The organism is Chitinibacter sp. FCG-7, assembly GCF_040047665.1.
Taxonomy (GTDB): Bacteria; Pseudomonadota; Gammaproteobacteria; order Burkholderiales; family Chitinibacteraceae; genus Chitinibacter; species Chitinibacter mangrovi.
In genome coordinates, this window is the sequence record NZ_CP157355.1 from 2,233,706 (window position 1) to 2,349,048 (window position 115,343).

At 53.7% G+C, this 115,343-nt stretch carries 101 protein-coding genes and 2 tRNA genes (2 of these 103 running past the window's edge); 56 read left to right on the top strand and 47 right to left on the bottom strand.

The window, feature by feature from the left end; all coding sequences use genetic code 11:
* The 3 genes from ABHF33_RS10595 to ABHF33_RS10605 all read left to right on the top strand — a co-directional run.
* A protein-coding gene (locus ABHF33_RS10595; RefSeq protein ID WP_348943940.1) for a lysophospholipid acyltransferase family protein crosses the window boundary here: on the top strand, positions 1 to 629 show its 3' portion. The gene continues 109 nt to the left of window position 1, outside the view; 629 of the gene's 738 nt are visible here — the last part of the coding sequence; the start codon falls outside the window, past its left edge; its stop codon occupies positions 627 to 629.
* Between the two features lie 329 nt (positions 630 to 958).
* Positions 959 to 1,645, top strand: a complete 687-nt coding sequence (locus tag ABHF33_RS10600; RefSeq protein WP_348943941.1) for a M48 family metallopeptidase — start codon at positions 959 to 961, stop codon at positions 1,643 to 1,645.
* Between the two features lie 247 nt (positions 1,646 to 1,892).
* Positions 1,893 to 3,281 carry a lytic polysaccharide monooxygenase gene (locus ABHF33_RS10605; RefSeq protein WP_348943942.1) on the top strand — a complete coding sequence of 463 codons (1,389 nt, stop codon included), beginning with the start codon at positions 1,893 to 1,895 and terminating at the stop codon, positions 3,279 to 3,281.
* An 88-nt stretch (positions 3,282 to 3,369) separates the two neighbouring features.
* On the opposite strand, the gene ABHF33_RS10610 is transcribed toward ABHF33_RS10605, so the two are convergent.
* Entirely contained in the window at positions 3,370 to 3,648 is a 279-nt protein-coding gene (locus tag ABHF33_RS10610; RefSeq protein WP_348943943.1) for a hypothetical protein, read from the bottom strand.
* A gap of 84 nt (positions 3,649 to 3,732) precedes the next feature.
* Here ABHF33_RS10610 and waaC point away from each other — a divergent pair, with 84 nt between their 5' ends.
* Complete coding sequence (waaC, locus tag ABHF33_RS10615) at positions 3,733 to 4,677, top strand: lipopolysaccharide heptosyltransferase I (protein WP_348943944.1); 945 nt, start codon at positions 3,733 to 3,735, stop codon at positions 4,675 to 4,677.
* Between the two features lie 519 nt (positions 4,678 to 5,196).
* Here waaC and ABHF33_RS10620 read toward each other — a convergent pair.
* From ABHF33_RS10620 to ABHF33_RS10630, 3 genes are read right to left on the bottom strand one after another with little or no spacing between them, the layout of a single operon-like run.
* Positions 5,197 to 6,516 carry a deoxyguanosinetriphosphate triphosphohydrolase gene (locus tag ABHF33_RS10620; protein WP_348943945.1) on the bottom strand — a complete coding sequence of 440 codons (1,320 nt, stop codon included), beginning with the start codon at positions 6,514 to 6,516 and terminating at the stop codon, positions 5,197 to 5,199.
* 2 nt (positions 6,517 to 6,518) lie between these two features.
* Complete coding sequence (locus ABHF33_RS10625) at positions 6,519 to 7,778, bottom strand: putative bifunctional diguanylate cyclase/phosphodiesterase (protein WP_348943946.1); 1,260 nt, start codon at positions 7,776 to 7,778, stop codon at positions 6,519 to 6,521.
* A 4-nt stretch (positions 7,779 to 7,782) separates the two neighbouring features.
* Positions 7,783 to 9,147 (bottom strand): HD-GYP domain-containing protein, encoded by a 1,365-nt coding sequence (locus tag ABHF33_RS10630; RefSeq protein ID WP_348943947.1) that lies wholly within the window; start codon positions 9,145 to 9,147, stop codon positions 7,783 to 7,785.
* A 233-nt stretch (positions 9,148 to 9,380) separates the two neighbouring features.
* Here ABHF33_RS10630 and ABHF33_RS10635 point away from each other — a divergent pair, with 233 nt between their 5' ends.
* The 5 genes from ABHF33_RS10635 (at position 9,381) to ABHF33_RS10655 (ending at position 14,714) form a co-directional block, all read left to right on the top strand.
* A complete protein-coding gene (locus ABHF33_RS10635) occupies positions 9,381 to 10,469 on the top strand; it encodes an ABC transporter ATP-binding protein (protein ID WP_348943948.1) in 1,089 nt (362 codons plus the stop codon).
* A gap of 12 nt (positions 10,470 to 10,481) precedes the next feature.
* Complete coding sequence (locus ABHF33_RS10640) at positions 10,482 to 11,411, top strand: ABC transporter permease (RefSeq protein WP_348943949.1); 930 nt, start codon at positions 10,482 to 10,484, stop codon at positions 11,409 to 11,411.
* Positions 11,401 to 12,177 (top strand): ABC transporter permease, encoded by a 777-nt coding sequence (locus ABHF33_RS10645; RefSeq protein WP_157314290.1) that lies wholly within the window; start codon positions 11,401 to 11,403, stop codon positions 12,175 to 12,177. The genes ABHF33_RS10640 and ABHF33_RS10645 overlap by 11 nt, the downstream gene beginning before the upstream one ends.
* A gap of 167 nt (positions 12,178 to 12,344) precedes the next feature.
* Positions 12,345 to 13,412 (top strand): ABC transporter substrate-binding protein, encoded by a 1,068-nt coding sequence (locus ABHF33_RS10650; protein WP_348943950.1) that lies wholly within the window; start codon positions 12,345 to 12,347, stop codon positions 13,410 to 13,412.
* A gap of 198 nt (positions 13,413 to 13,610) precedes the next feature.
* Positions 13,611 to 14,714 (top strand): VanZ family protein, encoded by a 1,104-nt coding sequence (locus ABHF33_RS10655; protein ID WP_348943951.1) that lies wholly within the window; start codon positions 13,611 to 13,613, stop codon positions 14,712 to 14,714.
* Between the two features lie 164 nt (positions 14,715 to 14,878).
* On the opposite strand, the gene ABHF33_RS10660 is transcribed toward ABHF33_RS10655, so the two are convergent.
* Positions 14,879 to 15,478 carry a 6-pyruvoyl trahydropterin synthase family protein gene (locus tag ABHF33_RS10660; protein WP_348943952.1) on the bottom strand — a complete coding sequence of 200 codons (600 nt, stop codon included), beginning with the start codon at positions 15,476 to 15,478 and terminating at the stop codon, positions 14,879 to 14,881.
* A gap of 1,084 nt (positions 15,479 to 16,562) precedes the next feature.
* Between ABHF33_RS10660 and ABHF33_RS10665 the strand changes: the two genes are divergently transcribed.
* Entirely contained in the window at positions 16,563 to 19,472 is a 2,910-nt protein-coding gene (locus ABHF33_RS10665; RefSeq protein ID WP_348943953.1) for a glycosyl hydrolase family 18 protein, read from the top strand.
* Positions 19,473 to 19,741: 269 nt separating this feature from the next.
* Here ABHF33_RS10665 and ABHF33_RS10670 read toward each other — a convergent pair whose 3' ends face one another.
* Complete coding sequence (locus ABHF33_RS10670) at positions 19,742 to 19,900, bottom strand: hypothetical protein (protein ID WP_348943954.1); 159 nt, start codon at positions 19,898 to 19,900, stop codon at positions 19,742 to 19,744.
* Between the two features lie 604 nt (positions 19,901 to 20,504).
* On the opposite strand from ABHF33_RS10670, the gene ABHF33_RS10675 reads away from it, so the two are divergent.
* From ABHF33_RS10675 to ABHF33_RS10695, 5 genes are all read left to right on the top strand, one after another.
* Positions 20,505 to 22,481 (top strand): glycosyl hydrolase family 18 protein, encoded by a 1,977-nt coding sequence (locus tag ABHF33_RS10675; protein WP_348943955.1) that lies wholly within the window; start codon positions 20,505 to 20,507, stop codon positions 22,479 to 22,481.
* A gap of 179 nt (positions 22,482 to 22,660) precedes the next feature.
* The gene (locus ABHF33_RS10680; RefSeq protein WP_348943956.1) at positions 22,661 to 23,359 is read left to right on the top strand and encodes a response regulator transcription factor; all 699 of its coding nucleotides are present in this window, start codon (positions 22,661 to 22,663) and stop codon (positions 23,357 to 23,359) included.
* Complete coding sequence (locus ABHF33_RS10685) at positions 23,352 to 24,608, top strand: sensor histidine kinase (RefSeq protein ID WP_348943957.1); 1,257 nt, start codon at positions 23,352 to 23,354, stop codon at positions 24,606 to 24,608. Before ABHF33_RS10680 ends, ABHF33_RS10685 begins: the two co-directional genes overlap by 8 nt.
* Before the next feature lie 118 nt (positions 24,609 to 24,726).
* Complete coding sequence (locus ABHF33_RS10690; protein WP_348943958.1) at positions 24,727 to 25,449, top strand: phosphatase PAP2 family protein; 723 nt, start codon at positions 24,727 to 24,729, stop codon at positions 25,447 to 25,449.
* Positions 25,450 to 25,553: 104 nt separating this feature from the next.
* Positions 25,554 to 27,185 (top strand): phosphoethanolamine transferase, encoded by a 1,632-nt coding sequence (locus ABHF33_RS10695; protein WP_348943959.1) that lies wholly within the window; start codon positions 25,554 to 25,556, stop codon positions 27,183 to 27,185.
* On the opposite strand, the gene ABHF33_RS10700 is transcribed toward ABHF33_RS10695, so the two are convergent.
* The 5 genes from ABHF33_RS10700 to phoB form a co-directional block, all read right to left on the bottom strand.
* Positions 27,182 to 27,958 (bottom strand): hypothetical protein, encoded by a 777-nt coding sequence (locus tag ABHF33_RS10700; protein WP_348943960.1) that lies wholly within the window; start codon positions 27,956 to 27,958, stop codon positions 27,182 to 27,184. The two genes, ABHF33_RS10695 and ABHF33_RS10700, sit on opposite strands and share 4 nt — an antisense overlap.
* 71 nt (positions 27,959 to 28,029) lie before the next feature.
* Entirely contained in the window at positions 28,030 to 28,656 is a 627-nt protein-coding gene (locus ABHF33_RS10705) for an AAA family ATPase (RefSeq protein ID WP_157314280.1), read from the bottom strand.
* A 358-nt stretch (positions 28,657 to 29,014) separates the two neighbouring features.
* Entirely contained in the window at positions 29,015 to 30,094 is a 1,080-nt protein-coding gene (gene tal / locus ABHF33_RS10710; RefSeq protein WP_348943961.1) for a transaldolase, read from the bottom strand.
* A 224-nt stretch (positions 30,095 to 30,318) separates the two neighbouring features.
* Positions 30,319 to 31,605 carry a phosphate regulon sensor histidine kinase PhoR gene (gene phoR / locus ABHF33_RS10715; protein WP_348943962.1) on the bottom strand — a complete coding sequence of 429 codons (1,287 nt, stop codon included), beginning with the start codon at positions 31,603 to 31,605 and terminating at the stop codon, positions 30,319 to 30,321.
* 76 nt (positions 31,606 to 31,681) lie between these two features.
* On the bottom strand, positions 31,682 to 32,368 hold the full coding sequence (gene phoB / locus ABHF33_RS10720) for a phosphate regulon transcriptional regulator PhoB (protein WP_157314277.1): 687 nt from the start codon (positions 32,366 to 32,368) through the stop codon (positions 31,682 to 31,684).
* A 215-nt stretch (positions 32,369 to 32,583) separates the two neighbouring features.
* On the opposite strand from phoB, the gene ABHF33_RS10725 reads away from it, so the two are divergent.
* From ABHF33_RS10725 to ABHF33_RS10755, 7 genes are all read left to right on the top strand, one after another.
* Positions 32,584 to 32,961: a DUF971 domain-containing protein gene (locus ABHF33_RS10725; protein WP_348943963.1), complete on the top strand. Its 378-nt coding sequence runs from the start codon at positions 32,584 to 32,586 to the stop codon at positions 32,959 to 32,961.
* 16 nt (positions 32,962 to 32,977) lie between these two features.
* Positions 32,978 to 33,715 carry a bifunctional demethylmenaquinone methyltransferase/2-methoxy-6-polyprenyl-1,4-benzoquinol methylase UbiE gene (gene ubiE / locus ABHF33_RS10730; protein ID WP_348943964.1) on the top strand — a complete coding sequence of 246 codons (738 nt, stop codon included), beginning with the start codon at positions 32,978 to 32,980 and terminating at the stop codon, positions 33,713 to 33,715.
* Positions 33,715 to 34,326 (top strand): ubiquinone biosynthesis accessory factor UbiJ, encoded by a 612-nt coding sequence (locus ABHF33_RS10735; RefSeq protein ID WP_348943965.1) that lies wholly within the window; start codon positions 33,715 to 33,717, stop codon positions 34,324 to 34,326. Before ubiE ends, ABHF33_RS10735 begins: the two co-directional genes overlap by 1 nt.
* A gap of 8 nt (positions 34,327 to 34,334) precedes the next feature.
* The gene (gene ubiB, locus ABHF33_RS10740) at positions 34,335 to 35,843 is read left to right on the top strand and encodes a ubiquinone biosynthesis regulatory protein kinase UbiB (RefSeq protein WP_348943966.1); all 1,509 of its coding nucleotides are present in this window, start codon (positions 34,335 to 34,337) and stop codon (positions 35,841 to 35,843) included.
* 274 nt (positions 35,844 to 36,117) lie between these two features.
* Positions 36,118 to 37,425: a TolC family outer membrane protein gene (locus tag ABHF33_RS10745; RefSeq protein WP_348943967.1), complete on the top strand. Its 1,308-nt coding sequence runs from the start codon at positions 36,118 to 36,120 to the stop codon at positions 37,423 to 37,425.
* 150 nt (positions 37,426 to 37,575) lie between these two features.
* Entirely contained in the window at positions 37,576 to 39,747 is a 2,172-nt protein-coding gene (locus ABHF33_RS10750) for a type I secretion system permease/ATPase (protein WP_348943968.1), read from the top strand.
* Positions 39,734 to 41,071 (top strand): HlyD family type I secretion periplasmic adaptor subunit, encoded by a 1,338-nt coding sequence (locus tag ABHF33_RS10755; protein ID WP_348943969.1) that lies wholly within the window; start codon positions 39,734 to 39,736, stop codon positions 41,069 to 41,071. Before ABHF33_RS10750 ends, ABHF33_RS10755 begins: the two co-directional genes overlap by 14 nt.
* A gap of 93 nt (positions 41,072 to 41,164) precedes the next feature.
* On the opposite strand, the gene ABHF33_RS10760 is transcribed toward ABHF33_RS10755, so the two are convergent.
* Positions 41,165 to 48,037: a retention module-containing protein gene (locus ABHF33_RS10760; protein ID WP_348943970.1), complete on the bottom strand. Its 6,873-nt coding sequence runs from the start codon at positions 48,035 to 48,037 to the stop codon at positions 41,165 to 41,167.
* Between the two features lie 269 nt (positions 48,038 to 48,306).
* On the opposite strand from ABHF33_RS10760, the gene ABHF33_RS10765 reads away from it, so the two are divergent.
* The 3 genes from ABHF33_RS10765 to ABHF33_RS10775 are packed head-to-tail and all read left to right on the top strand — an operon-like array spanning position 48,307 to position 51,801.
* A complete protein-coding gene (locus tag ABHF33_RS10765) occupies positions 48,307 to 49,002 on the top strand; it encodes a helix-turn-helix transcriptional regulator (RefSeq protein ID WP_348943971.1) in 696 nt (231 codons plus the stop codon).
* Between the two features lie 20 nt (positions 49,003 to 49,022).
* Positions 49,023 to 49,796: a transglutaminase-like cysteine peptidase gene (locus ABHF33_RS10770; protein ID WP_348943972.1), complete on the top strand. Its 774-nt coding sequence runs from the start codon at positions 49,023 to 49,025 to the stop codon at positions 49,794 to 49,796.
* 37 nt (positions 49,797 to 49,833) lie between these two features.
* On the top strand, positions 49,834 to 51,801 hold the full coding sequence (locus ABHF33_RS10775) for an EAL domain-containing protein (RefSeq protein WP_348943973.1): 1,968 nt from the start codon (positions 49,834 to 49,836) through the stop codon (positions 51,799 to 51,801).
* Between the two features lie 149 nt (positions 51,802 to 51,950).
* Here ABHF33_RS10775 and ABHF33_RS10780 read toward each other — a convergent pair whose 3' ends face one another.
* Both ABHF33_RS10780 and ABHF33_RS10785 read right to left on the bottom strand, forming a co-directional pair.
* Positions 51,951 to 52,340: a flagellar brake protein gene (locus ABHF33_RS10780; RefSeq protein WP_348943974.1), complete on the bottom strand. Its 390-nt coding sequence runs from the start codon at positions 52,338 to 52,340 to the stop codon at positions 51,951 to 51,953.
* Positions 52,341 to 52,357: 17 nt separating this feature from the next.
* On the bottom strand, positions 52,358 to 54,673 hold the full coding sequence (locus ABHF33_RS10785; protein ID WP_348943975.1) for a penicillin-binding protein 1A: 2,316 nt from the start codon (positions 54,671 to 54,673) through the stop codon (positions 52,358 to 52,360).
* Between the two features lie 157 nt (positions 54,674 to 54,830).
* On the opposite strand from ABHF33_RS10785, the gene ABHF33_RS10790 reads away from it, so the two are divergent.
* The 7 genes from ABHF33_RS10790 to aroB are packed head-to-tail and all read left to right on the top strand — an operon-like array spanning position 54,831 to position 61,489.
* Positions 54,831 to 55,904: a pilus assembly protein PilM gene (locus tag ABHF33_RS10790; protein WP_348943976.1), complete on the top strand. Its 1,074-nt coding sequence runs from the start codon at positions 54,831 to 54,833 to the stop codon at positions 55,902 to 55,904.
* A complete protein-coding gene (locus ABHF33_RS10795) occupies positions 55,901 to 56,494 on the top strand; it encodes a PilN domain-containing protein (RefSeq protein WP_348943977.1) in 594 nt (197 codons plus the stop codon). Before ABHF33_RS10790 ends, ABHF33_RS10795 begins: the two co-directional genes overlap by 4 nt.
* A gap of 2 nt (positions 56,495 to 56,496) precedes the next feature.
* Positions 56,497 to 57,198 (top strand): type 4a pilus biogenesis protein PilO, encoded by a 702-nt coding sequence (locus ABHF33_RS10800; RefSeq protein WP_348943978.1) that lies wholly within the window; start codon positions 56,497 to 56,499, stop codon positions 57,196 to 57,198.
* A 22-nt stretch (positions 57,199 to 57,220) separates the two neighbouring features.
* Entirely contained in the window at positions 57,221 to 57,745 is a 525-nt protein-coding gene (locus tag ABHF33_RS10805; protein ID WP_348943979.1) for a pilus assembly protein PilP, read from the top strand.
* A complete protein-coding gene (gene pilQ / locus ABHF33_RS10810; RefSeq protein ID WP_348943980.1) occupies positions 57,742 to 59,832 on the top strand; it encodes a type IV pilus secretin PilQ in 2,091 nt (696 codons plus the stop codon). The genes ABHF33_RS10805 and pilQ overlap by 4 nt, the downstream gene beginning before the upstream one ends.
* Before the next feature lie 53 nt (positions 59,833 to 59,885).
* Positions 59,886 to 60,401, top strand: a complete 516-nt coding sequence (locus tag ABHF33_RS10815) for a shikimate kinase (protein WP_348943981.1) — start codon at positions 59,886 to 59,888, stop codon at positions 60,399 to 60,401.
* Positions 60,395 to 61,489 carry a 3-dehydroquinate synthase gene (gene aroB / locus ABHF33_RS10820; RefSeq protein WP_432803981.1) on the top strand — a complete coding sequence of 365 codons (1,095 nt, stop codon included), beginning with the start codon at positions 60,395 to 60,397 and terminating at the stop codon, positions 61,487 to 61,489. The genes ABHF33_RS10815 and aroB overlap by 7 nt, the downstream gene beginning before the upstream one ends.
* On the opposite strand, the gene ABHF33_RS10825 is transcribed toward aroB, so the two are convergent.
* Positions 61,420 to 62,661: a YihY family inner membrane protein gene (locus tag ABHF33_RS10825; protein ID WP_348943983.1), complete on the bottom strand. Its 1,242-nt coding sequence runs from the start codon at positions 62,659 to 62,661 to the stop codon at positions 61,420 to 61,422. The genes aroB and ABHF33_RS10825 overlap by 70 nt on opposite strands.
* 59 nt (positions 62,662 to 62,720) lie before the next feature.
* Here ABHF33_RS10825 and wrbA point away from each other — a divergent pair, with 59 nt between their 5' ends.
* Genes wrbA through ABHF33_RS10840 form a run of 3 tightly spaced genes read left to right on the top strand, consistent with a single transcriptional unit; the run spans position 62,721 to position 64,174 of the window.
* Entirely contained in the window at positions 62,721 to 63,326 is a 606-nt protein-coding gene (gene wrbA, locus ABHF33_RS10830; protein WP_348943984.1) for an NAD(P)H:quinone oxidoreductase, read from the top strand.
* Positions 63,323 to 63,709 carry a DUF2069 domain-containing protein gene (locus tag ABHF33_RS10835; protein WP_348943985.1) on the top strand — a complete coding sequence of 129 codons (387 nt, stop codon included), beginning with the start codon at positions 63,323 to 63,325 and terminating at the stop codon, positions 63,707 to 63,709. Before wrbA ends, ABHF33_RS10835 begins: the two co-directional genes overlap by 4 nt.
* Positions 63,710 to 63,727: 18 nt before the next feature.
* Positions 63,728 to 64,174: a hypothetical protein gene (locus ABHF33_RS10840; protein ID WP_348943986.1), complete on the top strand. Its 447-nt coding sequence runs from the start codon at positions 63,728 to 63,730 to the stop codon at positions 64,172 to 64,174.
* 258 nt (positions 64,175 to 64,432) lie between these two features.
* On the opposite strand, the gene ABHF33_RS10845 is transcribed toward ABHF33_RS10840, so the two are convergent.
* Together ABHF33_RS10845 and pssA are read right to left on the bottom strand one after the other, a co-directional pair.
* Positions 64,433 to 66,235 (bottom strand): 2-isopropylmalate synthase, encoded by a 1,803-nt coding sequence (locus ABHF33_RS10845; RefSeq protein ID WP_348943987.1) that lies wholly within the window; start codon positions 66,233 to 66,235, stop codon positions 64,433 to 64,435.
* A gap of 129 nt (positions 66,236 to 66,364) precedes the next feature.
* Positions 66,365 to 67,138, bottom strand: a complete 774-nt coding sequence (pssA, locus tag ABHF33_RS10850) for a CDP-diacylglycerol--serine O-phosphatidyltransferase (RefSeq protein WP_348946630.1) — start codon at positions 67,136 to 67,138, stop codon at positions 66,365 to 66,367.
* A 176-nt stretch (positions 67,139 to 67,314) separates the two neighbouring features.
* On the opposite strand from pssA, the gene asd reads away from it, so the two are divergent.
* Positions 67,315 to 68,133: an archaetidylserine decarboxylase gene (gene asd, locus ABHF33_RS10855; RefSeq protein ID WP_348943988.1), complete on the top strand. Its 819-nt coding sequence runs from the start codon at positions 67,315 to 67,317 to the stop codon at positions 68,131 to 68,133.
* A 34-nt stretch (positions 68,134 to 68,167) separates the two neighbouring features.
* On the opposite strand, the gene ABHF33_RS10860 is transcribed toward asd, so the two are convergent.
* The 5 genes from ABHF33_RS10860 to ilvB form a co-directional block, all read right to left on the bottom strand.
* Entirely contained in the window at positions 68,168 to 69,208 is a 1,041-nt protein-coding gene (locus ABHF33_RS10860; protein WP_348943989.1) for a stealth family protein, read from the bottom strand.
* Between the two features lie 52 nt (positions 69,209 to 69,260).
* The gene (locus ABHF33_RS10865) at positions 69,261 to 69,677 is read right to left on the bottom strand and encodes a hypothetical protein (RefSeq protein ID WP_348943990.1); all 417 of its coding nucleotides are present in this window, start codon (positions 69,675 to 69,677) and stop codon (positions 69,261 to 69,263) included.
* 221 nt (positions 69,678 to 69,898) lie between these two features.
* A complete protein-coding gene (gene ilvC, locus ABHF33_RS10870; RefSeq protein ID WP_157314496.1) occupies positions 69,899 to 70,915 on the bottom strand; it encodes a ketol-acid reductoisomerase in 1,017 nt (338 codons plus the stop codon).
* A gap of 154 nt (positions 70,916 to 71,069) precedes the next feature.
* Complete coding sequence (gene ilvN / locus ABHF33_RS10875; RefSeq protein WP_157314253.1) at positions 71,070 to 71,561, bottom strand: acetolactate synthase small subunit; 492 nt, start codon at positions 71,559 to 71,561, stop codon at positions 71,070 to 71,072.
* Positions 71,562 to 71,574: 13 nt separating this feature from the next.
* Positions 71,575 to 73,335, bottom strand: coding sequence for a biosynthetic-type acetolactate synthase large subunit (ilvB, locus tag ABHF33_RS10880; RefSeq protein WP_348943991.1), 1,761 nt, complete (start codon positions 73,333 to 73,335; stop codon positions 71,575 to 71,577).
* A 388-nt stretch (positions 73,336 to 73,723) separates the two neighbouring features.
* Here ilvB and ABHF33_RS10885 point away from each other — a divergent pair, with 388 nt between their 5' ends.
* The 3 genes from ABHF33_RS10885 to ABHF33_RS10895 all read left to right on the top strand — a co-directional run bounded on the left by ABHF33_RS10885 (position 73,724) and on the right by ABHF33_RS10895 (position 75,344).
* Positions 73,724 to 74,296, top strand: coding sequence for an RNA polymerase sigma factor (locus ABHF33_RS10885; protein WP_348943992.1), 573 nt, complete (start codon positions 73,724 to 73,726; stop codon positions 74,294 to 74,296).
* Positions 74,293 to 74,649: a hypothetical protein gene (locus ABHF33_RS10890; protein WP_348943993.1), complete on the top strand. Its 357-nt coding sequence runs from the start codon at positions 74,293 to 74,295 to the stop codon at positions 74,647 to 74,649. The genes ABHF33_RS10885 and ABHF33_RS10890 overlap by 4 nt, the downstream gene beginning before the upstream one ends.
* Before the next feature lie 149 nt (positions 74,650 to 74,798).
* Positions 74,799 to 75,344: an RDD family protein gene (locus ABHF33_RS10895; protein ID WP_348943994.1), complete on the top strand. Its 546-nt coding sequence runs from the start codon at positions 74,799 to 74,801 to the stop codon at positions 75,342 to 75,344.
* Between the two features lie 65 nt (positions 75,345 to 75,409).
* On the opposite strand, the gene ABHF33_RS10900 is transcribed toward ABHF33_RS10895, so the two are convergent.
* From ABHF33_RS10900 to ABHF33_RS10945, 10 genes are all read right to left on the bottom strand, one after another.
* The gene (locus ABHF33_RS10900) at positions 75,410 to 76,282 is read right to left on the bottom strand and encodes a hypothetical protein (protein ID WP_348943995.1); all 873 of its coding nucleotides are present in this window, start codon (positions 76,280 to 76,282) and stop codon (positions 75,410 to 75,412) included.
* Between the two features lie 109 nt (positions 76,283 to 76,391).
* Entirely contained in the window at positions 76,392 to 77,882 is a 1,491-nt protein-coding gene (gene lnt / locus ABHF33_RS10905; RefSeq protein WP_348943996.1) for an apolipoprotein N-acyltransferase, read from the bottom strand.
* A gap of 64 nt (positions 77,883 to 77,946) precedes the next feature.
* Positions 77,947 to 78,132, bottom strand: coding sequence for a hypothetical protein (locus ABHF33_RS10910; protein ID WP_348943997.1), 186 nt, complete (start codon positions 78,130 to 78,132; stop codon positions 77,947 to 77,949).
* 5 nt (positions 78,133 to 78,137) lie between these two features.
* Positions 78,138 to 79,007 (bottom strand): HlyC/CorC family transporter, encoded by an 870-nt coding sequence (locus tag ABHF33_RS10915; RefSeq protein WP_348943998.1) that lies wholly within the window; start codon positions 79,005 to 79,007, stop codon positions 78,138 to 78,140.
* A 38-nt stretch (positions 79,008 to 79,045) separates the two neighbouring features.
* Positions 79,046 to 79,516, bottom strand: coding sequence for an rRNA maturation RNase YbeY (gene ybeY / locus ABHF33_RS10920; RefSeq protein WP_348943999.1), 471 nt, complete (start codon positions 79,514 to 79,516; stop codon positions 79,046 to 79,048).
* 21 nt (positions 79,517 to 79,537) lie between these two features.
* A complete protein-coding gene (locus ABHF33_RS10925; RefSeq protein ID WP_348944000.1) occupies positions 79,538 to 79,921 on the bottom strand; it encodes a DUF5329 domain-containing protein in 384 nt (127 codons plus the stop codon).
* 2 nt (positions 79,922 to 79,923) lie between these two features.
* Positions 79,924 to 80,943, bottom strand: coding sequence for a PhoH family protein (locus ABHF33_RS10930; RefSeq protein WP_348944001.1), 1,020 nt, complete (start codon positions 80,941 to 80,943; stop codon positions 79,924 to 79,926).
* 73 nt (positions 80,944 to 81,016) lie between these two features.
* Positions 81,017 to 82,180, bottom strand: a complete 1,164-nt coding sequence (locus tag ABHF33_RS10935) for a glycoside hydrolase family 3 N-terminal domain-containing protein (RefSeq protein WP_348944002.1) — start codon at positions 82,178 to 82,180, stop codon at positions 81,017 to 81,019.
* A gap of 242 nt (positions 82,181 to 82,422) precedes the next feature.
* Positions 82,423 to 83,757, bottom strand: a complete 1,335-nt coding sequence (gene miaB, locus ABHF33_RS10940; protein WP_348944003.1) for a tRNA (N6-isopentenyl adenosine(37)-C2)-methylthiotransferase MiaB — start codon at positions 83,755 to 83,757, stop codon at positions 82,423 to 82,425.
* A 169-nt stretch (positions 83,758 to 83,926) separates the two neighbouring features.
* On the bottom strand, positions 83,927 to 84,271 hold the full coding sequence (locus ABHF33_RS10945; RefSeq protein WP_348944004.1) for a hypothetical protein: 345 nt from the start codon (positions 84,269 to 84,271) through the stop codon (positions 83,927 to 83,929).
* A 114-nt stretch (positions 84,272 to 84,385) separates the two neighbouring features.
* On the opposite strand from ABHF33_RS10945, the gene ABHF33_RS10950 reads away from it, so the two are divergent.
* The 12 genes from ABHF33_RS10950 to ABHF33_RS11005 all read left to right on the top strand — a co-directional run bounded on the left by ABHF33_RS10950 (position 84,386) and on the right by ABHF33_RS11005 (position 94,058).
* A tRNA-Met gene (locus ABHF33_RS10950) sits at positions 84,386 to 84,462 on the top strand.
* Positions 84,463 to 84,638: 176 nt separating this feature from the next.
* On the top strand, positions 84,639 to 85,994 hold the full coding sequence (locus tag ABHF33_RS10955) for a tyrosine-type recombinase/integrase (protein ID WP_348944005.1): 1,356 nt from the start codon (positions 84,639 to 84,641) through the stop codon (positions 85,992 to 85,994).
* A gap of 97 nt (positions 85,995 to 86,091) precedes the next feature.
* Positions 86,092 to 86,805 carry a hypothetical protein gene (locus ABHF33_RS10960; protein WP_348944006.1) on the top strand — a complete coding sequence of 238 codons (714 nt, stop codon included), beginning with the start codon at positions 86,092 to 86,094 and terminating at the stop codon, positions 86,803 to 86,805.
* Positions 86,806 to 86,895: 90 nt separating this feature from the next.
* Complete coding sequence (locus tag ABHF33_RS10965; protein WP_348944007.1) at positions 86,896 to 87,105, top strand: helix-turn-helix transcriptional regulator; 210 nt, start codon at positions 86,896 to 86,898, stop codon at positions 87,103 to 87,105.
* A gap of 10 nt (positions 87,106 to 87,115) precedes the next feature.
* Positions 87,116 to 87,484, top strand: coding sequence for a helix-turn-helix domain-containing protein (locus tag ABHF33_RS10970; protein WP_348944008.1), 369 nt, complete (start codon positions 87,116 to 87,118; stop codon positions 87,482 to 87,484).
* Positions 87,481 to 88,182, top strand: a complete 702-nt coding sequence (locus ABHF33_RS10975) for a phage antirepressor N-terminal domain-containing protein (RefSeq protein WP_348944009.1) — start codon at positions 87,481 to 87,483, stop codon at positions 88,180 to 88,182. The genes ABHF33_RS10970 and ABHF33_RS10975 overlap by 4 nt, the downstream gene beginning before the upstream one ends.
* A 357-nt stretch (positions 88,183 to 88,539) precedes the next feature.
* Complete coding sequence (locus ABHF33_RS10980; protein WP_348944010.1) at positions 88,540 to 88,689, top strand: hypothetical protein; 150 nt, start codon at positions 88,540 to 88,542, stop codon at positions 88,687 to 88,689.
* Complete coding sequence (locus tag ABHF33_RS10985; RefSeq protein ID WP_348944011.1) at positions 88,682 to 88,933, top strand: hypothetical protein; 252 nt, start codon at positions 88,682 to 88,684, stop codon at positions 88,931 to 88,933. The genes ABHF33_RS10980 and ABHF33_RS10985 overlap by 8 nt, the downstream gene beginning before the upstream one ends.
* Positions 88,926 to 89,342 carry a hypothetical protein gene (locus ABHF33_RS10990; RefSeq protein WP_348944012.1) on the top strand — a complete coding sequence of 139 codons (417 nt, stop codon included), beginning with the start codon at positions 88,926 to 88,928 and terminating at the stop codon, positions 89,340 to 89,342. Before ABHF33_RS10985 ends, ABHF33_RS10990 begins: the two co-directional genes overlap by 8 nt.
* A gap of 259 nt (positions 89,343 to 89,601) precedes the next feature.
* Positions 89,602 to 90,711: a toprim domain-containing protein gene (locus ABHF33_RS10995; protein WP_348944013.1), complete on the top strand. Its 1,110-nt coding sequence runs from the start codon at positions 89,602 to 89,604 to the stop codon at positions 90,709 to 90,711.
* On the top strand, positions 90,711 to 92,513 hold the full coding sequence (locus tag ABHF33_RS11000; protein ID WP_348944014.1) for a DUF927 domain-containing protein: 1,803 nt from the start codon (positions 90,711 to 90,713) through the stop codon (positions 92,511 to 92,513). The genes ABHF33_RS10995 and ABHF33_RS11000 overlap by 1 nt, the downstream gene beginning before the upstream one ends.
* Positions 92,514 to 93,431: 918 nt before the next feature.
* Complete coding sequence (locus tag ABHF33_RS11005) at positions 93,432 to 94,058, top strand: hypothetical protein (protein WP_348944015.1); 627 nt, start codon at positions 93,432 to 93,434, stop codon at positions 94,056 to 94,058.
* Between the two features lie 454 nt (positions 94,059 to 94,512).
* On the opposite strand, the gene kdpE is transcribed toward ABHF33_RS11005, so the two are convergent.
* From kdpE to kdpF, 7 genes are all read right to left on the bottom strand, one after another.
* Positions 94,513 to 95,205, bottom strand: a complete 693-nt coding sequence (gene kdpE / locus ABHF33_RS11010; protein ID WP_348944016.1) for a two-component system response regulator KdpE — start codon at positions 95,203 to 95,205, stop codon at positions 94,513 to 94,515.
* Positions 95,202 to 97,886 (bottom strand): sensor histidine kinase KdpD, encoded by a 2,685-nt coding sequence (locus tag ABHF33_RS11015; protein WP_348944017.1) that lies wholly within the window; start codon positions 97,884 to 97,886, stop codon positions 95,202 to 95,204. Before ABHF33_RS11015 ends, kdpE begins: the two co-directional genes overlap by 4 nt.
* Positions 97,883 to 98,458 (bottom strand): potassium-transporting ATPase subunit KdpC, encoded by a 576-nt coding sequence (gene kdpC / locus ABHF33_RS11020; RefSeq protein WP_348944018.1) that lies wholly within the window; start codon positions 98,456 to 98,458, stop codon positions 97,883 to 97,885. The genes ABHF33_RS11015 and kdpC overlap by 4 nt, the downstream gene beginning before the upstream one ends.
* 104 nt (positions 98,459 to 98,562) lie before the next feature.
* The gene (locus ABHF33_RS17030) at positions 98,563 to 98,865 is read right to left on the bottom strand and encodes a hypothetical protein (protein ID WP_432803934.1); all 303 of its coding nucleotides are present in this window, start codon (positions 98,863 to 98,865) and stop codon (positions 98,563 to 98,565) included.
* Positions 98,804 to 100,624 (bottom strand): potassium-transporting ATPase subunit KdpB, encoded by a 1,821-nt coding sequence (gene kdpB, locus ABHF33_RS11025; RefSeq protein WP_432803935.1) that lies wholly within the window; start codon positions 100,622 to 100,624, stop codon positions 98,804 to 98,806. Before kdpB ends, ABHF33_RS17030 begins: the two co-directional genes overlap by 62 nt.
* A gap of 95 nt (positions 100,625 to 100,719) precedes the next feature.
* Positions 100,720 to 102,513 carry a potassium-transporting ATPase subunit KdpA gene (kdpA, locus tag ABHF33_RS11030; protein ID WP_348944019.1) on the bottom strand — a complete coding sequence of 598 codons (1,794 nt, stop codon included), beginning with the start codon at positions 102,511 to 102,513 and terminating at the stop codon, positions 100,720 to 100,722.
* Positions 102,513 to 102,602 (bottom strand): K(+)-transporting ATPase subunit F, encoded by a 90-nt coding sequence (gene kdpF, locus ABHF33_RS11035; protein WP_348944020.1) that lies wholly within the window; start codon positions 102,600 to 102,602, stop codon positions 102,513 to 102,515. The genes kdpA and kdpF overlap by 1 nt, the downstream gene beginning before the upstream one ends.
* A gap of 314 nt (positions 102,603 to 102,916) precedes the next feature.
* On the opposite strand from kdpF, the gene ABHF33_RS11040 reads away from it, so the two are divergent.
* The 3 genes from ABHF33_RS11040 to ABHF33_RS11050 all read left to right on the top strand — a co-directional run bounded on the left by ABHF33_RS11040 (position 102,917) and on the right by ABHF33_RS11050 (position 105,136).
* Positions 102,917 to 103,129, top strand: coding sequence for a hypothetical protein (locus tag ABHF33_RS11040; protein ID WP_348944021.1), 213 nt, complete (start codon positions 102,917 to 102,919; stop codon positions 103,127 to 103,129).
* 119 nt (positions 103,130 to 103,248) lie between these two features.
* On the top strand, positions 103,249 to 104,043 hold the full coding sequence (locus tag ABHF33_RS11045) for a type 1 glutamine amidotransferase (RefSeq protein WP_348944022.1): 795 nt from the start codon (positions 103,249 to 103,251) through the stop codon (positions 104,041 to 104,043).
* A 115-nt stretch (positions 104,044 to 104,158) separates the two neighbouring features.
* Positions 104,159 to 105,136: a substrate-binding domain-containing protein gene (locus ABHF33_RS11050; protein WP_348944023.1), complete on the top strand. Its 978-nt coding sequence runs from the start codon at positions 104,159 to 104,161 to the stop codon at positions 105,134 to 105,136.
* Between the two features lie 19 nt (positions 105,137 to 105,155).
* Here ABHF33_RS11050 and ABHF33_RS11055 read toward each other — a convergent pair whose 3' ends face one another.
* The 6 genes from ABHF33_RS11055 to ABHF33_RS11080 all read right to left on the bottom strand — a co-directional run bounded on the left by ABHF33_RS11055 (position 105,156) and on the right by ABHF33_RS11080 (position 110,651).
* Positions 105,156 to 106,076, bottom strand: a complete 921-nt coding sequence (locus tag ABHF33_RS11055; RefSeq protein WP_348944024.1) for a carbohydrate kinase family protein — start codon at positions 106,074 to 106,076, stop codon at positions 105,156 to 105,158.
* An 8-nt stretch (positions 106,077 to 106,084) separates the two neighbouring features.
* Positions 106,085 to 107,320 carry an ROK family transcriptional regulator gene (locus ABHF33_RS11060; protein WP_348944025.1) on the bottom strand — a complete coding sequence of 412 codons (1,236 nt, stop codon included), beginning with the start codon at positions 107,318 to 107,320 and terminating at the stop codon, positions 106,085 to 106,087.
* Positions 107,301 to 107,756 carry an RbsD/FucU family protein gene (locus ABHF33_RS11065; protein ID WP_348944026.1) on the bottom strand — a complete coding sequence of 152 codons (456 nt, stop codon included), beginning with the start codon at positions 107,754 to 107,756 and terminating at the stop codon, positions 107,301 to 107,303. The genes ABHF33_RS11060 and ABHF33_RS11065 overlap by 20 nt, the downstream gene beginning before the upstream one ends.
* A 14-nt stretch (positions 107,757 to 107,770) precedes the next feature.
* On the bottom strand, positions 107,771 to 108,607 hold the full coding sequence (locus ABHF33_RS11070) for an ATP-binding cassette domain-containing protein (RefSeq protein ID WP_348944027.1): 837 nt from the start codon (positions 108,605 to 108,607) through the stop codon (positions 107,771 to 107,773).
* A 1-nt stretch (position 108,608) separates the two neighbouring features.
* On the bottom strand, positions 108,609 to 109,568 hold the full coding sequence (locus ABHF33_RS11075; RefSeq protein WP_348944028.1) for an ABC transporter permease: 960 nt from the start codon (positions 109,566 to 109,568) through the stop codon (positions 108,609 to 108,611).
* Between the two features lie 81 nt (positions 109,569 to 109,649).
* Positions 109,650 to 110,651, bottom strand: coding sequence for a sugar ABC transporter substrate-binding protein (locus tag ABHF33_RS11080; protein WP_348944029.1), 1,002 nt, complete (start codon positions 110,649 to 110,651; stop codon positions 109,650 to 109,652).
* Positions 110,652 to 111,094: 443 nt separating this feature from the next.
* Here ABHF33_RS11080 and ABHF33_RS11085 point away from each other — a divergent pair, with 443 nt between their 5' ends.
* Positions 111,095 to 111,271, top strand: a complete 177-nt coding sequence (locus tag ABHF33_RS11085; protein WP_348944030.1) for a hypothetical protein — start codon at positions 111,095 to 111,097, stop codon at positions 111,269 to 111,271.
* Between the two features lie 71 nt (positions 111,272 to 111,342).
* On the opposite strand, the gene sbcB is transcribed toward ABHF33_RS11085, so the two are convergent.
* Positions 111,343 to 112,770, bottom strand: a complete 1,428-nt coding sequence (gene sbcB / locus ABHF33_RS11090) for an exodeoxyribonuclease I (RefSeq protein WP_348944031.1) — start codon at positions 112,768 to 112,770, stop codon at positions 111,343 to 111,345.
* Between the two features lie 180 nt (positions 112,771 to 112,950).
* Positions 112,951 to 113,027: transfer RNA gene (locus ABHF33_RS11095), tRNA-Pro, on the bottom strand.
* Between the two features lie 211 nt (positions 113,028 to 113,238).
* On the opposite strand from ABHF33_RS11095, the gene ABHF33_RS11100 reads away from it, so the two are divergent.
* Positions 113,239 to 115,343: the 5' portion of a response regulator gene (locus ABHF33_RS11100; RefSeq protein ID WP_348944032.1), read on the top strand. The gene runs 1,726 nt beyond the window's last position; the window shows 2,105 of its 3,831 coding nt (coding positions 1-2,105); it begins with the start codon at positions 113,239 to 113,241; the stop codon falls past the right edge of the window.

Consider the following 115,343-nt stretch of genomic DNA (forward strand, 5'->3'; position numbering starts at 1 on the left):
AAATCATCGCCTGGTGGTCGCGGCTGATGTTTGCCTGGCTCAAAATCACGTGCGGGCTGAGCTTTAAAGTTGAAGGCGCAGAAAACATCCCGCACGGCCCGGCGATGATTATGTGCAAGCACCAGTCGGCGTGGGAAACGATGGCCTTGCAGCTGATTTTCCCGCCGCAAGTGTGGGTGCTTAAACGCGAATTGCTGAAAATCCCGTTTTTTGGCTGGGGTTTGTCGGCCACGTCACCGATCGCGATTGATCGCGGCCAGCGTGCACAGGCGCAGCGCCAATTGATGGAGCAAGGGCGTGATCGCTTAAACAAAGGCTTGTGGATTGTGATTTTCCCCGAAGGTACACGCATCAAGCCGGGCGAGCGCGGCCAGTACAAGCAGGGTGGCGCACGGCTGGCGAAAGATCTGGACGTGCCGATTGTGCCGGTGGCGATGAATTCGGGTGAGTTCTGGCCGAAAAATTCATTCTGCAAATGGCCGGGCGAAATCACCGTGCGGATCGGCAAACCGATTCTGCCCGAAGGCAAAAACTCGCTGGCGTTGATCAACGAGGTTGAAGCCTGGATCGAAGGCGAAATGGAACAAATCACCGGCCGCGGCCCCTGCTACCGCAAGGGTGGGGAATAAGGTGACAGGGCAAATTGCCTCCAATCTCACCTGTGATATTTTCAATACGTATTTGTCCGAGCCTCGCTGGTGTATCTAGGGCTTAGAACCCCCTGTCGCCCATCGCCGAAGGAGTGGAGTGAGACAAACAGCTTTACCGTTTGGCTCGCGACCGACCGAGGGTAGCCCGGAGGGCCGCAGGCGGGGGTCGCCTTCTCTTGCTTACTTCTCTTGGCGAAGCAAGAGAAGTAAGTCCCCGTCGCGGATTGCGACTATAAAACATCGCGCCGAAGGCGCTAAAAACAATCAATACGAATTGAGAATGTTGCCATCTCATCAGATGTATAGCCATGCAGCGCATGTTTGAATTGGCCTCTGGCCATATACCCTACATCATCGAGCGCAGTGCCCGCCGTCGCAGCATCGGTTTGAAAATTGATGCCACGGGCCTGACGATTATCCTGCCGCAACGCGCGCCGCTGGCTGAGGCCGAGCGCGTGATTCGCCTGAAACTCAACTGGATTCAAGCCAAGCTGGCCGAGCGCGAAGCGCGCCCACCCGCGCCAGCAGCCAGCCTGCATTGGGGCGCAGCCGTCTGGTGGCTGGGCGAGCAGCGCGCTTTGCAGTCGGCCTTGCGCGGCAAGCTCACTGACGAGGCTTTGTGGCTCTGTGCGGCCAGTGAAGCGCATATCCCCGAGGCGCTGGCACGCTTTTACCAGCGCGCCGCGCGCCCGTATTTTGCCGAGCGTGTGGCCATCTGGTCGGAGCGGATGAATTTGCACCCCGCGCAGCTGGCCCTGTCCTCGGCGCGCACGCGCTGGGGGAGCTGCACATCGCAAGGCGTGGTGCGGCTGAGCTGGCGTCTGATGCAGGCACCGCCCAATGTGATCGACTATGTGGTGATCCACGAGCTGGCGCATCTGGCCGAAATGAATCATTCGGCGCGCTTCTGGGCGATTGTTGCGGCAGCCTGCCCGCAATGGAAAAACGAGCGTGCGTGGTTAAAGCAACACGGCGCCGCTTTGCTTACATGGTGATTTTGGCCAAGTGATTGTTTTATCAAAATAATTGCTAAAAATTGCTTTCGTCATGGTCTTGTAAGTGGCTTTTTCTGACTACATTTTGCTTGTCATTTTCATTCAGCCCTGATAAATTTTGCCGGCGAATAAGAGCCGTTTTTTTATTCGTTAAAATCGAAAAAAATCAAATGCTTAAATGCGGCTAGATCAGAGAATACTAATCAACGCAGTGAAGCACACCACATTCCAAAGATGGAGAAGATCAATGCATGAACAACGCACTGGGCGTGCTCTGCCCGTACGTATTGCGCTGGCATTAGGCCTGTTTGGCGCTACACAGCTGGTTTCTGGTCACGGCACGATGGAAGTACCGATCAGCCGCGTTTTAAGCTGCTTTAAGGAAGGCCCGGAAAGCCCGAAATCGGCGGCGTGTCAGGCTGCGGTTGCTGCTTCAGGCGGCCCGCAATTCCTGTACGACTGGTCGGGTGTAAACCAGTTGCCAAATGGCGATCACAAAGCATTTGTGAAAGACGGCCAGCTGTGTTCTGCCAGCAAATCCAACTACGCAGGTCTGGATCTGGCGCGTACCGATTGGCCAAGCAGCAATATCGCTCCAGATGCCAACGGCAATTTCGAATTCATCTTCAATGCACCAGCACCGCACCAGACACGTGACTGGGTGTTCTACGTGACCAATGACACCTGGAACCCGACTACACCGTTGAACTGGAGCCATCTGGATCAGTTCTGCAAACTGGGCAATGTGCCTGTGACGGCAGACAAACGCTACAAAATGAGCTGCCAATTGCCTAAGAAAACCGGCAAGCAGATCATCTACGTGACCTGGCAGCGTTCTGACAGCGCTGAAGCATTCTACTCATGCTCGGACGTGAATTTCTCCGGCGGCGTATCAACGTACAAAGAACTGGGTCAAATCCGTGCTCAGCAAAATCTGGCCGAAAAATCAGTGGTTTCTTTCCGCCTGTTTGACTCGGCGGGTAGCGATCTGGAAAACGTTCAGCTGACCGCTGGTTTTGACGCCCAGACTGGCGCTGACACCACACAAATGGACATCTGGCCCTACTTCCTGGCACAGAAAGTGAACGCGGCTTCTCGCTACGTCAGCATTGGTGTACTGCAGTCAAATGGCTCGGTTGTACCGGTGCAAAGCGCACAGGAAAACCGCGTTTACAGCCGCAGCGGTACTGATTATGTTTACCGTGTCGACATCGCAGCGCCATCAGGTACAACACCAGCGCCAACGGCAAAACCAACGGCCACGCCAGCACCGACTGTAGCGCCGACGGCTACGCCTGCTCCAACTGCAACGCCAGCGCCAACAGCAGTACCAACGGCTAGCCCGAAACCGACCGCAACGCCGGTTTCAACGCCTAAGCCAACGGCAACGCCAGTGGTGACAGTGAAACCAACGGCTACGCCAGTGGTAACGGTGGCACCAACTGCTACACCAACGGCAACGCCAGCGGGTAGCACTTGCGTGGCCGCATGGGAATCAGGCAAGGTTTACGCTAACCCTGGCAATAAAGTGAGCCACAAAGGCCGTAACTTCGAAAACAAATGGTGGACAACCAACGAAGCGCCGGACGTGAACAGCCAGTGGGGCGTTTGGAAAGATCTGGGCGTTTGCAAATAAAGCGCTCTGATTTTCAGCTCTGACAAAACCCCACCCAAGCGGTGGGGTTTTGTTTATGCAGGCAGAGATTGTGTCAGCGGCCAGCTAATTAATTGTCCGATAGCGGAGTGACGACGGCAGCTTGTGGTGCAGTTACCGGCTGCGCCTGAACTTTGCTCGCGTCGGCTTTGCTGGCAGCTTCATAGGCGTAGCTGCCTGCGGCAATTGCGCCAGCGCCGATGGTTTTGGTGGCTTCATAGGTCACGCCTACGGCGGTGGTCGTTACGCTGATGGCGGCTGCGCCCACCATCGCGGTGGTGGTGACAACGGCGCAGCCAGTCTGGAGCAGGCTGCCGAACAGGATAAAAAGAGTCAGTATTGGTTTCATTGTGTTGTGTCACGGGAAAGAGCGGTGATTGTCGGTTAAACTGCGCAACTCGTCGAGTTGACCCTGCTGGATGGCTTTTATTTCATGCAACGCATCCTGATTACCAAAATTACTTCTCTGGGTGATGTGCTATTTGCCTTGCCGATGCTTAATGACATCCGGCGACATTTTCCCGGCGTTAAAATCGACTGGGTGGTTGATCAGCAATGCGCGGCTTTGCCCGCCATGCATCCGGCGCTGGATCGGGTGATTGCTGTGCCGCTACGGGGCTTGAAAAAAATGCCGCTACGACAGGCCGCCAAAGCCTTGAAAGACGCTTTAGGCGTCTTGCGCCAGCAGCGCTACGATGTGGTGCTCGATTGTCACGGCATGATCAAGAGCGCGTTACTTAGCCGGGTGGCGCATTCGGCGCTGATTATCGGCCCGCCCGATTACCGGCTGGGCGAGCCGGTGGCGCGTTATGCCTATCACCGCCAGGTGTCGCCCGACGCCGCTTTGCCTGCTATTGACTGGTATCGCCAGTATGCGGCGCTGGCTTTGTCGTACACGGTGTCCGGCTTGCCCGATTTTGGCCTGCAAGCGCCGCATTTTCAGCCGGACTGGTTGCCAGCGCAGCCCTATGTCTTGTGTTTTCACGCTGCATCCAAGGCCGAGAAAACCTGGCCGCTCGAATCCTGGCTGACCGTATTGCGTGCGCTGGAAGGGCAGGGGATTGCGGCGGTATTGCCCTGGGGCGCGCCGCATGAACACGAGTTTGCCCAGCGGCTGGCGCAGGCTCTTACGCTGGCCAAAGTAGCACCCGCCTTGAGCATCACCGAAATGGCGGGTTTGATGGCCGGGGCCGAACGGGTGATCGGCGTAGATACCGGTATGACGCATCTGGCTGAAAGCCTTGCCAGACCTACGATTGCGCTATATACCGTTACCAATTCGGCCACCTACCATCCACACTGGAATCCAGCGGCGTTTTCGGTTGGTGGCAATGGCTGGGTGCCTTCGGCAGAAGACGTGCTGGCTTTGCTGACTTAGCCGCTGGGCTGGATTTGGCCGCATTATGTACGCGGCCGAAAAGCCTTTGTCGCTATGAGCAAGATCGTGGCGGCCTAATTCATCCTACGCGTAATCAATACTAACCGCTGATTAGGCAATGTTCTCAATTTGTGCTGATCGTTTCTAGCGCCTTCGGCGCGATGTTTTACAGTCGCAATCCGCGACGGGGACTTACTTTCTTTGGGATGTTATGTAACCCCGTCCCCAAAGAAAGTAAGCATCGAGCGGCGCCCCCCGCCTGCGGCCCTCCGGGCTTCTAGCCTAAGGCCACGGCCTACGCTAAGGCAACAAGTTGCCAAGCTACGTCACGCCTCGGTCGGTCGCGAGCCAAACGGTAATGCTGTTTGTCTCGCTCCACTCCCTCAGCGATGGGCGACAGGGGATTTCAAGCCCTAGATCCACCTGCGAGGTTCGGATCAACAGGTATTGAGAACATCACCGCTGACTACAGGGTATTGCCATGTACAGCAATATAGTATTGCTCTAGGTGCGTATACCCTATCTACCCATGCCGCCCACCTGCTGGGCTAGGTAGGTGGCGTAGTTATCGGTCATGCCGCCGATAAAATCGAGGACGCGGCGGTAGGTTTCGTAGAGTGGCCAGTCTTTTTTCGGCGCATTATATTCCATCAGATCAAGTACGCGTTTCATCCGGAATGGCATGTGCGGGCTGACTTTCAGCTCGTATGAGGCTTTGCAGAAGGCGTCGAGCAGGATGTCGAGGCAGGTGAAGGAGCCGACCTCAATTTCAATCTTTCTCCGCTCGTTGAAAATCCGGTCACGTGCCAGCTGTTTGGCCTCATTGATGCCCTGGCGCATGGTGTACGGGCAATCGTTAAGCAGGTCGCCCTGATACGAGCCATCCATCAGACGCTGGTAATGCGCCATAAAGGTGTTGGCCACCTCGCGTACGCAGCGATCAATCGCCTTGCCGCGCAGTAGCGAGATTTTGCGCCGATTGGACGGGGCGGCGGCCACTTCCAGCTCGAGCAGGCTGCGCTCGCCGCCGCAAATCTTCATCAGTAGCGGCTCGACGGTTTCATACGGCAGCATGCCGATTTCAATGCCGTCTTCCAGATCAAGGATTGCGTAGCAGATGTCGTCCGCTGCTTCCATCAGATACGACAATGGATGGCGCGCCCATTTGCCCGGTGCCAGCTCGGGCAGGCCCAGCGTTTGCGCCACTTGCTGCAATATCTCGCGTTCGGATTCATAGCAACTGAATTTGCCTTTGCCACCCGCGTATTCGCTGCTCCACGGGTATTTCAGCGTGGTGCCCAGCGTGGCGTAGGTGAGGCGCAGGCCGCCTTCAAAGCGGTGATTTTCCAGCTGAGTGATAATGCGAAAACCCTGCGCATTGCCTTCATAAGTCACCAGATCGCGTCGCTCGGACGGGCTGAGATTCTGCATCAGGTAGGCGTGCTCAGGGCGGCGAAACCAGTCGCGAATCGCGTATTCACCCGCGTGGCCAAACGGCGGATTGCCAATGTCGTGCGCCAGACACGCTGCCTGTACAATGCCGCCCAGATCATACGGCGTAATAGACGCAGGCAATTCACCTTGTAAACGTTCTCCGATCATGACACCCAGGCTGCGCCCCACGCAGGCGACTTCAATGCTGTGCGTCAGGCGTGTGTGTACATGATCATTCTCGGTCATCGGGTGGACTTGCGTTTTGCGCCCCATGCGGCGAAACGGCGAGCAGAACACGATGCGGTCGTGGTCTTTGTGATAATTGCTGCGGCCAGTCTCAATGTCTGCAGCGCCGTCTTCGGTGATGCCCAGACGCTGGGCGCTGAGTAATTGTTGCCAGTTCATGCTCATCGGGCTGCTCGCTGTTGTTGCAGATAAGTAATCATGTCGCTCAGAATCAGCGGCTTGCTGTAGAAAAAGCCCTGAATCACATCGCAGTGATATTGCTCGAGCAGCGCTTTTTCAGCGGCTTGTTCGACGCCCTCGGCGGTGACTTGCAGCCTGAGTCGGTGCGCCAGCTCGATGATGCTTTCCACAATCGCCCGGTCGTCTTCCTGTTCAGTCAGGTGCATGATAAAACTGCGGTCGATTTTCAGCTCGTCAATCGGCAGGCGTTTCAGGTAGGACAGCGAGGAATAGCCGGTGCCAAAATCATCCAGCGCCAGCTGGCAGCCCATGTCCTTGATGTGTTCCAGCTGCCGCAGCGCCATATCGAATTCTTCGATCACCGCCGATTCGGTAATCTCGAAAATCACTTTTTCGGCCGGAACACCCCAGACGGCCAGCGCGTTGGAAATAAAGCCAGCCAGATGCGGATCGCGCAGATTATTGGGTGCCAGATTAATGCCCAGCGATCCGGTGTAGCCGTGCTGGCGCAACTGGGCAAAATTGCGCAGCGCAGTTTGAATCACCCATTGCGACAGTCTGTCCATCAGGCCCAGATGTTCGGCCACGCTGATAATCTCGTACGGCGAGATGCTGCCCAGCAGTTCGTTTTCCCAGCGCAGCAGCACTTCCAGCCCGGTTACTTGCTGGCTGGCCAACTCGATTTTGGGCTGGAAAGCCAGATGAAACTTGTTCTGCTGCAAGGCTTCGCGCAGCGGCGCTTCCAGCCGCGCCAGCTGTTGTCCGAGCCAGTCGCGATCCGGGTCGTAAATGCCGATGTGCTCGTGGGCAAACTGGTGTGCCGCAATTTTGGCCGCATCAATCAGCGTTTCGCCATCGCTGCCGTGATCGGGTGCGAGCGCAATGCCGATTTGCGGATACAGTCTTTGCTCGTCTGTGGGCGCATCCATCAGCACCTGCTGTGCGCGGTGGGCGGCCAGCATGGCGTGGCTGACGCCGCTGAGCTGATTGAGCAGCAATAGCGCGCTGTGCGAATCGAGCTGGAATAGATAATCGCCCGTCCGGACTACACTGTGCAGCCGCGTGAGCATCAGTTCCAGCAAGCGCTCGCGGTAATGCCCAGGATGCAGATGGCGCAGCTCCAGATAGATGACGGCAGTTTTTTTGTCCTGATCGGTCTGGCTTAGCCCTTCGGCAATCAGTTCGTCGAGTAAATGCCTAGGGGTGGTCATTAGCGCAGCAGGAGCAGGGCGCGTCGGCATGGTCTTACTCCAGGAAGTATTCGCGTGGATCGATATTGTAGGCTCCGCGCGATAATTCGCGCCGAAGCGAGATCGGCAGGCCATTGGGTCCGGCCGGATTGGTGATCAAATCCAGTGTGTGGGGTTTGGCATAGGGTTTTTTATCGCTACCCAGAATGATCATTAGCTTGGGTTTGAGTCTGCGTACCCGGTTCTGGCCGATCACAATGCCGACTTCGCCCGTGGATAATTCCACCAGCGTGCCGACGTGGAAAATCCCGATGCACTGGGCAAATTGCTCGACTAGTGCCGGGTGAAAGTACTTTTCGCTCCATTTATAGAGCAGTTGCAGCGCTTCATGCGCAGGCTTGGCGTCCGAATAGCTGCGCTCGCTGGTCAGCGCCGTGAAGCAATCGACAATCCCGGCCATGCTGCCAAAAATGCCGATTTCTTCGGCTTTCAAGGCGTTCGGATAGCCGCTGCCATCGTAGCGTTCGTGGTGGCGCGCCACCATGTCGATCACGTCAATGGGTACCGCGTCCATCTGACCCAGAATATCCAGACTGTGCTGCACATGCGTTTTCATCAGCATGAATTCGCCCTGGGTATAGCGGCCGGTGCGGCTGAGTAATTCGGCCGGTAGCCGTACCTTGCCAATATCGAGCATCAGCCCGGCCAGCCCGAGCTTTTTCAGCTCCTCAACCGGATAGCCCAAATGACGGCCAAAGGCGAGCAGGTAGACGGCATTGTCAATGGCGTGCGAGTAGCTGTATTGGTCGCGATCTTTCAGCTGGGTGAGTAGCAGTAGGGCATTGGGGTTGCGGATGATGGAGTCGACCAGATCGGCGACCACCACATTGGCGTCATCAAGGCTGGGGTGTAAATCCTGCTGCACCGATTCGATCATGCTCTGCATGAAATCGCGCGAGGCTTTGTGGATGGCTTGCGCTTTGGGCAGCTCGATTTCGACTTGCTCTTCCTGCTCGTACAGGATGATCGGTATTTCTACCCGGCGTGAGCTCGGGCCTGGCTTGCTGCCGGACGAAAACAGCGCGGAAAAAAGTCGCCGCAGTTCTTTTAAGACATTGATGCGCTCGCGGCGTTCTTTTTCTTCGACCGGAGACTGAATCAGCGCACTCAGCGCTGGGGTATCAAATCCGGTGGGTATCTGGCTGTGGCTGTTGGATAAGTAGATCCAGTTGGACATACCCCCTGATGATCGATTCAGATCAACCGTGACATATTCGCAATGCTCGCGCAATTGTTCAAGCTGCTGCTGGGTTTCGATTAGAAAGCCTTGCAGCAAAAAGGGCGTATCCAGCCAGGGCCTGTCCAGCTCGGTGACGTAGAGCCCCGCTTTTAAATCAAGAACGTGAACACGAGTTTCCAAGATGGGCGCCAATTAATGAAGAAAAATAATGCCACTGGCGTGACGCCTGCATATACGCCACCCAAGCAAAGCCTTATTTTAGGCCAACTCATGCTTGAGTGGCGATGACCCAAATCTATTTTTGCTGTAAATCCGTGTGTGGGTGCGTTTAGTGCAGATCGGGCGAGCAAATTTTCCCCCCCTTGGCGCGTGGTAGTTTGCTAAAATGGCGCGGCTTTTTCGTGAGGATAATCATGGCGCTGCTAGAGATTCGGGATGTCGTTAAACGCTTCGGTGATTTTACGGCGGTCAACCACGTTAGCCTCTCGGTTGAGGCGGGCGAATTTTTTACATTATTGGGGCCATCCGGTTGCGGCAAAACCACATTGCTGCGCATGCTGGCTGGTTTCGAGCAGCCCGATTCGGGCGAGATTGTCCTCGATGGCGTCAATGTCGCCGCTGTGCCACCGGAAAAACGCCCGGTACATACTGTATTTCAGAATTACGCGCTGTTTCCGCACATGACGGTGGCGCAGAATATCGCCTTCCCGCTGAAAATGGCGAATGTCGCCGCCGACGAAATCAAAACCCGCGTGACCGAAGTGCTGGAAGACGTTCGTCTTAGTCAGTTTGCCACGCGTTATCCGAATGAGCTTTCCGGCGGTCAGCGCCAGCGTGTCGCCATTGCGCGCGCGCTGGTCAATCGCCCGCGTCTGCTTCTGCTCGACGAGCCGCTATCGGCGCTGGACGCCAAATTGCGCGAAGAAATGCAGATCGAATTGATCAATCTGCAAAAAGAAGTTGGCATTACCTTTGTTTATGTTACGCACGATCAGGGCGAAGCCTTGGCGTTGTCGCACCGCATTGCGGTGATGAACAAGGGCGAAGTGGCGCAGCTGGACGCGCCGGAAACGATTTACAGCTACCCAAAAAGCCGTTTTGTCGCCGACTTTATCGGCCAGTGCAACCTGCTTGATGCGACAGTGAAATCGATCAGCAGCGACCGGATGCAGATTGAAATTGCCGGCGTCGGTATTGCTGAAACCTTGCCCGTGGCGGGCGCACAAGTGGGGCAAGGTGGTTGCCTGACCGTGCGGCCAGAAAAAATCAAACTCGGCGCGACGTTGCCAAGTGACGACGCCGACGAAGTGCATTTCAAAGGCAAGGTGCACGATTGCCTGTATCTGGGCGATGTGACGATTTATATCGTCGAGCTGGATAACGGCATGCTGGTGGAAACCATGCTGCCGAATTCTGCACCGGGTCGGGCGAAATTCTTTGATGACAATGATCTGGTTGAGTTGGCGTGGCGCTTTGACGCTGGCCATTTCATCTTGGCCTAAGGACGGGCGGTCATGTCGAAAAGCAACCGAATTAATAAGTGGCTCATTTCCGGGCCACCGCTGCTCTATCTGATTATTTTCTTTGCGATTCCATCGCTGATCATGGCTTTCGCGGCGTTTCGTTTTCCTGAGGATTACGGTGGCTTGCTGCCGCTGATCGGTGTGAACCCGGACACGGGCGCGAACGAGCTGCTGGTGAATGCGCAAAACTGGCGCGATTACCTGACGTTTGAAAACTTCGGCCTGTTTTTTACCGACTCGATTTATGTCGAGCTGTTTGCCAAATCGTTCTGGTACGCCGGGATTACCACGCTGATTTGTCTGGCGATGGCGTATCCGCTGGCGTGGCTGATTGCGCGTAGCCCGAAAAAATACCGTGATCTGATGATCCTGCTGGTGATTTTGCCGTTCTGGAGTAACTTCCTGATCCGCGTTTACGCGTGGATGATTATTCTGGGCCCGCAGGGCTATTTCAGTATGGCGATTAATCAGGCGCTGGGCCTGATCGGCATTGGCCCGGTGCAACTGATGTTTAGCCATGTGGCAGTGATTATTGTGCTGGTGTATGTGCACCTGCCGTTTATGGTGCTGCCGCTGTACGCCAATCTGGAAAAGCACGATATGGCGCTACTTGATGCCGCACAAGACCTGGGGGCATCGGGCTGGCAGCGTTTCTGGAAGATCACTTGGCCGCTATCCCTCCCGGGGGTATGGGCAGGTGCAGCCTTGGTGTTTATTCCGGCGCTGGGCATGTTTGCCGTGCCCGATCTGGTGGGCGGCACCGACGGAATCATGATTGGTAACTTAATTAAGCAGCAGTTCCTCGATAGTCGCGACTGGCCGTTTGGCTCGGTGCTGTCGATTATGCTGACGCTGGCGGTATTGCTACTGGCCGGTATGGCTGCGTTGATTGGTCGGGGAGGCAAGCGCAATGCACTCTAAACAATCCAAATGGCTCTGGGCCGCAGCGCTGTTGGCCTATGCATTTCTGTACGTACCGCTGATTATTGTCGTGGTGTACTCATTTAATGATTCCAAGCTCAATGCCGAGTGGGTAGGCTTTACCTTTAAATGGTACGACATGCTATTCAAGAATGAGCAGATGCTGGTCGCGGCGCGCAACTCACTGCTGATTGCGATTGTCACCAGTGTGTGCGCGACGGTGCTGGGCACGCTGGCTGGACTGGCGATGCATAAATACAAGCTGCGCCTGTTGCCGCTGCTGGTGCTGACGCCGATTGCGATTCCCGAGATTTTGATGGGCGTCTCTTTGCTGATCTTCTTCGTGATGCTCAATATGACGCTGGGTCTGGTCTCGGTGGCGCTGGCGCATATCGCATTTTGTATCGGCTTTGTCGCTATTGTCGTTCGCTCGCGCCTGCAGGGGATGGACGAATCGCTGGTTGAGGCCGCGCGTGATCTGGGTGCGACGCCAGTGCAGGCCTTCCGTCTGGTGACGATGCCGCTGATTATGCCGGGGATTATTGCTGGCGCGCTGATGGCCTTTACGCTGTCGATTGACGATTTCGTGATTACCTTCTTTACCGCGGGCGCGGGGGCATCGACGCTGCCATTGCAGATTTATTCAATGATCCGCATCGCCGTGACGCCGGAAGTGAACGCGGTCTCCACCTTGCTGATGGTACTGACATTGTGCCTGATTCTGTTGGCGAGCAAATTGGCGCCCAGTGCGCTGCGTGCCGAGTAAGTGACTGATCTGGCAATAAAAAGCAGCGCCTCGGCGCTGCTTTTTATTGGGTGTCGGAAAAACACACAAGGGATCACAATTGAAAAGCCCGGCCGGGTTTTCATGGCATAATTCTGGGCTCTTGGGGTAGCCCAGATTCAATTTTCCATCCAAATAATGGTGACCAAATGAAGAAAGTATTATTGGCCTTGATGCTGGCTGCCGGTACGGTTCATACCGCCCAGGCTGAAGATGTGCTGCACCTGTACAACTGGAATAATTATATTGCCCCGGAAACCGTCAAGAATTTTGAGAAAAGCTGCAAATGCCGCGTAGTGCAAGACTACTACGGCGCAATGGAAGAAATGCTGGCCAAGCTGGCAGCCGGTGCCAAAGGCTATGACGTTGTGATTCCGACCGGCTTTGCGATTCCGCCGATGATCAAGCAGAACCTGCTGCAGCCATTGGACAAAAGCAAACTGGCAAACGCCAAAAATGTCAGCCCGGCCTTTATGAATACCCAGTTTGATCAGGGTAATAAATACTCTCTGCCATATTCATTCAGTACCACGCTGGTTGGCTACAACGACAAAAAAATCAAAGAGCTGGGAATCAACCCGTCTTCATGGGCGATTATTTTTGACCCGGCCGTGCTGGCTAAAATCAAAGGCAAGGTCACTGTGCTGGACGACAGCCGTGAAGTCTTTGCGGCCGCGCTGATGTATAACGGCTACTCGGCCAATTCGACCAAGCCGGAAGAGTGGAAAAAAGCGCAGGCAACCATTATCAAAGCCAAGCCATTCTGGGCGGCATTCAATGGTCAGAGCTATATCAAGGAGCTGACGCTGGGCAATATCTGGGTAGCGCACGGCTATTCGAGCGATATGTTCCAGGCCAATATCGACGCCAAAGCGGCCAAACGTAATTTTGGTGTGGCGTATGGCCTGCAAAAAGAAGGCAATACCTTGTCGCTCGATAGCATGGTGGTGCTCAAAACTGCCCCGCGCCCTGATCTGGCCGCCAAGTTTGTCAACTTTATGCTCGATGGTAAAAACGCGTCCGAGCTGACCAATATGATTGGTACGGGTACACCGAATGCGGCAGCTGCACCGTTCGTGAAGCCGGAAATGAAGCAGAACTCGGCGGTCTTCCCATCGGCCGAGCAGATGAAGAAATTGCAGCAGTTGACTGCACTGGAAGGCAAAGCACTGCGCGATTTGAACCGGATGTGGACTCAAGTTAAAACGGCCAAGTAATCGGCAAAGAGCGGGGGCGAAAGCCCCCGTTTTTACTGAAATCCCTTGGGATTGTCGATGCCGGGTTGGCTGGCTGAATGCTGGCATCTATGGCGGTATCATTCGCTTTGGGATGGATTTCAGCCCTAACTGGTCTCAGATCACCGTCAGCACAAACGGAATTCATAGGAATTCATCAAGCCAACTTCAACCGCCCCTATGCCCCGTCTTACTCCGATCCGTTATCTGGCACGCCAGGCTGAACCGACCCGCATTTCGCCGTTTTTTGTGCTGGTGTCGCTGTTGGTGGTGCTGATTGTCAGCCTGTTCCCGTTTAGCAATTGGCGCTTTACTGGCGAGCCGGTATTGGCGTTTTTCAGCTATCCGCTGCCGTATTACGCCACCGTTTTTGACAATGCGATTAATGTGCTGGCCTATATTCCGCTCGGGTTTGGTCTGGTGCTGATGTTCCGGCGACGCATGTTGGCCTCGCTGCTGGCTTTACTCTGCTGCGCGCTGGTTTCATCGGGCGTCGAGTTTTTGCAGCAATTTCTGCCCGGGCGTGTGGCGTCCAATCTGGATATTCTGAGTAATACGCTGGGTGGTGCGATAGGAGTGGTGATCGGTCTGATTTTGCGCAGCCGCCGCTGGGTACATCGCTGGCTGATTTTCCGACATGAATATCTGGCCACAGGCCGGGTGATGGAGTGGGGGCTGGTCTGGCTGGTGCTGTGGTTTGTGTCGCAGCTTGACCCGACGCAGCCTTATCTGGGCGTCGTGGTCGAGCCGCGTGGCTTACCACAGCCCTTTGTTGCGCCAATGGCTGATGCGGCGCTATTTCTACGCTTGCTCGAAGCGGGCGGCATGATGCTCAACCTGGCGGGGGTGGGCCTGTATGTGTCGGTGCTGCTGGCGTACGGGCGCGATATTCCGCGCGTGATCAGTCTGGTACTAGGCCTCGCGCTGGCGCTGAAAATGGCTTTTGCCGGCATGCTGCTCAAACCCGAGCAGTTTTTTGTCTGGCTTAATCTGAATATCGTGCTGGGCGGGCTGTGTGGCAGCTTGATTTTGCTGGCTGCCTGGACTTTACGGCGGCGCTATCGGGCAATTTTGGCGGTCGCCTGCCTCAGTCTGGCGACGGTGGTGAGCATGATCTGGCCATTAAGCCCGCAACTATCGGCCACTCTGCCGCTGTTCAAGTGGCAGTACGGGCATTTACAGCACTTTAGCGGGCTGGCTCAGGTGATTGGCGATATCTGGCCGTTTGGTGCACTGGCCTTGCTGATCTGCTTTTTGCTCGGCGACTCGGGGGCCAACGAGTAGGGCTGCGCGTTCTGTGTCATGCCTTTCAAGGTGGTGTACCTGCCGCCCAAACCCCCTGATTCCTGCTTGAAGCCTTGTGCTGTTTTTCCCTCTGTCCTTCTTGGATTTGCTTGCTAGGGTATTGCTCTGCAGAATATATCCAGATTAAGTTGCAGGCCTATACTCTATTCGGGCTGCACTTGAAGGGGTACGGCAGGATTGTTAAATTGGCCGGCGGTCAGCAGCTTCTGATACATCAGCGGGTCATGCCATTCCTGCTGGCATTGCGCCGAGAATTCAATATCCTGCAGCGCGATCAGCCCCATTCTGGGGTTGTAGGCGTCTTCGCGGAAAGCCTGTGCGTAGCCGGTGTCGGTTTCGTGCGCAATAATTGAATGCAAACGCACGTCGGCTTCGCCGTTGGCCATAATGGTTTGCGCCAGAATCTGGTCAATGACGACGAAAAACAGGCGGGCAAATTGCTCGGCAGACGGCGAAACCGGCATGGAAATCCAGCGAGCCGAAAACTGTTTGCACAGCCGGATGTATTCGGCGTCATCACGATCCCAGAAACACACGGCATGATCAAAAGCGTCGATCACATCGCGTATCGTGCCCTTCATCAGGCCAAAGTCATAAACCATCTGCCCGTGATCGAGTGCGGTGGCTTCCAGCAACACTTCCACCTTATAGCTGTGGCCGTGAATCGACGTGCGGCAGCGCTCGGAAGAGCAGTTGCGCACGATGTGGGCATTTTCAAATTTAAACAGTTTACGAATCAGCATTTTTCATTTCCAAGCTTGAGGCACGGTTTTATCAGATGCTCCGGATTCGGGCAAGCCGAGATTGTCCTAGGGTCGGTTGACGATGGATTTGCCATTGCGCTGGAGCGAATTTTTCGATGAAGCCAGGTGTAGATCGCGATGTATATATACATGCGAGAGATGGGCACTAGGCTCTGTGGACGTTTGGTTTACGGTCGCGCTGGCGCGATTTTCGCGGCGAATCAAGGCGTTTTGTGCGACACATAGCCAGCTATGTGAGCACGGAACAACGCAGAGTCGCCGCGAAAAGCGTCCAGCCCAGAGGGTTTGGCCGTTTTTGGCCTGACACTGCGTTGCAAAACCTTCACATAGAATGACTATGTATCAGGCTTTGCTCCTTGTTTCAGGCCAAAACCAGCACAAACGCGACTCGCAAACCAAACGTCCACAGAGCCTAACGCTCTGGCTATTTTTCCTTGCTGATTCATCGGCGAGCCAGGCGATGTGCGTAGGACCAGCGATAGGGTGATGGCGTGAGAATTTCATCATTTTCTAATACCACTATGCTGACAGCCATTTTGACGTATAAGTAGAAACCCTAGGGAAAGCAAAAGAGAAAGTTTCCAGTAAATTTTAATTTTGCTGCCGTGAAGGGCCATCAGGCCGCGCTGGTGAAGCGGATTGAAAGTGTCTTTTTTTTAATTAAATTTTCGCTTGAAACTACCTGTTTTTTTCTGTCTATCCTACATCAGATGATGCTAATGATGTATTGCAGCATTTTTTATGCTGCAATAAAACCTATAAAAATCATTAAATTGCCGATTTTATGTTGCGCTGCAACATTTGTTGTTGATGGGTTTGATTCTGATTTTGTAGTCGGATGAAATTTTGCTACGTGCAGTACTTCACAGTCGAAAAATGGGGTGTTGACAAGAAAAACGGCATGGTGATTAATCATTCTCACTGGTACTGGTTTGCTTTTTGGTGAACAGGTCTAGCGTAGAGAATCACCCAATTCTTACAAAAGGGTGACAAGCAGGCGCCTAGCAGTCAAGACCACTTAACTCCTAGCGTCAATGCCATTTATAAATCGGAGGAGACTTTAATGTCCCGTATTAATCGTCTTGCACTTGCTGCTATGCCAGTCGCAATGTTCGCTGCTTATGCTTATGCAGCGCCTGCGTGGCAAGAAGGCACTACCTACAGCGCTGGCACGGTTGTGAGCCACAAAGGCAGTGATTACTCTGCTTTGGTGACACACACTGCCTATGTTGGTGCTGGCTGGACCCCTGATACCACACCAACACTGTGGAAACTGGTTGGCGCTGCGACGGCAACTGCTACACCACAAGCGACTGTTGCGCCAACGGCTACGCCAGTAGGCCCAACTGCAGCCCCAACAGCGGCTCCTACTGCAACGCCAGTAGGCCCAGTGGCCGGTTGTGACAATGTGGCTGCCTGGAATGCAACGACTGCCTACACTGGCGCTCAGGTTGTTGCTTATAACGGCAAAAAATTCTCTGCAAAATGGTGGACGCAAGGCCAGGCGCCTTCTGCTGCTGACCAGTGGGGCCCTTGGAAATATGAAGGCGAGTGCAGCACTACAAACGCAACGCCAACACCAACCGCTTCGCCTGTTGTAACTGCGACGCCAACGGCCAAACCAACGGCAACACCAGTTGTAACTCCAACTGCAACACCAGTTGTGACGCCTACAGCGACGCCAGTTGGCCCAACGCCAACACCAACGATCAAACCAACGGCAACGCCAGTTGTAACTCCAACTGCAACGCCAGTTGTGACGCCTACAGCGACACCAGTTGGCCCAACACCTACACCAACAGCGACACCTCCAGTAGTTGGCGGCCAAGATCAGTGCCGTCCAACAGGCTTGGTGTCTGAAGTTGCGAACGTGCCATACTGTGATGCTTACGACGCAGCTGGTCGTGAAAAACTGGCCAATGGCATGAAACGCCGCAGTATCGGTTACTTCACTAGCTGGCGTAATGGCGCCAACGGTCAGCCTGCATACTTGGCTGCCGATGTGCCTTGGAACGACATCACTCACGTGAACTACGCATTTGCGCATATCGACCAGAACTGGAAAGTATCAGTTGGTGCTGATAGCCCAAGCAATGCTGCAACTGGCATGAACTGGGATTCTAAAGGTCCTAAATACGCACTGGATCCAAGCCTGCCATACAAAGGTCACTTCAATATGCTGAATAAGCACGCTGACGCTAAAGGCGTTAAGCTGTTGCTGTCAGTAGGTGGCTGGGCTGAAACCGGCGGTTACTTCGGTGAAGATGGCAAACGCGTTGCTAGCGGTGGCTTCTACTCGCTGACTGTGGACGAAGTAACTGGTGCAGTTCGTCAAGACCGCATCGACACCTTCGCGAAATCAGCTGCTGAATTCGTGGTGAAATACGGCCTGAACGGTATCGATATCGACTACGAATACCCAACTTCAATGTCTGACGCTGGTAGCCCAGACGATTGGAAGATCGCGAACAAACATCGCGGCAAGTTGTGGGACGGCTACATGGCTTTGATGAAGACTCTGCGTCTGGAGTTGGATAAAGCCGCTGCTGCTCAAGGCAAATACTATATGCTGACGATTGCTTCTCCTTCGTCTGGCTACCTGCTGCGTGGTTTCGAAGGCTTCCAAGCCCTCAAATACCTCGACTACGTCAACATCATGAGCTATGACTTGCATGGCGCATGGAATCACTTCGTAGGTCACAATGCAGCGCTGTACGATACTGGTAAAGACAGCGAAATCGCTGATGCCAAGATCTACGACACTGCAGGTGATGGCAAGTACTACAACGCTCAGGGTTACCTGAACATCGACTGGTCATACAAATACTTCCGCACTGCATTAGCAGGTGGTCGTATCAATATCGGTCTGCCTTACTACACTCGCGGCTGGCAAAACGTAACTGGCGGTACTAATGGTCTGTGGGGTACTGCAGCTGTTGCCGATCAGAAAACTTGCTACACCGGCACTGGCGGCAACCTAGGTTCAGACGCTTTGAGCCCGAAAGCTGGCGCTCCATGCGGCTTTGGTGCACAAGGTATCGACAATCTGTGGTTTGACGTTGGCGCTGATGGTAAAGAAATGTTTGCCGGTGCTAACCCGCTGTGGCACGCCAACAACTTGCGTGATGGCTTGCCAACACCATACGTTGGTATCTATGGCCATGACCTGAGCAAGCCTGAATCTAAAGTTCGTGGCATTTACGTAGAAAACTACGATGACATCGCTCAGTCTTCTTGGTTGTGGAACCCAACGACCAAAGTGTTCTTGTCGACTGAAAATGAAAAATCGTTCAAAGCGAAAGTTCAGTACGCAATCGATCAAGGCGCTGGCGGTATCATGTTCTGGGAGCTGGCAGGTGACTACAGCACACCAGCACAGAATGGTCTGGGTCACTACTACTTCGGTAGCACGCTGACTTCACTGGCCGGCACGATGCTGAAAAATGCAACGCCATACGGTATCAAAGCAGGCGACGAAGCTTTCGTTCAGCCAGCTGAGACACTGGATGTATCAGTAGACTTGGTTGGTTTCTTGCCAAAAGGTGAAGATAACTACCCAATCCAGATCGGTTTGAAATTGAAAAACAATTCAAATGTTGATCTGACTGGTGCGAAAGTTGCGTTCGACGTAGCGCCATCAACTCCGCTGACTTCATCAACAGTTGAGTTCTTGAAACCATACGCTCCACCAGCGGGTAAAGGTATCGAGAATCTGGTTGATATCTACAGTGGTGGTACTTGGTCTGCAACAGTGGCTTCTAACAAAGTCGGTAACGTAGGTGGTCTGCCAAATGCCTTCCATCGTCCAGCTTACCAACTGAAGCAAGGCACTGTAGGTACAACGTGGGGTGTAACTGACTTCGGTCCAGGTAAAACCATCACCATTGGTATGCGTATTTTCATGCCAATGCCAGTACCAACCAACGTAACTCTGACTCTGCCAAACGGCAAAGTATACGGAGTTAAACGCTAAGACTTTACTCGCTCTGTCTTAGGACTAGTGAGTCAAGCCTGATCAAAACGCCGCGATTGATTCGCGGCGTTTTTTTATGCCTGTGTTGCTCAGGTGAGCCGCGCCGTCGATGGCTAAAGCAATAATATGTAGCTGCCTTTGCTACCGTGTTCTTTGCCGGGCTGCACTCAGCTCTGGCGATGATTTCCCCTCTGTGTAACCCGCACAGCCTCGTTGTTCTCCGGTCCGAAGAATGGATTCTCTGTTGCTGGTATTGCGCCTTGCCCAGGTCAAATGCCAATCGCATTCTGCATGATGATTTCTGGTGTGATGTAACTGAATGAATGATGCTTCTTCATTGATTTCAAGTCGATGGCCTGCGTGTAGCAGTGATCACTGGCAGAGCGATGGCTGATTTCTGTCCGGTGTCTGGCCTGTCTGTATGTCATTGCGGGTCTGATGGAAGTTTGTTGCATTGGGTAATACCACTTGCTGACGAAAAATATCTGATTTAATTCCGGGTGGTTTTTTTATGTAAGCGGAGAAAGCTTTCCGGGTTGAAAATTTTTGGTCAATTATTTGAAAGTATATTTTTTGACCAACATTTTGAAAAATCGCATGGACAACACAAAATCAGCAAAATTTTTGTGTAGTTTATCGACTATTAACTACATAACAAAACAGAATTTGTTACATAATCATGCGCTAATGTTGCGATGCAATATCTATATACGCTATTTAAAATGGGGGTTTTTGTGATTTAGTCGGCAATGTTTGTGCGTCGCACAATGGTGGGATTTATGTAGTTTGTAGTATTTCTCCCTAGTGCCCAGCTTCTTTTTGCGGGGGGCAAAAAAAATGAAAAAAAGGGTGTTGACAAGGAAAACGCTTTGGAGATTAATAGACACCAACGCAGCTCGATACCGATTGAGAGGCGATGGATAGATGGCTCGAATCAGTAAATACTTTCAAATAACTGACGAGTTGCCTGATCTGGTTAGTACCAATTGCATTGCGCGAGTGATGCCAAATAAATGAGGATGGAGACCCTTTATGTCGCACTTTAATCGTTTTGCTGTAGCTGCAATCCCTGCTGCCATGATGGCAGTTGCTAGCTTCTCTTATGCAGCTGATGCATGGAAAGAAGGCACTACCTACAATGCTGGCGCAGTAGTTTCTTACTCTGGTAAAGACTACCAAGCTCTGGTAACTCACACAGCTTATGTTGGTGCAAACTGGAATCCAGCTGCTACCCCAACGCTGTGGAAAGCAGTTTCTGGCTCTAGCGTGACTCCAGCTCCGACTGTTGCGCCAACTCCAACACCAGTTGGCAGCGCAACACCAACAGTTGCTCCTACTGTTGCGCCAACCGCTGCACCTACAGTAGCGCCAACAACTGGCCCAGTAGCAGGTTGTGACAATGCTGAAGCTTGGAATGCAACTGCTGCCTACACTGGCGGTAAAGTTGTTTCATACAACGGCAAAAAATTCTCTGCTAAATGGTGGACACAAGGTCAAGCGCCTTCTGCAACTGACCAGTGGGGCCCATGGAAACTTGAAGGCGATTGCGGCCCAGCTGCAACTGCCGTACCAACTGCTGAGCCAACACCAGTTGGTCAGACACCAGCGCCAACTGCAGTTCCAACTGTAGCGCCAACACAAGCACCAACGCCAACACCATTGGCTACTCTGGCTCCAGGCCAAGAAGTACCAGCACCATCTTCTGCGCAAGTGGGTTCTTACTTCACGCAGTGGGGCGTGTATGGCCGTGACTACCAAGTCGCTGACATCATCAGCTCTGGTGCAGCTGCTCACCTGACCTTCATCAACTACGCTTTCGGTAACATCTACGAGAAAAACGGCGGCTACGAGTGCGGTATCGTTAACAAACTCGAACCAGGTGCAACTGATGCGAACGCACCAGGCGCTGGTACTGGTGGCGATGCTTGGGCTGACTTTGGTTTGACTGCTAAACGTCGTGTTGATGCTTCTGATGCGATCAAGTGGGACGACAAACTGGCGGGTAACTTCCGTGAATTCCAAGCCTACAAGAAAAAATATCCTAACACCAAACTGTTCATCTCTCTGGGTGGCTGGACTTGGTCTAAGTGGTTCTCTAAAGCGGCTGCAACGGATGGCTTGCGTAAACAACTGGTTAAATCGTGTATCGACATCTACCTCAAAGGCAACTTGCCAACGTTGGATGGTCGCGGTGGCCCAGGCTCTGCACCTAACATCTTCGACGGTATCGATATCGATTGGGAATTCCCAGGTGTAGTTGGCCAGCCATACAACACTGTATCGCCAGCTGACAAACAGAACTTCACATTGCTGTTGGCTGAGTTCCGCAAACAGATCGATGAGTTGGCTGCTGCGAACAAGAAAGAGTACCTGTTGACTGTGGCGATCGGTGTAGGTAAAGACAAGATCGACATGACTGAACCACGCGAGTACAGCCGTTACCTCAACTGGATTAACATGATGACTTACGACTACAACGGTGGTTGGGCTGCTCAAGGTCCTACCGACTTCCAGTCGCATCTGTACGCAGATCCAACTAACCCAACGTACAAGTGCAGCGGCAAAGCTGGCGACACTTGCTACGGTGATCGCAGCCTCGTATCGTTCTACAACACCGATGATGCAGTTAACCAACTGATCAACGCTGGCGTGAATCCGAAGAAACTGGTTCTGGGCGTGCCTAAGTATGGCCGTGGCTGGACTGGCGTGACTAACGCGAACAACGGTCTGTACCAGAAAGCGACTCAACCAGCTCGTGGTACTTACGAAGCCGGTATCGAAGACTACAAAGTACTGAAAAATGCAGCGGGTAACGTCTTTGTTCACCCAACGACCAAACAGTCTTGGAAATTCGACGGTTCTACTTTCTGGTCTTATGACACACCAGAAGTAATCGGTACTAAAGTTCAGTACGGTAAAAACAAAGGTCTGGGCGGTGTATTCAGCTGGTCTCTGGACGGCGATGACAGCAACGCAACACTGACTAAAGCAATGGGCGCAGCTAAATAAGCTGACTCACTGCTACGAAAGCCCCCTCATTTGAGGGGGCTTTTTTTATTCATACGCTCAGTTGTGACTAGGGGTATGTATTGCTAGGTATCTACCTGCTTGTCCTGCATGGCAATACATGGGTAATGTATTGAACGCGCTAAAAAGCGCTACACTGCTGATCTGTCGATGGAGCCAGCATGAGTGCCAAAATTCTAATCGTTGAAGACGATGCCCAGATTAGCGCCAATATTTATGACTTTCTGCAGGCGAGGGGCTTTATGCCTGATGCCGCGGCCAATGCGGGGATTGCACTGCATTTGCTGGCCAGCCAGCCGTTTGACCTGCTGGTGCTTGATCTGGGTTTGCCCGGCATGGGCGGCCTGAGTCTGGCGCGGCATATCCGTGCCGAGCTGGCCTTGAATCTGCCCATTTTGATCCTCACCGCCCGCGATACGCTGGCCGACAAGGAAGCCGGTTTTGACGCTGGGGCGGATGATTATCTGCTTAAGCCATTTTCGCTCAGAGAGCTGGAAATGCGCATCAAGGCGCTGCTGCGACGCGCCAACGGCCAGCTGCTGGTGCAAGCTTTGCGCTGTGGGCAGATTCTGTTTGAGCCCCATACAGGGCAGGTATTCTGGCAAGGGCAACCGCTTAAATTGCCGCCCAAAACGCAGTTGCTGCTGCAGGTCATGCTCTCGCGCCCCAATACGCTGTTTACGCGTGACCAGCTCGAGCGTGCGCTCTGGGGAGAAGCGCAGGAAAGCAGCGATCCGCTGCGTTATCACCTGTCGCAATTGCGCCGCGCCTTATCCATGCCGGATGGGCTCAGCCCGCTGCAAACCGTGCATGGCCGTGGCTATATGTTGATCGATCCGGCGGGGGAGCCGCATGCATAAAATGAGCTTGCGCCGCCGGATGACACTGGTGCTATTTATGGTTAGCTGTTGCTCGCTGCTGGCGCTGGCGGCCTCTTTGCTGATGTCGGCCGAAGAGAGCGAAGAGGCGCTGATTGACGAAGTGGTCAATACCGCGCTCAACCGGATTGAATCACAATGGCCAATACAGGGCAGCATCGTGCTGCCGCAAAATCTGGAGTTTTATCACGCCCCCATCGGGCAATTGCCGCCGGGCTTGCCGGCCGAAGTCGCCGCGCTGGCTGTGGGCAATAGTGAATATTACGAGCAGTCGCATGAATTTCATGTTGGCATTCGCGAATACGGCGGTGAGCGCCTGTACGTGCTGTATGACACCGCCCGACATGAGGAGCGATTGGCGACCATTTATCTGGGCGTTGGCGTTGCCGTAGTCGTGCTGGCTTTGTTGGCCGGGGTCATCGGGCATGTGCTGGCGGGAACCATACTCAAGCAGCTATCGGCGCTGGCGCATGCTGTCGAGCATGATTGCCCACTGCCGCTGGATGCCGCGCACGACGACGAAGTGGCCGTGCTGGCGCAGGCCATTCATGCGCACCGGCTGGAAAAAGCCCAGCTCTTGCAGCGCGAGCGCGAATTTACCGCGCACGCCAGCCATGAGTTGCGCACGCCGCTCACACGCATCCGTACCAGCGCCGAGCTACTGCGTGAATTGTCCGCTTTATCCGCTACGGATTTGCAGCGCGTGCAGCACATCGAAGCGGCAGCCGATGAAATGCAGGCCAGATTGAGCGCCTTGCTGTTTCTGGCCCGCGATCTGCACGCCAGCCAGCTGCAAAGAGTCAATCTGCATGCTGCCGTGGCTGAATCCCTGCAGCAGTTTGCCGCGCAGAAAGGCGAGATTGTGCGCAACAATTGCATCGCTGCCGAGCTGGCGATCGACGCTGACCCGGCCTTGCTGAAAATGCTGCTGGATAATCTGCTCAGCAATGCGCTGCGCTATACCCAATCCGGCCAGATTGTGATCGACTGGCAAGACGGCGTGCTGAGTATTGCCGATACCGGCGTGGGCATCGCCGACAATGATTTGCACCGTGTGCAGCATACTTTTGAGCGGGCCAGCCGTCTGCCCGATGGTTTTGGGCTGGGTTTGGCCATCGTTGGGCGCATTTGCGCTGCGATGGGCTGGGAGTGGCGGATTGATAGCCAGCCGGGGCAGGGCACCCGGGTGCAGATCGGCATTGCCGCGAAGCTCGCTCTGGAGCAAAACTGAATCAAATTCTCAAGCTAACCAACCCTAACACTACGCCCTCACAAAACCCTCACACAATCCTGCCGAAATCCTCACACGCCACTCGCTAAGCTGCCGTTTTTACTGCGGTGCGTGTGCGATGCGGCGTTTATCTCCGGCTTTTTATCTTGGACATCTGCTGTTCCCAGCGTTGCTGGCGGCCCTGTTGCTCTGGGTTTACCCGCAGCAGTGGGATCTGGCGCTCATCAGCCCTTACTACGATGGCGTGCAGCATCAGTTTGCGCTGAGAAATAACTTTTTCCTGAACGCGGTGATGCATACCGGGCTGAAAAGCGCGCTGTGGTTTATTCCGCTATCGCTGCTGGCCTTGCTGCTGTGTGCACGCTTTGGCGGGCCATTTTTTGCCAGCAGTTTGCTGCCTTATCGCCGCCGCATGATCTGGATTCTGCTCGGTTTGGCCCTGTCGGCGCTGGTGGTGCAAATCCTCAAGCGCAACAGCATTCATGCCTGCCCCTGGGATTTGAATCTGTTTGGCGGTCAGGCACCGCTATTGCCTTTGTTTGCCGATTTGCCCATCGGGCAAAGCCCCGGACGCTGCTTGCCTGGCGGTCATGCTTCGGGCGGCTTTTCACTGCTGGCTTTTTACTTTGCGCTGCGGGATGAGCAGCCGCGCTGGGCGCTGCGCAGCCTGGTACTGGCGCTGGGCTTGGGCATCGTGATGGGCTGGGGGCAAATGATGCGCGGCGCGCATTTTCTCTCGCATAACCTGTGGACACTCTGGTGGGTATGGCTGGTTCTGCTCTTGCTGTATCTGCTTTACCCGCCTATACCCCGCCAAAAAACGGCGGAAACCCCATGCTGATTGCTGCCTTGCTTAGCTGCTCTTTACCGGGTCTTAAGCTTGCCGTGGGCATAGTGTTCCGATGTCTGTTTCAGCAAAGAAACCCTTCTTAAATAGGTCTTCACATGATCTTGCGTAGTGAACGAGTCACCGCCATTCTGGTGCTGTTTTTATTAAGCGCCTGCAATATGGTGTTCTGGCAAAAATTCATCGCCGTCCAGCAGCCGGCTACGGTGGGCGCGTGGCTGTTTATCGGCATTGGCTTTGCATTTCTGTTTTTGGTCTTTAATGCCATCCTGACGCTGATTGCCGTGCCTTATGTTTTTAAACCGGTTTTGACGGCCATTTTGCTCATTACGCCGTTTATTGTGTATTTCATGTCGCAATACGGGGTAATGATTAATGCGGAAATGATCCAGAACGCCTTTGAAACCAATCATGCCGAGGCGCGGGATTTACTCAGCTTCAAGCTGCTGATTTATCTGCTGCTGCTGGGGGCTTTGCCTGCCGCCTGGCTGTGGCGCGTGCGAATTGATTTTCGGCCATTTAAAAATGAAGCCAAGATCAAATCGGGGATTTTGCTGGCGTCCCTTTTATTACTGGGTGTGATTGCTGCGGGGTATTACAAGGATTTTGCTTCGGTTTTTCGTAATCACCGTGAATTGCGCTATGTCCTCACGCCAAGTAATTACCTGCAAGCCACGTCCAAATATTTGCGCAATAGCGCGGCATTAAGCCCAGTTGAGGTCAAGGCGGTGGGTGAAGATGCCCGGCTGGGAGCCAGCTGGGCCAAGACGCAGCGCCCCAGCCTGACCGTGCTGGTGGTCGGCGAAACCGCGCGTGCGGCCAATTTCTCGCTCAATGGTTACGAGCGCGAAACCAATCCCGAGCTCAAGCAAATCGCCGGGCTGATCAATTATCCGGATTTTCATTCCTGCGGCACCGATACCGCCGTGTCAGTACCGTGCATGTTTTCAATGTTCGAGCGCAGCGATTATTCGGATGATAAAGGCAAGAGCCATCAGGGCTTGCTCGATATCATGCAGCGTGCGGGTTTGAGCGTGAGCTGGCGTGATAATCAGTCGGGCTGCAAGGGCGCGTGTGATCGTGTGCCGCATGAGCAAACGAGTGCGCGGCCCGATCCGGCGCTGTGCCGCGATGGCGAATGCTGGGACGAAATGCTGCTGCAAAACCTGCAAGCCAAAATTGATCAGGTCAGCCAGGGGCAGCAATCGGCCGTGCTGGTGCTGCATATGATGGGTAGCCACGGCCCGGCGTATTACAAACGCTACCCGCCGCCGTTTGCACGTTTTCAGCCCGCCTGCACGACCAATCAGCTCGATCGCTGCACGCAGGGCGAGATTATGAACAGCTACGACAATACCTTGCTCTACACCGACCATGTGCTGGCCAGCCTGATCCGCACCTTGCAACACAACGAGAGCAAACTTGATACCGCCATGGTGTATCTGTCTGACCATGGCGAATCAATTGGGGAAAGAGGGCTATACCTGCATGGCTCGCCCTATGTGATTGCGCCGGACTTCCAGACGCATATTCCGGCGCTGATGTGGTTTTCATCCGCCTATCAGCAAAGCCGCGGCCTTGATGCGCGCTGCCTGCAGCAACATGCAGGCCAGCGCTACTCGCACGACAATCTGTTTCATTCGATGCTCGGCTTGCTCGACGTTAGAACGCAGCTTTACCAGCCGCAGCTGGATTTATTTGCCAGCTGCCAGCGGCGCGTTGAGCACTAGTTGATAGATCCTAGCGCATGCATGACTGCTGCCGCGCTTTGTAGTGAAATCACGTCACGGCCCCACGGCTTGCGCTGGCGCGGCAGATGGCGCAGCCAGCCCAGGCTGCGCGCGCTGCTGAAAATCAGCGCTTGTACGGCAGCACTGTCCTGATGCAGAAAGGGGAGCAGGCGTTGCGCCAGAATCTGGCGGTCGGCTTGTAGCAGATAGGCCGTTGAATGCAGGTATAGCAGCCAATCCCTTGCCTGTGCTTGCTCCTGGCTCAATACCTCGGTGGGGTCATCTTCAAAGTCGATGAAAACTATTTGGCCCTGATGGCGATGAATATTGCGGGCAAAAGCCTGACTGAGCACCTGCCCTTTGCGGTGCGCGTCCAGAATCGCGGCCAGTGCACTTTCCCAGATCGCCAATTGAGGCTCCTGACTGCGGCTGAGCAGATGATCAATCGAATGCTCGCCAGCGTGGCTCAGCGCAATCCAGTCTGGCGCAATATGCAGCACGCTGGGTACCGCAACGCCAGCGGCCTGCAAGGCCTGCAAACGGCGCACTTCGGTGGCCTGACCCGCCGCACCACCATAAGCGGGTACGGCACAAAGCAAAGGCTGGCCCAGCATACGGGCGGCTAGATTGAGCGCGCGATACGCCAGCGGGCGAGCCCGGCTTTCCTGCCGTTTGATAATTACCGTCTCATCGCCAAGGGCAACAGCCAGCACCCGGGCCGGACTGCGGGCCAGCGCTTGTTCGATCAACTGGAGGTGGGGCGCACTGAGCATGGGCGTCTTTAAAAGCTGGAAAGCAGCCGATTATAACGTCGATTGCGCTTCAGGCTGCCAGATTCCGGAGCCTAGCGTTTGAGTACCCAGTCAATCAGCGCTTGCCACTCGGCCCGGTCGCGCTGGGTTTTGCTGTGCGGCAGATCAAAAATGCTCATGCCGCGCTGGATGGTCTGATTGTAGAGCTGGGTGTCACGCACGCAGGTGAGTAGCGGAATATCGTATTTGCGCAGAAATTCGGGCAGCGGGTTGGCCGCCTGGGTTCGCGCATTCACCCGCATTCCCACAGCGCCGACTTGGACGTCTTCCTGACGCACCGCCTTGGTTTCGGCCAGCTCTTCAAAAAAATCGGCGCAGGCCCATAGATCAAACGCCGAAGGCTGAATCGGCACAATGACGTGATCGACGATTTTCAGCACTTTTTTCAGTTTATTACCGCTAAAACCGGCTGGTGTATCGAGTACGGCGACCTGGCTGCCCTTGGGCGGGCGCGCGATGTGGTCATCGCCAATTTCCCAGCGGGCAATTTGCGGCAGATGCGCCGGACGCAAATCGAGCCAGTGGTGGCTGGAGTGCTGTTTGTCCAGATCGCCCAGCATCACTTTGGCTTCCTGCCAGGCAAACCAGCTGGCCAGATGAGTCGACAAGGTTGACTTGCCGCTGCCCCCTTTGGGATTGACGATCAGAATCTTGCGCATAAATCATAAGGCCGGAACAAAAAGCGGCATTAATTATGGCAGAGATTGTCAGTTTTAATGTGACAGTTTGGTTAAATTATGACTAATCGGTGAAAGAATTGTGACGCATCGTGATTTGTTGCGTCGTTGCAAATCAATTGTATTGGGGGTATATGGCCGTAGCGATTGCAGAATATTTTCTACGTGGCAATACATACTCCGGGTATAAAAAAGCCCCGCACATTGGCGGGGCTTTGCTTTGGAAGGTGGCCAATTAAGTAACTGAGCAAAAATTTCCGAACAAGGCGGCGAAGCCGAAGATAGTACAAGTAGTACAGCGAGGCGAGCCAACGATGGGCGGAAACTTTTGTCTGCCTACTTATTTGGTCAGATCCAGCAATTTGGCAAAGGCTTCGTCGAATTGTTTCAAGCCATCAACTTGCAACTGCTCGCCAGCGAGGTTGTAGTTGATGCCCAGTTCACGCACTTTCACCAAAGTTTGTACCGCTGCATCGGTGCCGGTTTCCAGCGTGTTGGCTGCATTGCCGTGGTCGCGGAACAGCGCCAGTGTAGCGTCCGGTACGGTGTTGACAGTATCTGGCCCGATCAGGTCTTCAACGTACATTACGTCGTTGTAGGCTTTGTTTTTGGTGCCGGTTGACGCCCACAGCAGACGTTGCGGATTGGCGCCCAGTGCTTTGAGCGCGGCAAAACGACTGCCCTGGAACAAGCCTTTGTAGTGCTGGTAAGCCACTTTAACGAATGATTTAGCGACCGTGCCGCGCAGAGCCAGCGCTTCTGGTGTGCCGATGGCGTCCAGTTGCGGGTCGATCAGGCTATCAACGCGCGACAGGAAGACCGAGGCAACGGCTTGAACTTTATCGACAGGCAGACCCGCCGCAGCGCGCGCTTCCAGACCACGAATGTAGGCGGTCAAGACGTTATCAACGTGTTTCAGATTGAACATCAGCGTGATGTTGACGTTGATGCCTGAAGTGATCAGCTCTTCAAAAGCAATCACGCCAGCGTCGGTGGCCGGTACTTTGATCATCGCGTTCGGGCGATTGATCGCTGCCCACAGACGTTTGGCGTTGTCGATGGTGCCTTGCGCGTCGTTCGCCAGCGTGGGTGATACTTCCAGGCTCACGTAGCCATCCAGACCATTGGTCGCGTCGTACATTGCACGAGTCAGATCGCAAGTGGCTTGAATATCTGGTACTACCAGCGCTTCGTAACGTTGTTCGGCAGTCAGATCCTGCTTTTTCAGCTCGGCCAGATCGCCAGTGTAGAGCGGGTCAGACGAAATCGATTTGTAGAAAATCGCCGGGTTTGAAGTCACGCCAGCGATGTCGTCTTCAGAGATCAGGCGAGCGAGTTCGCCTGATTTCAGTAGATCACGGGAAAGATTGTCCAACCAAATACGTTGACCGAAAGGTTTAATTGCGGCGATTCTGCTCATAGTGAAGACCTCTGATGCGGTGAAGTAGGCGAATTGCGTTAGCTTTGGGCTAGGCATCTCAATGACATGGGGCATTATCAACCAAAGCCAAGCCCTGTGCCTTTGCGCAGACGCAAAAAAGATGCGATTGCCGCAATTTACGGGCAGATTGTGACTTGGGCAAGTGGCGTGCTCACTCGGTGACTACTTCGGCCTCGGCTGAGGCCGCGCATGCATTCGCCTGTCTATTCAATAACCCGTGCCGGTGGGAATTTCACCGCAAACTCGCTGCCTTTGCCTAGCTCGGAAGTGATCAGCATATGCGCCTGATGCCGATGCAGAATATGCTTCACAATCGCCAGCCCCAGCCCGGTGCCGCCAGTATTGCGCGAGCGGCCGCGGTCCACACGGTAAAAGCGCTCGGTCAGGCGCGGAATATGCTCCGGGGCAATGCCGATGCCGGTGTCGCGACATGTAAAGCACACTGCATCGTCACGCTTTTCCCAGCCGATGGTGATGGTGCCGCCCGGTGGCGTGTAGCGGATGGCGTTGGAGACCAGATTGCCCAATGCCGAATGCAGCTCGTCGTGATTGCCAATCAGGCGTGGGCGATCAAGGCGGCCTATTTCTACCGTGTGGCGGCCTTGTGAAAGCCCATTGGCCTCAGTGCGCAGCAATTGCATCAGTTGCGGAATGTCGACTTCCTCTTCGCGTACCTGCGCTCCGCTTTCCAGCTTGGAGAGCGTCAGCAAATCTTCCACCAGCCGCTGCATGCGCTGCGTTTGCTCGTACATCAGTTGCAAATGCGTTTCGCGCGTTTTGGCGTCCGATGAAGGCATGTCGATCATGGTTTCAATAAAACCGCCAACGACGGTCAGTGGTGTGCGCAGTTCGTGCGAGACATTGGCAACGAAATCTCGGTGGACGGTCTGAACACGCTCAAGCTGCGTAATATCGCGGCTCAAGAGCAACTTACGTGTTGAATCAAACGGCACCACCTGCGCCGATAAAGTCTGCTCGCTCGGGCGGCTGATGCGAATAATTACCGGATGGCTGAAATCCTGTTCTTTCAGATAGTCACGCAGGCTGGGATAGCGCAGCAGGTGCGTGATGGGCTGGCCCATGTCCAGCTTGCGGTTCAGGCTCAGGTGCTCGCAAGAGGCGGGGTTGCACCACTCGATGCGATCATTGTCGTCCAGAATCACCACGCCATCGGGCAGCGCTTCGGCGGCAGATAAAAAGCGATCCAGCGTGCCAGCGAGGCGCTCTTTGGCTTTTTTCTGCTTGCGCACTTCGGCGTAAATCTGGTCAAACACTTCCTGCCACAGCATAAAGCTGCCGGGCACATTATCGACTTGCGGGTTTTCCAGCCAGTGGTGTAAACGGTGCAGATTGAAAATATGAAACAGGCAGGCCAGCGAAACGACGAGCAGCGCAAAGCCCAGCCCCCAGGCCGCGCCGCCGATTGCGCCAATAAACAGGGCGATCAGGGCGGTTAAAGAATAATAAATAATCGAACGAAGCCAGAGCATGTGCGGCCTTTAATGAAACACGCAGGTCGGTGCCGACCCTTCAAAAGCGCTGCCGGAGCAGACGCGGGTGCTGGCTTTAGTTGACCGACAGGCGATAACCCGAGCCGCGCACCGTTTGAATCAGATGATCGTGACCAGTTCCTTCCAGTGAAGAGCGCAGGCGGCGAATATGCACGTCGACGGTTCTTTCTTCCACAAACACATGATCACCCCACACCTGATCAAGCAGGTGCGCGCGCGTGTGCACGCGTTCGGTGTGCGTCATGAAAAAATGCAGCAGGCGGAATTCGGTTGGGCCCAACTCCAGCGGCTGGCCATTGCCCGACACGCGGTGGGTCACCGGATCAAGGCGCAAGCCGTGGATTTCCACTGGATCATCGGTGGCTTGCGGCGCACGGCGGCGCAGCACGGCCTTGATCCGCGCCTGCAATTCGCGCGGGCTAAATGGCTTGGTAATGTAATCGTCGGCGCCGGTTTCCAGGCCGGCGATTTTATCCTGCTCGTCCGAGCGTGCGGTGAGCATGATCAGCGGAATGGCGCGCGTGCGCTCGTCGCCGCGCAGTTTGCGGGCAAAATCAATGCCCGACATGCCTGGCAGCATCCAGTCGAGCAAAATCAGATCGGGCAGGGCATTGCGTACAATGCCTTGGGCACTTTCTACCGAATCGGCACGCATTACATGATGACCTGCTTGTGACAGGTTAAAGGCAATCAGTTCTTGAATTGCTGGTTCATCTTCGACCAACAGGATATTGGCGGCCATGGCGTGTCCTCGCGGAAAAGTTCAATGTATTGATTGCGAGAATAAGGCTTTAGTGTGAACTTAATATTACAAGTCTGCAAATCCACGACTTATTTTTCAGAAAGTGAAAGCCGGGCATGGCAGGACGGCGACGTGCTTGCCCCGGTTCGCGAGTGGTGAGCAAACCTTAAGCGCGGTATGATGATGGCTATTTTCCTTCTGGCAAATTGACGCTTATGGCTGGCCTTACCGCAGAAACCCCGCATCCCACCGCCGTGACCTTGCATCAGGCTTCGCGCCTGCTTGAAATCGCCTTCGCCGATGGCGCGAGCTACCAGTTGCCATGCGAATATCTGCGCGTACTGAGTCCGTCCGCCGAAGTGCGTGGCCACGGCGTAGGCAATGAAGTGCTGCAGGTGGGCAAAATCAACGTCAATATCAAGGCCGTCGAGCCCGTTGGGCATTACGCACTCAAGCTGGTATTTGACGACGGCCATGATTCCGGCTTGTTTTCATGGCAATACCTCTATGAACTGGGTGCCAATTATGAAAGCTACTGGCAAAAATACCTGAACGAGCTGGCCGCTGCTGGCGCATCTCGTGAACCACTTTAAATAAAGGCAGAACGCAATGAGCGATTCAAAAACCCATTTCGGTTTTAGCACCGTCAATGAATCAGAAAAAGCGCAGAAAGTCGCCGAAGTGTTTCACTCGGTCGCGCAAAAATACGACGTGATGAATGACCTGATGTCGGCTGGCCTGCATCGCGCATGGAAATTCTTCACCATTGAAACCAGCGGCGCCAAAGCGGGCGACAAGGTTCTGGATATTGCTGGCGGTACGGGCGATCTTTCGAAAGCTTTTGCCAAAAAAGTGGGTAAAACGGGCCAGGTCTGGTTGACTGACATTAATAGCTCGATGCTGGGCGTCGGCCGTGACCGCTTGCTGGATATGGGATACCCCCTACCAGTAGCTCAATGTGATGCAGAAAAGCTGCCGTTTCCAGACGGATACTTCGATATTGTTTCGGTGGCGTTTGGTCTGCGCAATATGACGCACAAGGATGCCGCACTCAAGGAAATGCATCGCGTGCTCAAACCCGGCGGCCGCTTGCTGGTGCTGGAGTTCTCAAAGGTGTGGGCACCGCTTAAGCCGGCTTACGATCTGTATTCGTTCAAGCTGCTGCCTTTTATGGGGAAATTGGTGGCCAATGATGCCGAGTCTTACCAGTATCTGGCTGAGTCAATCCGCATGCATCCCGATCAGGAAACGCTGAAACAGATGATGCTCGACGCCGGTTTTGGCCGCGCCGATTTCCACAATATGACCGGTGGCGTGTGCGCGCTGCATAAAGGAACCAAATTCTGATGGGATTGAGTCAAGTGGCGGGTCAAGCGAGTCTGGCGGCTTTGCTCAATCATCTGCTGGGGCAGGCCCCTGCAGCGCAGGCGGATTTGTCCCGCCTGGCTGGCCGCACTTTTGCGGTGAAATTGCCGCTACTGGCCGCCAATGTCGTCGTCATGCCCAGCGGTTTGCTGGCGCATTCGGAAGGCCAGCCTGAAGCAAGCCTGAGTCTGCCACTGCAATTTTTTACGCTGCGTCTGACTGATCCGCAGGCGGCATCGCGGCAGGTCGTGCTAGCGGGCGATCCAGAGTTGGCTAGCAAGGCGGGGGCGGCGCTGGGCGCTTTGTCGTGGGATGTGGCTGAAGATTTATCGCGCCTGGTTGGTGATATTGCTGCGCATCGTATCGTGAGCACCAGCCAAAGTCTGGCCAAAGCCCCTTTAGCGATGGGCTGGCGTTTGACCGAAACGGTAGTGGAATACCTGCGTGATGAAGACCGGATGCTGCCGCGCAAGGAAGCTGTGACGGCGTTCTGTGATGAGGTGGATACTTTGCGCAATGATTTGGCGCGGCTGGACAAGCGTTTGGCTCGGCTTGAGGCCGACTTGGGCCGCATTGAAAGCGGCGAGCAATAAAGGCGAACATGTTCCGTTTTTTTAAAATTGCCTATGTCGTGGTGCATTTTGGTCTGGACGAATTTTTGCTTGGCCACGAGCGCGTGCATGGCCTGCGCAAACTAATATCGGCGCTGTTTTTTTGGCGCAAGCTGGATCAGCCACGTGCGGTACGTTTGCGTTTGGCGCTCGAATCCTTGGGCCCGGTGTTTGTCAAATTCGGTCAGGTGTTGTCAACGCGCCGTGATTTGATGCCGCCCGACATTGCCGACGAGCTGGCGCAATTACAAGACAATGTGCCGCCGTTTGATTCGCAAACGGCGATCAATCAAATCGAAAAAAGCCTGGGTAAATCGATTGCGGAGCTGTTTGCTCAGTTCGATCCGCAGCCGGTTGCATCCGCGTCGGTGGCGCAAGTGCATCGCGCCAAACTGCACGATGGCAAAACCGTGGCCGTGAAGGTGTTGCGCCCGGCGATTTTGCCGGTGATCGAAAGCGATCTGGCGCTGATGCGGGTGTTGGCCGTTTGCGTTGAAAAGCTGTTTGCCGACGGTCCACGTCTCAAACCGCGTGAAGTGGTCGCCGAGTTTGATCGCCATTTGCATGACGAGCTCGACTTGATGCACGAGGCGGCGAATGCTAGCCAATTGCGCCGCAATTTTACCGACTCGGATCAGCTGATCGTGCCCGAGGTGTACTACGACTTTTGCGCACGTGAAGTGCTAGTGCTCGAATGGATGGACGGCATTCCGATTGGCAAAATCGACGAGTTGAAAGCCGCCGGCATGGATTTGAAAAAGCTCAGCCGCTATGGGGTGGAGATTTTCTTTAGCCAGGTATTCCGCCATGGTTTTTTCCATGCCGATATGCATCCGGGCAATATTTTTGTGGCGCAGGACAATAGGTATATCGCGCTAGACTTTGGTATTGTTGGCTCGCTGAGCGATACCGATAAGCAGTATCTGGCGATTAATTTTCTGGCATTTTTTAATCGCGATTATCGCCGCGTGGCCACCGCACACATTGAATGCGGTTGGGTGCCTAAGGACACGCGCGTTGAAGAGCTGGAAGCGGCGGTGCGTACCGTGTGCGAGCCCTTCTTTAACAAGCCGCTGAGCCAGATTTCGTTTGGTTTTGTGCTGCTGCGGCTGTTTGAAACCTCACGCCGTTTTAATGTCGAGATTCAACCGCAACTGGTGTTGCTGCAAAAAACGTTGCTGAATATCGAAGGGCTCGGTCGCCAGCTCGACCCTGACCTCGATTTATGGCAAACGGCCAAGCCTTTCCTTGAGCGCTGGATGAATGAGCAAATCGGCTGGCGCGCTCTGATTGCGTCGCTGAAACACGAAGCGCCGCAGTGGGCGACGCTGCTACCCACCTTGCCGCGCAAGCTCAATGAAGTGCTCAATCAAAACCACACCGAGCTCTTGCTTGCTGGCTACAAAGGCCTGATGTGGGAGCAGAAAAAACGCAATTACCTGCTCGCCGTAATCGCCGTGCTGCTGGCGCTGTCGTTGCTGGGCACATTCTGGCGCTGATTTGCTCCGGATCTGTCAATCCAAGCCACCGTTTACGGTGGCTTTTTTTATGTGCTAATCCTCCGGTGAATGGCCCAAAACATTGATGATGCGGGCTTTGGGCATGGCAATCGTTTGTCCAGCCAGGGGACACCCGTTAGGAAAAATTGTGCTTGCTATTCACTAGTCGATGATCTGTATTGAATGAATAAAAACGGAACGCTATTTCCCAATAAGACCCAAGAAAAGCTGCCGAAAGTAAATCGGCTACCTCTTCAATACAGGAGCTAGAGACATGCGAAAATGTATTTGCACCATGGCCGTGCTGGCGGTGTTTGCGCCGCAAGCATGGTCTGCACCGTTGCCCCAGGTCGTTGAAAAATTACTGCAAACCAGCCCTGATATCCAGACTGATGTAGGGCAACGGCGAGCGAGTAATGCGGCAGTTGATAAAGCCAAAAGCGGCTACTACCCCAAGGTTGAATTGTCTGCAGGCATCGGGCGCGAACACACGAATAATTTCTCCACCCGTGCGGCATTCGGTGGCGGGGTAAATTACACCCGCAAGGAAGCGCAGGCGCTGCTAACCCAGATGTTGTTCGACGGCATGGGTACCAAAAATGAAGTTAATCGCCAAAAAGCGCGACAATTGGGCGCAGCCCACCGTCTGGCCAATACTTCGGAAGACGTCGCTCTTAAAACCACAGAAGCCTATCTGGATGTGTTGCGCCAGCAAGAATTGCTGACGCTGACTAAAGCGAATCTCGACGCGCATTTAAGCACAGCAGATCAGGTCAAAATGCGCACGGCAGGCGGCTTTGGCCGTAAATCGGACGATGAACAAATCGATGCCAGGGTTGCCTTGGCCAAAGCCAATGTGTCAGCTGCACAATCGAGCCTGAATGAAGCACAAATTGCCTATATGCGTCTGGTGGGGGAGCAGCCAGCAGATTTATTGCGTCCGGCGGTCCCCGAGGGCTTGCCCGTTACGATGGACGAGGCTGCCAACTGGGCGGTTGCCAATAACCGCTTGCTGCAAGCTGCGCGTGCCGACGTTGCCGGAGCCCAGGCGCAGTATGGTTTGGCCGAGTCACAAATGTACCCGCGTGTGGATCTGGAAGCTGGCGCGGTTTACACCGATTCGCTTGATGGCCTGCGGGTTGAGGAAACCGAGCGCTATTACGGGATGGTGAAAGTGCGTTATTTCTTCAAAAGCGGAGCCGACAAAGCCTATGTCGCTGAAACCAAAGAGCTGGTTTATTCTGCCGAAGAAATCGTCCGCCGTGTCGAGCGGCAGGTGCGCCAGAATGCCTCTTTGTCGTGGAATGCGATGATGATTGCCGCAGAGCGGGTACCGGTACTGACCAGCTACGCTAATTCAAGTAAGTCAGCGCGCGACGAATACAGCAAGCAGTTTTCTCTAGGGCAGCGCTCATTGCTGGATTTGCTCGATAGTGAAAATGAATATTTCACCGCGCAGCGTGACCTCGTTGGCGGGCAATATGATGAATTGAGAGCACGCTTCCGATTGCTGGCTGATGGCAATCAACTGCTTACCACGTTCAATCTCAAACCGCTGGATGAAACCGTGGTCACCGAATAGGGCCACGGCTCATTGCCTGTCTCGGGGCGGAGATCTCTGCCCCGAGATGCTGAGCATGGATGTGTAGTGCACTCCTTGGCTCGATCACTTCCTGTTTCACGGCCTTATCGTATTGACGACCAATCAGGTCTATTCGCGTAGGAATTCATTGTGACTTCCAATCCACCGCCGCCGCCACACGAAGCCGCCATTCCGCATTCCACCTTCGTCCCCGATGATCCACTCACCACCTGCCTGATTCAGCTAACACGGTTTTTTCATCGGCCATTCTCTGCCCAAACACTGACGAGTGGACTGCCCTTGGTGGGTAATCGCCTGAGTGCCGTCCTTTTCCCTCGAGCCGCTGCGCATGCCGGTTTGACTGCCAAGTTGCAGCGGCGCAGCCTGGATGATATTCCTGAGCTGTCTTTTCCTGTGGTGCTGTTACTGAAAGAGGGCGGAGCCTGTGTGGCGATCAGACGTTCCGGTTTGCGCTGGACGATACTGGAGAGCAATTCGGCGGGCGGTGAGCTGGAGCTTGAACAGGGCAAACTTGAACAGCTTTACTGTGGTTTTGTTATTTTTGTGAAACCCGAGTTTCAATTTGACGCCCGTACTCGTGACAATTACATCCCCAAAGCACAGCACTGGTTTTGGGGGACCCTGCAGCTATGCTACCCAATGTATGGTCATGTGTTGCTGGCGGCCTGCCTGATCAATCTGTTTGCACTGGCCGTGCCGCTATTCACGATGAATGTCTATGACCGTGTGGTGCCCAATCAGATTTATGACACTCTATGGGTGCTCTCTATCGGCGTGGCTTTGTTGCTGGCCTTTGATTTTCTGATCAAGGCTTTGCGCGCGTATTACATTGATTTGGCTGGCAAACGCATTGACGTCATGTTGTCGGCGCAGATTTTCGAGCACGTCTTAGGGCTGAAAGTCGCAGCTCGCCCCCAGTCCGTGGGGGCCATGGTGAGTCACTTTCAGGAGTTTGAAGGATTCAGGGATTTCATCACCTCGGCCACCGTGACCGTGATCGTTGATATTCCATTTGTTGTGCTATTTCTGCTGGTCACCTACTGGCTGGGCGGCTGGCTGGTGCTGATCCCGATTATTTTTATCCCCTTGATTGTGATTATCAGCCTGATTCTGCAAAGACCTTTAGGCGAATTGATTCAGCAAAGCTTTCGTGTATCCGCGCAAAAGCAAGCGGGTTTGATTGAAACCTTGGGCGGTATTGATACGCTGAAGGCATGCACGGCCGAAAGCAATGCCCAGCATCGCTGGGAAAAAATCATCGGCGAGTTTGGTCGTCTGGCCGTCAAAACCCGTAGCTTGTCATCCCTGATTGTGATTCAGGCCGGTTTTTTTCAGCAATTTGCAACCGTGGTCATGGTCGTGGGCGGGGTCTATCTGATTGGTCAGCGCGAATTAACGGTGGGTGGATTGATTGCCTGCAATTTATTGCTCAGTCGTACTTTGGGGCCCTTCGCTCAGGTGGCCAGCCTGATTAGCCGCTATCATCAGGCGCGCGCAGGCTTAAAAGGTATGGAGAGCATTATGGCTTTGCCGCTGGAGCGCGCGCAGGGGAAAGATTTTGTCCAGCGCCCCAATTTTCGTGGTGAGATCGAGTTTCGTGATGTTAGTTTTTCCTACCCTGGTCATGATGCGCTGGCTTTGGATAAAGTGTCATTCCGTATCGCCCCAGGTGAACGCGTGGCGATTATTGGGCGTATTGGCTCGGGTAAAAGCACGCTGGAAAAACTGATCCTAGGCTTTCAGGAGCCCACCTCGGGTGCAGTATGGATTGATGGCGTCGACATCCGGCAAATTGATCCGGCGCAGTTGCGGCACAATATTGGTTATGTGCCAGAGGATGTTTTTCTGTTTTATGGCTCGGTGCGTGAAAATATCGTGCTTTCGGCACCCTATATTGATGACGTTGCGATGCTGGATGCGGCCGAAATTGCCGGAGTCAGCGATTTCGTCAACCGTCATCCTAAGGGGTTTGAAATGGTGATTGGCGAACGCGGAGAGGGGCTTTCTGGGGGGCAAAAACAAACCATCGGGATTGCCCGCGCGCTACTGCTTAATCCGGCGATCTATCTGTTTGATGAAGTAAGCAGTGCGCTGGATAACCGCAGTGAAGAACAGTTCAAGCAGCGTTTTGCAAAGCGGCTGAATCAAAATCATACGCTGGTGCTGATTACCCACCGCATGTCGATGCTTAGCCTGGTTGATCGCTTGCTGGTGCTGGACAACGGCCGCCTGATTGCTGACGGCCCTAAGGATGAAGTGATCAACCTACTCGCGGGGGGCAAACTCCATGCCGCGAAATAAAAAAGCACTGAGTAATGAAGATTTGAACTTTCTGGGGGATGGTGCTGCCGCTGTCTACGGCGGTTCCACTGCGCTATCGAATGGCATTTTGTACGCCAGTGCCGCCTTGATCCTGATTGCCATCGTATGGGCGGCCTTGGCGGAGATTGACGAAGTGACGGTGGCTGAAGGTAAAGTCATTCCGTCAACTCAAGTCCAGGTGATTCAGAATCTGGAAGGTGGCATTGTGGCGCATATTCCGGTCAAGGTTGGGGAGGTGGTGCAAAAAGGCCAGGTGCTGATGAAGCTGGACGAGAAACGCTTTTCTTCGTCTCTAGGCGAAAGCACGGTTAAATACGATGCGCTAACCGCCAAAATGGCACGACTGAGTGCTGAAGCCAGTGGCACAGAATTTAAGCCACCAGAAAAGCTGAACCAAAGCAATCCGGCCTTGATTGAGGCTGAGCGACAATTATTCAATTCGCGCAAGCGTGAACTGGAATCATCGATTGCCATTTTGCAAAGCGAAGCGGCAAAACGTAGCCATGAAATATCCGGTATGCGTGCCAAACTGAGCAAGCTAGAGTCAGGTTTGAGGCTGGCGCAAGAGGAATATGCGATGAGCAAGCCGTTGGCGGAAAAAAACGTCATATCCCAAATCGATTTCATGCATTTGCAACGCCAAATCAGCGATCTGAACGGCGAAATCAATGAAACGCGTATCGCCATTCCAGGCTTGCAAAGCAGTCTGGCAGAAACGAATGGCAAAATAGCCGGGGTTTATGCCAAAGCCAAAGCCGATGCGGCCAATGAGCTGGCTGCGGTCAAAGCCGAGCTGGAAGCAACCTCGGCGACAACCGTGGCCTTGAGCGACCGTTTCGAGCGGACCACCATCCGCGCCCCGGTCAATGGCATCGTCAAGCTGATCAAGGTCAATACAGTGGGTGGGGTTTTGCAGCCGGGCATGGATGTGATGGAAATCGTTCCTCTGGAAGACAATTTACTGGTGGAAGCCAAAATTAGGCCTTCCGATATTGGCTTTTTGCGTCCCAAGCAAGAAGCCATGGTGAAACTGACCGCTTATGATTTCTCCATCTATGGCGGTCTGCTGGCTGATGTTGAAACCATTACTGCCGATTCAATTACGGATGAAGCAAAGAAAGAAAGCTACTATCTGGTTAGGGTGCGTACTCGCTCCAACCATCTGGGGAATACCCGGCAAGTGCTGCCAATTATTCCCGGCATGTTGTCAACCGTGCATATCCGTACCGGCAAGAAAACCGTGTTGCAATACCTGATCAAGCCGATTGTAAAAGCCAAAGACGAAGCGATGAGAGAGAGATAGGGGTATTGCCCTCTGGCTCAGAATTTGATTGATTTATGTGAAAATACCCAGCCACGTATGGCTGGGTATTTTTGTATGTCTTGCTATTCAGTTTTAGTGACTGGTTTTAATTTCACCGTTATCCAGCAAGGTATTGAGTAGACTGGAAGGGTCGGCAATGCCACTTAAAGTAGCAACTTGCACTGCGTCACCATGGCCTCCGGTATCGCCATTAGCATCAAACATGACTTTGGTGTTACCCAAGCCATCGCTGACAAATTGCAGGAAGGCTCCTTCTGTTGCATTGAAGCTTGCGGCACTGATCCCTGCGCCGCTGAGCAGGTCCGTAATATCAAGTACATCACCGCCAGCTGCAATGGTATTCACAGTGAAGTTTTGGATGGTATCAATGCCGTTTGCCGTTGGTGTGCTGGCAAATACAAAGGTGTCAGAGCCTGTTCCGCCGTTCAGGATATCGTTACCGGCGCCACCATTCAGAATATCATTGCCAGCGTTGGCAAAAATACTGTCATTACCGGCTCCTGCCGAAATCTGGTCATTGCCACTACCAAAGGTCAGTGTGTCATTACCTGAGGTGCCGGACATCAAGTTGACCGTGAAGTTAGCCACTGCGCTGTCGTTATCCGCATCAATCCCTGTGAGGCTGAAATTGAGCAAATTATCATCCGGGTCTATGGTTTCGGTGTAACCCACGGTAATTCCGATGACTTTTAACGTGACATTATTGGTGACCGGAATTAACTCGACATAATCGACAATTTTACTGCTATCGATATCAAAGACCAGTTTACCCGAGTTGTCATAAGTAACTTGCAGCGTTGACGATGATGCGTCTGCATAAGTGACTTTCAGATCAACTTTATCGCCGCTACTGAGGCTACCGGTGGACGACACGTTAATGGTCAGGGCATCGAGTGTGACGTTTTCAAACCCACTATTGCGCACCACATCCAGTTTGAGGCGTTCATTTTGCGATTCTTGAATGCTATTACCATTTACCCCGATATCAGTGGCCGATTTATTGAGTAAAGTGCTGCCACCATAACTTGCACCATCGTTTGCCGAGCCGGTTAGAACCAATTTGAATGCGCCGCCAAAATTGCTGTCGGCAACAACGGCCGCTTCGGTTGAGCCATTGCCATCCAAGTCTGTTGGTGTCAGCACACTGAACAGGTTTGGAGTTGTGATGATTTGTGTTGGTGCCGGATTGACCAGATTAAAGCTGTAAGTGCCATCACTATTGACGGTGACTTCAAAGAAGGTTTTGGTTACAAGACCATCTACATAGGTGGCGGCGTAAGTTGTACCTGTTTTCAGGGCAAAGGTGTACCCGTCATCAGCCGGGTGATTCCATTGCAGGGCACCATTAGCAAAAGCCTGGCTAAAGGTAAGCGTATCTGCGCCAGAGTCCCAATCGTAGTTGCCGGTCGTGGTGCCAACTTGTCGATTGACTTCAATACTGTTGACGCTTAGGGCTGGCAGGTCATCAACGATGGTGACGTCGAGGCTTGCTTCCTCGTGATCACCGTCACGATCAAAGACGGAGACCATAAAGCTGTCAGTGACGTGGTCCGCAGCATCAACAACGCTATGGCTGGTGGTGTTGTCATCCAGCGTATAACTGTAGTTCACGGTAGTCCCATCAAAGCTGAGTATGCTGAGTGTCCCGGTGGTTGAGCTAACGGAGTTGCCGGTCAGGGAGCCGTCTGCGTTGATGAGCTGTACAGTGCCTACTTTCAAACCCCCAAATCCATCTGGGGTGCTGAGGGTAAATGTTCCGGTTTGAGTCAGCGCTGTATTGTCGGGGGCGCTACCTTCGTTCAGATTGCGCTCATACACAATTTCTTCATTGCCCTGGCCATCCAGTCCGGTGATGGTTACGCCATCATTGGTGCCAAAGATAGTAATGACCAGATTGGCCGTATCAGTCAGATCGCCATCGCTCACGGTGTAGCTAAAGGTGTCAGTGATAGTGTCGCCATCACCCAGAGCATTGACTGCTGCATTATTCGCATTAAGGGTATAGGTGTAGGAACCATTGCTGGCGAGCACCAGCGTGCCATACAGCCCAGAGTATGTATCTGGATTGCTGACAGTAAGTGTATCGCCATCGACATCGGTGTCGGCTTTGTCGCTAAAGCTGAGCGAGCTGGAAGGATCGTCCGGGTGGTCGGTGCTGAGAAGTACATTGCCGGAGGTGGTGGGATTACTCCCCTCGGTCACATCTTTGACCCAGTTGGTGTCATCAGAGCCCACGGGCTGGGTATTGGCCACGGGTGCATCATTGGTACCAAAAATGGTAATCACCAGATTGGCTGTATCAGTCAGATCGCCATCGCTCACGGTGTAGCTAAAGGTGTCGGTGAGGGTGTCGCCATCACCCAGAGCATTGACTGCTGCATTATTCGCATTAAGGGTATAGGTGTAGGAACCATTGCTGGCGAGCACCAGCGTGCCATACAGCCCAGAGTATGTATCTGGATTGCTGACAGTAAGTGTATCGCCATCGACATCGGTGTCGGCTTTGTCGCTAAAGCTGAGCGAGCTGGAAGGATCGTCCGGGTGGTCGGTGTTGAGAAGTACATTGCCGGAGGTGGTGGGATTACTCCCCTCGGTCACATCTTTGACCCAGTTGGTGTCATCAGAGCCCACGGGCTGGGCATTGGCCACGGGCGCATCATTGGTACCAAAAATGGTAATCACCAGATTGGCCGTATCAGTCAGATCGCCATCGCTCACGGTGTAGCTAAAGGTGTCAGTGAGAGTGTCGCCATCACCCAGAGCATTGACTGCTGCATTATTCGCATTAAGGGTATAGGTGTAAGAACCATTGCTGGCGAGCACCAGCGTGCCATACAGCCCAGAGTATGTATCTGGATTGCTGACAGTAAGTGTATCGCCATCGACATCGGTGTCGGCTTTGTCGCTAAAGCTGAGCGAGCTGGAAGGATCGTCCGGGTGGTCGGTGTTGAGAAGTACATTGCCGGAGGCGGTGGGATTACTCCCCTCGGTCACATCTTTGACCCAGTTGGTGTCATCAGAGCCCACAGGTTGGGCATTAGCCACGGGAGCATCATTGGTACCAAAAATGGTAATCACCAGATTGGCCGTATCAGTCAGATCGCCATCGCTCACGGTGTAGCTAAAGGTGTCAGTGAGGGTATCGCCATCACCCAGAGCATTGACTGCTGCATTATTCGCATTAAGGGTATAGGTGTAAGAACCATTGCTGGCGAGCACCAGCGTGCCATACAGCCCAGAGTATGTATCTGGATTGCTGACAGTAAGTGTATCGCCATCGACATCGGTGTCGGCTTTGTCGCTAAAGCTGAGCGAGCTGGAAGGATCGTCCGGGTGGTCGGTGTTGAGAAGTACATTGCCGGAGGTGGTGGGATTACTCCCCTCGGTCACATCTTTGACCCAGTTGGTGTCATCAGAGCCCACAGGTTGGGCATTAGCCACGGGAGCATCATTGGTACCAAAAATGGTAATCACCAGATTGGCCGTATCAGTCAGATCGCCATCGCTCACGGTGTAGCTAAAGGTGTCAGTGAGGGTATCGCCATCACCCAGAGCATTGACTGCTGCATTATTCGCATTAAGGGTATAGGTGTAAGAACCATTGCTGGCGAGCACCAGCGTGCCATACAGCCCAGAGTATGTATCTGGATTGCTGACAGTAAGTGTATCGCCATCGACATCGGTGTCGGCTTTGTCGCTAAAGCTGAGCGAGCTGGAAGGATCGTCCGGGTGGTCGGTGTTGAGAAGTACATTGCCGGAGGTGGTGGGATTACTCCCCTCGGTCACATCTTTGACCCAGTTGGTGTCATCAGAGCCCACAGGTTGGGCATTAGCCACGGGAGCATCATTGGTACCAAAAATGGTAATCACCAGATTGGCCGTATCAGTCAGATCGCCATCGCTCACGGTGTAGCTAAAGGTGTCAGTGAGGGTATCGCCATCACCCAGAGCATTGACTGCTGCATTATTCGCATTAAGGGTATAGGTGTAAGAACCATTGCTGGCGAGCACCAGCGTGCCATACAGCCCAGAGTATGTATCTGGATTGCTGACAGTAAGTGTATCGCCATCGACATCGGTGTCGGCTTTGTCGCTAAAGCTGAGCGAGCTGGAAGGATCGTCCGGGTGGTCGGTGTTGAGAAGTACATTGCCGGAGGTGGTGGGATTACTCCCCTCGGTCATATCTTTGACCCAGTTGGTGTCATCAGAGCCCACAGGTTGGGCATTGGCCACGGGAGCATCATTGGTACCAAAAATGGTAATCACCAGATTGGCTGTATCGGTGAGGCTGCCATCGCTGACGGTATAAGTGAAGGTTTCTGAGGTGCTTTGTCCTTCCGCTAGGGCATTCACTACGCTGTTATTGGCATCGAGGGTATAGGTGTAGGAACCATTGCTGGCCAGGACCAGCGTGCCATACGCCCCCACAAAGATGCCAGCGTTGCTGACGCTGAGAGTATTGCCGTCGACATCGGTGTCTGCTTGATCACTGAAATTACCAGATGGTGCACCTGCTGTATGGTTGATATTTTGCAGTACATTCCCGCTGGCACTGGGAGCACTCTCTTCTTGGTTAAATTCCACGACATCTTTCACCCAATTCGTGTCGTCTATGCCTTGGGGTTGGGCGTTGACGATGACAGGGGGCTCGGTGGTACCAAAGATAGTAATAACCAGGTTGGCTGTATCAGTGAGATTGCCATCGCTAACGGTATAACTGAAGGTATCGGCCAACGTTTGACCGTCATCAAGTGCATTGACCGCCGTGTTATTGGCATCGAGGGTATAGCTGTAGGAACCATCGCTGGCAATGACCAGCGTGCCATACGCCCCCACAAAGGTGCCAGCGCTGCTGACACTGAGGGCATCTCCATCGACATCGGTATCAGCTTTGTCACTATAGGTGCCGGATGGTGCGCCAGCGGTATGGTCAATATTGAGTAAGACATTCCCTGTGGTTGTTGGGTTACTGTCGCTGGTGACGTCTTGAACCCAGTTCGTATCGTCGATACTTGCTGTTGTACCATTGGCTATCGGTGCATCGTTAGTGCCGAAAACTGTAATGACTAGATTGGCTGTATCGGCGAGGTCGCCGTCGCTAACCGTGTAATTAAAGGTGTCTGTGAGGGTTTCGCCATCATCAAGTGCATTGACCGCCGCGTTATTGGCATTGAGGGTATAGCTGTAGGAGCCATCGCTGGCAATGACCAGCGTGCCATACGTTCCCACAAAGGTGCCAGCGCTGCTGACGATTAAAGTATCGTTATCAACATCGGTGTCGGCTTTGTCGCTAAAGGTACCGGATGGTGCGCCAGCGGTATGGTCGATGTTGAGTAGTACATTCCCAGTCGTTGTTGGATCACTGCCGCTGGTGACGTCTTTGACCCAGTTGGTGTCATTGACGCTTTCAGTCGTGCCGTTGGCAACGGGTGCATCGTTAGTGCCAAAGACAGTAATCACCAAATTGGCCGAATCGGTTAGATCGCCATCGCTGACCGTGTAGCTGAAGGTGTCAGTGAGGGTGTCGCCATCATCAAGCGCATTGACCGCCGTGTTATTAGCATTGAGGGTATAGGTGTAGGAGCCATCGCTGGTAATGACCAGCGTGCCATACGTCCCCACAAAGGTGCCAGGGCTGCTGAGACTGAGGGTGTTGCCATCAACATCGGTATCCGCTGTGTCGCTAAAGCTACCGGATGGTGCATCAGCGGTATGGTCGATAGTGAGCAGTACATTACCGCTGGTCGTTGAGCCGCTGTCGCTGGCGACGTCTTTCGTCCAGTTGCTGTCATCTAGGCTGACTGGTTGATCATTGACTGGTGTGACCGTGATATTCACTGTCGCAGTGTCAAAACCGCCATTTCCATCGCTGACTGTGTAGTTGAAGCTGGCAGGTCCATTGTAATCTTTGTCGGGCGTAAAGATGATTTGTCCATCGACGATTGCAACCGTGCCATTGATTGCGTTTTGCACGCTGCTGATTGTAAGCAGGTCACCATCGATATCGGTGTCATTTGCTAGCAAGATAGCTGGATCAATATTAAGGACGGTGTCTTCTTCGGTGGTCAGGGCATCGTTGGCCGCATTGGCGCTGTTGTCATCTTGTGCATCGGGTAGGTCGTTGACTGGTGTCACATTGATATTGACTGTGGCGGTATCGGTTTCTCCGCGGCCATCACTCACCGTGTAAGTAAAGCTTGCGCTACCATTGTAATTTTCGTTGGGTACAAATTCGATTTGTCCATTAATCAAGCTCACTATACCGTTGGTGGCATCTTGCACGCTGATGATGGTCAGTGTGTCCCCGTTGGGGTCAACATCATTCGATAGCAAAATGCTAGGAGCGATAATCAGTGGCTGGTCTTCTGGCGTGGTCAATGCATCATTGTCAGCGTCGCTGCTATTGTCGTCTGTAGCATCTGGAGGGAGGTTGTTAGGTAAGTCCTCTAGTGTTAGGTTGGGGTCTATTGAAATACCCGCAGTGGGCACCCCGGTTGGAATGTCGACGCGCGAGAGTGGCGTTTCAAGTACCACAAAACTATGTCCACCATCTTCCCCTCCGCCTGCACCGGCTGCGGTGGCTGCGGCGATTTGGGTTGGATCAGCACCTTGAGCGATCAGCTCCTGAATACGTGCTGCATCATCCGCTGCGTTATTGGCAGGCTGTAGCAGCTCTGCTAGCACTTGTTCTGTAATGCTCAAAGAGTCTGAACGTCCCAGGCTCATTTGTGCGCCATTATCGAAGGTAATTGATATCGCGCCGTTGGCACCGGTTTGGATGGTGTCGCCCGCTTGTACCTTGTCGCCCACCTGCAAAATCCGGATTTCTCCGCTGGCGGTGAGGACTTTGACTTCTCCGATAACCTGAGCGACGGTGCCTTTGTTGGCAATACTTTTGCTTGCATCGCTACTGGTTTTGCTGCTGATTTGGTTTGCGGTTGCCATGATGGTGTGCTCCTCATTTGTCGTCTGCAGCAATCATTGGGGTGGTCTTTGCAAAGGGCGGTGACTAAGCTCAATGCACAGTGATGGCAAATGCCACCACGCCAATACGGGCTGGATGTTTCATTGTATGAATTGGCCATAAAATGAAAATCAGCCTGATGGTCTAAATGAAAACCCTAGGGTCAATGGTTTGTACGTGATGGTGCAGACGATGTGATCAACTCAAAGCGGGTCGCGCAGGATTTGCCAAGCAAAGATCGGCAAATTCGATGATCTCGGCGGCACTTGGAGATGCTATGTCAGCAAATCATGTGATTGTTTCGCCGTCCAGAGAGTTGGCAATGCGCTGGTGTCCGTTGTTGACTGGACGGGGGGCGATAGAGCTCTATCGGCAATGGCCATCAATCGCACAGATTCAGCAACTCGCTCCGGTGTTTTGTGTGTTTGACCTTGCTGCTTGGCAGCGCCCCGAGCAAATTCCTGATTTGAAACTACTTAGCTCGCAGCTGGCCATTTGTCTGGTGTGTGATTCTTTCTCTGTGGCAGAGGAATTACGCTGGCTGGCCACAGGGATTCGTGCGTGTTGTACACACGATCTGGACGATGAGCGATTGAAAACAATTATTGATGTCACCGTGCGCGGTGGTATTTGGGTCTCAAGTCGCGCCTTGCCGATGTTGATGCAGGGTTTACAGCATTTCACCGCAGAAGCTCGTCATACGGCAACATCAGCCGCATCTGCTGATAACTCCCTGGCAATATTGACCCCGCAGGAACGCAAGATAGCCCAACTGGTCGGTCAGGGGGAAAGCAATAAGCTAATCGCTCGCGCGCTGAATATTTCCGATCACACGGTAAAAAGTCATTTGAGTGCCATTTTCAGCAAATTGCATCTCAGCGATCGGGTACATCTTGCTTTGCTGGTGAATCAAGGCGATGTAAAAGGCCATTCGGTTGATCGTTAAATTGCTGAGCGGTCATCTGTTTGCTTCTTTCAGGCTTGAGCTTTTCACCTTTCATACATATAACCGAATCTCATCTGCTTATCATGTTGAAAAAAATGTTCAGTTTTCGCTGCAAACATGGATGTTTATCTTGCCGAGTGGTTTTTCTAACGGCAATGGGACTGGCTGCCTGCACATCGACACCCCTCACTGGTGAGAATCCATATAAATTGAAAACAGGAACGCTGGACAAGGCCGAGGCCAAATATGGGGCGAATGCCAAGCAGCGTCTGGAAAGCTGGCAGGCTTTGCTTGATGGTGACAAAAAAGCCGATGAACAAAGCAAACTACTGCGCGTTAATAATTATTTTAATGAAAGAATCATCTTTTCGTCTGATCGCCAGGTCTGGGGCGTCGAAGATTACTGGGCTACTCCGGTTGAGTTTTTGGGGCGTGGGGCTGGCGATTGTGAGGATTTTGCGATTGCAAAATACTTCTCCCTGCTCGCCCTAGGCGTTCCGGAAAGCAAGTTACGGATTACTTATGTGCAGGCGACAGGCCATGGCCCGGCTAATCTGGCGCACATGGTGTTGACGTACTACCCCACGCCTTCTGCGGTTCCTTTGGTCCTGGATAACTTGATTCCGGAGATCAAGCCTGCGTCGCAGCGCCCGGATTTAACCCCTGTTTATGGTTTTAACGGGCAGGGTTTGTGGCTGGCGAAAGACCGTAGTAGCGGTAATGCCACGCCGCGACAAAACAAAATCAGCCTTTGGGATCAATTGAAGGCACGACAGGGGCGGGAGTTTGATTAGTTCAATCATGCGCCCACTCGCCCGCTAGGAGGACAAAATGACCTTGCTCAAACAGCTAATCTTGTTGATTGTGGCTTTATTTATATTTCTGTTCGCAGGTACGGTGTATCTGAATGCAGAAAATTCCCGGGCATTTATCTCCGAACAATTGGCCACCATCGCTCAGGATGCTGCTACCTCATTGGGCATGCAGCTATCCCCGTTGATTCTGGATAAAAATAATCAGGTTTTTGTCGAAAGAACGGTTGATGCTGTTTTCGACAGTGGCTATTACCGCTCGATACAGATTCACGATATGGAAGGGCGTTCCTTGATTGCAAAACAGGCCGGGACTCAGGTGAATAATGTCCCTGACTGGTTTATCCGCTTGTTTCCGATTGAAACGCCGGTGGGAGAAGCGTTGATGACCACGGGCTGGCAGCAGGCGGGTGTGGTCAAAATCGCGGCGAACCCCGGCATTGCCTATGCCTCACTGTGGGCGAGTAGCATGAACGCCTTGTACTGGTTTCTGGGAGCTTCATTACTGACTTTGTGCGTGGGCTTACTGGTGTTGCATTACGTCTTGCGACCCTTGAGAGACGTGGAAATGCAGGCTCTGGCAATTTGTAATCGTGAATACCCCGATCCGGCCAAATTGCCCTGGACGCTGGATCTGCGCAGCGTGGTGCAGGCGATGAACCGCATGACTCAAAAAGTAAAAGAAATGTTTGCCGAGCAAGCGGCCAGCATTGAGCGAATGCGAGCTGAAGCGTATCTCGATACCTTAACCGGATTGGCCAATCGCCGGTATTTTGATTTGCATGTGAAGCAATTGATGGAAGCCGATGAGCCGTTGGCGCGAGGAGCTTTGCTATTTCTTGAAATCAGTCATCTGAAAGAGATCAATGATCAGAAGGGTTTCCGGGTCGTTGACCAATTGCTGGTTGAGACCGGGGCGCTGATTAAAACCCTATTGCTTGAGCATGCCGATAGCGAGGCTTTTGCTGCCAGAATGAGTGGCAACACTTTTGCGGTCTTTATGGCTGGAGTTGAACAAGAAAAAGCCAGGCAAATGGGCAACACGCTTGCGCATCGCCTAAGTACTTTGTTCGAGCGCGGCTTAACGCCGTACAGTGATGTTGGCCATTTGGGAATGGCGATGTTCCATGGGCAAAAAATCAATAAATGGCTATCAGAGGTCGACCTGGCCTTGCGCACCGCACAAGGAGAAGGCCCTAATGCCATGCATTTCTTTGCCCCAGAAGAATTAGCCGGTCATGGTGCGCTGAGCGCTTCACAATGGAAAGCAGTGCTGTTGGAGGCACTCAATGCCCAGCGCGTCGAGCTGTATACCCAGCTTGTGCAAGATTGTGATGCACAATTGATCCATCGTGAAGTGTTCCTGCGTCTACGTGATGAGTCGGGCGAGCAAATTCCTGCCGGATTATTTGTACCAATGGCAAAACGACACGGCTTGATTCAAGAGTTTGATCGGGTCGTGATTGATTTATGCCTCAAGGAGCTGGCTAAAGATGCTGATTTGCATCTGGCAATCAATCTGTTCCCGGCTTCAATTTCTCACCCCGAATTTGTGGCCTGGATTCGGCAAAAACTGGCGGCCCAACCTGCCTTGGGGCAGCAGCTCTGTTTTGAATTGCCTGAAACGGAGGCCGTGAATCAACTGGATGATTTGCACGCGTTTATTGATGAGTTGGCGGTATTTGGTGTGAAATTTGGTCTGGACAATTTTGGCCGGGGATTTAGCTCTTTCAGCTACTTAAGTGCATTAAGAGTTCAATACTTGAAAGTGGACGGCTCGTTTAGTAAGGACGTGGACCAGAACCGTGAGCACCAGTTCTTTATGGATGCCATGGTCAAGATTGCCCACGGTCTGGATTTGCAGGTGATTGCGAAATCGGTTGAAACTAAGGCAGAGCAGGAGACCCTGCTCTCCTTGCGGGTTGATGGCTTGCAGGGCTTTGGTATCGCCGGGACTGAGCTTTGGAAAACTGCGCCTAGTTTGTAGTTTTATGGGGTATTGCTCTGTATGAATTGCTGATATTGCCTTTGGTGGCTATACCCATAGACAGTTAATGTATAGATCTCTATCGTTGCTCTAAGCTAGCGCTACAGATCTGCCCTAGGAACCAGTAGTGGACGACTTTATTGAGCTGCTCAATGTTGGTTGTTGGCTTGTTGCTCCAGCGCGTAGATGAAGCGCTGGAGCAAGTTTTCATTCTGGCTGGAAAGCTGTGCAAATTTGCAGCCAGTACGAATGGTTTTAATGCCGTTAGCCAAAGTAATCTCGGATTGTTTGCCAACGAGCAGCTTGCAATGCACCGCGCCGATTCCGGGTAACTCCAGTCGGCAACCGGCAAACTCATTCCCTTCTTGCAAATCAACATCTGGGCTAAAGCCGATCAGGCCTATCCCGCCAACGCTAATATCAATCACGGCAATCATGACCTCAGCATTATCCCGCATTCTGATAAAACAGCGAGTGCTTACTGAATGCGGAATGGGGATGCGATATGTATCTCGGCGTTGCATGGCGTTGGTCATCATTTTTCGCTTATTCAATATCAGAATAGTAGCTCTTTGATTTCATCCAGCGGCTGAGCTTCAGCATCTGTCGAGCCACCACCACCGCCTAAGCCCAGTTCACTATTGGTATTGGGAAATTCTTGCAAATAGTATTCAACCAAAGTACCGCGCTCAGTTTCAATGCTTTTGCTCAGAATGCCGTCGGGTACAATTTTTGGCGTTTCCGGCACATTCCGTAGCGCACTGCTCATGAAATTAACCCAAACGGGTAGTGCAGCCGCTCCGCCTGTTTCTCTGGCCCCTAAAGAGCGTGGCTGATCAAAACCGATCCAGGTTACGGCGACCAATTTCGGGCTATAGCCAGCAAACCACGCGTCAAATGCATCATTGGTCGTGCCTGTCTTACCTGCTAGGTCATTCCGTCCCAAGGCCTTGGCTTTTGTAGCGGTACCCATTTTAATCACATCTTCCATCATGCTGGTCATGATGAAGGCATTGCGAGGATCCAGCGTTCTGACCGCATTTTTTCCAGCAACTTCGGCCTGGGTCTGTGCTAGTACTTTGCCTTTGCCGTCTTCAATCCGGTCCACAAAATAAGACCGAACGCGGTAGCCTGAATTAGCAAAAACCGCATAGCCCTCGGCCATTTGCAGTGGCGTTACGCTGCCTGCACCCAAGGCCATGGTGAGGTAGGGTGGATGGTTTTTGGGAGGAAAGCCAAATCGTGTCAGATGCTGTTGGGCGTAGTCGGTGCCGATGGCTTGCAAAATACGGATTGATACCAGATTTTTTGACAAAGTCAGCGCTTTTCGCACCGAGGTCATCCCCGAGAAGCTGCCATCATAGTTTTTGGGTTCCCAGCTTTGACCGTTAAGTTGTGAGGCGGCAATCACCAATGGGGCATCATTGATCTGGGTGGAGGGGGTGATCCCGCGTTCAAGTGCGGCCGAGTAAATAAATGGTTTGAAGCTTGAGCCGGGCTGGCGCCAAGCCTGCGTCACATGATTGAAATGATTACGATTGTAATCAAAGCCGCCAACCAGTGCCTGGATGGCCCCTTGCTGTGGGTCTATCGCAACGAGTGCTCCTTCTACTTGCGGTAGCTGGCGGATAACCCAACCTTTTTCGCTGGCACGTAGCCGGATAATTGCGCCTGGTCTGATACGGTTGGCGGGCGCATTTTTCTCCGATAAAGCATTCCGGGCAAATTTAAGGCCTTGACCTTGAATGCTAACTTGTTCGTCCCCTTTAATGTAGGCCGTTACGGCTTGGCTGGAGGCACTAATGACGACAGCAATGCGCAGATCGTCTGCCTCTTTGATATTACTGAGTGCGTCATCCAGCTGCTCTTCGGCACCTGGAGTGAGTAGCGCCGGATCAAGAAATCCTTCCGGACCACGGTAGCCGTGGCGATTGTCATAATCTATCAGGCCTTCACGTAATGATTCGTAAGCGGCTTGTTGCAATTGGCTATTGATGGTTGTGTAAACTTGGAAGCCTTCACTATAGATTGCTTCTTTGTAGCGCTCGTACATCATTTGTCTCACCATCTCGGCCACATATTCTGCATGGATGGGATATTGCTGCGCAGTGCGAAGGACATTAATTGGCGCAGTTTTGGCGTTTTCGTATTCGCTGTCAGAAATTGATTTCAATTCATGCATGCGACGTAAGACATACATTTGTCTTAATTTTGCACGTTTTGGATTTACTACCGGATTATACGCCGAAGGGGCTTTGGGCAGGCCGGCCAGCATGGCCATTTCTGCATGATTGAGTTGTGATAGGGATTTGCCAAAATAAATCTGGGCAGCAGATGCAAAGCCGTAAGCTCGTTGCCCAAGATAGATCTGGTTTATGTATAACTCTAAAATTTGATCTTTTGATAAGTTATGCTCTATTTTGAATGACAGTAGCGCTTCATTAAATTTGCGCGTAAATGTTTTTTCATTCGATAAATAAAAATTTCGAGCTACCTGCATGGTGATCGTACTCGCACCAGAACGAGCTTGTCCAGAGGTTAAATTGCCAAGTATGGCGCGCATCACACCTAGATAGTCAATGCCGCCATGCTGGTAAAAACGCTCATCTTCTGCGGCAAGCAAAGCCTGAATCATCGGCTTTGGTACTTGATTAATAGGGGTAAAAGCTCGACGCTCTTCGCCAAACTCGCCGATTAGTACCTTGTCTTGCGTAAATATTCGTAGCGGCACTTTGGGTTTGTAGTCAGTTAGTGCCTCCAGCGATGGTAGCTTGGGGTATGTAATTGCGACAGCCATTGCTGATAAGCAAACAGCCACTAAGGCTAAGCCCACAATTACTGCGATCAGTGCTAAAAATATTTTCTTTGTCATTGCAGTAGTGATTGTTTGTTTATAAAGTTCAATCTAAGGTGTTAATGTACGTCGAATACGGGTTTGTTGCAAAAAGCGTGTCACCTAAAAGGCTTTCTTTACACTCGATCTGGTACGCTGATAGCATTTTTTAATTGCATATAAGGGGACTAGTGCGTTGAACCTCGATTTTTTAAAGCCATCAGCTCCTCCACTCATTGGTGTAGACATCAGCGCGTCAGCCGTGAAAATGGTTGAGCTGAGCCAGACGGGGCGCAATTTTAGCTTAGACCGCTATGTAATTGAGCCATTGCCAAAAGATGCTGTCACTGATAGTAATATCACCAACCCTGAAGCGGTGGCTGAGGCCATTCAGCGGGCATGGAAGCAGATGGGCTGCAACATCAAGAATGTCGCCATCGCCCTGCCCGCGTCTGCCGTGATTACGAAAAAAATTCTCGTTGCAGCTGGCATGAGCGAGCGCGACTTGGAAATGCAAGTTGAAACTGAAGCCAATCAATATATTCCTTTTTCACTGGATGAAGTCAACCTCGATTTTCAGGTTCTAGGCCCTGCGCCCAATAATCCGGATGAAGAAGAGGTGCTCATCGCTGCGGCCAAAAAGACCAAGGTCGACGAGCGCGTTGCTGCGATTGAGGAGGCTGGTCTGCGCGCATCCGTGCTTGATGTCGAGTCTTATGCAACTCAAGCTGCTTTCGAGTTGATGAGGCCGCAGTTACCAAATGGTGGTGAAAATCAGATCGTCGCAGTTGTTGACATTGGTGCAACAGCAATGCATATGAACATCTTCAAGGATGGGCAGTCGATTTATAGCCGGGATCAAGGGTACGCAGGTAATCAACTTACGCAGGAAATTCAGCGCAAGTTCAATATGTCGTCAGAGGAAGCAGAGCATGCCAAGCGCCAAGGCGGCTTGCCAGATAATTATGAGCCCGACGTATTGCAGCCATTTATGGATACTATGGCACTTGAGATTTCTCGATCCTTGCAATTTTTCTATACGTCGAGTAACTACACAACAGTTGACCATATTTTGCTAGCGGGTGGATGTAGCGTAATTCATGGTTTGGATGAGGCCGTTTCAAGTCGAACTCAAGTCGCAAGTACAATGCGCGCCAATCCATTTTTTAGTATGTCGACGGGCAAGGTGCGAGGAAAGCAGATTCAGCTTGATGCGCCTTCCTTGCTCATAGCGTGTGGCTTGGCTATGCGGAGGTTTGATCCAGCATGATAAGAATTAATCTTTTGCCTCATCGGCAAGAAAAAAGGCAGGCAAAACAAAAGCGCTTTGTAGCTCTAATGATATTTACATTCATTGCTGCTAGTGCAATTGTTGCTGCTGGCTACTTGGCTTTGGGGGCGCGGATCGAATCTCAGAATGAAAGAAATGAGTTCTTGGTTGCGGAAAATACCAAACTTGAGAAGGAAATTGCAGAGATTGAGAAGCTGAAAACAGAAAAGCAGGCATTGCTCGATCGCAAGCTAATTGTCGAGCGTTTACAATCAAATAGAACGGAAACTGTTCGTTTGATGGATCAATTAACACGCCAGGTTCCAGAAGGAATCTATCTGAAAGACGTAAAACAAAAAGATGACCAGCTGGTTTTAAATGGATATGCGCAGTCTAATGCTCGTGTTTCTACATTAATGCGTAATCTGAATGATTCTGCAACGTTTGAACAGCCTTTACTGATTGAAGCTAAAGCGGCAAATGTTGGTAACCAGCGATTATCTGATTTTACTTTGAATATAAAAGTAACGCGTCTAGTTACTGAAGCTTCTGCTGTAGCTTCACAACCACTTCGTAAGCAAGGGGGTTGAGAATGTCAATTACATTTGACGAACTTAAGAGTCTAGATCCAAAGGAGGCTGGTAATTGGCCTATGCCCGTACAGTTCGGTGCAATGGGTTTGCTCCTAGTTGTTATTGTTGCTTTGGGTGTTTTTTATTTTTGGCAGCCACAGTTTGAGGAGCTTGATCAAGGCGTTCAAAAGGAAGAGCAGCTGAAACAAGAGTTTCTTGAGAAGAAGAAGAAAGCAATTAATCTTGAAGCATATAGACAACAGCTGTTGGAAATTCAACAGTCATTTGGTGCTCTATTAAAGCAATTGCCCAATAAATCTGAAATGGAAACGCTACTCACAGAAATTAACCAGGCAGGTGTGGGGCGGGGTTTATTATTCGAGTTATTTAAGCCAAATGCGGAAGTGAAAACGTCTGAATTTGCTGAAATGCCAATTCAGATCAAGGTGAGTGGAACCTATCATGATTTGTCCGCTTTTGTTAGTGACGTGGCACAATTGTCACGGATTGTCACTTTGAGTGATGTGCAGATTTCTGCTGTCTCAGAACAGGGGAATAAGCCAGCACCTCAAAAAGATAAAATGGGCAACAGTATTGTTGTAAAAGATGTTGATCTGCTTGTTATGGAAGCGACAATAAAGACATACCGCGCCTTAGATGAAGCAGAGTTGCAGGCTATTCGCCAAGCCGAGTTGGATGCTCGGAAGAAAAAGCGGCAGTAATGTCCTATCCGGAGAATAAATAATGAAAAGATGGATTTTACTGAGTCTATTAACTACCGCTCTTGCGGGGTGTATAGGTGAGGAAAATAGCGATCTAAAAGCTTGGATGGTTGAGCAGTCCGAGGGCTTACGTGGGCGCGTAGAGCCTTTGCCTGAGGTCAAACCATATGAGCCTTTTGCTTACGATGCTTTTGGTCTGCCTGATCCATTTAAACCTAGCAAGATGGAGTTGGCTAAGAAGGGTAACGGTAGTGGAATTGCACCAAATAGAGATAGGGTAAAAGAGGTTCTAGAGAATTATGACCTTGAAAAGCTTCGTATGGTTGGCACTTTACAACAAGGCAAAACTGTGCATGCGCTGATAAAGGCTCCCGATGGTAATCTATACCGTGTCAAAGTGGGAAGCTATATGGGACAAGATTTTGGCATGGTGATGACTGTTAATGAGACAGAAATTACATTGAAAGAAATCGTAGAAGACAGTGGTGGTGATTGGGTTGAGCGTACCACAACCCTCGGCTTAGATGACTCGGAGCAAAAGAAATGAAAATGACTAAAATACTGAGCCGTTTTACTCAGATTGCCTTGATGTTAATCGCTCCTTTTGCGATAGCAGCAGAATTGTCGAGCATTACTGCTATTGAAGTGAGTAATATTAGTGCAGAAAAACAGATTGTAAAGATTACTTTCAATGGTGCTCCTCCTGCGCCCACGAGTTTCTCTGTTAATAGCCCTCCTCGAATTGCATTTGATTTTGCTAATACATCAAATCAAGCTGGTCAAAGTGCAGTGCAGGTTAATGGTGCTGCATTGCGCTTAATTAATATCGCAGAAGGTACGGGTAGAACTAGGCTGGTATTTAATTTACAGAAGCCTGCATCCTATGAAACCAAAGTTGAAAATAATGCACTCTTAATTTCAATTGATGGCGCAGCTTCTGGTGCTATTTCTGCTAAAAACAGTGCCCCCACACGAAGTAATGTCCAATTTGCTGAGAGTAAGGTAACTGGCAAACGCGAAGGGATTCAAGATATTGATTTTCGTCGTGGTAGCGCGGGTGAGGGAAAAGTTATTATTGATTTGTCAAGTTCAAACGTGGGTATTGATATTCGGCAGCAAGGTAAGAAACTGTTAGTTGAATTTGCTAAGGTTGGTTTACCGAAAAATTTAGAGCGTAGTTTGGATGTTGCAGATTTCGGCACGCCTATTCAAAAGGTTGATACTTTTGGGCAGGGTGATACGGTGAAAATGCTAATTGAGCCCAGAGGTAATTGGGAGTATTCCGCGTATCAAACCGAGAATCGCTTTGTGGTCGAAGTGCGAGACGCTTCCGATGCAAAATCAAAGACCGCTCAAAGCAGACCTAATTACAAAGGCGAGAAATTATCTTTGAACTTTCAAAGTGTTGAAATACGCACTGTTTTGCAAGTAATCGCAGAATTTACTGGCCTTAATATTATTACAAGCGATACTGTGAGTGGCACGTTAACCTTACGGTTGAAAGATGTGCCTTGGGATCAGGCTCTTGATATTATTTTACAAGCAAAAGGTTTGGATCAACGTAAATCTGGCAATGTGATGTGGATCGCTCCTCGTGATGAATTGGCATCGAAAGAGAAACAGGAGCTGGAGTCTAAAAAGCAAATTGCTGAACTTGAGCCAACTCGCACCGAGTACTTTGACCTGAAATACAGCAAAGCAGATGATTTCAAGAAAGTTTTGACCGATGAGAAACAGAAATTACTTTCTCCTCGTGGTAGTGCAGTGATTGTGCCTCGGACTAATCAGGTTATCGTGCAAGATATTCCATCAAAATTGGAACAAATTCGTGAGCTGATTACAAAAACAGATATCCCCGTTCGTCAGGTTATGATTGAAGCACGTATTGTTGAGGCTGAGGATGGTTTCAGCCGTAATCTTGGGGTTAAGTTTCATGGTTTGTTTGCCAATAAACACGGTGGGGTTTCAGGGGGATTGACGACTAAAGATTACACATCTACTGGTGGATCGACTTATCCTGGTCCCGCTTTAGCTGGTGATACACCCTCTGTAAATCTGCCTGCAGGAAAGATTGGCGGTTTTGACCCTGGTTCGATTGCAATGTTATTGGCAGGCTCTGATGGTTTGTTGGGGCTGGAGCTAACTGCTCTTGAACAAGATGGTAAAGGTAAAGTAGTTTCAAGCCCAAGACTTGTAACTGCAGATCAAGTGGAAGCGATTATTGAAGATGGTGAGGAAATTCCATATACCGAATCATCGCAAAATGGTGCAACATCCATTTCATTCAAGAAAGCAACGCTGTCCTTAAAGGTGACCCCACAAATTACGCCTGACGGAAATGTTTTCATGGATGTAGCAGTGAATAAAGATACTCGCGGTGATGACACTATCAGTGGCCCTGCAATTAATACAAAGCAAATCAAAACGAAAGTCTTGGTTGAAAATGGTGGGACTGTTGTGATTGGTGGTATTTATCTCGAAGAAGGTAAGAATACAGTTACTCAAGTTCCACTGCTGGGTGATATACCAATGGTAGGTAATTTATTTAAGAACAGAACCAACTTTACCCAAAAACGTGAACTGTTGATTTTCCTTACGCCTCGTGTATTGCAGTCAGACTTGACATTGCGTTGACCGCAATAGCATCGCTAAGCGAAGTAGTTTCAAGTAAAATGCCTGGTATGAAAATGCCAGGCAATTTTTTTTTGGTCGGCCTAATGGGGGCTGGCAAGACGACGGTAGGTCGTGCGCTCGCTAAAGCAGCGGGAAAGACATTTCATGATTCCGATCATGAAATTGAAGCCCGTACAGGCGCGCGTATACCTACTATTTTTGAAATGGAAGGCGAGGTCGGTTTTCGCCAGCGCGAGGCTGAGGCGATTGCCGAGTTAACGCAATTAAAAAATATTGTGTTAGCGACAGGCGGTGGTGCGGTCCTTAATCCGGTCAACCGGGCTCATTTGCGGCGTAATGGCTATGTGATTTATTTATGTGCAACGCCGGAAGAGCTTTATCAGCGCACTTGCCACGATAAAAACCGCCCATTGCTACAAACAGCAGACCCCAAAGCCCGCCTTGCCGAGCTATACGCTATCCGGGATCCACTTTATCGCGAGGTTGCCGATCTGGTGATGGATACCAGCCAGCAAAGCGTCAATTCCCTTCTGCAACTTCTTCTCAAAGAGCTGGAACGAAAATCATGACCCGTGTTGTTCATGTGGATATTGCCCACGCACCTTACGATATTCTAATTGGCCGCGATTTGCTGTCCCAGGCTGAAAAAATTAGCGGCTTGCTGCCCCAGCCACGAGTCGCGATTGTTACCAATACCACCATTGCGCCGCTGTATTTGGCTGGGCTGGTTGAATCATTGCAGGCACAAGGTATTCAATGCCAGCAAATCATTTTGCCCGATGGAGAGAAATATAAAACCTGGGAATCTCTCAATCTGATCATGGATGCTTTGCTGACCGAGCGTGCCGAACGTAAAACCACGCTGATTGCCTTGGGTGGTGGTGTGATTGGCGATATGACCGGTTTTGCCGCTGCAATTTACCAGCGTGGCGTGCCATTTATTCAAATCCCAACGACCTTGCTAGCGCAGGTTGATTCGTCGGTTGGTGGTAAAACGGCTATCAATCATCCGCTAGGCAAAAACATGATTGGTGCTTTTTACCAGCCGCGATTGGTGTTGGCCGATCTTGGCAGCCTAAATACTTTGCCTGACCGTGAGTTCTCGGCGGGCATGGCTGAAGTCATCAAGTATGGTTTGATTGATGATCCGGATTTTCTGCTGTGGCTGGAAGAAAATATCGACGGCATTATGGCGCGCGAGGAGCAACTACTGGCTGAAGCCATTGAACGCTGTTGCCAGAATAAGGCACGTATCGTTGCTGCCGACGAAAAAGAAACTGGGCAGCGTGCTTTGCTTAATTTGGGCCATACTTTTGGCCATGCAATCGAAGCTGGCCTAGGTTATGGTGCCTGGCTGCATGGTGAGGCGGTGGCTGCCGGTATGGTATTGGCGGCTTATGCTTCGCAAGCCATCGGTCATTTAAGTGTGCAGGATGTGGAGCGAGTGATTGTCTTGCTGCAAAAAGCCCGTTTACCAGTCGTCTCGCCAGCATTGGGGGTAGAGCGCTATAAGGCTCTGATGGCGCAAGACAAAAAGGTTGATGCTGGCCGCATTAAATTTATTCTGCTGCGCCAGCTGGGTGAAGCTTATATTGGCGAATTGCCTGAGTCAGTCATTGATGCGGCGTTGCTGGCGGGTTGCGAAGCAGTCAGATAATCTTGCAAAGTAATAGCTAAAGCGGCTTTGGCCTTATCCAGCGATAGGGACAAGCCGCTTTTTTCATCCGAGCTGAGCGGGCTCACAATCAGCTCGAATACCTGATGTAGCTGGATATTGTTCGCACTGCCAGCCAAAAACCATTCGCCGTCACGATTGGATTCTACCCAATTACGCTCAGCCATCTGCTCTAGCAAATACTGCGTGGCATCGACCCCTAAGCCAACGCGCTTGCGCAAATCATTGATGTGCAAAATCACCGAGTTTTGATGCGCCAGCGCCAGCTCGCTCAGAATGCGCATCGCTTGCTCAAAGCGGGTGCCGTGATGCTCGTCCCACTGCCAGCCATCGTTATGCCAGTACGATAGCGTGGCCGAAATCACGGCCCCTGCTAGCACAATCACCCAGCACACGTAGAGCCAGAGTAGAAAAATCGGGAAGCTGGCAAATGCACCATAAACCAGCTTGTAGGTGCCAAACTGTTTTAAATACAAGGCAAACAGCCACTTCATCAGCTCAAGAAAAACCGCCGTGATCAGTGCCGCTGTCAGCGCGTGGTTGCGCGGAACAAAGCAATTGGGCAGCGCCAGGTAGAGCAAACTCAAGGTGCCAACAACCAGAATCATCGGGCCTATTTTAATGAAGTCCACGCCAAATCCACCGGCCAGGCCGCCTGCCTGGTAAGACAGCCAGTTGGTGAGTGATAGGCTTAAGCCGATCAGCAATGGTGCCAGTGTCAGCGTCGCCCAGTAAGTCAGCGTGCGGGAAAGCAGCTTTCTTTGTCGCCGTACCCGCCAGATATTATTGACCGACTTTTCAATTGTCACCATCAGCAAAATTGCCGTCGCCAATAGACCAATCATCCCGAAAGTGGTTAGGCGATCGGCATTGTCGGCAAACTGGCGCATGTAAACGCCAACGACTTTGCCTGCCGCATCGGGAACCAGATTGGTAATAATAAAGCCGCGAAAACGGCTGCTGATGCCGCTGAACATCGGAAATGCCGAGATCACGGTCAGCGCAATCGTAAATAGCGGAACGACGGCCAGTAGCGTGGTATAGGTTAGGCTGCCAGCGGTTTCTAGGCAGCGGTCGGCGTACAGTCTGCGGCCGACAAAACGGGAAAAACCGATGATTCTGCGCCACAGTGGTAGCGTGGATGTGTCCGACATGATCGCGTCTGAGAGCTTGAATCCCTTTATAATACCGCAAACTCTGAACAGGCCTGATCATGACTGAAATATTGGTGTTGTATTACTCAACGCACGGCGCTACGCGGCAAATGGCACAGCTGATTGCGCGTGGTGTCGAATCGGCGGCTGGCGCAAGCGTGCGTTTACGTACTGTCCCGCGCGTTTCTACCGTCTGCGAAGCCATCGAGGCGGCGATTCCTGACGCGGGTGCGCCTTATGTTGAGCTTAAAGATTTGCAGGAATGCGCTGGCCTTGCGCTCGGTAGCCCGACGCGCTTTGGCAATATGGCCGCACCGATGAAGTATTTCTGGGATTCAACCATTGCCGAATGGCTGCAAGGCACGCTGATCGGCAAGCCAGCCAGCGTTTTCACCAGCTCAGGCACTTTGCACGGCGGGCAAGAGTCGACCCTGCTGACCATGATGCTGCCGCTGTTGCACCACGGCATGCTGATTGTCGGCACGCCGTATTCGGAAAACGCGCTGATGTCGACCACTACCGGCGGAACGCCCTACGGTGCAAGCCATTGGGCTGGCACTGAGTCGAACCAGCCCATCTCGGACGCCGAGCGGCAGCTCTGCATTGCGCAGGGCAAGCGGCTCGCCGAGATTGCTCTGAAGCTAAGCACGGAAAAATCATCATGACTTTGAGCCCGAAGCAATTGCCGATCTGGCAATGGATCACTGTTGCCTGCGTACTGGGTATGGTATTGCTCACAATGCTATGGGAGCTGTGGCTTTCACCGCTATACCCCGGAGGTTCCTGGCTGGCCGCCAAAGCACTGATTATGCTATTGCCGCTACGCGGCCTCTTGCATGGCCGCCGTTATACCTTTCAGTGGTACACGATGTTCGTGCTGCTCTGGCTACTCGAAGGCATCATGCGCGCCTATGCCGAAACCGGCCTCGGCCGCTGGTTGGCGTGCATTCAAGTGTTTTTGGTCGTCGTGAGTTATACGACAGCGAATCTGTACGCCAAATATTCACGTCCGAGTATTTTGGCGAAGTATCAGGCGGATTTAGGATAGCCTAGTCGAAGGCGTAATTTGTCATTAGGCGGCTACATCATTGAGGGCGGTGCTAGTGTGAGCGTTAAATATATTATTGGTTTAATTGCGGACATGATGACTCTATTTGGGTTATCTGGATTTTTTACGTGGGCATTTGTGCGCCGCGGTGTGGAGGGGCAAGCGCCGTCAGATATTGGAATTTCAGTGTTTGCTTTTGCTGTGAAGTGTTTCATAAGTATTGCAGCGATATGTTTGCTCCTCGTTCCTGCATTTTTTCTCCATATTTTTGTCATCATGGTTATTTCTGGACAATATGGTGTTGGAGATTCGCTGTGGAATGACCAAAAAATGCTGGCATATACTGCAAGTTATATTTTGAATTGCTTGTGGTTTATTCCTATGTCTATTCTTTCAATTAGTTCTGTTTTTATGTGGTCGTTAGACCCGTTTCGGCGGTTTTATCGTGCTTTTACATCTCAATAGCGAAGTTTTGTCACGAACATACATGTATTCTTTATACCATACCCTGGTATGTCTCTGAGGCTGGCCTGCTATTTACCCTTTATTGATATACCCATAGAAAAGCCCCGCCAGATTGGCGGGGCTTTATTTTTGCTTGGGTAGCTTAGGTGGCTGTTTTCGGTAAAAACAGCATTAAGTTTGAAGCGGCAGGCTTGTGGCCTTGGCCTCGCGGCGGGTCGAGGTAAAACCCGCCGTTCCCGATGATGCAAAAGGGGAGGGCTACACGGGTTGAGGGTGAACTCGTTCCGCATTGCTTTGAATCTTGTTCAGCGCCGAAATATACGCTTTGGCGCTGGCAACAATAATGTCGGTATCCGCGCCCTGGCCGTTGACGATGCGGCCATCTTTGGATAGGCGCACGGTTACTTCGCCCTGGCTGTCGGTACCGGCGGTGATCGCGTTGACCGAATACAGCTGCAGCTCGGCACCGCTATTGAATAGCGATTCGATGGCTTTAAATGTCGCGTCCACCGTGCCGTCGCCCTGCGCCGTCGCGCGGCGTTCAACGCCCGCTTCGGTAATCACCAAATCGGCTTGCGGCGTTTCGCCGGTTTCCGACACGACTTTCAGTGACACCAGTTTGAAGTGTTCCTGCTCGATGGAAATCAGCTCGTCCGATACCAAGGCGTGCAAATCCTCGTCAAAAATCTCACGTTTTTTATCGGCCAGTGCTTTAAAGCGTGCAAACGCAGCGTTCAAGGCTTCTTCTGAGTCAATCTGAATGCCCAGCTCGGCCAGTTTGGTTTTGAAGGCATTGCGGCCCGAGAGTTTGCCCAGACTCAAACGGTTCGTGCTCCAGCCTACTGATTCAGCGCTCATGATTTCGTATGTTTCACGATGTTTGAGTACGCCGTCCTGATGAATGCCTGATTCGTGCGCAAATGCATTGGCGCCGACAATCGCTTTATTGGGCTGAACCGGATAGCCGGTAATCGTTGAAACCAGCTTGCTAGTCGGTACGATTTGCGTCGCGTCCACATTGCATTCAACGCCGAAAATATCGTGGCGGGTACGGGTGGCCATCACGATTTCTTCCATCGCCGCATTGCCTGCGCGCTCGCCCAAACCGTTGATCGTGCATTCAACCTGACGTGCGCCGCCCAATACGGCGGCGAGCGAGTTGGCCACGGCCATGCCCAAATCGTTATGACAGTGCGCAGACCAGATGACTTTATCGCCACCCGGTGTTTTGGCAATCAGCTCACGGAAAAAAGCTTCGGTGCGTTGTGGTACGGCGTAGCCAACGGTATCGGGCACGTTCAAAGTCGTTGCACCCGCTTCGATCACCGCGCCAAAAATGCGAGCGAGAAAATCAATGTCCGAACGCAATGCATCTTCTGCCGAAAACTCAACGTCATCCGTATATTCGCGCGCCATTTTGACGGCTTTCACTGCGGCTTCAACGACCTGATCCGGCGTCATGCGCAGCTTGTGTTCCATGTGGATCGGGCTAGTCGCGATAAAGGTGTGGATCCGGCCACGTTTGGCGTCTTTAATTGCTTCACCAGCGGCGCGCACATCACGCTCGTTGGCGCGCGCCAAAGAACAGACGGTGCTGTTTTCGATGATGCCAGCGATGGTTTTGATCGCATCGGCATCGCCCGGGCTGGCGGCGGCAAAACCAGCTTCGATCACGTCAACGCCGAGTTTTTCGAGCTGGCGCGCGATACGGATTTTTTCTTCTTTGGTCATCGACGCGCCGGGCGATTGTTCGCCGTCGCGCAAGGTGGTGTCGAAAATGACCAAACGGTTGTTGTTGCGATCGCTCATGGTGTTCTCCTGTTGCTGAGTCAGGGCGGTTGACGCGCCTGTCATATAGTTCTGGATATTGAAACTGCGGCCTTGGCTTGTGGCCAATTTGGCCAGCTTGTCCACTTGGGTGAGTGGCAAGCTGCCGCGTTCACGCCATTTATAAATCGCTGCGCGGGACACCGGATCAGCTGGAAACAGGCTATTGAGCTGTTCGGCCAGATTACTTGGTCCACCAAAATCAGCAATTAGACGATCAATGTCTAATGACACAGTGTGCTCCTTCGCGTTGATGGGTTTAGATTAGATATTTTTAGACTTAGTGTCAAATAATTTCGACGAAAAAATAGCGGCCTTGTTGCGTTGGCCGCTATTGTGCGATGTCCAAGTAGTAAAATTAGACTATTTGTCTGATTTTACTGCTGCTACAGGCTGCTTTTTGATCAAACGCCACAACCAGTACAGATAACCCGACGCTGCGTAGCAAATAAAGAAGCTAAATAGCACCAGTGCTGGCCGTGATGCGCCGATGACCAGCACCAAGGTGGCGATCAGCAGCGAGACAAACGGCACCGTTTTGCGCATATGTAGCTCTTTAAAGCTCCAATACGGCACATTCGACACCATGGTTAGCCCGGCAAATAGCGTAAAAAACAGCGCGGTGTACGGCAGCAATTCGGCCAGTGGCGATAGATCATCGTGATATTCGATATTAATCCACACCAGCCCGGCGACGAGCGCTGCGGCGGCAGGGCTGGGCAAGCCCTGGAAGAAACGTTTGTCGACCACTGCAATATTGGTATTAAAACGTGCCAGACGCAGCGCAGCGCCTGCGCAGTAAATAAACGCCACGGCCCAGCCTAGCTTGCCAAAGCTCGATAAGCCCCAGGAATACATCACCAGTGCTGGTGCGACGCCGAACGACACCATATCGGACAAGCTATCAAATTGCGCGCCAAATTCGGATTGGGTATGGGTCATGCGTGCCACGCGGCCATCGAGCCCGTCCAGAATCATTGAGGCAAAAATCGCCAACGCGGCGTGTTCAAACTTGCCATTCATGGCTTGGACAATGGCGTAAAAACCGCCAAACAGTGCGGCCAGTGTAAATAGATTGGGCAGCAGATAAATGCCTTGGCGGCGCAGGTTTAACGAGGGCTTCGGATTGAGCGACATAATCTGGGCAAGGGCGGGTGAATAGACTTGTTGATTGTAACCGAGGCTAGGCTTGCTCGACAGTGTTGCGAGCAACTTGGCTTGCTGTACCTGCACTGCAAGCTTGGGCTCGGCATACGTTATAATCGGCGTTCCGATTGAAATTGAGGTGGGCAGTGTCTGATCAATTGTTTGTAATGCTCCAACACATTTTGCCCAAACAGGCGATAACGCAGCTTTTTGGCTACTTTGCCGGGCTGCGGGCCGGCGGCCTGACGCATGCGGTGATCCGTGCCTTTATCCGCAAGTATCAGGTGAATATGAGCGAGGCAGCGAATGCTGATCCGGCTGCATATCCCACTTTCAATGAGTTTTTCACGCGTGAGCTGCGTGCAGGTGTGCGCCCGCTGGCCGATGCTGCGCTAATCTGCCCAGTGGATGGCGCGATTAGCCAGCTGGGCCAAATCGACAAAGACCAGATTTTTCAGGCCAAAGGCAAGTCATATAGCACGACTGCTTTGCTCGGCGGTGACGCTGCGCTGGCTGCGCAGTTTGAAAATGGCCAGTTTGCCACGATTTACCTCAGCCCCAAGGATTACCACCGCATTCATATGCCGTGTGATGGTCGTTTGACCGAAATGATTTATGTGCCCGGCGAGCTATTTTCGGTGAATCCAGCCACTGCGCGTGGCGTTGATGGTTTATTTGCCCGCAATGAGCGGGTGGTATGCATGTTCGAGTCGGAGTTTGGCAACTTTGCGCTGGTACTGGTCGGCGCCACCATCGTTGGCAGCATGGCAACGGTCTGGCACGGCGTGGTGAACCCGCCGCGCAGCAAGTCGGTGTGGCGCAAAGATTATCGCAATCAGGATATGCGTCTCGCCAAAGGCGCGGAAATGGGGCGCTTTCTGCTGGGTTCAACCGTTGTTCTGCTTTACCCAAAAGGTACGCCAGCGTTTAATCCGGCCTGGCAGGCGACCAAACCGGTTTGTCTGGGTGAAGCGATGGCTGGCTAAATACCTTGTCGGGTATTTGATTCAAGACCTCGCTTTAGTTAATGTTTAGAGCCATACCCCTGGGTGTGGCTTTGTTTTTTCTGGCTTTTGGCTCGTCAGACTTGCTGGTGTTGTGAGTGCCAGCCGGGCTGACCTCGTATTGCGATGGCTCGGCCAGCAGGGCTGATAGCGTGTTGGCGATGGCTTGCAGGCGCGGGTCGTCATCCGGGCAATCGTCGCAGGTATCGTTGATGCAGAAAAACGGAATGTGGCCAAAATTGAGCGCCAAGGCGTGAAACTGCTGGGCTGCGTCGGGGTCGCCGCTGCTGATGTGCAGCACCGGATGGTGTTTGGCGGTGGCAATGCCGGTGTGCAGTTTCCAGCGCAAGAGCAGATCGGAAATGATCGGCGGCACATGCCAAGCGCGGAATGTGGTGCTGCGCACTCTGGCGAACAAGTCGGGCGCCATCTGCTCCAGATTCCACAAGGCACTTTTCAGCATCGGGCGTGGGGCGTGGGCGCATAGCCAGGGTTGGTGCTGGTAATCCGCATATTGCTGCGCCAACCACTGTTTGGATAGAACCGCAGCGTTGACCAGCGCCGTTTCGTGCTCTTGTAGTGCATTGGTTTTCGGTGCGGCTTGCTGGTCAAAGAAAACAGCCAGACCTTGCTCGCTAAACCAGTCGCTAATCTGGACTGGTGCGCCAAAGAAAATATCGTCGTTCAGATAAATAAAACGCTCGGATAGGTTTGGGATATGGTGCAGGTACGATTCAATGTGCCCGGCATCGAACACCGGACGGGCGTGTGCGGGAATCAGGCTGGCGTGATCGACAAAGCTGATGTCCGCATCAGCTTTGAGCCAATCCGGCCGCTGACCATCGCTGACAATATAGATATGGCCATGGTCAGGAAAAAAGCGCTCAAGTGCGCGCAGGTTGTAGCGCAGCTCGCCATTGTCCCGATAACGCCCAGCCACATTGCCATACTGCGCCAGCTCCTTGGGGTCAAGCTTTTCTTGCTGCGCCAAAGCGCGCTTGCGCAGCCAGATCGGATCAGCGCCATTGACCCATAAATAGACGATGTCGATTTTCATGAACAGATTGCGATCACTTTGGTGTGTAGTGTCATAAACGCTGATAGTTTAACTAGATGGAACTTTGGATGTGTGCAATGGCTTTGACGAGCATGCAAATCCTAGAGCCAAAATCTTTTTTGCCATATTTTTGTGCTTCTTGCAGAGACGCTAGCCAGTTTTTTAGAAATGCTTGATCGGATGCGAATTGAGAATGGTTCGATTCCCACAGGTTTTCAAATCTAATGACATCCTGTTTTAGTCGCTCCCATTGCTCGCTACACATTGGACAAAGTGTCGGTAGCCAGCCAGGGTATCGATGCTCTACTTCAAAGGCATTCTTCTGCGACTCAGCACTGAAAACAAATGAAAGGCCGCATTTCTTGCAGTAGCATCGAATTCCTTCATAGTGGGATGCATTTTCGTCATAGTGGCCAAGATAAGTTGGTTTATGCCACTTCGTGCGATCAATTTTTGGCGAGTTTTGCAAGCTTGTCCCTTCGCGCAGGTGTCATCGGTTAGTGACTAAGATTTGACGTAGAAAGAAACGAATTGATGTGTATGTAAAAAAACCGGCGCGAAGCCGGTTTTTTTATCAACTCATATTTTAGCGAGCGAAACGCGATTGGGCGAGGAGCCAGGCTCGACGTGTACGTCAAGTACACGAGAGCCGCAGCGACAAAGCATCAATCGCGTTGCAGCCGCGAAAAATTAGTTTTTAGATTGGTCAACGATTTTGTTCGCTTGAATCCAAGGCATCATCGCGCGCAATTTCGCACCTACAACTTCGATGCCGTGCGCTGCGTTGTTGCGACGCGCTGCAGTCATTGAAGCGTAGTTAGTCTGGCCTTCCAAGATGAATTGCTTAGCGTATTCACCAGTCTGGATGTCTTTCAATGCCTGACGCATTGCTTTGCGAGATTCTTCGTTGATCACGCGTGGGCCAGTGACGTACTCACCGTATTCAGCGTTGTTAGAGATCGAGTAGTTCATGTTCGCGATACCGCCTTCGAACATCAAGTCAACGATCAATTTCAATTCGTGCAAGCACTCGAAGTAAGCCATTTCTGGCTCGTAACCGGCTTCAACCAAAGTCTCGAAGCCCATTTTTACCAATTCAACCGCGCCACCGCACAATACGGCTTGTTCGCCGAACAAGTCAGTTTCGGTTTCGTCTTTGAATGTGGTTTCGATGATACCAGTGCGGCCACCGCCTACGCCCCAGGCGTATGACAGCGCCACTTCTTTGGCGTTGCCAGTCGCGTTCTGGTAGATCGCTACCAAGTCAGGAACGCCGCCGCCACGGACGAATTCTGAACGTACTGTGTGGCCTGGTGCTTTAGGCGCAACCATGATCACGTCGAGGTCTTTGCGTGGCACAACTTGGTTGTAGTGAATCGCGAAGCCGTGAGCGAAGGCCAAAGTAGCGCCTTGTTTGATGTTTGGCTCGATTTCTTCTTTGTACAATTTTGACTGGAATTCGTCCGGAGTCAAAATCATTACCACGTCAGCAGCAGCAACTGCAGTTGCAACGTCAGTTACTTTCAGGCCGTGAGCTTCAGCTTTCTTAACAGTCGCAGAGCCAGTACGCAGACCAACAGTCACATCAACGCCTGAGTCTTTCAAGTTGCAAGCGTGCGCGTGGCCTTGTGAGCCGTAACCGATGATGGCTACTTTTTTGCCTTTGATGATGGCTGGGTTGGTGTCTTTATCGTAGTAAACGTTCAATGCCATGATGGTAAAACTCCTGTGAGGGGTAAGGAGTGAGGAGTGAGGCATAAGCCCGTCATTCCTCACGACTACTGCTTAATGAATGTGTTAATGCGTGAAGAGAGTCAGTGCAAGGTGTTGGATTTTCTCCTTACACCTCACACCTCACACCTCACAGTTTTAAGATCCGCTCGCCGCGACCGATGCCGGAAGCACCAGTGCGGACGGTTTCCAGAATGACGGCCTGATCCAGCGCCTTGATAAAGGCGTCGAGTTTTTCGCCCGGGCCGGTCAATTCGATGGTGTAGCTCTTCTCGGTAACATCAATGATGCGGCCACGGAAAATATCCGCCATCCGTTTCATTTCATCGCGATCTTTGCCGGTGGCGCGTACTTTGATCAGCATCAGTTCGCGCTCGATGTGATCGGCTTCGTTCAGGTCGATCACTTTCACCACTTCGATCAGCTTGTTGAGCTGCTTGGTGATTTGCTCGATCACATCTTCCGAGCCGTGGGTCACAATCGTCATCCGGCTCATCGTTGGATCTTCGGTGGTTTGCACCGTGAGCGAATCAATATTGTAACCACGAGCCGAAAACAGACCTGTTACACGCGACAGTGCACCGGCTTCGTTTTCAATTAGGACAGACAAAATATGACGCATGATTCATCTCTCCTTAGCAAAGATTGCCGTAGTCACGGTTGTTTTCGAATGGAACAAGCTGCATGTTTTGCATATGCGGTGGCAAGTCCATCTGGTTCAGGCCTTTCCCGTTTTGAATCATCGGGAAGACATTGGCTTTTGGATTAGTCAGGAAATCCATAAATACCAGACGCTCTTTCATTGCAAACGCTTCGCGCAGTGCTGGCTCAACGTCGGCTGGCTTGGTGATTTGCATGCCCACGTGGCCATACGCTTCGGCCAATTTGACAAAGTCAGGTAGCGCATCAACATACGACTCGGAATAACGCGTGCCGTAGAAGAATTCTTGCCACTGGCGAACCATGCCTAGGTAACCATTATTCAAGTTAATGATTTTGACTGGCGTGTGGTACTGCTTGCACGTCGACAATTCCTGAATATTCATCTGGATCGAGCCGTCGCCGGTAATACAAGCCACATCCGCGTACGGGTTCGCCAATTGCGCGCCCATTGCCGCAGGCAGACCAAAGCCCATCGTGCCCAAACCGCCTGAGTTAATCCACTGACGAGGACGATTGAACGCGTAATATTGCGCCGTAAACATTTGGTGCTGGCCTACGTCTGAAGTAATGATGGCGTTGCCACCTGTCACTTCAAACAGTTTTTGCATCACAAATTGCGGCTGAATAATTTCGTCGTCTTGTGGGTACCACAGACTATTGGGTTTACGCCAATCGTTAATCTGATCCCACCAAGCCGCCAAGGCTTTTTCATTAGGGCGTACGTTGGTCTCTTTCAAAATCGCGATCAGATCTTTCAGTACATCTTTCACATCGCCAACAATCGGCACATCGACTTTCACGCGTTTCGCGATGGATGATGGATCAATATCGATCTGCACAATTTTCTTGGCTTGTGACAAGAATTGCGTTGGATTAGAAATTACCCGGTCGTCAAAACGCGCGCCAATCGCGATAATCGTATCGGCATACTGCATCGCCATATTGGCTTCGTACGTGCCGTGCATGCCCAGCATGCCAACGAACAGCGGATCGGAGCCAGGGTAGGCGCCCAAGCCCATCAGCGTATTGGTACACGGTACATTTAGCAGGCGAACCAGTTCGGTGACTTCGGCAGCGGCATTACCCAATACCGCGCCACCGCCCACATAAATAAATGGACGCTTGGCCTCCGCAAGCAATTGCGCCGCCTTTTTAATCTGACCTGGGTGGCCTTTGACTGGCGGGTTGTAGCTGCGGATTGAAACTGATTTCGGGTATTCAAAAACGGCTTTGGCCTGAGTGACATCTTTCGGGATGTCGATCACAACAGGGCCAGGGCGGCCGGTGGTGGCGATGTAGAACGCCTTTTTCACCGTCGCAGCCAGGTCTTTCACGTCTTTGACCAGGAAGTTATGTTTCACCACGGGGCGTGAACAGCCCACCATGTCGACTTCCTGGAAAGCGTCCGAGCCTATCATCGGTGTGCCGACTTGGCCTGAAATCACCACCATCGGGATCGAGTCCATGAACGCCGTCGCAATGCCGGTAATGGCATTGGTCGCGCCCGGGCCTGAAGTCACCAGCGCAACGCCGATTTTTTCAGAAGAGCGTGAGTAAGCATCAGCAGCGTGAACTGCGGCTTGCTCATGGCGAACGAGAACGTGTTTGAATTTGTTTTGTTTGAAAATCGCATCATAGATTTCCAAAACAGCGCCGCCCGGATAGCCGAAAACGAATTCTACGTTTTCTTCGGCAAGGCATCGCGCCAGAATTTCTGCGCCCGAAATTTCCATCGGTTAGAGTCCTGAAGTCTGTTGATCGGCAAACCATATCCCATCCGGGATATGGCATCTCCTCGCACGGCAATGCGAGGGTGGGTTTGTATCAACCCAACGAATACCGAGCTTGAACGCCATTTACCAACTTTTGGTCGGTATTGATACGAGAGATGATGCATTGGCGCAAGCGAAACGGCGCTGGGCGAGACGCGTAATGTCTGCGCACAGCTAGGTATGACTTGGTGTAGGGCTGTAAAGTTACCCGAAGGCGGGAAAGTTGGCAAGTTTTTCTGGCTGTTTGCTGACGCGTTTGCTAGTATCAATGCCCTGTTTTTGCAGTGATATTTCAAGTATCCGACGCGCAGCCTGCCATGTTTTTCATCCTTGACCGGAGTTCGCCCATTTGTCAGCCCCTACCGAAGACGTGCAATCGCTCGGCGAGTTTCTGGCCGCAGTAGAGCAGCGTGCCTGGCGGCAGGCGTGGCTGGCCTTGCGCGATCGCGAAGCGGCGCTGGATGTGGTGCAGGATGCGATGTTCAAACTCTCGCACCACTATGCAGAAAAACCGGCGCAGGAATGGCCTTTGCTATTCCAGCGCATTTTGCAAAACACCATTCGCGACTATCAGCGCCGCAATAAGGTGCGCTCGTTCTGGGTCAGCCTGTTTTCTGCATTTGGCCGTGCCGATGCGCCGGACGACGCTGATCCGCTGGACTATCTGATCGACGATAGCGCGTTTGGCCGCGATGCCGAATCGCAAGTCAGCAGCCAGCAGCGCATGGCGCTGATCGAGCAAGGGCTGGCTTTGCTGCCCGCACGTCAACGCGAAGCTTTTCTGCTGCGTTATTGGGAAGAGATGGACGTGGCCGAAACAGCGCAAGTAATGGGTTGCTCCGAAGGGAGTGTTAAAACGCACTGCTCGCGGGCGTGTCATGCTTTGGCCAAATGGCTGTCTGATCAAGGAGTCACTTTATGAATCATCAGCACGGTGGTGGGCTGGACGAAGCGGCGCAAGAGGTATTTGCCCGAGAGCTCGTCGGCACTTTACGGCAGGCGCAGGCCGGTGCCGATGTGCGCCGCTCGCTGGCCCGTGCGCGGCATCAGGCTTTGCAGCCGCATGGCGGATCGAACATGCAGGAAGTGCTTAGCTGGGCGCAGCAGCATCGCGCAATCACGCTGGCATTCTCCTTGCTCCTGCTTGTTAGCCTTGCCTTGGGGGTATGGCGCACGCAATCGGGCCTATTCAATGACACGAACGATCCGCAGCTGATTGCGCAGGTGGTCGACGAAGTGCTGCTCGATAGCTTTGAGGATGATGGATCGCTGTAAAACTGAATGGCTTTCGTGCCTTCTTGCGGCACAAGATCAGTACAGATGCGATCAGCCAAGCAAACGTCAACAGACCCTGAGCAAATCGTTTAAAATCCTGCCGCGAGCTCATTTTGCCGCGTTCAATGTTATTAATAAGGTAGTCGATTGTGGCGCAGTCCAAACCATCCGGTGAAATAGAAGTTCATGGCACAGCCGCCGCGTGGGGGCGGCGTCTGATTGCGTTTGTCTATGAGATCCTGCTACTGGTCGCGGTATTGCTGATTGCCGAAGGCATTTTTCAAGGTGTCGCGCAGTTACTGCTGGGTATAAGCCCGGAGCAATTATCCAGCCTGGGTTTGGCGCGTATACTCAATGCAGTATGGATTCTGCTGGTGTGTTTTGCCTATTTTGGCTGGAGCTGGACGCGCGGTCAGACGCTGGCGATGATGACCTGGCGCATGCGCATTGCGCCGCTGGCTGATCAGCTCAGCTGGCGCAAGGCGGCGATCCGTTTTGCCGTGGCTACGCTTTTTTATGCGCCCTTGCTGCCGCTGTGGATACTGGCTATTTATCAGCCGCAAGCCAAAATCTGGGCTTGGCTTGGTACGGCATGGTTTTTTCTGCCCTGGGTGCTGGCCTGGTTTGACGCGGACAAGCAGCTATTGCAAGACCGCATCGCCAAAACCCGCATCGTCAATAGCCCCAAGAAATAAACCCGTAAAAGAAATAAAGAGGCCGCAGCAATGCGGCCTTTGTCATTTTCGGGGGCTGCGGCAGATCAGGGTAGGCTGAGCCACAGCCGTTCGTCGTGAATCGGCGTTTGTGGCGGCAGGCCGGGGTTGTCCAGATAGATTTTCCGGCTGTTTTTATAGCGGCTCAGCGGGAAAATGGGGGCGGTGACGGCGTTGGTTTTCATGTAGTCCAGCAGCGAGCCATCGTCCACCGCCATTTGCAGACCTGCCTCAAGCCGGTTGGCCAGCGCGACATTGTTTTTGGCGGTAAAAAAATACATCGGCATTTTGTAAATCAGCAGCAATTTGTCGTAAACGATAATGTCCGGGTTTTTTAGCGCAGCCACTTCGGCATAGATTTCGGTCAGCCCGCGTGGGAAATAATCGCCACGGCGATTGAGCAGCATCGGATACATCATTTCAAACTTTGGCGGCTTTTGCAGTGTAAGGCCCGCCGCTTCGAGTACCGCGGTATCCGGCCATTGCGAGCCCTGGATGCCGGTGAATTTGGCCAGGTCGGCCACTGTTTTGACCTGATCGAACGCAGCCAGATTTTCTTTGCGGATCGCCAGCGCACGATGCCCCAGCAAGCCCTGCAATAAAGGAATACGGATTGGGTGCAGCATCGCTTCGCGCTCGATGTTGGTACCAGCCCAATCCAGATCGATAATCCGCCCACGGCTGAGTTCGAGCAAAGCGCGCGCCTGCGGCATGTCTTCTTTGCTCAATACAATATGCGCAGCACCTTGCGAGGCGGTTTTATTCAAAGCCAGTTGCGCCAGCCCGATAAAATAGCTGTGGCTAGTGTCGGTCGAGCCTTGCGGTGGGCGCATGCGAATCAGCAGTTCTGCGGCCTGAGCAGGGAGTTGTAGCAATAATACGGTGAGCAAAAGCAGCCAGCATGGGGTTTTCTTGTGCATTGCATTCATCCGATTAAGGCGGCAAGTGATGAAATCATCTTACTGCAATTTATTCACCCCGGTTGGTGCGATACGTGCTCTGGCGCGCTGGATGCAACAGCGGATTGAATCAAGCTGGCTCCGGCCGTCTTCCCCTGAGCAGCAGGAAGGCGAGCAGGATTGCGAACCACAGTACCACGATGGGTGTATCGCCCCAGATTTGATACGGCGTGGTGCCGGTGCGGTGGGTGATCTGCCCTTCAAGTACGCCGCGTTGCTCTGCGGGGAGGGCGGCGATCAGCTGGCCTTTGTGGTCGATAATCGCTGTTTTGCCGGTATTGGTGGCGCGAATCAGGTAGCGGCCATTTTCCAATGCACGGGCGCGTGCCATTTCGGCGTGTTGCTCTGCGGCCCAGGAGCCGTCAAACCAGCCCATATTGGTTAGATTGACCAAGAGCGTAGCGTTGACGGCATTGCGGCGGATTTCATTGCCGAAGGCGTCTTCGTAGCAAATATTGGCGGCGATCTTGCCGCCAGCCATGCTGAATGGCGCTTGCACCGCTTCGCCGCGCGATAAGCCCATTAGCGGCATTTGCAAAAACTGATAAATCGGGCCAAAAACTTGCGGTGCAGGAATGTATTCGCCAAATGGCACCAGATGGTATTTGGCGTAGGGATTTTGCTGTGGGTTGGCCACATCGACTGCCGCATTAAAATGCCGTTGTCCGTCGTCGCTGCTGGTGGCCACGCCCAGAATCATCGCGGCGTTTTTCTCGCGCATGATCTGGCGCAGATCATCCAGATACCACGGCGGAATATTGTCCAGCATCGACGGAATGGCGGTTTCGGGAAAGACGATTAACTGCCCCTGCGCACGGCGCGCCAGATCCATATAGTTGCCCAGGCTATCGACAAAAATAGCCGGGTTCCATTTGATCGATTGCGGGATATTGCCTTGCAGCAGGCTCACTTTCACCGGCGCGCCCTGCGGCTGGGTCCAGTCGATTTGATTGAGTAGCGAGCTGGTGCTGATCAGTGCAAAGGCCAGCCCCAGGCCGAGCCGCTTTTCATACACAAACGTGCCGACTGCCAGACACAGCAAAAAGCCGACGCCATAGCTGCCGATGATGGGGTAGAGCCCGCTCATCGTCGCCAGCTGTGAGCCGCCGACCGAGCCCCAGGGAAAACCGGTAAAAATCCAGCCGCGAACCCATTCAAAAATCACAAATAGCGTGGGCGCGAGGATCGCGTAGCGCAGCGCTTCAAGGCGCGGTGTGTTTGCGCTAAACGGCTTGCGCGTAAAGAAGGCCGCCAGCATTGGAAACAGGGCCAGAAAAACGGCAAAGCCCAAGGTGCTGCCAGCCGCCATCCATGCGGGCATACCGCCATGGGTATGCAGGCTGATGTAAACCCAGCTGGCGTTTGCACAGAAATACCCCATGCCCCAGGCGAAGCCATTGAGCGCAGCCCAGCGTGCGCTGGCCGCCTGTTGAATGCCCAGCAGAAACACCCACAGGCACACGGGCATCAGCCAGAATTGCGACACGGGCGCAAAAGCCAGTACGCTGAGTGCTCCGGCGATAGTCTGAAACAGGATTTGCTGGGGGCGGGTGAGTACCATAGAGAAGTTGTTAGGATTAAGGTTGGCGCGTTAAAGAAAATTATTTCATCAGAGAGGCGGTCGATTAGCGATCTCCACGATCCTCAAGCTCTGCAATCCAGCCATTAATCCACATTGCCGCTACTACTATTGGCAAAACGATCCAGAAATTGATTGGAGCCAATAAGGCAATCAATCCTGCGACGATGCAGCAAATGCACAAGGATAGAAAAAGCCATTTGAAATTGATATTTGAAAATGGCTTTTTCATTGAGACTATTCGATCTCGTGCCGTTCCAGATGCTCGTCAATCTGCACTGAATGCACACGGCGGCTGTCGGCACGCAAAACGAGGAAGTGATAGCCGTCGATCACGATTTCTTCGCCGCGTTTGGGGACGCAACCAAACGCCAGTGTGACTAGACCGGCGACGGTATCGACTTCCTTGTCGCTAAACTGGCTGCGGCTGTCGAAGTGCTCGCTCAGCGCCTCGTTCAGGTCGGCGACCCGGGTTTCGCCTTTGACGCGCAGATTGCCACGGCGATCAGGAATGATCTGATCTTCGTCGTCGTCTTCGTCAAATTCGTCTTCAATGTCGCCGACAATCTGCTCAATCACGTCTTCAATTGTCACCAGACCCGCCACGCCGCCGTACTCATCGACGACAATCGCCATATGGTTGCGATTATTGCGAAAATCCTTGAGCAGCACGTTCAGGCGTTTGGCTTCGGGGATGTAGACGACGGGGCGGAGCATGTCGCGGACATTAAATTCAACGTCTTCGGCGTAGTAGCGCAGCAGGTCTTTGGCCAGCAAAATGCCGACTACGCTGTCTTTGCTGCCGTCGATCACCGGAAAGCGTGAGTGCGCAGTGGCGATGACGCGGGGGATAAATTCGGCGGGGGTGTCGTTGATGTCGATCACATCCATTTGCGAGCGCGGCACCATCACATCGCGCACTTGCATATCGCCGACATTCAGTACGCCCTCGATCATGCCGAGCGCGTCAGCGTCGAGCAGGTGGCGCTCGAAGGCCGAGTGCATGATTTCAACCAGTTCGCCGCGGTTTTCCGGCTCCCGTAACAGGAAATGGGTGAGTCGCTCAAGCCAGCTCTGCTTGGGACTCGGGGACGGTACGTCGTCCATAGTGGTCGTGCTTCCTTAAAATTGAGAAAACCTGGGGCTTATTTTTCCGCCAAATACGGATCATCATAACCCAAAGACATGACAATTTGCGTTTCTAAGCTTTCCATTGTCTCGGCTTCATCGTCTTCAATATGGTCAAAACCCTGCAAGTGCAGCGTGCCATGCACGACCATATGGCAGTAGTGAGCCAGTAGCGGTTTGTTTTGCTCGATGGCTTCGCGCTCGATCACCGCGCCGCAAAAAACCAGATCACCCAACAGCGGCATGCCATCAATTTGCGGCATATCGTCGTTAAAAGTAAAAGTCAGTACGTTAGTGGCGTAGTCTTTCTGGCGGTATTCGCGGTTCAGCGACTGGCCCTCGGGAGCGTCCACAAAACGCAAAGTAATTTGCGCCATTTCCACCTGTGCGCCCAAGGCTGCACGTACCCACTCTTTCAGTAGTTTTTTGCGTGGAATGGGGCTAAGGGCACTTTCATTTTGAATACTGATTTCGATGTTCTTGGACATAAATTGCTTGTGTGTGATGACTTAGGATTTCTTTTCGGCGCGCAGGCGTTTTAACTCGGTGTTTAACCAGTTTTTGGCGCTTTGCTCGGCTGTTTTCGGGCATTGCACGGTATAGGGCTTGCCGGTGAGGTAGCTTTTGCTCGCGACTTCGTTGATGAAATCTTCGCTGCTGCTGATTTTGCTTTTCGCCTTGCCGTATTTCATGCCCAGATGCTCTTGTGCTTCTTTGGCGCTATAGCTTGTTCCGCTGCGAATAAACGTGCATTGCGATTTGCCAACAAAATTCAATAATTGCTGCACTTCGACGTCGGCTTGCGGCGTGATGGCCTGCGCGGGGAGAGCGCAGATCAGTAATAGTCCGGGTAGCGCGCTGGCGAGCAGGCCAGGCAGAGTAAATTTCGGCATGCTTATTCCTTTTTCAGCGCCAGCTCGCGCTCGGCTTCCTGTCGTGCTTTGCGGGCAGCGGCTTCTTCGTCGCGTTTTTTGGTGGCCTTCTCGTAGGCATTCACAATCTTCTGCACCAGCGGGTGGCGCACCACGTCGTCGCTGGTGAAATGATGAATCCCAATCCCGCGCACGCCTTGCAGCACTTCTTGCGCGTCAACCAGACCTGACTTCATATGCTTGGGCAAATCGACCTGAGTCGGATCGCCAGTGATCACCGCTTTGCTGCCAAAGCCGATCCGCGTCAGAAACATCTTCATCTGCTCGGGCGTGCTGTTTTGCGCCTCGTCCAGAATAATAAAGCTGTGGTTCAGCGTACGGCCACGCATAAAGGCCAGCGGTGCGATTTCGATAATGCCTTTTTCAAACAAGCGCGTGACGTGATCAAAACCGAGCAGGTCGTACAGCGCGTCGTACAGCGGACGCAGGTAAGGATCGACCTTTTGCGTTAAATCGCCGGGCAAAAAGCCGAGCTTCTCACCTGCTTCCACTGCAGGGCGAACCAGAATCAATCTTTTGACGGTATCTCGCTCTAAGGCATCAACGGCGCTGGCTACCGCCAGATACGTCTTACCCGTACCCGCTGGGCCGATGCCGAAAGTGATGTCGTTATCTTGAATTTGTTTCAGATAAACATTCTGCCCCGGCGTGCGGCCACGCAAATCGGCACGGCGCGTGCGCAGTACGGGCGTATCGACATCCGATTGCGCTTCTTCCGGGCCACGGATAATCTCGATCAGTCCGAGCTGAATGTCATCGACTTCGAGCTCTTTACGTTGCGCTTCGTTGTAAAAGTATTCCAGCGCATCGAGCGCCTGATTCACGACCTTGGTGCGGCCAGCAACTTTGAAATGCTCATTACGGCGCGAAATCGTTACATCGAGCGCGTTTTCGATTTGTTTCAGATTCTCGTCGAGCGGCCCGCACAGATTGGCCAGACGGGTGTTGTCGATGGGGGTGAAGGAGAGGGTATCGGTATGCACTGGGTATATTGGGTTCGGATTAAATTTGGCTAAATGATTATCGCAGGAAAAATGATTGGTGACTGTTTTTGGATCAATGAAGTGCTCCTTGGCGCTGATTGATGCGCGCGCGGCTAGCCGATAGCTGCGCTAAATCCAGCTTGTTTTGCTCGTGCGCTGCTAATAGTGCGTGAAAAACCGGATAAAAGCGCGCCGGATCCCAAGAGATCAGCAAGTAATCGGCTCCGGCATTCAGCGAGCGCACTGCTGCGCTTTCAATATCGCCCGCGCCTGCCATTCCCATATCGTCGGTGATTAATAAGCCTTGATATTGCCACTGTTGCCGCAAAAGCTGTTGGATTATGGCGGGTGATGATGAGGTAGGGAAGCGTTCGTCCAAGGCTGCGACTTTAGCGTGCGATAGCATAAAGAGCGCGCTGCTATTTTGTAATGTACGAAAAGGCAGCAAGTCTGTTTTTTCCAGCTCGGCTAGTGGCGTATGAATAATGGCGCTGTCGGTGTGTGTATCTTCAAAAACGCGCCCCAAGCCGGGGAAATGTTTGAGCGTGCATTGCACGCGCGATTCAGCTAGCCCTTTGCAGTAGGCTTGGGCTGCGAGCGCAACCTGCTGAGGATTACTGCTTAAGGCGCGACGGCTGATTTTGGAGTAGCGATCAGCCGGGTTTTCAACGCCATGATCAAGATCAACGACGGGAGCTAAATTCAATGTGATGCCCAATTGAGCCAAACCACGTCCCTGCTGGCGAGCATATTCCAGCGCGGTTTCGCGGACGTTGCTGCTGTTTTGTAGCAAGCTTCCTAACGCTGGCTGAAATGGCAAAGGGGGAGACAGACGTGAAACCAGGCCACCCTCCTGATCTGTTGCAATGACTAATGGTGGCAAATGCTGCGCTTGGCGCAAATCTTGCCAGCGTTGAATCATTTGCGAAATAGCTGTGCCATCTTGCTGGGTGATATTGCGTTTGGTAATAAAGACCCCGCCGATTAAGCCTTGCTGTATCAATGGCAATAATTCGTCCTCATCGGTATAGCCGACAATCAGGTGGGTACTAATGAGCTGTGCTTGTGCCGGTGAAGCTTGCAAGATTTGATGGCGATGCCATTGCAACTGCCCTAACCAGTTGCTGGTAAAAAGCAGGGCAAAAATACTGAGCGCGGCGCTCAATTGCCAGCCGGTCGGGCGATAACGCCATACCAGCAACAACAGTACGGCGCTGGTGAAGAGGGTGAGATTCATGGCGACGGATCGATACGTCACCATCCCTGCCAGATTCCAAGTGCAGGAAAGCCCGGCGGGTAATAAAGCGAGGAGAACAAAAGCGGCACCTAGCCAGTGGGCGTAACGTGTTGGCTTTAAGCTGGAAGTGGCGTGCCTGCCGAATGAGATCATTATTTGTTGGTGTGTGATGGGTATAGTCATGAGTGCTTTAAATATTAAAGCAGTTCGAGCTATACCCCTATGTTGCTGTTGGTGGGAGTTTAGTCTTCCACAATCACCAACTCACCACCCAAAGTATGCGGGAATACTTTGGTGATCCGCACATTGACCATTTGATTGATCAGGCGCGGGTTGCCGGGGAAGTTGACGATGCGGTTGTTGTCGGTACGGCCAGCCAGCTCGTTGCTGTCTTTTTTCGAGATCTTCTCGACGATGACGCGCTGTACGGTGCCGAGCATTTCCTGATTGATTTCGCTGGCGAATTCTTCAATCCGCGCTTGCAAGCGTTTCAGACGCGCCAATTTCACTTCCTCTGGCACATCGTCGCCCAAATCGGCGGCGGGCGTGCCTGGGCGGCGGCTGTAAACAAAGCTAAAGCTCGCATCAAAGCGCACGTCTTCGATCAGCTTCATCGTGCGCTCGAAGTCTTCTTCGGTTTCGCCGGGGAAGCCGACGATAAAGTCGCTTGACATGCAAATATCAGGGCGCGCTTCGCGCAATTTGCGGATCAGCGATTTGTATTCCAGCGTCGTGTAGCCGCGCTTCATATTCACCAAAACGCGATCCGAGCCGGCTTGCACTGGCAAGTGCAAGTGCGATACCAATTTGGGCAAGTTTTTGTAGCAATCGATAATGCGCTGCGTCATCTCTTTGGGATGGCTGGTGGTAAAGCGCATGCGCTCCAGACCCGGGATTTCGTGCACATATTCGAGCAGCGTGGCGAAGTCGGCGATTTCGCCGTCTTCCATTTTACCGCGGTAGGCGTTCACGTTTTGGCCAAGCAGGTGAATTTCCTTGATGCCTTGCTGCGCCAAGTTCGCCACTTCAACCAATACGTCGTCAAACGGGCGTGATACTTCTTCGCCGCGTGTGTACGGCACAACGCAGAATGAACAATATTTCGAGCAGCCTTCCATAATCGACACAAACGCCGAGCCGCCTTCCACACGCGCCGGTGGCATGTGATCGAACTTTTCGATTTCAGGGAAGGAAATATCGACTTGCGACACGCCGGTTTTGCGTTTTTCGGCAATCAATTCGGGTAGGCGGTGCAGTGTTTGTGGCCCGAAGACAATATCAACATAAGGCGCGCGTTTGACAATCGTGTCGCCTTCTTGCGATGCGACACAGCCGCCCACGCCGATCACGATATTGGGATTGGCGTTTTTGAGCTCCTTAATGCGGCCCAGATCTGAGAACACTTTTTCCTGCGCTTTTTCGCGCACGCTACAGGTGTTAAACAGAATCACGTCGGCTTCTTCGACGTTGTCGGTGCGGCTCAAGCCTTCGGACGCGTGCAATACATCGACCATTTTGTCCGAGTCATACTCGTTCATCTGGCAGCCAAAGGTCTTGATAAATACTTTCTTGCTCATGGGTGTACGTCTTTCTATTAAATGCTAAATGGGCTGCATGGCAGGGCGGTGTATTGCGGTGCTGCTCATGGATCAGGTTTATCTTGGCGGCCAAACCGGGTTTGCGGATTGACGTTTGGCCGGGGTATTGCCTTGTAGGCTTTGCTAGTAAAGTGCTACATGGATATACCTATTGCGCAGCCCGCAGGGCTTTTTCATCTTTCTCACGCTGGGCCAGCAATTTGGCCTCGTCATCGCCGACCACCCACACCCGCCAGACAAAACCGGTACTGGGCTCGAATTGCACCCAGGCTTTGCTGTCGCGCGGCAGTTGCGCAATATGGCCAGGCATCAGCAAGGTATTGTTCAGGCCACGAAACTGAATGCCCGGTGCCATGATATACACTTTGCCGCTGAGCTTGAGTTGCGGTGGCTGATACGCTTCCAGTTCGAGCAATTTTCCGCTGGGCAAAATGCGGCCAGCGAAACTGAGGCTTGAAACGGTAACAAGCAACAAAAACAGTAACTTGCGCATGCCTTGGACTCCTGTGAGAAGGGCTAATGGTAACAAGCCCTGCACATAATTGAAAGAAAAAATACAAAAGGGCTTGACGACTATAAAACCCTCAACTATCATGCTGCTTCTCTTGGCTATGTAGCTCAGTTGGTTAGAGCACAGCACTCATAATGCTGGGGTCACAGGTTCGAGTCCCGTCATAGCCACCAAATACCATTCTCAGGGTTGCCCAGAGAATACCTAAAGCCCCGTAAATCCTAGGATTGCGGGGCTTTTTGTTGCCCGTAGCTTCCCATTTGTACCCATAACTACCCCCATAAAACCTACCCCCATTCCTACCCCCGTATTATCATGGGGGTAGATTGATGATTTGAGGGGGTAGATCATGCCTAGCGCCGCATCAGCCAGCACGTCCAAAGCAATCAACCGTCTTACCCCGCTGGAGGTGAAAAACGCCAAGCCAGACGAAGGGAAAACCGAGAAAAACCTCAATGATGGTGGCCGCTTGTATTTGGTTGCCACTGCTACCCGCAAGCGGTGGCAGTTCCAGTATGGTTTGAATGGCAAGATGCACAAGCAATGGCTAGGCGATTACCCCAAAATCAGCTTGGCACAGGCTCGCAAGCTGCGCGATGAAGCCGCCAAAGCCGTTGATGAAGGTAAAGACCCCCGTATCGAGCGACAGGCCGCAAAGGTGGCAGCCAAGTATGCAGCCGCCAACACCTTTGAAATGGTGGCACGTGAATGGCATACCAAAGAGCTGGCGGGTAAAGGCTGGTCAGACGATCATGCTGCCAGAATCTTGCAGCGCATTACCGCCGACCTATTCCCTGTGCTGGGTAGCCGCCCGATTGAATCCCTGAAAACCCGCGATCTACTGCACCCTCTGCAACTGGTGGCAAAGCGTGATGCTTTAGACCTCGCCAAGCGTCTGCGCCAATACATTACCGCGATCATGCGCTACGCCGTACAGACTGGCCGCATTGAAACCAACCCCGCGCACGATCTACAAGGCGCAATTGCCAGCCGTAAAGCCACCCACCACGCCGCGCTACCATTAACCCGCCTTGCCGAGCTGGTGGCGAGAATCGACAGCTATACAGGCTTGAAGGTGGCGAAGCTGGCAACTCGCTTTGCACTGCTCACTGGTGCGAGATCGTCCGAGTTTCGGTTTGCCCGTTGGACTGAGTTTGACCTGGCTGCGGGGACTTGGACAATTCCAGAGCAGCGCGAAGAGGTGGAAGGGGTAAAGCATTCGGGGCGTGGTGAAAAGATGAGCCGCGAGCGAGTGATCTACCTATCACGGCAAACTGTGGCACTACTGCAAGAGCTATACGCCATTAATGGCCGCGCCGTGTTTGTATTTGAAGGCCAGAAGCGGGGCGCACCCATCAGCGAGAACACCGTAAACCTCACACTGCGCAAGCTGGGCTATGACACGCAGCAAGATATTTGCCTGCACGGTTTCCGTACCATGATGGTGTCCAGTCTGAATGAATCGCTGCAATTCACCCATGACGCAATCGAGCGCCATATCGGGCATGAGGGCAAAGCGCGGGAAGGTGAGGCCGTGGCAGGTATCTACAAGCGCAAAGCGCAATACCTCACCGAGCGCCAACGCATGCTGCAATGGTGGGCTGATTATCTGGATGCCAACACGCACGGCCAATACATCGCGCCGGATGCGTTTGCCACTGCCGACCAGAGCAATGTCATACCGCTGCCAGTGAAGGCGGCATAACCGAGTTTGCCGCGCCTAGATCGGCCAATCGAAAACGGGTTTCCCTGACCCGCTGGCGCGGCGATCAATTCAGGGCTTACGCCATAGGGGGCGTGATATGAGTCGAGGCGAAGGACCAAAAGCCGCTAGGTGGCGTTTAGAGGTTGCGAGGACATTTCAATACTTTGAGGCACTTTGCACTGCCGAAGGCATACCGAAGCAGCTAGTTGAGCGAGAGGCAATTGCGCGCATTGTCATGCGCAAGGATTACGACCTACTACCCAAGCCCTTAGCTGTGGCCATTGCGCGTAATAGCCAACTGCGCTCTGCTTTTCAGTCGTACATCGAGATTGTCAGGGCTGATAAAAACGAGTGGCCATATCGAGTATCGCAAAAAGCGTGGGCACACGCAGCGCGTCATGCAGCCATACGCCACATGAAAGAGGCGCGAGGTCTGTCAAAGGTTATCGCAGAAGTGGAGTCTGCGGCAGGCGAAATGATGAGCCTCACGGATGGCGCTCTTTTAGATGTGATGGAGAAGCTGCAAGTGGCCACGGCAGAAATCGAACAACTTAGGTTGGCGCTTGCCGATGAGATTGGCAGAAGATCTAGCCAGCGAAATGCCGGTGCAGAGCTGGCAAGATTGAGGCACAAGGAAACGGATGAAATGCTGATTCAGGCTGCCGAATACTGGCGCGATAACATGGACCAAGAGCTGTCTGCACCAAAGGCAGCAAATATCCTCATAGGTATCGTTCCATTGAGTCACGACCGCCTGAAGCGGCTTGTATTGGGTCTGAAAAAAGGCGTGTGGCCTGCGCAGAACACATGATTTGCGCTAGGTGCATGAGCTGCGCATAGCAGTTTCAGCTTTGTTCAAAGGGTATTTGAATGGCGGTGTCTTTTGTCTGGAGATGCCGTAATGACTCAAAACCCAAATTTCCCATCTATGGCGCAACTACTGCGCCGCCCTGTTGTTGAACAAATGACAGGGCTTTCCCGCACTCACATTTACCGCATGATGGCCGCTGGCGAATTTCCGCAATCGGTATCTATTGGCGCTCGTGCTGTGGCTTGGCGCTCAGATGAAGTGAGTGCATGGATTGAATCACGCACCCGCAAAGCAGCATAAAGGGGCGAGCATGCAAAAGAAAAACGCCCCAGCCGTTGCCGACCAGAGCGCCCTTAACCAATGTGCCGACCAAGCACCCGGGAATCATAAGCCGCCGCTAGTATCGGGGCAAGCTGCCGAAGTGCTCAATATCTTGCGAGCGCACAAGGCTTTGAATCGCCCTGTATTGTCGTTCCACCTCACCGCTGATTGCGCCATACCAGAAGCGGCTAGCCGTATTCTTGAGCTGCGAGCGATGGGCTTCAAGATCATCAGCGATATTCAGCCTAGCGTGATGTACCGAGGGCGCGAGCGCCGCCGTGTGGCGATGTATTCGCTGGGTACACCCGAATGGAGCAGGCCAGGAATAAGCACTGAATTGATGGAGGTGGAGGCGTGAGCAAAGCCAAGATCAAGCCAACCGCTGTACAGGTATCTTTTGCTGGTGCTGTACTCGATGGCCTCATTGTCAAAGGTGTGGCGTATGTGGCTTTGCGCCCCATCGTGGAGGGCATGGGCTTAGAGTGGAGTCGGCAACTGCAACGGGTACAGGATGACCCTGTGCTGAGTGCCAACTGTGTACATATGTACACGATTGCCGATGATGGCCGACAGCGCGAAATGTTGTGTTTGCCTGAAAAATACCTGCAAGGCTGGCTATTCAAGGTGAATGCCAACAAGGTCAAGCCCGGCATTCGGGACAAGGTGATTCACTATCAGCGTGAATGCTACGAGGTATTGCACAAGGCATTTACCCAAGGCCGCGCCGATACCGAGTACCGAGTAATGGCCATTGACAGCAAACGCGCCGCCGCTGGCATGGTGACGGATACGCTAAATGATTTGCTGCTAATGGATGGTAAAACTCCAAAACCGCACGACTTTAGCAATGAGCACCGCCTGATTAACTGGGCATTGACTGGTGAGTTTGCGTCACTGGACGAGGCCGCGCTTTCGACTGAGCAAATCAAGCGACTGAGCAAGCTACGCCGCCGTGATGCGTTCCTAATTGTGAAAGGCTTGGACTACGCCCAGCGCAAAGAGCAGCTTAAACGCTATGCCGACAGCCTGGACGAACAAGCGAGGTTGGCGGCATGAACCTTATAAAACCTGATGTTTGCCAGTCATATTGCCGTACTCGGATTCAATCCCAAGCCGTACCAAGTAGGCCTAAGCATGCCTATTTACGGCTTGACGGTAGCGCCCCTGCTGCTGATAATCGCGGCTCTCTCTCCAAACACACAGCGGCTAGCTTTGGTCGTGATGCATCAGCAAAGCATATCCTCCTGCCGATTACTGGCGGCCTGCGCATTGGCGCGGGTGGCCTGCTGTCTATGGGGGTGTCGGGTAGCGGTAACGCCCCGGCTGGACTGTGTGCCAGTGAGAGCACCCCCACCTATTCCAACTCTCATAGGAATAAGTGGTTTATCTCAAATCACACAGGAGGCAAACCCCATGCCTAAGCCAATTCGCACCCTGCTAGGGTATATCGCTGTAATCATTGCTACGCTTGCGTTTGAACGCAATGCCCCCTTGTCTGTCGTCGTGCTTGCTGGTCTTGTGCTGGTGCTGTCGCAAGTGATCGGAGGGCGTAGCCATGCGTAAACCCATCGACCTAGAGCAACTGGTTTCCGTGACTGATGCCGCCGCATCGGCGTTGCTGAATGAGCCAGCAACAAGTAGTGAGTGCAGCATTGAGGTTTGTTTAATTTGCGCCTTGGACTGCCTGGAGCGAAATCAACGCGACCCAGAGAGCCGCTACAACGCACTGATGGCGCTGGACTATTTGCGCTCTGTGGTCGCTGCCGTGCGCAAGATCAAACTGAACGGAGGTGCGAGCCATGACTAATCCCACCTTCAATCCAATGCCTGATCACCATGTCCTCAAGGATGCAATTGACCGTATCGCCAAGGTGTACGACTTTGGCGGCGCGTATGACGTAGCGCCCAATCAGCATTCGCCCCGTGATCGTTTCAACGTTTACAACATGGGCAATCTAGCTGGACAGACCGCCTACGCGATGGCGGCACACGCAGCGGAAGGTAATCCGGCTGCACTGATCGACTATTGCAAGTCGGCGTTGCTGGTGCACCTGTTTGGCAGTGCCAAAATCGACCAATTGACAGCTAAGAAACAGGCGAAAGCGGCTTTTATCATCGGCTTATTGGGTGATCTGGAAGATGCCTTCGGGCAACCACCGCCCAAGCTGCGCCCAAGTTATCGCTTGCACCGCCTGCCGACCCAGCGCCACAAATAAGGAAGCCCACCTAATGACAACGACCTTGAAGCAAGGCGCGGGGGGGGGCTTGCGCCCAAAATACCGAATTACACCCAGCACTGGCCGCGATTGCTGCCGCGCACATCGAGCTACAGCACGACCAGATTAGCAGCACTGCTGAGCTGATCGGTACGGCTAAAACGCTGCTGGCAATGAGCTGGCACGATCTACCGCCGATTGCAGGCGCAACACTGGCAACGCTGATTGCCGAGCTTGAACGATCACAGGAGGGCGAGCCATGCGCGAATCACTGAGCGAACGAGTCAAACAAGCAGCGCGGGGCAATTGGCCTTATATCCTGCAAAACATGGGAATACCCGCCAAGCTCTTAGACGGACGCAATCACGCTTGCCCAGCTTGCGGGGGTACAGACCGCTTTCAATATACCGTGCGCGGTGCAGGTGCTGAATGGGGGCGCTTTGCCTGCCGTGGGCTGGATGCCCAAGGCGGGGATGGTTTCAAGCTGGTGATGCACGTGTTTGACCTAAGCTTTGCCGATGCCGTGCGAGTGGTGGCTAGGGTGCTGGGTATCGACTACACCCATCAAGGCACAAGCATAGCGATTGCCTTGCCAGAAAAACCCAAACAAAACCCAGCAGAAACCCAAACCCAGATTGCTGCCAATGCCGCGAAGCTGCAAAGCCTATTTGATGTCTGCGAGGTGATGACGCCGCAGGTGATTGCTGGTCGTTACCTCATCAATCGAGGTATTGCGGCAAGGAGCTGGCCAGAGCCACACAGCAGCCCGCTACGCCATTGCGCTGCACTGGATTACTGGCACGTTACCGATAATCAGCCGCACAAGCTGGGTGCATTTCCTGCGCTGCTGGCGCGTGTTGATAAACCCAATGGCGCATTGGCCGGACTGCATCGCATTTACTTGAGCGATGACGGCGCAAAGCGAGTCATACGTATGGCGACCGGTTCGCCGGAGCGCCCCCACTTTAAGGCGCTGGATTCTAAAAAGCTCAAGGCCGTACACGATGGGGCTTTGCGTGGCGCGGCATGTCGGCTGTATCCCGTTGGCACAGATGGGCGCTTGGCACTGACCGAGGGGATCGAAACCGCCTTGGCCGTCCATTCCATGACGGGTTTGGCAGCGTGGTCGTGCATCAGTGCGGGCTGCCTTAAATCGGTGGTTTTGCCTGCTGATGTGCGTGAAGTGCTGATCTATGCCGACAACGACAGCCCCGATAGCCAGGGGCGCAACGCTGGCAAGGAAGCGGCCTATCTGTTGGCTGCACGACTGATCGAGGAAGGCCGCAAGGTGAAGGTATTGCTGCCACCGCAAGCGGGTACGGACTGGCTGGACGTACTGAACGACGAATTGAACCAAGGAAAAGCCTAATGAAGAACGAAACCGAAGCACTGAGCCAAGCGGGTTTTGATGCGGCCAACCCCGATAATGCACCGGAGTTTGTACCCCAAGCGGTGCTTGGTTTGCTGGGTGCTGTAGAAGCGTATTACGACACGATCAAGGGTGACTTGGTTTATATCGGCGTGAAGCACGACAAAGACCACGGCTTAACGCATCAAGCGCCATTGCGCTTATGCCGTGACTTGGAAGTGATCGGGCAAGGCGCAGATAGTTATGGCGACCATTACCGCTTAATCCGCTGGCGTGATTGCATGACGGATGCCGAACAGGTGGCCGCGCTGCCGAGTAGCGGCATTGGCGAGCGCGAAGGCTGGGCGCTACTCAATAGCAAGGGCTTGGCGGTGTCGAGCAATCGACGCGCACGGGAAAAGCTGGCCGACTACCTACACACCGAAGGCGATACCACGCGCTATGCCATAACCCAGCAAAGCGGCTGGCAATACGGCGCGTTTGTGCTGCCAACAGGTGAAGTAATTGGCGAGCCTGAGCGCCAAATCTTTTACCCTGCCGCTGCCACCTACCGCCCAGCTTTCACGCCCAAAGGCACAAGCCAGAGCTGGCGCGATACCGTGGGCGCATTGGCGAAAGATAACCCGCTGGTCATGACGGTGGTTGCGTGTTCGCTGGCTGGCGCATTGCTGGAGCATATCGGCGCGACAGAGGGATTCGGGCTGCACCTGCATACCGAAACCAGTAGCGGCAAATCAACGTGTGGCGATGTGGCCGCGAGTGTATGGGGTAATCCCAAGCAGATCATGCAGTCATGGGACGGTACAAACATCGGCCTGACCAATTCAGCCGAGTTTGCCAACAGCATGATGCTTTACTTGGACGAGATCGGCGCGGGTGATGCCCGAAAGATGGGGAGCATCATTTACACCATGCTCAATGGTGTATCCCGCACCCAAGGCCGCAAGGACGGCGGTAACCGCGCAAAGCGACAGTGGTTAATGACACTGGTTTCAACGGGTGAGGTAGCCATGAGCCAATACCTCAATGAAGGTGGCCAGACCGTGCGGGGTGGGCAAGAAATCCGCTTACTCGATATGCCTGCCGATGGTGGCCTGTATCGGGCTTTTGACTGCATTCATGGTTGCGCAGATGGTGGTGCATTCTCTACCGAGCTAAAAGCCGCAGCGCGAGCCAATTACGGCACGATAGGCCGCGAGTTTGTGGCTTGGCTACAGTGCAACCCCGACAAAGTTGCGCCGTGCGTGGAAGTGATTACAGGCCGGATGCTGGCTGAATTACCCAGCCATGCTGCGCCACTGGTGAGGCGAGCCAGTCACAAATTCGCAACGCTGGCCGCTGCGCTGGTGCTGGCGAGTGAATCCAATCTAACGGGCTGGACTGCCGAAGAATCATTCCAAGCGGTGTGTACCTCATGGCGGCGCTGGCTATCCGTCTTTGGCCTTGCTTCACGCGATGACGAGAGACTGATCGAGCAGGCCGACCGCGCATTGTCTGCTGCGCAGTATGGCCGCTTTGTTCTGCTGCCGATTGGTGAACATGAGCCAGTGTTGCAAAACCTAATGGGCTACAAGCGCATAAGCAAAGAGGGCGATTCTGTTTTCTTTGTGTTGCCTCATTCCTTCAAAGATGAAGTGACCAAGGGCTACGAACTAAAGAAAGCCTGCGCGGTATTGCATGAAGCGGGGATGCTGGAAAAGCCCAAAGGCCATGATGGATGGACCATTTTGTATGAGCGCGGAAAGCCGCGAGCGTACAAGATGACGCTGCGACCTTGTAAGGAAGGTGAGATCGAGAAATAAAATTCTCGTGTACGCGAAAAACTGCCTGATACACCTGATACCCTGATACGGAATGATTAATATATTGTTTTTATTGAATTATTTTGTATCAGGTTTGTATCAGGTTTGTATCAGGTTTGTATCAGGTTTGTATCAGGTTTTAGCTCCGTATCAGGTTGATAAAAAACACCACGCAATTCCACGCGAGCCAACCTGATACGTATCAGGCAAATTATCGGCTACCTGATACAAAGAAACCTAGCATTCATGCGGGTTTGCGGGGTGCGTATCAGGGTATCAGGTGTATCAGGCAAAAAATGCACGTATATACACATTGCAAAATCAGCGGCGCAAAAACAGGCTGGTTTGTAAGGATTGGATTGATCGTCTGGCGCGTGGCTTGTTGCGTGATGGGAGGCTATACTTGCAACTGGCTTGTCTGAAGGCCGAGCAGGTGAACCGTTTGAAACAAGCGCATAACTCTCGGAGATACCAGGCAGCCCCTTCTATCTTGATGCAAGGCTGTGCTTGCAGTTAGCCTTGCGGGTTTTTCTGCTTCTAACAAGCCGTGATTCCAGAAACTCTAGCGCTAGGCGGTGTTGCTTTGACAGTATCGCGCTCGGTGAGTATATTTTGATTTGAGCCTTGGCTGATTTCCTCCTGTCGCAAGTAGAGCGAGTGTGATTGAAACCAGTCGAGGCTCTTTTGCGTTTAGCACATGGCTTGTGGCTTGATTGGGTGGTGGCTATACTAATCAAGCGCCCCGAGGTTGGTTGAGCTGTTCATGACTCGAATTTTGTTGAGTTTGAGTTAGCGGATGGCAAGGTTCCCATAGGGGTGTTTTCTATTCATTTTCCTTTATATGAGTAGATCCTTGCTCCTTGGGTAAATACAGTTACACACCACCCATTACCTAGCTAATCTACCGATCATGAGCCGATGAAATGGCTCACTATCCAAACCCTCATCGCGTGGTCGTATCATCAGCAAGGCATTACCGCCTATTCGCGCTGGATGAGTCGTAATCCAGTAGGGGTGCAACGAGATTGCAACGAGGTGGCCGCGCAAATGATTGCTGCGATTGCCGAGCTACCCACCGAGCAAGCTGCCGCGATACGGGCGGCATTTGCTGGGCGTATTTCACACATTGAAGCGTTGGCCGAGCTAATCCCAGTGCTGATGCCCTGCAAACAATCGGGAGTGCTGGTGCTGCCGTTTGAGTTTCGGCGCGATTGTGTGCGCCAATGGACAGGCGCTATTCAGCAAATCAATTTTAGAGCAGCCAGCAAAACCTACTGGCCTGAGCATAGCCACATGAAGGCCGCACGGCTCTACTGGCGTGTACGTGATGGCCTGCTAGACCATTGGCTGAATGATGCACTGGCAACGCTGGCAGTGCGATATAGTGACCTCATCGAGATGCAGACCGCCGCACCCGTTGCCGCCAAGCCAAAGCTAGAGTCTGTCCGACTGCCAAGAGCGCAAATTGAGCTGATCACCACACTAGCGAGTAGGGCAATTAGCAGTGATGCTTTGATTGAGATACGTGCAATGCTTGCGAGCTGATGAGGGGGCAAGGGTTCCCGAAATGGGTACGGTATCAATACGGTAAGGGGCTGGTGCTTGTACCGTATTCGGCGCTGGTGCTGGTACGCAAAAAAGTACGCAGCAAAACGGCAAGATTACAGCAAGGGTGAATGCAGGAGTTTTACGGAGGGTGTGCGGTTTTGAGTAGCGAGGTTTCGGCGAGGGTATCTGCGAAATCTACCCCCAGTGAAGGGGTTATCTACCCCCATTCCTACCCCTAAATCAGGTTGGTGGCTTATTTGTCGAGCAAAAATGCGGGTTTTGTTGTATTTTTCGAGTCCCGTCATACCACCAAGACATGATCCGCAGTAGTTCGCGGTGATACAGAAAGCCCCGTAAATCTTAGGATTGCGGGGCTTTTTGTTTTTAGCCTGAGTTGATTGCCATCGCAACAGCTGTTGCAATCTGTTTGTGTTTTTGGCGTGCCCTGCTTTCAAGCGATCAGCTTGTAGCCTACGCCGGTTTCGGTGATCAGGTGTTCGGGCAGGGCTGGATCGCGTTCCAGTTTTTGACGCAAATGCCCCATATAGACGCGTAAATACTGGCCTGATTCGCTGTGGTTGGGCCCCCACACCTGGCGCAATAACTCGCGGTGCGTCCGCACCTTGCCCGCTTCACGAATCAAGACGCCGAGCAGACGGTATTCGATGGGAGTCAAGTGGATCTGCTGCTCCTGGCGATATACCTGCCGCTGTACCAGATCAACCCGGATCTCGCCAAAGCTGAATGTCTGGGTGTTTTTCGCGCTTCGCCCCGCATGGCGGCGCAGCAAAACCCGCACACGGGCGAGGCATTCGTCGACGCCAAAGGGCTTGGTCAGATAGTCGTCTGCGCCAGCGTCAAGTGCGGCGACTTTTTCGCTTTCCTGCGAGCGGGCGGAGAGCACCAGAATCGGCAGATCGGTCCAGTCGCGCAGTTGCCGGATGACTTCCAGCCCGTCCTGATCAGGCAAGCCCAGGTCCAGAATCACCAGATCCGGCTGGCGGCTGGCGACGGTGATCAGCCCGCGCTGTGCGGTTTCTGCTTCGATCACATCCATGCCTGCCAGCTCCAGCGAGGTGCGCAAAAACCGGCGGATCGGCGCTTCGTCTTCGATCAGGGCGATGGTGGCGGTGTGCTCGTTCATTCGTTTTCCGTGGCTAAAAGTGGGGGAGTACCCCGTGGCAGGCTAAAGCTGAATTCGGCTCCGCCTGATTCCAGATTCCTGGCGCTAATTTGCCCGCCATGCGCGGTGATAATCGAGCGGCAAATGGCCAGCCCCAGCCCTACGCCGGGCGTTGCCGATTCGTTGACGCCGCGCGTGAATTTTTCAAACAGGCGCTCGGCAGCACCAGCGGGCAGGCCAGGCCCGTTATCTTGCACCAGTACAAGGACATTTTGCGCTTCAAGCCGGGCGCCAAGCAGGATATTACTGCCGGGCGGCGTATATTTGGCGGCATTTTCCAGCAAATTGACCAAGACGCGCTCGATCAGTACCGCGTCGTATTCGAGCAAGGGCAGCCCGCTGGGCAAATCCAGCCGCAGATGATGGGTGCTGAGTGCGGCTGCGCATTCGCGTACCGCGCTGCCGATGACTTCCTCCAGCAGTTGCCATTCACGATGCAGCGTCAATCCAGATTGCAATCTGGCCATATCAAGCAGATTGATCACCAGCCTGTGCATGCGCTGCGCTTCCTGATCGAGCGATTCGAGTGCCGCATGCTGATCTTGCCCGCTCAGACGGTAGGAGCGCAACAGGCTGATCATGCCGATCAGGCTGGTGAGCGGCGTGCGCAAGTCGTGCGAAACGGTGGAGAGTACGCTATTGCGCAGCCGCTCGCTTTCCATGGCCACGATGGCGTCTTGCGCCACTTCCACATAATGCACGCGCTCCAGCGACAGCGCGATCTGGCTGGCGCAGGTTTCAAGCAAGCGCTGCTGCTCGGGCGAGCTGATCAGCGTGGTGTCCTGCGGAATCAGCGCCAGCACGCCGCGCAGCCGCATCGGCGCTTTCAGCGGCAAATACAGCGCTTTGGCGGCAGGCAAAGTGGGCGTGCCCAGCCCGGCCATCTGGGCGTGATCAAATACCCATTGCGCTAATCCGGGGTCAAATTCGCGCCACTCGCCAGCGGGCAACAGCTGATCATTGGCATCGGGCAATAAAATCAGCAATTGCGCATCAAATAGCTCTTCGAGCCGGCGCACGCCGGTTTCAACGACGCTGCTGGCCGTTAAGGCGCCCGCCAGCTCGCGCCCCAGCTCGTATAGCGCCCGCGTGCGCCGCTCGCGATAGGTGGCCACTTGCGCTTCAAAACGCAGGCGCGAAGCCAGCTGGCTGATCACGATGGCCACCACCAGCATCAGGGCAAAGGTGAACAAATACTGCGTGTCGCTGACCGTGAGCGAGAGCTTGGGCGCGACAAAAAAGAAATCGAATGACAGCACGCTAAAAATCGACGCCGCGATGCCCGGCCCGCGCCCTAGCCGGATGGCAACCAGCACTACGGTGAGCAGATACAGAATCACCACATTGGCCAGGTCAAACACATTCAGCAGGGCGCCAGTGAGCCCGGTCGTGAGTGCGCAAGCCAGTAGCGCAATCAGATAGCTGCGCCAGGGCGTCTGCGGGCGCGACACACCAAAAAACAGGCTGGGCTGGCGCGGTGTTTTGCTGTGCGCATCAACCAGATCGTGCGCCACGACATAAACATCGACATCGCTGGCGGCCTGCGTGAGCTGCTCCGAGAGCGGAATACGCCACAGTCGCGACCAGTAGCTGCGCACGGATTTGCCAACCACCAACTTGGATGCATTTCTGCTTCTGGCGAAGGCTAGCAAGGTTTGCGGCAAATCGGCACCGGCCAGCACTGAGGTTTCTGCGCCAAATTCCTGTGCCAGCCGCAAAGAGCCCAGAATGCGCTCGCGCTGTTGCCGGGTTTGCCGCTGCAGCGCCGGGGTTTCTACATAGACGGCCAGGCAATCGGCGTGCAGGCTGGCGGCCAGTCGGGACGCGCTGCGGATCAGTTTTTCTGCGCCAGGCCCTGGTCCGACACACACCAGCAGGCGTTCACGCGCCTGCCAGACGGGCTGGATGGCCTGATCGGCACGATAGGCGCGCATTTGCGCATCGACCCGGTCGGCGGTGCGCCGTAGCGCCAGCTCGCGCAGCGCCAGCAGATTGCCTTTGCGAAAGAAATGCTGGGCAGCCCGATTGGCTTGCTCGCCCAGATACACTTTGCCAGCGGCCAATCGATCGAGCAGCTCCTCGGGCGGCAGGTCAACCAGCGTGACTTCGCTGGCCAGATCAAACATCCGGTCGGGCACGGTTTCACGCACCACGATGCCGGTAATTTGCCCCACGATGTCGTTTAGGCTTTCCAGATGCTGCACATTGAGCGTGGTGTAAACGTCGATTCCGGCGGCCAGCAGCTCCTCGACATCCTGCCAGCGCTTGGGGTGGCGGCAGCCTTCCAGATTGGAGTGGGCAAATTCATCGATCAGAATCAGTCTGGGCCGCCGTAGCAGTGCTTGGCTTAGATCAAACTCGGGCAGGATGCGCCCGCGATAGCTGATTTGCTGCGCTGGCAATAGCTCCAGCCCGGCAATCAGAGCCTGGGTTTCACTGCGGCCATGGGTTTCAACCACACCCACCACCACCTCGACCCCTTCGCGCACGCGCGCATGCGCGGCGTTGAGCATGGCATAGGTTTTGCCAACGCCAGCGCAGGCACCAAAGAAGATTTTCAGCTTGCCCCTTTGGGCTTGATCTTCTTCCCGCTGCAATTGCGCCAGCAGAGCATCGGGGTCGGGTCGTGGTGTTGCGATCATGGTTTAGCCGCATCCAGTGCTAGATTGAGTTGCAAAACATTCACCGTTGCTTCACCCAGAATACCCCATTGCTTGCCCTGGCTGGCCTGCGTCACCAGGGCTGAGACCTGCTCGGCGCTCATGCCGCGTGCTTTGGCAACGCGATTGAGCTGATATTGCGCAGCCGCAGGGCTAATGTGCGGGTCCAGCCCGCTGGCGGATGCTGTGACCAGATCTAGCGGCACTGCACCGCTTTGCTCGGGGTGGGCCTGTTTTAGCGCGGCAATCCGGGCCGCTACGCCGTCGAGCAAGACCGGATTGGTCGGCCCCAGATTAGAGCCGGACGATGCCGCGCCGTTATAAGCCATCGGGCTGGTGGCAGATGGGCGACCCCAGAAATACCGGGCTTCGCTAAACGATTGCCCAATCAGCGCCGAGCCACGCAGCTGGCCCTGCTGGCTGAGCAAACTGCCCGCGGCCTGCTGCGGAAACAGCAGCTGGGCGATGCCGGTGGTGAGTAGTGGATAGATCATACCCGTGAGCAGCGTCAGCAATGCAAACAGGGTGATTGCGGGGCGAAATTGTTGCCACATTGTTTTATTCCTTTTTTGCCGCAGCGCTGGCTCAGGCCAGCGCCACCAAGTCAAATTAGCTTGTAATTAGCAGGTGTATACCTGTAGGAGTATGGCTCGCCAAGCTAGATCAGGCCTAGTCCACCGAGCAATACATCAATCAATTTGATGCCGACAAAAGGCACAATCAATCCGCCCAGGCCGTACACCAGCAGATTGTTCCGTAGTAGCTGTGCAGCACTTTGCGCCTTGTAGCTCACGCCTTTGAGCGCCAGCGGGATCAGGAAAATAATAATGATCGCGTTGAAAATCACCGCCGACATAATTGCCGACGACGGCGAATTAAGCCCCATCACGTTCAGTGCATTAAGCTGCGGGTAGGTCGACGCAAACGCGGTACGGGATGATGGCGAAATATTTCGCCACATCGTTGGCGACCGAAAAAGTCGTCAGCGAGCCGCGTGTCATCAGCATTTGCTTGCCGATCTCGACGATCTCGATCAATTTGGTCGGATTCGAATCCAGATCAACCATATTGCCCGCTTCTTTGGCCGCTTGCGTGCCGGTATTCATCGCCACCGCCACGTCGGCCTGCGCCAGCGCTGGTGCGTCGTTGGTGCCGTCGCCCGTCATCGCCACCAGCTTGCCCTCGGCCTGATTCTGGCGGATCAATGCCAGCTTGGCTTCGGGCGTCGCTTCGGCCAGAAAATCATCAACGCCCGCTTCGGCGGCAATGGCGGCGGCGGTTAGCGGATTATCGCCGGTAATCATCACCGTCTTAATGCCCATTTCGCGCAGCTCGGCAAAGCGCTCCTTGATGCCGCCTTTGACAATGTCTTTGAGCTCGATCACGCCGAGTACGCGGTGATTTTCGCTTACCAGCAAAGGTGTAGCACCACGGCGCGCCACTTCGTCGGCTTGGCGGCTGACTTCTTCGGGAAACACGCCACCCGCATCGAGCACATAGCGGCGGATTGCATCGTTAGCGCCTTTGCGGATTTCACGATTGTCGTAATTGACGCCGCTCATCCGGGTTTGCGCGGTAAACGGGATAAATTCAACTTCGTGGCTGAGCAAAGCGCGCTCGCGGATATTGAATTTTTCCTTCGCCAGCACCACTACGCTGCGCCCTTCCGGCGTTTCGTCAGAGAGCGAAGCAAACTGCGCGGCATCGGCCAATTCGGCGGCGCTCACGCCTGGCGCAGGGATGAATTTCACCGCTTGGCGATTGCCAAAGGTGATGGTGCCGGTTTTATCGAGCAGCAAGACATCCACGTCGCCTGCGGCCTCGACGGCGCGGCCTGAAGTGGCAATCACGTTCGCGCCCAGCATGCGGCTCATCCCGGCGACGCCAATCGCCGACAGCAGCCCGCCTATCGTCGTTGGAATCAGGCACACCAGCAAGGCGACCAGCACGGTGATCGACACCGGCGTGCCGCTGCCCGCGGCGGCCACGCTAAACAGCGAGAACGGCAGCAGCGTGACGGTGACGACCAGAAACACGATGGTCAGCGCCACCAGCAAGATGGTGAGTGCAATTTCATTGGGCGTTTTCTGCCGTTTCGCGCCTTCGACCATCGCGATCATCCGGTCGAGAAAAGCCTCGCCAGGGTTGGCGGTGACGCGGGCGATCACCCAGTCGGACAAGACCCGCGTGCCGCCGGTAATGGCCGAAAAATCGCCGCCTGCTTCGCGAATGACGGGGGCGGATTCGCCGGTAATCGCCGATTCATCGACCGAGGCCACGCCTTCGATAATTTCGGCATCGGTCGGAATCACTTCGCCGGCCTGCACCAGAATAATGTCACCCTTGCGCAAACTGGCGCTGTCAGTGATTTCGGCTTTGGCATCTTGCGCTGCAGTTTTGAGTTTGCGAGCCACAACATTCTGTTTCGAGCTACGCAGGCTGGCTGCTTGCGCCTTGCTGCGTCCTTCGGCCAGCGCCTCGGCAAAGTTGGCAAATAGCACGGTAAACCAGAGCCAGACGGTAATTGCGGCAATAAAACCCGCCGGGGCTTCGCCTTGCCCGAACAGGGCTTGCACCCACAGCGCGGTGGTTAAGATCGCACCCAGATACACCACAAACATTACCGGATTGCGCCATTGCACCCGGGGTGAGAGCTTACTGAACGACGCCGCAATGGCGGGATACACCAGCGCCGGATCTAGCAGTTTCTTGTTCGTCATCTTTATTCCTTATCAAGCCAGATTGGCTTAGGGGTATATCGCTGTAGGCAATGATTGATATTTTCTACGGAGATATACCCGGTAGAGTATGTCTGTTAGCGCGCGATCATCTGCAGGTGCTCGACGATCGGCCCCAGCGCCAGCGCGGGAATATAGTTCAGCATGCCCACCAGCAGCACCGCACCGACCAGCAAGAGCACAAACAGCGGGCCATGCGTTGGCAGCGTACCGGCATTGACCTTCAGCCTTGGCTTGCTGGCCAGCGAGCCTGCCATCGCCAGCACCGGGACAATCACGGCAAAACGGCCAAACCACATCGCCAGACCGAGCATGACGTTGTAAAACGGCGTATTGGCCGACAAGCCGGCAAATGCCGAGCCATTGTTATTGGCTGCGCTGGAGAAGGCGTAGAGCACTTCACTAAAGCCATGTGCGCCAGGATTGAAAATACCGGCTCGCCCGGCCTCAACGCTGACTGCAATTGCAGTACCCAACAGCACCAGCAGCGGCGTGACCAGAATCACCAGTGCGGTCATTTTCATCTCGAACGATTCGATCTTCTTGCCCAGATATTCCGGCGTGCGACCCACCATCAGGCCAGCGATAAACACCGCCAGCAAGGCAAAGACCAGCATGCCGTACAGACCCGAACCTACACCGCCAAATACCACTTCGCCCAGCTGCATCAACAGCGTTGGCACCATGCCGCCCAGTGGTGTGAAGGAGTCGTGCATGGCATTGACCGCGCCGCACGAGGCTGCGGTGGTAATCGTGGCAAACAGGCTGCTGGCCACAATGCCGAAGCGGGCTTCCTTGCCTTCCAGATTGGCCACGCTATTGGTGCCCATCGCGCCAAACGCCGGGTTGCCAGCCAGCTCGGCGCTGACCAGCACGCTGTAGGCGAGCACAAACAGCAGCGTCATCGCCGCCAGAATCGTCCAGCCTTGCCGGGGCTCGCCCACCATCTGCCCGAAGCTGAAGCACAGCGCGGCAGGAATCAGGAAAATGGCCAGCATCTGGATAAAGTTACTGAGCGGCGTGGGGTTTTCAAATGGATGTGCCGAGTTGGCATTGAAAAAGCCGCCGCCATTGGTGCCCAGCATTTTGATCGCTTCCTGCGAGGCCACCGGTCCCATCGGCAAGACTTGGGTTTGGCTGCTGACGTTCTCCAGCACCGGTTGGCCCTGTGCGTCCTTGAGCGCATTGCCGCTGCCATCCACGCTCGCTTGCTGGTATTGCGTGGCCTGCAGCGTTTGCACCTGCTGATAGGGGGCAAAATTCTGGATCACGCCCTGGCTGACCAGCAAAAGCGCAATCACCAGCGCCAGCGGGGTTAGTACATACAAGATAATCCGGGTCAGATCGGCCCAGACATTGCCCAGGCTGCCAAAGCCTTGCTGCGAGTGTCTGGCAAAACCACGAATCAGCGCAATCGCCACCACAATGCCGCTGGCGGCGGATAGAAAATTTTGCACCGATAAACCCAGCATCTGGGTCAGATAGCTCATCGTCGATTCGCCCGCATAGCCTTGCCAATTGGTATTGCTAACAAAGGAAATGGCGGTATTGAGCGCCGAATCGGCAGATACCGCACCCATGCCTTGCGGATTGAGTGGCAGCGCCCACTGCAGGCGTTGCAAGGCGTAAACCGCCAGCACACCCAGTACATTAAATAGCAGCAAGCCCAACGCATAAGCGCGCCAGCCCTGTTCTTGCTCGGCTTTCACCCCGGCCAGGCGATAAAAGCCGTGCTCCAGCGGGCGCAGCCAGCGCAAAGCCCACGGAATATCGCCACGCATGACGCGGGTAATGAGCAAGCTAACTGGCCAGGCCAGCGCCAGCAGCACCAGTAAATACAGCCCCAGCTGTAATATTGCATTCGTTGTCATTAAAAGCGCTCCGGCTTGAACAGGGCATAAAAAAGGTAGACCAGCAGTAGCAGGGCAATTGCACCCGCCAGATACAGCAAGATACTCATGATTGACCTCCGCTAGGCTGACACAGCCGCACAATCGCCAGTACGGTACCGCAAGCTGCGCCGCGAAAAGCATTAAATAAACCCAATCCCACATCGCCTTCTCCCGCATATGGATTCCAAATCGGCTCATTGCCGTATCGCCAATGTAAGAAATCGCGTCTAAAGTCGGTGCAAAGATCTGCGGCAGCGGTGTAAAAAAGTTATAAAAATCCGCGCTAAACCATCTAGCCGTACAACTTCTGGCAGATTGTTTGTTTTACTTAGGCTTGGCTGTTATGTTGATCAGCTCCCAGCTATGCCACCCCGGATGGAATATGGAAAACGCCTTGTATATCGTTAGCATCTCTGTGCTGTGCCTGCTCCTGTATGTCGGCTGGCAAATTCGAAAAACTCGGCGCCACTCTGAGCAGCGATTCAGCGAATCCGAGCCGCTTGAGGATAGCGCCCGCTTCGCGCTCGACACTCGTGAAATCCGCAACGATATTGCGTTGATCAGTCGGCGCCGTTCTCAATCAGGCTGGCATTGAACGCGGAGCGCTGACTGGTTTTTTTTATGCTTTGTTTATACGGTACCGTGCGCTAAATTTGCACCGGTTTTGCAGCCGGTTTTCTAAGCTCACAGCGTCTGAACAACGCAGGGCATGTCATGAAACCGATTGCAATTTGTCGTCATGAAGCATCACAAGGGCCGGGTTATCTGCAAGCTTTTCTGGAGCGGCACGCGTTGCCGTACCGGATTTTTGCCATCGATCAGGGCGATACGCCGCCCAATCGCGCTAAGGAATTTAGCGGGGTAGTGATTCTGGGGTCGAACGCCAGCGCGAACGATGGCTTTAGCTGGATACGGCGCGAAGATGCCTTGCTGCAGGACGCTTTGCTGCACGGCAGACCGATATTGGGGCATTGCTTTGGCGGGCAAATGCTGGCCCGTGCACTGGGTGCCAAAGTGCGCCGCAATAGCGTGCCGCAAATCGGCTGGGGCAAGGTGCTGGTGACCGTGTTTCCCGAAGCCCGCGCGTGGATGGGGCCAAAAAGGGAGCTGAATGTCTTTCACTGGCATTTCGATACGTTTGAAATACCGCGTGGTGCCAAACGGGTGCTCTTTGGCACCTATTGCATGAACAAAGCTTTTTGCTATGGGCCGCACATCGGTTTTCAATCCCATCTGGAAGTGACCGTCGAGAGCATCAAGGCCTGGTGCGCCGAGGGGCGGGCGCAGATTGCGCAGCACCAGCATCTGGCTTCGGTGCAAAGTGAAGCGCAAATCCTGCACGACATTGAACAGCGGGTGAGTCAGCTGCACCAGCTGGCTGATTTTTGCTATTGGCAATGGCTCAGAAAATGCAGCGATCTGGCTTTGCCCAGCTACCCGGCACAGGCTTGCCATCGCCCCCGTGGCGGCACGGGCTGGGGCGAGCTGTTGACCTCTGCCACCCTGTAAGCCTGTTCTGCCTCCTGTCAGTTAGCAAGGCAAGGCGCAGTGCCTTGGGCTAATACGGGGTAATGGATTTAGCTGTAAGAATCCGCGAACTCGACGGGGGCAGATCATGCGCGGCATGTCTTTAATTAATTGGTGTTGCTTTGTGCTGCTGGTTTTTGTGCTGATGACCATGGCGCAGGCCGAAACGGCCAAGCCTGCGGTTGCGGCCAGTAAGGCACCTTGGCCGCAGAGCGTCGGCGTTAGTGTGTCCAGCCTGGCCAATCCGTTTTTTGTCGCTTTAACTCGCGGTGCGCATGAGCGCGCGCGCCAGCAAAACCCGGCGGTGAAATGGATAGTCCGGGCGGCTGAATACAGCGTGGCCAACCAGCAGGCGCAGATTCAGGAGCTGATTAAACTCAAAGTGGACGTCATTTTATTATCTGCTTCGTCCGAGCATGCGCTGGAAAAAGTGCTGCTGCAGGCACGTAAGCAGGGCATTGTTGTGATTGGTGTGGATGTCCGAGCCACAGGCGCGCAGCAAACGGTGCTGACCGACAATTTTGCCGCAGGCCAGCTGGTGTGTGATTATCTGGCGCGCCGGATCAATGGCAAGGGCAGGGTGGTGATTCAGAATGGCCCGCAAGTGTCGTCGGTGATCGACCGCGTGGCGGGCTGCAAGCAGGCTTGGCTCAATTACCCGAAAATCCAGTTGCTGTCCGACAAGGAAAATGGCGATGGCTCGGTTTGGGGCGGCCACACCGCCATGCAGGCTGCGATCAGCCGGTATGGTGAAGTTGATGCGGTTTTCACGATTAACGACAGGCAGGCACTGGGCTCGGCCCAAGCCTTGCAAAAAGCTGGGCATCATAAAACCCGGATTGGCTCGGTTGATGGCTCGCATGCCGTGGTGCAGGCGATTGCGGGTAATTCGCCCATCGTGGTCACTGCTAGCCAGTCACCCAAAATGATCGGCCAGCATGCCATCGAGATGGCGCTTGCCCTGCATCAGGGCGGGGCGGCAGAACCTGAGCTGCTATTGCTGGGCACGACACTGGTGACGCGTGATAATGCGAGCACTTTTGAGGCTTGGGACGCTTCGGCAACGAAGGAATAATCCATCAAGCTGACAGGCATCAGGCCTGCGCGTACAACTGTTCAACCTCTGGCAGAGTGGGCGGCCTTGCACCTGCATGCTGACAGGCGGCAGCGCCGCTGGCGATGGAAAACAGCAGGTGTTCGCGCGTTGTGCGCGCTGGTGCGTTGAGCATGCTGTAAATCAGTCCGCCGATCGAAGCATCGCCTGCCCCCACTGTATCGACCACCTTCACCTGCATCGCTGCCGCGCTAAAGTGGTCCTGCCCGGCATACAGGCTGGCGCCGTCGCCGCCTCGGGTGTAGAGGATGGCGGCAGCGGGATTCCAGCTGCGCAGGGTGTCGAGTGCTCCGGCCAGATCAGTGGTGCGAAACAGCCCGGCCAGATCTTCATCGGACACCTTGATCACATCGGCCAGCTGGCTCATGGTGCGCAAGGTGGCGTCGTAATGCTCGTCCATCAGTATGCGGAAATTAGGATCGTAGCTGATTTTTACGCCGCGCGATTTGAGTTCGTGTGCCAGCTCGATCAGATGCTGGGCCAGCGGCTGGCGCGCCAGGCTGATGCCGCCAAAATGTATCCACTGCACTGCCTGTTGCCAGCCAGTGGGTAGCTGGTGCCGGTCAAAATGCAGATCGGCAGAGTTGTCACCGACAAAGAAATACTGTGGCGGGTGGGTTGAATGCACCATCGCCAGCAGCGGTGAGTAATTCACCCGCTGCAAAAAGCGCAGATCCAGCCCGGCAGCCGCGCTGGCCGCATATAGATCATCGCCAAAGCAATCCTGGCTTACCGCGCCAGCAAAAGCGCTGCTTTGCCCTAGGCTAGCCAGCACGCGGGCGACATTCCAGGTTGATCCACCCACTTTGCCAAGCCAGTGTTCGCCATCCTGGCGGATCATATCGGTCAGGGCTTCACCAGCGGCGACAAAGCTGGGAAATGCGCTTGAGGTCTTGCTCATGGTGGCACCTAGTAGTCGAGTTTTAAAAACAAGTCGCGATCAGGCGCAAAATTGGCATACAGCGGCAATAAAGCGCCGCCCAGCGCACGCGCGTCCGAGCCGATGATGCCAGCCAGCAATTGCGGCTCGCTCACGCCTTCCCAGTTGAATGTTTGCATCGCTGCCACTACCCGGCCGATCAGCTCGTTTTGCAGCTGGCGGGAAAAGCAGCCGTCCAGAATCACGCCTTCCAGATCCAGCAGGCAGGCTGTGTTCAGCAAGGCCAGTGCAATGGCCGGTGCCGCTTCGGCCAGCCAGGCATCGGTGTGTGGCCTGTATGGATCGCTCATGCTGCGCTCATCGCTGGTGGCCTTGCCATCAAGTCCGGCGGCGAGATAGCGGTTTTCCAGCTGATAGAGCGAAGCAATATTGAGTAGCTGCGTGCCGTTTCTGCCCTGGCTTGCCATGCCCAGTGGCAGCGATCCCAGGGCTCCGGCGTTGCCGTGCTGGCCAATGTGCAGGTGGCTATCGAGCACCAGACCGCCGCCAATAAAAGTATCGACAAAAATATAAACAAAATTGCGGATATCACGCCCGCGTCCGGCAACTAGCTCGGCGACGCAGGCCGCCGAGGTATCCTTGATCGATTGCACAGGCAAGCCCGCCATGGCGGCGATTTCATCTTCCAGCGCAAAGCTGGCCCAGCGTTCGACGATATTGGCGTCCAGCCCCAGTAATTGCTGCCAGCCGCCCATATTCAGCGGCGCGGCCACGCCTATGCCCTGAATGCGATCCCAGTGTGCATCGGGTAAACGGGCTTTGATCTTCTTCAGGCAGTCGGCAATATGCGCCAGCACTTGCTCGGGCGAGGCAAAGTCGTACTGCAGATCCCAGCGTTCGCGCACGACACCGGTAAAATCGACCAGCAGTACATCCAGGCTGCGGCGGCCGATTTTGACGCCGATGGCAAAAGCCCCGTCGGGGTTCAGCGCCAGTGGCACCGATGGCTGGCCCACCTTGCCGCGTTGCGGCGTTTCCTTGATCAGCAGTTCATCGTCGAGCAGACGCTTGGTGATCATTGAAATCGACTGCGCAGTCAGGCGGGTCAGGCGGGCGATTTCAGCGCCCGGCAGGCGACCATTGAGGCGGATGGCCTGCAAGACCACCCGCTCATTGTATTGCCGCATCCCGCCCTGTGAGGAGCCGCGCGGCTTTAACTGCGCGGCGCTGTCCTGTGCGGTACGCTTATCCGGCGAGCGGTTCACTGATAACCCCTTTTTTCAGAATGAAATTGCCGTAGGGTTGCAACTCGCTGGTCAGGATAATGGCGTAAGCCTGCTTGACCCGCTCGTAAAAGGCAAAACGCTCCACTGCGGCAACCTGCGATTCTAACGCATGGCCCTGTGCGGCCAAATCGCTAATCACATGCCTTTGCAGCGCGCTGCGCCAGCCATCGGGTTGATGGCTGACCTGCATATACGCCACCGGCTGCGCCACATCCTGATCGAGTGGAAACAGGCTGACGACGGCTTCCACCGCGCGTGCCACACCAACACCGGCTAGATGCAAGAGCGGTTTGCCTGAGCCCAGCGAGGCGGCGGTGAAATTGGCGTCGGCAATGACGATTTCATCGCCGTGCCCCATTTCGGCCAGTACCTTGAGCAAATCTGGGGTGAGAATCGGATCTATCCCTTTGAGCATGACGATATCCTTGATTAATTGGCAAGCCAGTGGGCGGGAATGTCTTCGGGTTTCATCGCGCCGGTCATTACCGCCACGGCGTCACTCATCGTAATGGCCTTGGGGTTCAGAATCGCGGCACGACGCCCCAGCCGGGCGACGTGAATCCGGTCGGCAATCTCGAATACATGCGGCATATTGTGGCTGATCAGCACCACCGGCAGGCCGCGATCGCGCACATTGCGGATCAATTCAAGCACCATATTGCCTTCCTTGACGCCCAGCGCCGCAGTCGGCTCGTCCATGATCACCACATGGCGGGCAAAAGCAGCGGCCCGTGCGACGGCCACGCCCTGACGCTGACCACCCGATAGGGTCTCCACCGCCTGACTCATCGAGCGGATACCGATTTTCAGTTCCTGCATATAGGCAATGCTGTCTTTGAGCATGCGCTTTTTATCCAGCGCGCCAAACCAGTGGCCCAGCAGGTTGTCGCGGCGGATTTCACGCCCCAGAAACAGGTTTTCGGCGATGGTCATTGCTGGCGCGACGGCCAGATCCTGATACACCGTTTCAATCCCGGCACGACGTGCGTCAATCGGGCTTTTGAATTGCACAGCTTGGCCATCGAGCAGGATTTCGCCACTATCGGGCTCAATCGCCCCGGATAGCGCCTTGATCAGCGAAGATTTGCCTGCACCATTGTCGCCAATGACGGCCATGATTTCGCCTGCGCGCAGCTCGAAATCGGCACCGTCCAGCGCGGTCACCTGACCATAGCGCTTGACGATACCCTTGGCTTGCAGCACCAGCGGGCGGGCGTCTTGCGTCAGGCTATGCGGATTTGCTTCCAGTTCGGTTATGGGGCTCATATTAGCGGCCTCCTTTGCGGGACAGTTGGTCAGTGGCGACAGCCAGAATAACCAGAATGCCGGTAATGAGTATCTGGTATACCGATGAAACGCCCATCAGCGTTAGGCCATTGCGAAATACCCCCACAATCAGCGCACCAATCAGCGAACCGAGCACAATGCCGCGGCCACCAAACAGGCTAGTGCCACCCAGTACCACAGCGGTAATGGCGTCCAGGTTTTCGGTCTGACCCGCGTTCGGGTCGCCCACGCCAGTGCGGGATACTGACAGCAGCGCTGCAATGCCGTAGCACAAACCGGCCAGTACATACACCATCAGCAAAACGCGGTGCGTCGGAATCCCGGTCAGGCGGGTGGCTTCTGGATTATTGCCGACGGCATAAATATGGCGCCCGGATGCCGTATCGCGCAGCCACAGCCATGACAGCGCATACATCGCCAGCATAACCACCGTGCCGTAAGCAATCTGCGTCTGGCCGATGCTGAAGGTGTTGCCCAGCAAGGTCATGCCTGCTGGCAGGTCGGTAATGGTTTGCGATTGCGAATACAGCTGTGTCAGCGCAAAGGCAATATTCATCGTGCCCAGCGTCACAATAAAAGACGGCAGCTTGACCCGGGTGACCAGCAGGCCGTTGATCAGGCCAAAACCGGCGGTGACGGCAAAGCCGATCCCGATGGCAATCACCGGATGCAGGCCGTAATCCTGGGCCACCTTGGTCATCACGACGCCACCGAGCGCCATCACCATGCCGCAGGACAAATCAATGCCTGCAGTCAGAATAATCAGCGTCTGGCCAATCGCGATCAGGCCGACGACCATCACTTGTTGCAAAATCAGGGAAAAATTCGCGCCAGTGAGAAACTGCTCACTTTGGAACGAAAAGAAACCGCAGGCGATCAGCAGGGCCAAAAATGGGCCCAGGCTGCCAATCGACGGTAATTGCTCTTTCCAGCTCGGCATAACACCGCTCCTTGCTACTGTTTGACTCCGGCGAGCTGGGCCCTAAGGCTCAGCTCATCTTGGTGGATGATAGGGCGGCGTTTATTTATTGCCCCAGCACAGATCCAGCCCGGTTTTGGTGTCTTTGCTGTCAACGCCTGTGACTGGCTTGGCGGCAATCAGCGTCACGCCGGTATCGGTGTAGCCTGCCGGTTTCTTGCCGGTTTTGGCGTACTCAACGCCAGCGGCGACGCCCATGGCCGCCATCCGCAGCGGATATTGCTGCGAAGTAGCGGCAATTTTGCCACCCACGACGTCTTTAATGCCCTGGCAGCCGCCGTCCACCGACACCACCAGCACGCCTTTTTCCTTGCCGGCTTTTTTCAAGGCATTAAACGCGCCAGCCGCCGCAGGCTCGTTGATCGTATACACCAGATTGATGTCTGGGTTTTTCTGCAAACAGTTTTCCATTGCCGTCTGGCCTTTGGCCTGATCGCCAAAGCTGTCGGCCATGCAGACCACTTCAGCAGGTTTGGCCAGCTCATTGCTCTTGGCATCGAGTGATTTCAGGCCAAACCCGGCTAGAAAACCGTTATGGCGCTGGGCGCCGACCGGATGGCCGGGAAATAAGTCCAGTGTGGCGATTTTGGCCGGTTTGCCCGCCATGCTGGCTTTGGCGTAATTGCCGATCAGCACGCCCGCTTTGTAGTTGTCGGTAGCAAACAGCGCATCGGTCGCGTTGGCTGGCTCGGTTGGGCTATCGAGGGCAATCACCAGTACGCCTTTCTCGCGGGCTTTTTTAATGCTGGGCACGATGGCTTTGGAGTCGCTCGGGGTAATCAGAATGGTTTTTGCGCCAGCAGCAATCATGTTTTCAATCGCCGTGACCTGACCGGCATTGTCACCGTCGGTGCGTCCGGCCGCAGACAAGAGCTTGGCGCCTTTGGCCTTGGCTTCGGCGCTGGCGCCTTCCTTCATTTTGACAAAGAAGGGATTGGTTTCGGTTTTGGTGATCAGGCCGATAATCGGCTCGGCAGAGAAGGCGGGCAGGGCAATCGCGGTGGCGAGGGTGGCAATGGCAAGATGGATGCGGCTTTGTTGCATGATACTTCTCCTGAAATGGATTCCTGTGTCGAGTGTGTTGCGATCAGATTGCGTGTGCTTTTATATAAATCAATCTGATTTATGAAAAGATTATGCTTCTGCTCTTAATAAATCAACAGGATTTATCTATATAAATACCCTTATTAAACAGTTATATATCCGATAGAGAAGCGCTGCGTTGCCGTGCTGGTCAGCGTTCTTGTGCCTTAAAACTGGCGAATGCCGATGGCATTGTGTGGGCTGATTTTCCCTTTGTTGTGGGGTAGAGTATATGGGGTATAGCTATGAAGTTAATACTAGATAAGCCCCGCAGGGATATACCCATGATCCATGGTTGACTGCAGGATTGCGCAAGGGGATTTCACAAAAATTTAACGGTATAAACCGTATGCATGCCAGATTCTTAATCTAAGCTGACGTTAAGATGAGGGCGGGAGATGGAAATGGACGCGCTAGGCTGGATAATTGTGTTGGGGTTTGTGGTGTATTTGCTGGCGAGCTGGTTGGCGTATCAGCGGCAGGACAGCAAGGCTGCGCCGCAGGCAGATGAATCACTGGATTTCAGTATTTATCTATATTCATCCCGGCGCGGGCAGACGCCGCGACAGGATGAGATGTAAGTCGATGTTGATTGGGTGTATCTACATCAGTAGACCTTGGCCGGTTTCTCGTCTGGGTTTTGCTGCGCCACTCAGAATTCGGGGGCAATCTGCTCGGCATAATCATACAGCGCGGCCAGAATAACCTCGGCGCGCTCGTCGCCTTCCGGCAGCGTTTCGGCCAGCCGATCAATTTCCTCGCTATACGCTTCCAGCGTCAGTGCATTGGCGGCGCCGTCAAATAGCCGTGCCGTGCGCCATTGCTCCCAGCGCTGCGCTTCTTCTTCGTTCAGCGTGTGCGGGAAATTGCGCGCCCGATAGCGGAAAAATAGCTCTTCAAGCTGGCGATCTTCAAAGTGCACGATTTCGCTCGCCAGCCGCTCGCCGTTCAGTCCGCGCAAGCGGGTTAGCGTTCGCCGGTCGGTGTTGGAAACAAAGCCGCCGTAGAGATTGGCGTCCACATCCTGCTTTTCCATCGCTTCGCGTGCAAACACCTCGCTCCAAGGCAACGCTGGTGCTGCTTGTAATTTCGCCGCGTTGGCGTTGATGGCTTCCAGATCAATATTCCAGCGTGCGATGTCATCGGCTCGCAGCACTTTCAGATTGCCAACGACAATCGGTGATTTATTGGCGTGGATGGTTTTGATCGGCAGCCGCGCTACATCGCCCAGCTCGTCCTGCTTGCTGAACATCCGGCGGCGAATCTCGGCGGCATCAAGGCCAAATAGCTCGCTCGGATCAAACGCCAGATCCCAGACGATGATTTCATTTTTATTCGTCGGATGTACGCCCAACGGCCAGACGAGGGCCAGATTGCCCCGTTCGACGCCGTACATGCCTGAGATATGAACGAGTGGCCGTGGCTGAGCGACGTTGATTTCGTCAAAAACACGCTGCTTGCTGCGCAAGCCAAGGCAGAAATCAAACAGCTTGGGCTGCGCTGTGCGGATCAGTCTGGCCAGTGCGATGGTGGCGCGCACGTCGGATAAGGCATCGTGCGCCGCTTCATGCGCGAGGCCGTTGGCTTGGGTTAGATGCTCGAGTTTAAAGCTGACGCGGCCATCTTCGTGTTGCGGCCATTGAATTCCGTCCGGGCGCAGTGCGTACATCGCACGCACGACATCAAGCAAATCCCAGCGGCCGCAGCCGTTTTGCCATTCGCGCGCGTACGGGTCGATCAGATTGCGCCAGAACATAAAACGCGTGACTTCGTCGTCAAAACGGATGGTGTTGTAGCCCACGCCAATGGTTTCGGCTTGCGCCAGCTCGCGCTCGATGGCGTCGGCAAACTGGTATTCGGCAATGCCATTTTCCAGACAGAATTGCGGCGTAATCCCGGTCAGCAGGCAGGCCTCGGGCGCTGGCAGATAATCGTTGGCAGGCTGGCAGTGCAGATTGATGGCCGGGCCGATTTCGTTCAGCTCGGCGTCGGTGCGCACACCGGCAAACTGTGCAGGGCGATCCAGCTTGGGGTTGACGCCAAAAGTTTCGTAATCGTGCCAGAGAAATGTATATGCCATGGTCTTTGGGTATGTGTCCGCAAGGCTTGCTGGTATTGGTATGTAGCAATATACCTTCGGTGTTGGTCGGCTAGGGGGTGTGAATGGCGTTTATGATAGCGCCCGCAGCGCCGGGTGGGAATGGAGAAAGACAAAACGCTGGACGAAAAAAAACGCCTTTCGGCGTTTTTATCTGGTTTCTGGTCGGGGCGGTGGGATTCGAACTCACGACCACCTGGTCCCAAACCAGGTGCGCTACCGGGCTGCGCTACGCCCCGACTAGAGGTTGCGAACTATACCGATGAGGCCAGCTTGCGTCAAGCTATGCTGACCAAATTTTTCCGGGTTTTTGTCTAAATATCTGATTTTATTTTTAATGTTTTTTCGCCTGCAGCCATCGGCAGCGCAGCAAGCTGCGATGATATTTTGCTAATGGCTTGTGAAAGCATTAATCTGGATTTTTAGCCTGACAAGCAAGAAGGTTGTGGCATGTTGTCGAAAATACTGGCGGCGATCACGCGTGCACAAGCGGGTTTTGTCGATGAACAAAACCGCTACGCTGCATTTGAAAGCCTGCTGAGCGATCTGCTGGAGCTGACCGAAAGCGAATACGGCTTTATCGGCGAGGTGCTGTTTCGCCCGGACGGGCAGCCTTATCTGCAAAGCTGCGCGATGAGCGAGATGGCATGGGCCGATTCGACCTTGCCCGCTTATGACCGGCAGGCGATGAAAGGCATGACCTTCAGCAATATGAAAACGCTGTTTGGTGCCGCCATGCTCAGCGGCCAGGTGGTGATTGCCAATGACCCCGCTAATGATCCGCGCTCCGGTGGTTTGCCGCCGGGCCATCCGCCGCTGAACTGTTTTCTAGGCGTACCGATTTTTTACGGTAGTACGATGGTGGCGCTGCTGGGCTTGGCCAATCGCCAGCAGGGCTATACGCCGGAGATGGTCGATGTGCTTGAGCCTTTGTCGACCACCATTGCCCAACTGGTGGCCAGCCAGCGCTATCAGCAGGTTCAACAGGCACAGCAAGCCCAATTGATCCGCAAGGAAGCGGCAGTGCGCTCGCTCAATGAAATTGCGTCCCTGCCCAGTGATAGTGCGCAAGTGCAGCTGCAATCGGCGCTGCGCCTGGCCAGCCAGTATCTGGACTTGCCATTTGGCATTATCAGCCGCATTCAGGGCGAGCAGTACAGCATTGTGGCGCAGACCTGTCCGGGGTCCGAGTTGCAGGACGGCATGGTTTTTCCTTTGGGCGATACCTATTGCAGCCTGGCTTTGGCCAGCAATGAGGTGCTGCATATTGACCATATGGCGCAGTCGCCGCATGCGCGCCACCCGTGTTATCAGAAATTTGGCCTGGAAAGCTATATCGGCTGCCCGGTCTGGGTGGATGGCGAACGCTATGGCACGCTGAACTTCTCGTCGCCGCAGCCGCGCGCGCAGCGTTTTGACGGCAGTGACGATGATTTTGTCCTGCTGTTGGCGCGCTGGATCGGCGTGACTTTGCAGCGCCAGGCGCGTGAAGTGGCGCTGGCTAAAAGCAGCCATTTGCTGCAGGACCTGTTTGCGCATATATCGCAAGGCTTTGTGATGCAGCGCGCCGATGGCTGCGTGATCGAGGCCAATCCGGCGGCGTGCGAGCTACTGGGCTTGAGCAAGGCGCAATTGCTCGCTCGAAAGTCGCTCGACCCGAGCCAGAATGCGATCCACGAAGATGGCCGCCCGTATCCGGTGCACACCCATCCGGCCATGCTGGCGATCAGCAGCGGGCAGACGATTCGTGATGCGGTGATGGGCGTGTTTCATCCGCAAAAGCAGGCGTATCGCTGGCTCAATATCGACGCCTATCCGCGTTGTCGCGGCAGCGAGCAGGACGACGACGTGGTGTACAGCGTCTTTAGCGATATTACCGAGCAAAAAGAAGCGCAGTTGCAGCGCGATTACGAGCGCGGTTTATTGTCCGACATTATCAATACGCAACCTGCTGGTGTATTTCGCTTTCGCGTGCAGCCCATCAATGAATGGCAGGAGCAGGACTGGTTGCATCCGGAGCGAGTGCCGATCCGGTTTGAGCTGGTCAATCAGCTGTTTTGCGAAATATTCGAAACCAGCGAGGCCGATTTTCTGGCCAACCCCGGTCTTTTGCTCACGCTGATTCATCCCGACGATCTGATGTCGTTTGCCGCCAGCAATGAAGCGGCTAATTTCAACCTGACGCCACTGCACTGGGAAGGTCGGCTTTGTCTCAATCAGCGCGAAAAATGGGTGCGTTTTGAATCGATAGCGCGCAAATTCGACAATCAGGAAGTGTGCTGGACAGGGCTGGTGCAGGATATTACCGAGCGCCGCATGCTGAACATGGCCATGCAAAGGCTGTCGCTGGTGGCTAGCCACACCAGCAATGGCGTCATCATTACCGACGCCAGCGGTGCGATTGAATGGGCCAATACAGCACTGCAGATGATGACCGGTTATAGCTTGAACGAATTGGCCGGGCAGCGTCCGGGTGCGCTCTTTCAGGGGCCGGACACCGATGCCGCCACGGTGCAATACATGGCGCAATGCCTGATGCGCAGGCAGCCGTTTGA

Bases quoted from the DNA above. Each gene is read 5' to 3' on its own strand.
- ABHF33_RS10600 (WP_348943941.1), top strand. From the start codon at position 959: ATGCAGCGCATGTTTGAATTGGCCTCTGGCCATATACCCTACATCATC.
- ABHF33_RS10605 (WP_348943942.1), top strand. From the start codon at position 1,893: ATGCATGAACAACGCACTGGGCGTGCTCTGCCCGTACGTATTGCGCTG.
- ABHF33_RS10610 (WP_348943943.1), bottom strand. From the start codon at position 3,648: ATGAAACCAATACTGACTCTTTTTATCCTGTTCGGCAGCCTGCTCCAG.
- waaC (WP_348943944.1), top strand. From the start codon at position 3,733: ATGCAACGCATCCTGATTACCAAAATTACTTCTCTGGGTGATGTGCTA.
- ABHF33_RS10620 (WP_348943945.1), bottom strand. From the start codon at position 6,516: ATGAACTGGCAACAATTACTCAGCGCCCAGCGTCTGGGCATCACCGAA.
- ABHF33_RS10625 (WP_348943946.1), bottom strand. From the start codon at position 7,778: ATGCCGACGCGCCCTGCTCCTGCTGCGCTAATGACCACCCCTAGGCAT.
- ABHF33_RS10635 (WP_348943948.1), top strand. From the start codon at position 9,381: ATGGCGCTGCTAGAGATTCGGGATGTCGTTAAACGCTTCGGTGATTTT.
- ABHF33_RS10640 (WP_348943949.1), top strand. From the start codon at position 10,482: ATGTCGAAAAGCAACCGAATTAATAAGTGGCTCATTTCCGGGCCACCG.
- ABHF33_RS10645 (WP_157314290.1), top strand. From the start codon at position 11,401: ATGCACTCTAAACAATCCAAATGGCTCTGGGCCGCAGCGCTGTTGGCC.
- ABHF33_RS10650 (WP_348943950.1), top strand. From the start codon at position 12,345: ATGAAGAAAGTATTATTGGCCTTGATGCTGGCTGCCGGTACGGTTCAT.
- ABHF33_RS10655 (WP_348943951.1), top strand. From the start codon at position 13,611: ATGCCCCGTCTTACTCCGATCCGTTATCTGGCACGCCAGGCTGAACCG.
- ABHF33_RS10660 (WP_348943952.1), bottom strand. From the start codon at position 15,478: ATGCTGATTCGTAAACTGTTTAAATTTGAAAATGCCCACATCGTGCGC.
- ABHF33_RS10665 (WP_348943953.1), top strand. From the start codon at position 16,563: ATGTCCCGTATTAATCGTCTTGCACTTGCTGCTATGCCAGTCGCAATG.
- ABHF33_RS10670 (WP_348943954.1), bottom strand. From the start codon at position 19,900: ATGACATACAGACAGGCCAGACACCGGACAGAAATCAGCCATCGCTCT.
- ABHF33_RS10675 (WP_348943955.1), top strand. From the start codon at position 20,505: ATGTCGCACTTTAATCGTTTTGCTGTAGCTGCAATCCCTGCTGCCATG.
- ABHF33_RS10680 (WP_348943956.1), top strand. From the start codon at position 22,661: ATGAGTGCCAAAATTCTAATCGTTGAAGACGATGCCCAGATTAGCGCC.
- ABHF33_RS10685 (WP_348943957.1), top strand. From the start codon at position 23,352: ATGCATAAAATGAGCTTGCGCCGCCGGATGACACTGGTGCTATTTATG.
- ABHF33_RS10690 (WP_348943958.1), top strand. From the start codon at position 24,727: ATGCGGCGTTTATCTCCGGCTTTTTATCTTGGACATCTGCTGTTCCCA.
- ABHF33_RS10695 (WP_348943959.1), top strand. From the start codon at position 25,554: ATGATCTTGCGTAGTGAACGAGTCACCGCCATTCTGGTGCTGTTTTTA.
- ABHF33_RS10700 (WP_348943960.1), bottom strand. From the start codon at position 27,958: ATGCTCAGTGCGCCCCACCTCCAGTTGATCGAACAAGCGCTGGCCCGC.
- ABHF33_RS10705 (WP_157314280.1), bottom strand. From the start codon at position 28,656: ATGCGCAAGATTCTGATCGTCAATCCCAAAGGGGGCAGCGGCAAGTCA.
- tal (WP_348943961.1), bottom strand. From the start codon at position 30,094: ATGAGCAGAATCGCCGCAATTAAACCTTTCGGTCAACGTATTTGGTTG.
- phoR (WP_348943962.1), bottom strand. From the start codon at position 31,605: ATGCTCTGGCTTCGTTCGATTATTTATTATTCTTTAACCGCCCTGATC.
- phoB (WP_157314277.1), bottom strand. From the start codon at position 32,368: ATGGCCGCCAATATCCTGTTGGTCGAAGATGAACCAGCAATTCAAGAA.
- ABHF33_RS10725 (WP_348943963.1), top strand. From the start codon at position 32,584: ATGGCTGGCCTTACCGCAGAAACCCCGCATCCCACCGCCGTGACCTTG.
- ubiE (WP_348943964.1), top strand. From the start codon at position 32,978: ATGAGCGATTCAAAAACCCATTTCGGTTTTAGCACCGTCAATGAATCA.
- ABHF33_RS10735 (WP_348943965.1), top strand. From the start codon at position 33,715: ATGGGATTGAGTCAAGTGGCGGGTCAAGCGAGTCTGGCGGCTTTGCTC.
- ubiB (WP_348943966.1), top strand. From the start codon at position 34,335: ATGTTCCGTTTTTTTAAAATTGCCTATGTCGTGGTGCATTTTGGTCTG.
- ABHF33_RS10745 (WP_348943967.1), top strand. From the start codon at position 36,118: ATGCGAAAATGTATTTGCACCATGGCCGTGCTGGCGGTGTTTGCGCCG.
- ABHF33_RS10755 (WP_348943969.1), top strand. From the start codon at position 39,734: ATGCCGCGAAATAAAAAAGCACTGAGTAATGAAGATTTGAACTTTCTG.
- ABHF33_RS10760 (WP_348943970.1), bottom strand. From the start codon at position 48,037: ATGGCAACCGCAAACCAAATCAGCAGCAAAACCAGTAGCGATGCAAGC.
- ABHF33_RS10765 (WP_348943971.1), top strand. From the start codon at position 48,307: ATGATCTCGGCGGCACTTGGAGATGCTATGTCAGCAAATCATGTGATT.
- ABHF33_RS10775 (WP_348943973.1), top strand. From the start codon at position 49,834: ATGACCTTGCTCAAACAGCTAATCTTGTTGATTGTGGCTTTATTTATA.
- ABHF33_RS10780 (WP_348943974.1), bottom strand. From the start codon at position 52,340: ATGATGACCAACGCCATGCAACGCCGAGATACATATCGCATCCCCATT.
- ABHF33_RS10785 (WP_348943975.1), bottom strand. From the start codon at position 54,673: ATGACAAAGAAAATATTTTTAGCACTGATCGCAGTAATTGTGGGCTTA.
- ABHF33_RS10795 (WP_348943977.1), top strand. From the start codon at position 55,901: ATGATAAGAATTAATCTTTTGCCTCATCGGCAAGAAAAAAGGCAGGCA.
- ABHF33_RS10800 (WP_348943978.1), top strand. From the start codon at position 56,497: ATGTCAATTACATTTGACGAACTTAAGAGTCTAGATCCAAAGGAGGCT.
- ABHF33_RS10805 (WP_348943979.1), top strand. From the start codon at position 57,221: ATGAAAAGATGGATTTTACTGAGTCTATTAACTACCGCTCTTGCGGGG.
- pilQ (WP_348943980.1), top strand. From the start codon at position 57,742: ATGAAAATGACTAAAATACTGAGCCGTTTTACTCAGATTGCCTTGATG.
- ABHF33_RS10815 (WP_348943981.1), top strand. From the start codon at position 59,886: ATGCCAGGCAATTTTTTTTTGGTCGGCCTAATGGGGGCTGGCAAGACG.
- ABHF33_RS10825 (WP_348943983.1), bottom strand. From the start codon at position 62,661: ATGTCGGACACATCCACGCTACCACTGTGGCGCAGAATCATCGGTTTT.
- wrbA (WP_348943984.1), top strand. From the start codon at position 62,721: ATGACTGAAATATTGGTGTTGTATTACTCAACGCACGGCGCTACGCGG.
- ABHF33_RS10835 (WP_348943985.1), top strand. From the start codon at position 63,323: ATGACTTTGAGCCCGAAGCAATTGCCGATCTGGCAATGGATCACTGTT.
- pssA (WP_348946630.1), bottom strand. From the start codon at position 67,138: ATGTCGCTCAATCCGAAGCCCTCGTTAAACCTGCGCCGCCAAGGCATT.
- asd (WP_348943988.1), top strand. From the start codon at position 67,315: ATGCTCCAACACATTTTGCCCAAACAGGCGATAACGCAGCTTTTTGGC.
- ABHF33_RS10860 (WP_348943989.1), bottom strand. From the start codon at position 69,208: ATGAAAATCGACATCGTCTATTTATGGGTCAATGGCGCTGATCCGATC.
- ilvN (WP_157314253.1), bottom strand. From the start codon at position 71,561: ATGCGTCATATTTTGTCTGTCCTAATTGAAAACGAAGCCGGTGCACTG.
- ilvB (WP_348943991.1), bottom strand. From the start codon at position 73,335: ATGGAAATTTCGGGCGCAGAAATTCTGGCGCGATGCCTTGCCGAAGAA.
- ABHF33_RS10890 (WP_348943993.1), top strand. From the start codon at position 74,293: ATGAATCATCAGCACGGTGGTGGGCTGGACGAAGCGGCGCAAGAGGTA.
- ABHF33_RS10900 (WP_348943995.1), bottom strand. From the start codon at position 76,282: ATGCACAAGAAAACCCCATGCTGGCTGCTTTTGCTCACCGTATTATTG.
- lnt (WP_348943996.1), bottom strand. From the start codon at position 77,882: ATGGTACTCACCCGCCCCCAGCAAATCCTGTTTCAGACTATCGCCGGA.
- ABHF33_RS10910 (WP_348943997.1), bottom strand. From the start codon at position 78,132: ATGAAAAAGCCATTTTCAAATATCAATTTCAAATGGCTTTTTCTATCC.
- ABHF33_RS10915 (WP_348943998.1), bottom strand. From the start codon at position 79,007: ATGGACGACGTACCGTCCCCGAGTCCCAAGCAGAGCTGGCTTGAGCGA.
- ybeY (WP_348943999.1), bottom strand. From the start codon at position 79,516: ATGTCCAAGAACATCGAAATCAGTATTCAAAATGAAAGTGCCCTTAGC.
- ABHF33_RS10925 (WP_348944000.1), bottom strand. From the start codon at position 79,921: ATGCCGAAATTTACTCTGCCTGGCCTGCTCGCCAGCGCGCTACCCGGA.
- ABHF33_RS10935 (WP_348944002.1), bottom strand. From the start codon at position 82,180: ATGAATCTCACCCTCTTCACCAGCGCCGTACTGTTGTTGCTGGTATGG.
- miaB (WP_348944003.1), bottom strand. From the start codon at position 83,757: ATGAGCAAGAAAGTATTTATCAAGACCTTTGGCTGCCAGATGAACGAG.
- ABHF33_RS10945 (WP_348944004.1), bottom strand. From the start codon at position 84,271: ATGCGCAAGTTACTGTTTTTGTTGCTTGTTACCGTTTCAAGCCTCAGT.
- ABHF33_RS10955 (WP_348944005.1), top strand. From the start codon at position 84,639: ATGCCTAGCGCCGCATCAGCCAGCACGTCCAAAGCAATCAACCGTCTT.
- ABHF33_RS10960 (WP_348944006.1), top strand. From the start codon at position 86,092: ATGAGTCGAGGCGAAGGACCAAAAGCCGCTAGGTGGCGTTTAGAGGTT.
- ABHF33_RS10965 (WP_348944007.1), top strand. From the start codon at position 86,896: ATGACTCAAAACCCAAATTTCCCATCTATGGCGCAACTACTGCGCCGC.
- ABHF33_RS10970 (WP_348944008.1), top strand. From the start codon at position 87,116: ATGCAAAAGAAAAACGCCCCAGCCGTTGCCGACCAGAGCGCCCTTAAC.
- ABHF33_RS10980 (WP_348944010.1), top strand. From the start codon at position 88,540: ATGCCTAAGCCAATTCGCACCCTGCTAGGGTATATCGCTGTAATCATT.
- ABHF33_RS10985 (WP_348944011.1), top strand. From the start codon at position 88,682: ATGCGTAAACCCATCGACCTAGAGCAACTGGTTTCCGTGACTGATGCC.
- ABHF33_RS10990 (WP_348944012.1), top strand. From the start codon at position 88,926: ATGACTAATCCCACCTTCAATCCAATGCCTGATCACCATGTCCTCAAG.
- ABHF33_RS10995 (WP_348944013.1), top strand. From the start codon at position 89,602: ATGCGCGAATCACTGAGCGAACGAGTCAAACAAGCAGCGCGGGGCAAT.
- ABHF33_RS11000 (WP_348944014.1), top strand. From the start codon at position 90,711: ATGAAGAACGAAACCGAAGCACTGAGCCAAGCGGGTTTTGATGCGGCC.
- ABHF33_RS11005 (WP_348944015.1), top strand. From the start codon at position 93,432: ATGAAATGGCTCACTATCCAAACCCTCATCGCGTGGTCGTATCATCAG.
- kdpE (WP_348944016.1), bottom strand. From the start codon at position 95,205: ATGAACGAGCACACCGCCACCATCGCCCTGATCGAAGACGAAGCGCCG.
- ABHF33_RS11015 (WP_348944017.1), bottom strand. From the start codon at position 97,886: ATGATCGCAACACCACGACCCGACCCCGATGCTCTGCTGGCGCAATTG.
- kdpC (WP_348944018.1), bottom strand. From the start codon at position 98,458: ATGTGGCAACAATTTCGCCCCGCAATCACCCTGTTTGCATTGCTGACG.
- ABHF33_RS17030 (WP_432803934.1), bottom strand. From the start codon at position 98,865: ATGTGGCGAAATATTTCGCCATCATCCCGTACCGCGTTTGCGTCGACC.
- kdpB (WP_432803935.1), bottom strand. From the start codon at position 100,624: ATGACGAACAAGAAACTGCTAGATCCGGCGCTGGTGTATCCCGCCATT.
- kdpA (WP_348944019.1), bottom strand. From the start codon at position 102,513: ATGACAACGAATGCAATATTACAGCTGGGGCTGTATTTACTGGTGCTG.
- kdpF (WP_348944020.1), bottom strand. From the start codon at position 102,602: ATGAGTATCTTGCTGTATCTGGCGGGTGCAATTGCCCTGCTACTGCTG.
- ABHF33_RS11040 (WP_348944021.1), top strand. From the start codon at position 102,917: ATGGAAAACGCCTTGTATATCGTTAGCATCTCTGTGCTGTGCCTGCTC.
- ABHF33_RS11045 (WP_348944022.1), top strand. From the start codon at position 103,249: ATGAAACCGATTGCAATTTGTCGTCATGAAGCATCACAAGGGCCGGGT.
- ABHF33_RS11050 (WP_348944023.1), top strand. From the start codon at position 104,159: ATGTCTTTAATTAATTGGTGTTGCTTTGTGCTGCTGGTTTTTGTGCTG.
- ABHF33_RS11055 (WP_348944024.1), bottom strand. From the start codon at position 106,076: ATGAGCAAGACCTCAAGCGCATTTCCCAGCTTTGTCGCCGCTGGTGAA.
- ABHF33_RS11065 (WP_348944026.1), bottom strand. From the start codon at position 107,756: ATGCTCAAAGGGATAGATCCGATTCTCACCCCAGATTTGCTCAAGGTA.
- ABHF33_RS11070 (WP_348944027.1), bottom strand. From the start codon at position 108,607: ATGAGCCCCATAACCGAACTGGAAGCAAATCCGCATAGCCTGACGCAA.
- ABHF33_RS11075 (WP_348944028.1), bottom strand. From the start codon at position 109,568: ATGCCGAGCTGGAAAGAGCAATTACCGTCGATTGGCAGCCTGGGCCCA.
- ABHF33_RS11080 (WP_348944029.1), bottom strand. From the start codon at position 110,651: ATGCAACAAAGCCGCATCCATCTTGCCATTGCCACCCTCGCCACCGCG.
- ABHF33_RS11085 (WP_348944030.1), top strand. From the start codon at position 111,095: ATGGACGCGCTAGGCTGGATAATTGTGTTGGGGTTTGTGGTGTATTTG.
- sbcB (WP_348944031.1), bottom strand. From the start codon at position 112,770: ATGGCATATACATTTCTCTGGCACGATTACGAAACTTTTGGCGTCAAC.